The sequence below is a fragment of the Klebsiella sp. 2019SCSN059 genome, from assembly GCF_021739525.1.
GTDB lineage: Bacteria > Pseudomonadota > Gammaproteobacteria > Enterobacterales > Enterobacteriaceae > Klebsiella > Klebsiella quasipneumoniae.
On the sequence record NZ_JAKKOM010000024.1, the window covers coordinates 1 to 86,558 of the forward strand.

The 86,558-nt window shown below is 57.4% G+C and carries 79 protein-coding genes, 5 tRNA genes and 1 pseudogene; 61 read left to right on the forward strand and 24 right to left on the reverse strand.

Annotated features, from left to right (window positions below; genetic code table 11):
• Positions 1-128 precede the first annotated feature (128 nt).
• Positions 129-204: transfer RNA gene (locus L2I46_RS20605), tRNA-Trp, on the forward strand.
• A gap of 109 nt (positions 205-313) precedes the next feature.
• Here L2I46_RS20605 and hdfR read toward each other — a convergent pair.
• Entirely contained in the window at positions 314-1,135 is an 822-nt protein-coding gene (gene hdfR, locus L2I46_RS20610) for an HTH-type transcriptional regulator HdfR (protein ID WP_023291542.1), read from the reverse strand.
• A 118-nt stretch (positions 1,136-1,253) separates the two neighbouring features.
• Here hdfR and L2I46_RS20615 point away from each other — a divergent pair, with 118 nt between their 5' ends.
• Positions 1,254-1,592, forward strand: a complete 339-nt coding sequence (locus L2I46_RS20615; protein WP_004886877.1) for a DUF413 domain-containing protein — start codon at positions 1,254-1,256, stop codon at positions 1,590-1,592.
• A 25-nt stretch (positions 1,593-1,617) separates the two neighbouring features.
• On the opposite strand, the gene L2I46_RS20620 is transcribed toward L2I46_RS20615, so the two are convergent.
• Positions 1,618-3,138 carry a YifB family Mg chelatase-like AAA ATPase gene (locus L2I46_RS20620; RefSeq protein ID WP_236948193.1) on the reverse strand — a complete coding sequence of 507 codons (1,521 nt, stop codon included), beginning with the start codon at positions 3,136-3,138 and terminating at the stop codon, positions 1,618-1,620.
• Between the two features lie 354 nt (positions 3,139-3,492).
• On the opposite strand from L2I46_RS20620, the gene ilvL reads away from it, so the two are divergent.
• The 7 genes from ilvL (at position 3,493) to ilvA (ending at position 10,036) form a co-directional block, all read left to right on the forward strand.
• Positions 3,493-3,591, forward strand: a complete 99-nt coding sequence (ilvL, locus tag L2I46_RS20625) for an ilv operon leader peptide (RefSeq protein WP_001311244.1) — start codon at positions 3,493-3,495, stop codon at positions 3,589-3,591.
• Between the two features lie 87 nt (positions 3,592-3,678).
• The gene (gene ilvX / locus L2I46_RS29810; RefSeq protein WP_175426296.1) at positions 3,679-3,729 is read left to right on the forward strand and encodes a peptide IlvX; all 51 of its coding nucleotides are present in this window, start codon (positions 3,679-3,681) and stop codon (positions 3,727-3,729) included.
• A 2-nt stretch (positions 3,730-3,731) separates the two neighbouring features.
• On the forward strand, positions 3,732-5,378 hold the full coding sequence (ilvG, locus tag L2I46_RS20630) for an acetolactate synthase 2 catalytic subunit (RefSeq protein ID WP_023291544.1): 1,647 nt from the start codon (positions 3,732-3,734) through the stop codon (positions 5,376-5,378).
• Positions 5,375-5,632: an acetolactate synthase 2 small subunit gene (ilvM, locus tag L2I46_RS20635; protein ID WP_004886870.1), complete on the forward strand. Its 258-nt coding sequence runs from the start codon at positions 5,375-5,377 to the stop codon at positions 5,630-5,632. The genes ilvG and ilvM overlap by 4 nt, the downstream gene beginning before the upstream one ends.
• Before the next feature lie 16 nt (positions 5,633-5,648).
• The gene (ilvE, locus tag L2I46_RS20640; RefSeq protein ID WP_002883171.1) at positions 5,649-6,578 is read left to right on the forward strand and encodes a branched-chain-amino-acid transaminase; all 930 of its coding nucleotides are present in this window, start codon (positions 5,649-5,651) and stop codon (positions 6,576-6,578) included.
• 60 nt (positions 6,579-6,638) lie between these two features.
• Positions 6,639-8,489, forward strand: coding sequence for a dihydroxy-acid dehydratase (gene ilvD / locus L2I46_RS20645; RefSeq protein ID WP_023291545.1), 1,851 nt, complete (start codon positions 6,639-6,641; stop codon positions 8,487-8,489).
• Between the two features lie 2 nt (positions 8,490-8,491).
• A complete protein-coding gene (ilvA, locus tag L2I46_RS20650; protein ID WP_065805928.1) occupies positions 8,492-10,036 on the forward strand; it encodes a threonine ammonia-lyase, biosynthetic in 1,545 nt (514 codons plus the stop codon).
• On the opposite strand, the gene ilvY is transcribed toward ilvA, so the two are convergent.
• On the reverse strand, positions 10,033-10,923 hold the full coding sequence (gene ilvY, locus L2I46_RS20655; protein WP_012543253.1) for an HTH-type transcriptional activator IlvY: 891 nt from the start codon (positions 10,921-10,923) through the stop codon (positions 10,033-10,035). The genes ilvA and ilvY overlap by 4 nt on opposite strands.
• Before the next feature lie 152 nt (positions 10,924-11,075).
• Here ilvY and ilvC point away from each other — a divergent pair, with 152 nt between their 5' ends.
• The gene (gene ilvC, locus L2I46_RS20660; RefSeq protein ID WP_023291546.1) at positions 11,076-12,551 is read left to right on the forward strand and encodes a ketol-acid reductoisomerase; all 1,476 of its coding nucleotides are present in this window, start codon (positions 11,076-11,078) and stop codon (positions 12,549-12,551) included.
• Positions 12,552-12,754: 203 nt separating this feature from the next.
• On the opposite strand, the gene ppiC (L2I46_RS20665) is transcribed toward ilvC, so the two are convergent.
• Both ppiC (L2I46_RS20665) and ppiC (L2I46_RS20670) read right to left on the reverse strand, forming a co-directional pair.
• A complete protein-coding gene (ppiC, locus tag L2I46_RS20665) occupies positions 12,755-13,036 on the reverse strand; it encodes a peptidylprolyl isomerase PpiC (RefSeq protein ID WP_004886861.1) in 282 nt (93 codons plus the stop codon).
• 50 nt (positions 13,037-13,086) lie between these two features.
• Complete coding sequence (gene ppiC / locus L2I46_RS20670; RefSeq protein ID WP_032454495.1) at positions 13,087-13,368, reverse strand: peptidylprolyl isomerase PpiC; 282 nt, start codon at positions 13,366-13,368, stop codon at positions 13,087-13,089.
• 112 nt (positions 13,369-13,480) lie between these two features.
• Here ppiC (L2I46_RS20670) and rep point away from each other — a divergent pair, with 112 nt between their 5' ends.
• Entirely contained in the window at positions 13,481-15,502 is a 2,022-nt protein-coding gene (gene rep / locus L2I46_RS20675; RefSeq protein ID WP_236948194.1) for a DNA helicase Rep, read from the forward strand.
• Positions 15,503-15,506: 4 nt separating this feature from the next.
• Here rep and L2I46_RS20680 read toward each other — a convergent pair whose 3' ends face one another.
• The 5 genes from L2I46_RS20680 to rhlB all read right to left on the reverse strand — a co-directional run bounded on the left by L2I46_RS20680 (position 15,507) and on the right by rhlB (position 21,258).
• Positions 15,507-16,229 carry a DUF554 domain-containing protein gene (locus L2I46_RS20680; protein WP_032454497.1) on the reverse strand — a complete coding sequence of 241 codons (723 nt, stop codon included), beginning with the start codon at positions 16,227-16,229 and terminating at the stop codon, positions 15,507-15,509.
• Between the two features lie 62 nt (positions 16,230-16,291).
• Positions 16,292-17,290: an amidohydrolase family protein gene (locus L2I46_RS20685; protein ID WP_032454498.1), complete on the reverse strand. Its 999-nt coding sequence runs from the start codon at positions 17,288-17,290 to the stop codon at positions 16,292-16,294.
• A gap of 130 nt (positions 17,291-17,420) precedes the next feature.
• Positions 17,421-18,347, reverse strand: a complete 927-nt coding sequence (locus L2I46_RS20690; protein ID WP_032454499.1) for a LysR family transcriptional regulator — start codon at positions 18,345-18,347, stop codon at positions 17,421-17,423.
• A 19-nt stretch (positions 18,348-18,366) separates the two neighbouring features.
• Positions 18,367-19,875, reverse strand: coding sequence for a guanosine-5'-triphosphate,3'-diphosphate diphosphatase (gene gppA / locus L2I46_RS20695; protein ID WP_074423193.1), 1,509 nt, complete (start codon positions 19,873-19,875; stop codon positions 18,367-18,369).
• Positions 19,876-19,992: 117 nt separating this feature from the next.
• On the reverse strand, positions 19,993-21,258 hold the full coding sequence (rhlB, locus tag L2I46_RS20700) for an ATP-dependent RNA helicase RhlB (protein WP_023291550.1): 1,266 nt from the start codon (positions 21,256-21,258) through the stop codon (positions 19,993-19,995).
• Positions 21,259-21,600: 342 nt separating this feature from the next.
• On the opposite strand from rhlB, the gene trxA reads away from it, so the two are divergent.
• From trxA to L2I46_RS20795, 19 genes are all read left to right on the forward strand, one after another.
• Positions 21,601-21,930, forward strand: coding sequence for a thioredoxin TrxA (trxA, locus tag L2I46_RS20705; RefSeq protein WP_002883224.1), 330 nt, complete (start codon positions 21,601-21,603; stop codon positions 21,928-21,930).
• 331 nt (positions 21,931-22,261) lie between these two features.
• Entirely contained in the window at positions 22,262-23,521 is a 1,260-nt protein-coding gene (gene rho / locus L2I46_RS20710) for a transcription termination factor Rho (RefSeq protein WP_002883293.1), read from the forward strand.
• 240 nt (positions 23,522-23,761) lie between these two features.
• Positions 23,762-24,865 (forward strand): UDP-N-acetylglucosamine--undecaprenyl-phosphate N-acetylglucosaminephosphotransferase, encoded by a 1,104-nt coding sequence (gene wecA, locus L2I46_RS20715; protein WP_004886849.1) that lies wholly within the window; start codon positions 23,762-23,764, stop codon positions 24,863-24,865.
• A 13-nt stretch (positions 24,866-24,878) separates the two neighbouring features.
• A complete protein-coding gene (gene wzzE / locus L2I46_RS20720) occupies positions 24,879-25,925 on the forward strand; it encodes an ECA polysaccharide chain length modulation protein (RefSeq protein ID WP_032429045.1) in 1,047 nt (348 codons plus the stop codon).
• Between the two features lie 56 nt (positions 25,926-25,981).
• Positions 25,982-27,112, forward strand: a complete 1,131-nt coding sequence (gene wecB, locus L2I46_RS20725) for a non-hydrolyzing UDP-N-acetylglucosamine 2-epimerase (RefSeq protein WP_071997580.1) — start codon at positions 25,982-25,984, stop codon at positions 27,110-27,112.
• On the forward strand, positions 27,109-28,371 hold the full coding sequence (wecC, locus tag L2I46_RS20730; RefSeq protein WP_050534268.1) for a UDP-N-acetyl-D-mannosamine dehydrogenase: 1,263 nt from the start codon (positions 27,109-27,111) through the stop codon (positions 28,369-28,371). The genes wecB and wecC overlap by 4 nt, the downstream gene beginning before the upstream one ends.
• A complete protein-coding gene (rffG, locus tag L2I46_RS20735; RefSeq protein WP_044521750.1) occupies positions 28,368-29,435 on the forward strand; it encodes a dTDP-glucose 4,6-dehydratase in 1,068 nt (355 codons plus the stop codon). Before wecC ends, rffG begins: the two co-directional genes overlap by 4 nt.
• An 18-nt stretch (positions 29,436-29,453) precedes the next feature.
• Positions 29,454-30,335, forward strand: coding sequence for a glucose-1-phosphate thymidylyltransferase RfbA (rfbA, locus tag L2I46_RS20740; protein ID WP_023291555.1), 882 nt, complete (start codon positions 29,454-29,456; stop codon positions 30,333-30,335).
• Positions 30,313-30,987, forward strand: coding sequence for a dTDP-4-amino-4,6-dideoxy-D-galactose acyltransferase (rffC, locus tag L2I46_RS20745; RefSeq protein ID WP_023291556.1), 675 nt, complete (start codon positions 30,313-30,315; stop codon positions 30,985-30,987). Before rfbA ends, rffC begins: the two co-directional genes overlap by 23 nt.
• A gap of 4 nt (positions 30,988-30,991) precedes the next feature.
• Positions 30,992-32,122 (forward strand): dTDP-4-amino-4,6-dideoxygalactose transaminase, encoded by a 1,131-nt coding sequence (rffA, locus tag L2I46_RS20750; RefSeq protein ID WP_032454506.1) that lies wholly within the window; start codon positions 30,992-30,994, stop codon positions 32,120-32,122.
• Position 32,123: 1 nt separating this feature from the next.
• Positions 32,124-33,374, forward strand: a complete 1,251-nt coding sequence (gene wzxE, locus L2I46_RS20755) for a lipid III flippase WzxE (protein WP_032454508.1) — start codon at positions 32,124-32,126, stop codon at positions 33,372-33,374.
• A complete protein-coding gene (locus L2I46_RS20760; RefSeq protein WP_032454509.1) occupies positions 33,371-34,447 on the forward strand; it encodes a TDP-N-acetylfucosamine:lipid II N-acetylfucosaminyltransferase in 1,077 nt (358 codons plus the stop codon). Before wzxE ends, L2I46_RS20760 begins: the two co-directional genes overlap by 4 nt.
• Entirely contained in the window at positions 34,444-35,790 is a 1,347-nt protein-coding gene (gene wzyE / locus L2I46_RS20765; RefSeq protein ID WP_110212293.1) for an ECA oligosaccharide polymerase, read from the forward strand. The genes L2I46_RS20760 and wzyE overlap by 4 nt, the downstream gene beginning before the upstream one ends.
• A gap of 11 nt (positions 35,791-35,801) precedes the next feature.
• On the forward strand, positions 35,802-36,542 hold the full coding sequence (gene wecG / locus L2I46_RS20770; protein ID WP_023291561.1) for a lipopolysaccharide N-acetylmannosaminouronosyltransferase: 741 nt from the start codon (positions 35,802-35,804) through the stop codon (positions 36,540-36,542).
• 206 nt (positions 36,543-36,748) lie between these two features.
• Entirely contained in the window at positions 36,749-38,134 is a 1,386-nt protein-coding gene (gene thrP / locus L2I46_RS20775) for a bifunctional threonine/serine APC transporter ThrP (RefSeq protein WP_032454511.1), read from the forward strand.
• Between the two features lie 102 nt (positions 38,135-38,236).
• Positions 38,237-38,313, forward strand: a tRNA-Arg gene (locus L2I46_RS20780).
• A 55-nt stretch (positions 38,314-38,368) separates the two neighbouring features.
• Positions 38,369-38,444: transfer RNA gene (locus L2I46_RS20785), tRNA-His, on the forward strand.
• Positions 38,445-38,467: 23 nt separating this feature from the next.
• Positions 38,468-38,554 (forward strand) — tRNA-Leu (locus tag L2I46_RS20790).
• A gap of 42 nt (positions 38,555-38,596) precedes the next feature.
• A tRNA-Pro gene (locus tag L2I46_RS20795) sits at positions 38,597-38,673 on the forward strand.
• 462 nt (positions 38,674-39,135) lie between these two features.
• Here L2I46_RS20795 and hemY read toward each other — a convergent pair.
• From hemY to hemC, 4 genes are read right to left on the reverse strand one after another with little or no spacing between them, the layout of a single operon-like run.
• On the reverse strand, positions 39,136-40,332 hold the full coding sequence (hemY, locus tag L2I46_RS20800; RefSeq protein ID WP_023291562.1) for a protoheme IX biogenesis protein HemY: 1,197 nt from the start codon (positions 40,330-40,332) through the stop codon (positions 39,136-39,138).
• Positions 40,333-40,335: 3 nt separating this feature from the next.
• Entirely contained in the window at positions 40,336-41,517 is a 1,182-nt protein-coding gene (hemX, locus tag L2I46_RS20805) for a uroporphyrinogen-III C-methyltransferase (RefSeq protein WP_023291563.1), read from the reverse strand.
• Between the two features lie 21 nt (positions 41,518-41,538).
• Positions 41,539-42,279 (reverse strand): uroporphyrinogen-III synthase, encoded by a 741-nt coding sequence (hemD, locus tag L2I46_RS20810; RefSeq protein ID WP_023291564.1) that lies wholly within the window; start codon positions 42,277-42,279, stop codon positions 41,539-41,541.
• Entirely contained in the window at positions 42,276-43,217 is a 942-nt protein-coding gene (hemC, locus tag L2I46_RS20815; protein WP_032454513.1) for a hydroxymethylbilane synthase, read from the reverse strand. Before hemC ends, hemD begins: the two co-directional genes overlap by 4 nt.
• 358 nt (positions 43,218-43,575) lie before the next feature.
• Here hemC and cyaA point away from each other — a divergent pair, with 358 nt between their 5' ends.
• Positions 43,576-46,128 (forward strand): class I adenylate cyclase, encoded by a 2,553-nt coding sequence (gene cyaA / locus L2I46_RS20820; RefSeq protein ID WP_002883383.1) that lies wholly within the window; start codon positions 43,576-43,578, stop codon positions 46,126-46,128.
• A 133-nt stretch (positions 46,129-46,261) separates the two neighbouring features.
• Here the strand turns inward: cyaA and cyaY are convergent, their stop codons facing one another.
• Positions 46,262-46,582, reverse strand: coding sequence for an iron donor protein CyaY (gene cyaY, locus L2I46_RS20825; RefSeq protein WP_023291566.1), 321 nt, complete (start codon positions 46,580-46,582; stop codon positions 46,262-46,264).
• 138 nt (positions 46,583-46,720) lie between these two features.
• Between cyaY and lptM the strand changes: the two genes are divergently transcribed.
• The 8 genes from lptM to corA all read left to right on the forward strand — a co-directional run bounded on the left by lptM (position 46,721) and on the right by corA (position 53,635).
• Complete coding sequence (lptM, locus tag L2I46_RS20830; protein ID WP_004886794.1) at positions 46,721-46,924, forward strand: LPS translocon maturation chaperone LptM; 204 nt, start codon at positions 46,721-46,723, stop codon at positions 46,922-46,924.
• A gap of 35 nt (positions 46,925-46,959) precedes the next feature.
• Positions 46,960-47,784 carry a diaminopimelate epimerase gene (dapF, locus tag L2I46_RS20835; RefSeq protein WP_002883394.1) on the forward strand — a complete coding sequence of 275 codons (825 nt, stop codon included), beginning with the start codon at positions 46,960-46,962 and terminating at the stop codon, positions 47,782-47,784.
• Positions 47,781-48,488, forward strand: coding sequence for a DUF484 domain-containing protein (locus tag L2I46_RS20840; RefSeq protein ID WP_085551887.1), 708 nt, complete (start codon positions 47,781-47,783; stop codon positions 48,486-48,488). Before dapF ends, L2I46_RS20840 begins: the two co-directional genes overlap by 4 nt.
• Entirely contained in the window at positions 48,485-49,387 is a 903-nt protein-coding gene (gene xerC, locus L2I46_RS20845) for a tyrosine recombinase XerC (protein WP_044521758.1), read from the forward strand. Before L2I46_RS20840 ends, xerC begins: the two co-directional genes overlap by 4 nt.
• Positions 49,387-50,103: a 5-amino-6-(5-phospho-D-ribitylamino)uracil phosphatase YigB gene (gene yigB / locus L2I46_RS20850; protein WP_072421463.1), complete on the forward strand. Its 717-nt coding sequence runs from the start codon at positions 49,387-49,389 to the stop codon at positions 50,101-50,103. Before xerC ends, yigB begins: the two co-directional genes overlap by 1 nt.
• Before the next feature lie 63 nt (positions 50,104-50,166).
• Positions 50,167-52,329: a DNA helicase II gene (gene uvrD / locus L2I46_RS20855; protein WP_004886784.1), complete on the forward strand. Its 2,163-nt coding sequence runs from the start codon at positions 50,167-50,169 to the stop codon at positions 52,327-52,329.
• Between the two features lie 148 nt (positions 52,330-52,477).
• Positions 52,478-52,534 (forward strand): YsgD/CorL family protein, encoded by a 57-nt coding sequence (gene ysgD / locus L2I46_RS29815; protein WP_349815745.1) that lies wholly within the window; start codon positions 52,478-52,480, stop codon positions 52,532-52,534.
• Between the two features lie 150 nt (positions 52,535-52,684).
• Positions 52,685-53,635: a magnesium/cobalt transporter CorA gene (corA, locus tag L2I46_RS20860; RefSeq protein WP_002883400.1), complete on the forward strand. Its 951-nt coding sequence runs from the start codon at positions 52,685-52,687 to the stop codon at positions 53,633-53,635.
• A gap of 84 nt (positions 53,636-53,719) precedes the next feature.
• Here corA and rarD read toward each other — a convergent pair whose 3' ends face one another.
• Together rarD and yigI are read right to left on the reverse strand one after the other, a co-directional pair.
• Positions 53,720-54,616 (reverse strand): EamA family transporter RarD, encoded by an 897-nt coding sequence (gene rarD / locus L2I46_RS20865; RefSeq protein ID WP_023291570.1) that lies wholly within the window; start codon positions 54,614-54,616, stop codon positions 53,720-53,722.
• Between the two features lie 48 nt (positions 54,617-54,664).
• Positions 54,665-55,129 carry an acyl-CoA thioesterase YigI gene (gene yigI / locus L2I46_RS20870; RefSeq protein WP_002883404.1) on the reverse strand — a complete coding sequence of 155 codons (465 nt, stop codon included), beginning with the start codon at positions 55,127-55,129 and terminating at the stop codon, positions 54,665-54,667.
• A gap of 152 nt (positions 55,130-55,281) precedes the next feature.
• On the opposite strand from yigI, the gene pldA reads away from it, so the two are divergent.
• The 3 genes from pldA (at position 55,282) to rhtC (ending at position 58,718) form a co-directional block, all read left to right on the forward strand.
• Positions 55,282-56,142 carry a phospholipase A gene (pldA, locus tag L2I46_RS20875; RefSeq protein WP_004886777.1) on the forward strand — a complete coding sequence of 287 codons (861 nt, stop codon included), beginning with the start codon at positions 55,282-55,284 and terminating at the stop codon, positions 56,140-56,142.
• Positions 56,143-56,209: 67 nt separating this feature from the next.
• Positions 56,210-58,036: an ATP-dependent DNA helicase RecQ gene (gene recQ, locus L2I46_RS20880; RefSeq protein ID WP_032454515.1), complete on the forward strand. Its 1,827-nt coding sequence runs from the start codon at positions 56,210-56,212 to the stop codon at positions 58,034-58,036.
• Between the two features lie 61 nt (positions 58,037-58,097).
• Positions 58,098-58,718 carry a threonine export protein RhtC gene (gene rhtC / locus L2I46_RS20885; protein WP_032454516.1) on the forward strand — a complete coding sequence of 207 codons (621 nt, stop codon included), beginning with the start codon at positions 58,098-58,100 and terminating at the stop codon, positions 58,716-58,718.
• A gap of 44 nt (positions 58,719-58,762) precedes the next feature.
• On the opposite strand, the pseudogene L2I46_RS20890 reads toward rhtC, so the two are convergent.
• Positions 58,763-59,673: pseudogene (locus L2I46_RS20890) on the reverse strand (Rpn family recombination-promoting nuclease/putative transposase).
• Between the two features lie 162 nt (positions 59,674-59,835).
• The gene (rhtB, locus tag L2I46_RS20895; RefSeq protein ID WP_002883411.1) at positions 59,836-60,456 is read right to left on the reverse strand and encodes a homoserine/homoserine lactone efflux protein; all 621 of its coding nucleotides are present in this window, start codon (positions 60,454-60,456) and stop codon (positions 59,836-59,838) included.
• Between the two features lie 109 nt (positions 60,457-60,565).
• Between rhtB and pldB the strand changes: the two genes are divergently transcribed.
• The 3 genes from pldB (at position 60,566) to L2I46_RS20910 (ending at position 63,391) form a co-directional block, all read left to right on the forward strand.
• Positions 60,566-61,558: a lysophospholipase L2 gene (gene pldB, locus L2I46_RS20900; RefSeq protein ID WP_008807942.1), complete on the forward strand. Its 993-nt coding sequence runs from the start codon at positions 60,566-60,568 to the stop codon at positions 61,556-61,558.
• 44 nt (positions 61,559-61,602) lie between these two features.
• Complete coding sequence (gene yigL, locus L2I46_RS20905) at positions 61,603-62,403, forward strand: sugar/pyridoxal phosphate phosphatase YigL (RefSeq protein ID WP_017899394.1); 801 nt, start codon at positions 61,603-61,605, stop codon at positions 62,401-62,403.
• An 88-nt stretch (positions 62,404-62,491) separates the two neighbouring features.
• Positions 62,492-63,391, forward strand: coding sequence for a carboxylate/amino acid/amine transporter (locus tag L2I46_RS20910; RefSeq protein WP_023291574.1), 900 nt, complete (start codon positions 62,492-62,494; stop codon positions 63,389-63,391).
• Here the strand turns inward: L2I46_RS20910 and metR are convergent.
• Complete coding sequence (gene metR / locus L2I46_RS20915) at positions 63,279-64,232, reverse strand: HTH-type transcriptional regulator MetR (RefSeq protein WP_032454519.1); 954 nt, start codon at positions 64,230-64,232, stop codon at positions 63,279-63,281. The two genes, L2I46_RS20910 and metR, sit on opposite strands and share 113 nt — an antisense overlap.
• Positions 64,233-64,463: 231 nt before the next feature.
• Here metR and metE point away from each other — a divergent pair, with 231 nt between their 5' ends.
• On the forward strand, positions 64,464-66,728 hold the full coding sequence (gene metE / locus L2I46_RS20920; protein ID WP_236948195.1) for a 5-methyltetrahydropteroyltriglutamate--homocysteine S-methyltransferase: 2,265 nt from the start codon (positions 64,464-64,466) through the stop codon (positions 66,726-66,728).
• A gap of 59 nt (positions 66,729-66,787) precedes the next feature.
• Here the strand turns inward: metE and L2I46_RS20925 are convergent, their stop codons facing one another.
• The gene (locus L2I46_RS20925) at positions 66,788-67,600 is read right to left on the reverse strand and encodes a dienelactone hydrolase family protein (RefSeq protein WP_023291577.1); all 813 of its coding nucleotides are present in this window, start codon (positions 67,598-67,600) and stop codon (positions 66,788-66,790) included.
• A 272-nt stretch (positions 67,601-67,872) separates the two neighbouring features.
• On the opposite strand from L2I46_RS20925, the gene udp reads away from it, so the two are divergent.
• The 9 genes from udp (at position 67,873) to tatD (ending at position 75,824) form a co-directional block, all read left to right on the forward strand.
• Entirely contained in the window at positions 67,873-68,634 is a 762-nt protein-coding gene (gene udp / locus L2I46_RS20930; protein WP_002883419.1) for a uridine phosphorylase, read from the forward strand.
• Between the two features lie 133 nt (positions 68,635-68,767).
• Positions 68,768-70,216 (forward strand): DNA recombination protein RmuC, encoded by a 1,449-nt coding sequence (rmuC, locus tag L2I46_RS20935; RefSeq protein WP_236948196.1) that lies wholly within the window; start codon positions 68,768-68,770, stop codon positions 70,214-70,216.
• A 70-nt stretch (positions 70,217-70,286) separates the two neighbouring features.
• Positions 70,287-71,042 carry a bifunctional demethylmenaquinone methyltransferase/2-methoxy-6-polyprenyl-1,4-benzoquinol methylase UbiE gene (gene ubiE / locus L2I46_RS20940; protein WP_023291579.1) on the forward strand — a complete coding sequence of 252 codons (756 nt, stop codon included), beginning with the start codon at positions 70,287-70,289 and terminating at the stop codon, positions 71,040-71,042.
• Between the two features lie 13 nt (positions 71,043-71,055).
• Positions 71,056-71,661 (forward strand): ubiquinone biosynthesis protein UbiJ, encoded by a 606-nt coding sequence (gene ubiJ / locus L2I46_RS20945; protein WP_032454522.1) that lies wholly within the window; start codon positions 71,056-71,058, stop codon positions 71,659-71,661.
• Positions 71,658-73,298 carry a ubiquinone biosynthesis regulatory protein kinase UbiB gene (ubiB, locus tag L2I46_RS20950; RefSeq protein WP_032454523.1) on the forward strand — a complete coding sequence of 547 codons (1,641 nt, stop codon included), beginning with the start codon at positions 71,658-71,660 and terminating at the stop codon, positions 73,296-73,298. The genes ubiJ and ubiB overlap by 4 nt, the downstream gene beginning before the upstream one ends.
• Positions 73,299-73,427: 129 nt before the next feature.
• On the forward strand, positions 73,428-73,679 hold the full coding sequence (tatA, locus tag L2I46_RS20955) for a Sec-independent protein translocase subunit TatA (RefSeq protein WP_002883425.1): 252 nt from the start codon (positions 73,428-73,430) through the stop codon (positions 73,677-73,679).
• 3 nt (positions 73,680-73,682) lie between these two features.
• Complete coding sequence (gene tatB / locus L2I46_RS20960) at positions 73,683-74,207, forward strand: Sec-independent protein translocase protein TatB (RefSeq protein WP_048296407.1); 525 nt, start codon at positions 73,683-73,685, stop codon at positions 74,205-74,207.
• A 2-nt stretch (positions 74,208-74,209) separates the two neighbouring features.
• Positions 74,210-74,989: a Sec-independent protein translocase subunit TatC gene (gene tatC / locus L2I46_RS20965; RefSeq protein WP_004886745.1), complete on the forward strand. Its 780-nt coding sequence runs from the start codon at positions 74,210-74,212 to the stop codon at positions 74,987-74,989.
• Between the two features lie 43 nt (positions 74,990-75,032).
• On the forward strand, positions 75,033-75,824 hold the full coding sequence (gene tatD / locus L2I46_RS20970; RefSeq protein WP_032454525.1) for a 3'-5' ssDNA/RNA exonuclease TatD: 792 nt from the start codon (positions 75,033-75,035) through the stop codon (positions 75,822-75,824).
• Here tatD and rfaH read toward each other — a convergent pair.
• Positions 75,821-76,309, reverse strand: coding sequence for a transcription/translation regulatory transformer protein RfaH (gene rfaH / locus L2I46_RS20975; RefSeq protein ID WP_004886742.1), 489 nt, complete (start codon positions 76,307-76,309; stop codon positions 75,821-75,823). The two genes, tatD and rfaH, sit on opposite strands and share 4 nt — an antisense overlap.
• A gap of 178 nt (positions 76,310-76,487) precedes the next feature.
• Between rfaH and ubiD the strand changes: the two genes are divergently transcribed.
• Together ubiD and fre are read left to right on the forward strand one after the other, a co-directional pair.
• Positions 76,488-77,963, forward strand: coding sequence for a 4-hydroxy-3-polyprenylbenzoate decarboxylase (gene ubiD, locus L2I46_RS20980; RefSeq protein ID WP_023291584.1), 1,476 nt, complete (start codon positions 76,488-76,490; stop codon positions 77,961-77,963).
• A gap of 49 nt (positions 77,964-78,012) precedes the next feature.
• Positions 78,013-78,714, forward strand: coding sequence for an NAD(P)H-flavin reductase (gene fre, locus L2I46_RS20985; protein ID WP_004886735.1), 702 nt, complete (start codon positions 78,013-78,015; stop codon positions 78,712-78,714).
• A gap of 193 nt (positions 78,715-78,907) precedes the next feature.
• On the opposite strand, the gene fadA is transcribed toward fre, so the two are convergent.
• Together fadA and fadB are read right to left on the reverse strand one after the other, a co-directional pair.
• A complete protein-coding gene (fadA, locus tag L2I46_RS20990) occupies positions 78,908-80,071 on the reverse strand; it encodes an acetyl-CoA C-acyltransferase FadA (RefSeq protein WP_032454526.1) in 1,164 nt (387 codons plus the stop codon).
• A 9-nt stretch (positions 80,072-80,080) separates the two neighbouring features.
• On the reverse strand, positions 80,081-82,270 hold the full coding sequence (fadB, locus tag L2I46_RS20995; RefSeq protein ID WP_117133162.1) for a fatty acid oxidation complex subunit alpha FadB: 2,190 nt from the start codon (positions 82,268-82,270) through the stop codon (positions 80,081-80,083).
• A 191-nt stretch (positions 82,271-82,461) separates the two neighbouring features.
• Here fadB and pepQ point away from each other — a divergent pair, with 191 nt between their 5' ends.
• The 4 genes from pepQ to hemG are packed head-to-tail and all read left to right on the forward strand — an operon-like array spanning position 82,462 to position 86,452.
• Positions 82,462-83,793: a Xaa-Pro dipeptidase gene (pepQ, locus tag L2I46_RS21000; protein ID WP_032454527.1), complete on the forward strand. Its 1,332-nt coding sequence runs from the start codon at positions 82,462-82,464 to the stop codon at positions 83,791-83,793.
• Positions 83,793-84,407: an IMPACT family protein gene (locus L2I46_RS21005; RefSeq protein ID WP_004886726.1), complete on the forward strand. Its 615-nt coding sequence runs from the start codon at positions 83,793-83,795 to the stop codon at positions 84,405-84,407. Before pepQ ends, L2I46_RS21005 begins: the two co-directional genes overlap by 1 nt.
• Before the next feature lie 39 nt (positions 84,408-84,446).
• Entirely contained in the window at positions 84,447-85,898 is a 1,452-nt protein-coding gene (trkH, locus tag L2I46_RS21010; protein WP_004886724.1) for a Trk system potassium transporter TrkH, read from the forward strand.
• An 11-nt stretch (positions 85,899-85,909) separates the two neighbouring features.
• Positions 85,910-86,452, forward strand: a complete 543-nt coding sequence (gene hemG, locus L2I46_RS21015; RefSeq protein ID WP_023291587.1) for a menaquinone-dependent protoporphyrinogen IX dehydrogenase — start codon at positions 85,910-85,912, stop codon at positions 86,450-86,452.
• Positions 86,453-86,558: the final 106 nt, after the last annotated feature.

Sequence of the window (86,558 nt, forward strand, 5' to 3'; positions counted from 1 at the left end):
AGCGGTAGTTCAGTCGGTTAGAATACCTGCCTGTCACGCAGGGGGTCGCGGGTTCGAGTCCCGTCCGTTCCGCCACTTATTTAACATTAAGCCTGCTCAGATAGCAGGCTTAGTGGTAAGAAAGCTTTAGGGGCGTAGTTCAATTGGTAGAGCACCGGTCTCCAAAACCGGGTGTTGGGAGTTCGAGTCTCTCCGCCCCTGCCATTTATAAGAATCCTTTGCTCAGGCAAAGGATTTTTTTTTATCTCTGCTCTCCATCTGCAATATCCCTGTTCAAAATACCTTGCTTCTCTCCGTCCATGGAGAGTACCGCTTATTCCAGGATAGGACTTTTCAGGATCTCGTGGATCTGCGCCTGCTTATCGCTATTTTGTAACCAGATCGCATAGAGTGGGCGGGAAAGCGTAGCGCTGTCCATGACCGTATGTAACCCATGTTTCTCTTTCGCCCAGCGAACAGGTAGCCAACAGCAGCCGTTCAGGCGTGATAATTGCTGGTAGATCAATTCAGCTGAAGAGGTAGTGAGCAGCGGAACATCATCGCTTCCTATCAGACCCACTTCGTTTTGCTGAAAATCAGGCCCCCATTCAAGGCGCAAGTAATTCAATTCATTTCTGTTTTTTGCAGGCGATGCGCAATACAAGGCAAGGGTAAAATTACCCAACAGCTGGCTGCTTAATTCATCCATCTTCGGCGATTCGGTGGTGATCAGCAGATCCAACTGGCGTTCATGAAGCTGTTTAACCAGCGACTGCCGCTGTGCGATACGCGCTTCAAACTGGAGATTGTAAGGTGCGCTGTAGAGGGTGCCGAGCCAGCCGTTAAGCATGCATTCCCACAGCGAGGCGCTGGCTCCGATGGAGAATTCATTATGTCGCGAAGAGTGTGCGACCTCCTTGCGCGCAGCCTGCCAGGTATTCATTAACGTTTCGGCGTAAGGCAGGAGCTTTTCTCCGGCCGTCGTCAGGCGAATGTTATTACGATGTCGGGTGAACAGGTTCACACCAAGTTGATTTTCCAGCTGACGAATACGAAAGCTGACCGCTGATTGCGTCAGGTAAAGCGCCTCTGCTGCTCGCCCAAAGTGACGAGTTCTGCTCACTTCCAGGAAAGTCTTGAGCAATTCCGTATCCACACCGTTCTCCACAAAATTATTTGTCGTGATGATTTAAATGTTTTGTTTGACGCTCTGTCAAGCGTAACTAATACTCCGCGCCATAAATAGCTCGGCCAAAGAATCAGGAGCGTGTAGGATGGCGGAAAGCTTTACGACGACTAATCGTTTTTTCGACAATAAAAATTATCCACGCGGGTTCTCCCGTCACGGTGATTTCACCATCAAAGAGGCGCAACTGCTGGAACGTCATGGTTATGCCTTTAACGAACTGGAACTGGGTAAACGCGAACCTGTTACCGATGATGAAAAACAGTTTGTCTCGGTGTGCCGTGGTGAGCGTGAGCCGGTAACGGAAGCAGAACGCGTATGGATTAAGTATATGGCGCGCATCAAGCGGCCGAAGCGTTTCCATACCCTTTCCGGCGGCAAACCGCAGATGGAAGGCGCTGACGATTACACCGAAAGCGATGACTAAGAAAAAAGGGCGTAAGCCCTTTTTTTTACGCCATCATTTTCTGCAGATGGTTTAGCATCCGGTCTATCGCCCGATAGCTGAGCGCCTCCTGCAAATGACGGCGTTCAATCTCTTCAGCCTCTGCCAGATCGGCAATGGTTCTCGCCACCTTTAACAGACGCTGCCAGGCTCGAATAGAGAGCCCCAACTGCGTTAGCGTCTGTTCCAGCCAGACAGCGTCCTCCTGCCGTAAGTGGCAGCAGCTCTTCATTTCACGATTCTCAAGATGAGCATTGAGCTTATTTTGCCTGAGCATTTGCCGTTCGCGCGCCGCCAGCACCCGCTGCCGGACCGTTGCGCTAGACTCTTCGCCCTGCGTGCCCTGGCTCAGTATCCCTGGCGGCGGCAGCGGGATCTCTAAGGAGAGATCGAAGCGGTCAAGGAAGGGGCCTGACAGACGTCCCAGATAACGTAATGTCTGCTCAGGCGATGTACGATTATGTTTGCCCTGATAATGCCCTGTCGGGCTTGGGTTCATCGCCGCGATAAGCTGAAAGCGCGCCGGATAGTCAATTTTGGCGCGCGAGCGTGATATGTGGATCTTGCCTGACTCAATGGGTTCGCGCAGCGCATCCAGTACACGCCGCTCAAACTCAGGCAGTTCATCAAGAAACAGCACGCCATTATGGGCCAGGGAAATCTCACCGGGGACCGGTATTGAGCCGCCGCCCACCATCGCTGCCAGCGAGGCGCTATGGTGAGGCGCGCGAAACGGCCTCTGACGCCACCGGGTCTTCGCGGTATGCAGATTGACCAGGCTCTGAATGGCGGTGCTCTCCAGTGCTTCCTGATTGCTTAATGGCGGCAGGAGACCGGGTAGCCGGCTGGCAAGCATGGTTTTCCCGGTGCCGGGCGGGCCTATCAGGAGCAGGTTGTGACCCCCGGCGGCCACAATCTCCAGCGCTCGTTTTCCCTGCTGCTGGCCGATAACATCGCGCAAATCTTCGCCGCGTTCATCAACAATAGGTGCCTCGGCAAGAGGCGGTGAAAGCGATGTCTGCCCCGCGAGAAAAGCGCACACCTCCTGCAGATGGTCGGCGACAAGGCAATCGCTGCCGCCGATCAGGCCGACCTCAGCCGCATTATCAGCGGAGACGACGATACGCCGGCCGGCTTTGATGGCCTCCATTGCGCTGGGGATCGCCCCTGGAACGCCGCGTAACCCACCTGTGAGGGCGAGTTCGCCCACAAACTCATAGTGATTCAGTCGCGTCGTATTGAGCTGCTCTGAGGCGACGAGAAGCGCGAGAGCGATAGGCAGATCGTATCGTCCGCCCTCTTTAGGTAGATCCGCTGGCGCCAGGTTAATGGTTATTTTCTTCGCAGGGAAAGCGTAGCCGCTGTTGATCAGGGCGCTACGGACCCGGTCACGGGCCTCTTTCACGGTAGTCTCCGGCAGTCCGACCATAGTCAGGCCGGGCAGACCGTTGCTGAGATGAACCTCGACAGTAATCAATGGCGCTTCGATACCAAGCGCCGCGCGAGTATAGACGATGGCGAGCGACATAAAACCTCCTGGACCAGGCAGGATTATGGCTGACCTGTGGTAAAACGGGAGCGGTAATAGTGAGAATTTAGAACCATAAATCCATACTTTTCGCGCTATATCGTTACATTTAGCCGAAAATGGAATTTCGCTCGCAAAAGAGAGTGGCGTGGGAAAGGCACGCGCAAAAGCGCGCGCCAGGCGAGAGAAAACTGAATTTTTTTCATTTCTGATTTTTTTCATATAAAACAATTATTTTTGCTGAAACTGTTAGGCTGCTCAGCAACGGAGATATAAAAAAATCTTGTGTTTTATGTGATGTCTGTGGTACCTCTTTAGGTATTCCTTCGAACAAGAAGCCAGAAAGTACAGAAAATGACAGCCCTTCTACGAGTGATTAGCCTGGTCGTGATTAGCGTGGTGGTGATTATTATCCCACCGTGCGGGGCTGCACTTGGACGAGGAAAGGCTTAATAATCAAGCCTTAACGAACTAAGACCCCCGCACCGAAAGGTCCGGGGGTTTTTTTATAACTGAAATAACCTAAGCGAGGAGCAGATGATGACTTTTAGCATAAAATTCTGTTTCTCCCGATTTATGACGGGGAACTAACTATGAATGGCGCGCAGTGGGTGGTACATGCTTTGCGGACACAGGGGGTCGACACCGTTTTTGGCTATCCGGGTGGCGCAATTATGCCGGTTTACGATGCACTGTATGACGGCGGCGTGGAGCACCTGCTGTGCCGGCATGAGCAAGGGGCAGCCATGGCGGCCATTGGTTATGCGCGAGCAACCGGTAAAACCGGAGTGTGTATCGCGACCTCCGGCCCGGGCGCGACCAATCTGATCACCGGCCTGGCGGACGCTTTGCTTGACTCCATCCCCATTGTCGCCATCACCGGCCAGGTGGCCGCGCCCTTCATCGGCACGGATGCGTTTCAGGAAGTAGACGTTCTCGGTTTGTCACTGGCCTGTACTAAGCACAGTTTCCTCGTGCAGTCTCTGGACGAGCTGCCGCGGGTCATTGCTGAAGCTTTCCAGGTGGCAAACTCAGGCCGTCCAGGCCCGGTGCTGGTTGATATCCCTAAGGATATTCAGATGGCGCAGGGCGATCTCGATCCCCATTTCTCTACGGTCGCCGATGAGATGGCATTTCCGCAGGCGGAAGTGGCTCAGGCTCTGCAGATGCTGGCTCAATCGCAGCAACCGATGCTGTATGTTGGCGGCGGGGTCGGCATGGCGCAGGCGGTACCGGCGCTGCGTGAATTCCTCGCCGTAACCCGGATGCCGGCGACCTGCACTCTGAAAGGGCTGGGCGTGGTGGACGCCGATTACCCGTATTATCTCGGCATGCTGGGAATGCACGGCACCAAGGCGGCCAACCTGGCGGTACAGGAGTGCGATCTGCTGATTGCCGTCGGCGCGCGCTTTGACGATCGCGTGACCGGCAAGCTCAACACCTTCGCGCCGCATGCCAAAGTGATCCATATGGACATCGATCCGGCGGAGCTGAACAAGCTGCGCCAGGCGCACATCGGTCTGACCGGCGACCTGAACCGCTTGCTGCCGGCGCTGCAGCAGCCGTTAGCTATCGATGGCTGGCGCGAGCGGAGTGCCGCGCTGCGTGCCGATCACGCCTGGCGTTACGATCATCCCGGTGAGGCAATCTACGCGCCGCTGTTGCTGAAACAGCTTTCCGACCGCAAGCCGGCGGACAGCGTGGTGACAACCGACGTTGGCCAGCATCAGATGTGGTCGGCTCAGCATATGACCTATACCCGCCCGGAAAACTTCATCACCTCCAGCGGTTTAGGCACCATGGGCTTTGGCCTGCCTGCCGCCGTTGGCGCCCAGGTGGCGCGCCCTAACGATACAGTGATCTGTATCTCCGGTGACGGCTCCTTCATGATGAATGTGCAGGAGCTGGGCACCGTTAAACGCAAGCAGTTACCGCTGAAGATCGTATTACTCGACAACCAGCGGTTAGGGATGGTTCGACAATGGCAGCAGCTGTTTTTCCAGGAACGTTATAGCGAAACCACTCTGACTGATAACCCTGATTTCCTCACGCTGGCCAGCGCCTTCGGTATTCCTGGCCAACACATCACCCGTAAAGACCAGGTTGAAGCGGCACTCGACACCATGCTTTCGAGCCAGGGGCCATACCTGCTTCATGTCTCAATCGACGAACTTGAGAATGTCTGGCCGTTGGTGCCGCCCGGCGCCAGTAACTCTGAAATGCTGGAGAAATTATCATGATGCAACATCAGGTCGCTTTACAGGCACGTTTCAACCCGGAAACCTTAGAGCGCGTGCTGCGCGTTGTCCGCCACCGTGGTTTCCAAATCTGCGCAATGAACATGGAAACCGCGGCGGACGCACAGAACATAAATATCGAATTGACCGTTGCCAGCCCGCGGCCCGTCGAATTACTGTTTAGTCAATTAAGCAAACTGGTCGACGTTGCCTGCGTCGAGATCCAGCAACCCACATCACAACAAATCCGCGCCTGAGCGCAAAGGAAGAAAAATGACGACGAAAAAAGCTGATTACATCTGGTTCAATGGCGAGATGGTTCCGTGGGGCGAAGCGAAAGTTCATGTGATGTCCCATGCGCTGCACTATGGCACCTCGGTATTCGAGGGCATCCGTTGCTATGACTCGCACAAAGGCCCGGTGGTGTTCCGTCATCGCGAACATATGCAGCGTCTGCATGATTCAGCCAAAATTTATCGTTTCCCGGTCTCCCAGAGCGTCGACGAACTAATGGAAGCCTGCCGCGAAGTCATTCGCACCAATAATCTGACCAGCGCTTATATCCGCCCGCTGGTGTTTGTTGGCGATGTCGGCATGGGGGTAAACCCGCCTCCGGGTTACAACACTGACGTGATCATCGCGGCGTTCCCGTGGGGAGCCTACCTCGGCGCAGAAGCGCTGGAGCAGGGGATCGATGCAATGGTCTCTTCCTGGAACCGCGCGGCGCCGAACACCATCCCGACAGCGGCGAAAGCCGGCGGCAACTATCTCTCCTCGCTGCTGGTTGGCAGCGAAGCGCGTCGCCATGGCTACCAGGAGGGTATCGCCCTCGATGTTAACGGCTATATCTCGGAAGGCGCAGGCGAAAACCTGTTTGAAGTGAAGGACGGCGTGCTGTTCACCCCGCCGTTTACCTCTTCCGCGCTGCCGGGCATTACCCGCGACGCCATCATCAAGCTGGCGAAAGATCTCGGTATTGAAGTCCGCGAGCAGGTATTGTCCCGTGAATCCCTGTACCTGGCGGATGAAGTCTTCATGTCCGGCACCGCGGCGGAAATCACCCCGGTACGCAGCGTGGATGGCATCCAGGTCGGCGCAGGCCGTCGCGGTCCGGTCACCAAACGCATTCAGGAAGCCTTCTTTGGCCTCTTCACCGGTGAAACAGAAGACAAATGGGGCTGGTTGGATCCGGTAAGTAAGTAATTAAAAATGGGACGGCACGCACCGTCCCATTTAATAAACACAGATGGGAGTAAAAAGAGCATGCCTAAGTACCGTTCCGCCACCACCACACATGGCCGCAATATGGCGGGCGCCCGCGCGTTGTGGCGCGCAACCGGGATGACCGATGCCGATTTCGGCAAACCGATTATCGCCGTCGTTAACTCCTTTACCCAGTTTGTTCCCGGGCACGTGCACCTGCGCGATCTCGGCAAACTGGTTGCCGAGCAGATTGAAGCCGCCGGTGGCGTGGCCAAAGAATTCAACACCATCGCAGTGGATGATGGGATCGCCATGGGCCACGGGGGTATGCTCTATTCACTGCCATCCCGCGAGCTGATTGCCGACTCGGTGGAGTACATGGTTAACGCCCACTGTGCGGATGCGATGGTCTGTATCTCCAACTGCGACAAAATCACCCCGGGGATGTTGATGGCTTCCCTGCGCCTGAACATTCCGGTGATCTTTGTGTCCGGCGGCCCAATGGAAGCCGGGAAAACCAAGCTGTCAGATAAAATCATCAAGCTCGACCTGGTGGATGCGATGATCCAGGGGGCGGATCCGAAAGTGTCCGACGAGCAGAGTAATCAGGTGGAACGCTCCGCCTGTCCGACCTGCGGCTCCTGTTCCGGGATGTTTACCGCCAACTCCATGAACTGCCTGACCGAAGCGCTGGGCCTGTCGCAGCCGGGTAACGGCTCTCTGCTGGCGACCCACGCCGATCGTAAGGAGCTGTTCCTTAACGCCGGGAAACGTATCGTTGAGCTGACCAAACGCTATTACGAGCAGGATGACGCTTCCGCGCTGCCGCGCAATATCGCCAGCAAGGCGGCCTTTGAGAACGCCATGACGCTGGATATCGCCATGGGCGGTTCCACCAACACCGTTCTGCACCTGCTGGCGGCGGCGCAGGAAGCTGAAATCGATTTCACCATGAGCGATATCGATAAGCTCTCCCGCAAAGTGCCGCAGCTGTGTAAGGTGGCGCCGAGCACGCAGAAATACCATATGGAAGATGTGCATCGCGCCGGCGGCGTGCTGGGCATTCTGGGCGAGCTGGACCGCGCCGGGCTGCTGAATCGCGAGGTTAAAAACGTCCTCGGCCTGACGCTGCCGCAGACCCTGGAACAGTACGATGTGATGGTCACCCAGGACGATGCGGTGAAAAAGATGTTCCGCGCCGGCCCGGCGGGCATCCGTACCACCCAGGCGTTCTCGCAAGACTGCCGCTGGGATACGCTGGATGACGATCGCGCCGAAGGCTGTATCCGTTCTCTGGAACACGCTTACAGCAAGGACGGCGGCCTGGCGGTGCTGTACGGCAATTTCGCGGAAAACGGTTGTATCGTGAAAACCGCCGGCGTGGACGACAGTATCCTGAAATTTACCGGTCCGGCGAAAGTATATGAGAGCCAGGACGATGCGGTAGAGGCCATCCTCGGCGGTAAAGTTGTTGAAGGCGACGTCGTGGTGATCCGCTACGAAGGGCCGAAAGGCGGGCCGGGGATGCAGGAGATGCTTTACCCCACCAGCTTCCTGAAGTCGATGGGGCTGGGCAAAGCCTGCGCGCTGATCACCGATGGCCGTTTCTCCGGCGGCACCTCAGGGCTCTCTATCGGTCACGTCTCACCGGAAGCGGCGAGCGGCGGCAACATTGCGCTCATTGAAGATGGCGACATGATCGCGATTGATATTCCGAACCGCAGCATCCAGCTGCAGCTGAGCGATGCGGAAATTGCGGCGCGTCGTGAAGCCCAGGAAGCGCGTGGCGACCAGGCGTGGACGCCGAAGCATCGCCAGCGTCAGGTCTCCTTTGCCCTTCGCGCCTACGCCAGCCTGGCGACCAGCGCTGACAAAGGCGCGGTTCGCGATAAATCGAAACTGGGTGGCTAATCATGGCGGATTCACAACCCCTCTCCGGCGCCCCCGAGGGCGCCGAATACCTGAGAGCAGTGCTGCGCGCGCCGGTTTATGAAGCGGTGCAGAAAACGCCGCTGCAAAAAATGGACAAACTCTCTTCTCGCCTGGATAACGTTATTCTGGTGAAGCGCGAAGATCGCCAACCGGTACACAGCTTTAAGCTGCGCGGCGCCTACGCGATGATGTCCAGCCTGACCGCGGAACAGAAATCCCACGGGGTGATCACCGCCTCGGCGGGCAATCATGCCCAGGGCGTGGCGTTCTCCGCATCGCGGCTGGGCGTTAAGGCGCTGATCGTGATGCCGGTAGCGACCGCCGACATCAAAGTGGATGCCGTTCGCGGCTTTGGCGGCGAAGTACTGCTGCATGGCGCCAATTTTGACGAAGCGAAGACGAGAGCGATTGAGCTGGCGCAGCAGCAGGGCTTTACCTGGGTACCGCCGTTCGATCACCCGATGGTCATCGCCGGTCAGGGAACCCTGGCGCTGGAGCTGCTGCAGCAGGATGCCCACATCGACCGCGTGTTCGTCCCGGTGGGCGGCGGCGGCCTGGCGGCAGGCGTGGCGGTGTTGATCAAGCAACTGATGCCGCAGATTAAAGTGATAGCGGTGGAAGCGGAAGATTCGGCCTGCCTGAAGGCGGCGCTGGATGCCGGTCATCCGGTGGATCTGCCGCGCGTCGGCTTGTTTGCCGAAGGCGTGGCGGTCAAACGCATCGGCGATGAAACCTTCCGTCTGTGCCAGGAGTATCTGGACGACATCATCACCGTAGACAGCGACGCTATTTGCGCGGCGATGAAGGATTTGTTCGAAGATGTGCGGGCGGTGGCAGAGCCTTCCGGCGCCCTGGCGCTGGCGGGGATGAAGAAATATGTCGCCCAGCACAATATTCGCGGCGAGCGACTGGCTCACATTCTGTCCGGGGCCAACGTCAACTTCCACGGTCTGCGCTACGTGTCTGAACGCTGCGAGCTCGGGGAACAGCGCGAAGCGCTGCTGGCGGTGACGATCCCGGAAGAGAAAGGCAGCTTTCTGAAGTTTTGCCAGCTGCTGGGGGGGCGTTCGGTGACCGAGTTCAACTACCGCTTTGCCGATGCCAAAGACGCCTGCATCTTTGTGGGGGTGCGTCTGAGTCGTGGGCTGGAGGAGCGGAAAGAGATCCTCCAGTTACTGAACGATGGCGGCTACAGCGTCGTTGACCTTTCCGATGACGAAATGGCCAAGCTCCATGTGCGCTATATGGTTGGCGGCCGACCGTCCAAAGCGCTGCAGGAGCGGCTGTTCAGCTTCGAATTTCCAGAGTCCCCGGGGGCGCTGCTGAAGTTCCTGCACACCCTTGGCACCCACTGGAATATTTCGCTGTTCCACTACCGTAGCCACGGCACCGACTATGGTCGGGTTTTGGCGGCCTTCGAGCTGGGGGAGCACGAGCCGGACTTTGAAACTCGTCTCAATGAGCTGGGCTATGAGTGTCACGATGAGACCCATAACCCGGCATTCCGCTTTTTCCTCGCGGGCTAGTGGTTCGGCAGGATTTTCCAGAAAGCATCAATAAGCGGCTCATGCAGCCGCTTTTTTTGTGCGCAAACGCCGAGCTCGAATGGGGTTTGCTCATCGCTGCGCTCCAGAATCATCACCCTGTTGCGTACCGGCTCCGGACTGTTCTCCAGCACCACCTCCGGCAGCAGCGCCACGCCGCATCCCAGGGCGACCATCGACACCATCGCTTCGTGGCCCCCGACGGTGGCGTAGATCGACGGATTGCTGATTTTATGCCGTCGAAACCACAGCTCGATGCGCCGACGTACCGGCCCCTGATCAGCCATGATAAACGGCACTGTCGACCAGTCCGGACGCTCGACGGTCACCTGGTTGCGCACCGGGCAGGGAAGGGCCGGGGCAATTAACACCACGGCGAGGTTCTCCAGCATCGAAAACGCCACCGACCCTGGCAGGGTCTCCGGCTTACCGGCAATCGCCAGGTCGGCTTCGCCGGTGACCACCTTCTCCATGGCGTCGGCGGCGTCGCCGGTCGACAGCTTGATCTCTACCGAGGGATGCGCGGCGCGAAAGCGGTCGAGGATCGGCGGCAGATGGCTATAGGCGGCGGTGACAGAGCAGAAGATGTGCAGCTCGCCGGAGAGCGAAGGGCCCTGCTGATCGATGGCGTGGCGAAGCTGCTGATACTGCAGTAAAGTCTGCTGGGCAAAGGTGCGTAACTCTTCCCCGGCTTCGGTCAGGGTCACCGTGCGATTATCTCGCACGAACAGCGGCTGGCCGAGGTCCTCTTCCAGGCGCTGGATCTGGCGCGAAAGCGTCGACGGGCTGACGTGCATGGCCCGCGCGCTGCGGCCAAAATGGCGGCTTTCCGCCAGATGCAGAAAGGTTTTCAGATCGCGTAAATCCACGGCGCGTACTCCCCGGTTTTGTATTTCATAAAATGCAACGTGACGTTGTGAATATATCAATTTCCGCAATAAAATTCCTGTCATATAGTAAGTTCATTCTCGCAAAAGCGAACCGAACAATAAGCACGACACAACATCACGGAGTTACAGACATGGCTAACTACTTTAATACACTGAACCTGCGCCAGCAGCTGGCACAGCTGGGCAAATGCCGCTTTATGGCGCGCGACGAATTCGCCGATGGCGCAAGCTACCTTCAGGGTAAAAAAGTGGTCATCGTCGGCTGCGGCGCGCAGGGTCTGAACCAGGGTCTGAACATGCGTGACTCCGGCCTGGATATCTCCTATGCGCTGCGCAAAGAAGCGATCGCCGAGAAGCGCGCCTCCTGGCGTAAAGCGACCGAAAACGGTTTTAAAGTCGGCACTTATGAAGAGCTGATCCCACAGGCGGACCTGGTGGTTAACCTGACCCCGGACAAACAGCACTCTGACGTTGTGCGCTCCGTACAGCCGCTGATGAAAGACGGCGCGGCGCTGGGCTACTCCCACGGCTTCAACATCGTGGAAGTGGGCGAGCAGATCCGTAAAGACATCACCGTGGTGATGGTGGCGCCGAAGTGCCCGGGTACCGAAGTGCGTGAAGAGTACAAACGCGGTTTCGGCGTACCGACGCTTATCGCGGTACACCCGGAAAATGACCCGAAAGGCGAAGGCATGGCCATTGCGAAAGCATGGGCAGCGGCGACCGGCGGCCACCGTGCGGGCGTCCTGGAGTCTTCCTTCGTGGCAGAAGTGAAATCTGACCTGATGGGCGAGCAGACCATCCTCTGCGGCATGCTGCAGGCGGGTTCTCTGCTGTGCTTCGACAAGCTGGTGGCGGAAGGTACCGACCCGGCGTATGCAGAAAAACTGATTCAGTTCGGCTGGGAAACCATCACCGAAGCGCTGAAGCAGGGCGGCATCACCCTGATGATGGATCGCCTCTCTAACCCGGCGAAACTGCGCGCTTATGCGCTCTCCGAGCAGCTGAAAGAGATTATGGCGCCGCTGTTCCAGAAACACATGGACGACATCATTTCCGGCGAATTCTCCTCCGGTATGATGGCGGACTGGGCGAACGACGATAAGAAACTGCTGACCTGGCGTGAAGAGACGGGTAAAACCGCGTTCGAAACCGCGCCGCAGTATGAAGGTAAAATCGGCGAGCAGGAGTACTTCGATAAAGGCGTTCTGATGATTGCGATGGTGAAAGCAGGCGTTGAGCTGGCGTTCGAAACCATGGTCGATTCCGGCATCATCGAAGAGTCCGCTTACTACGAATCACTGCACGAGCTGCCGCTGATCGCCAACACCATCGCCCGTAAGCGTCTGTACGAGATGAACGTGGTTATCTCCGATACCGCAGAATATGGTAACTACCTGTTCTCTTACGCTTGCGTACCGCTGCTGAAAGAGTTCATGACCACCCTGCAGACTGGCGACCTGGGTACGGCGATTGCCGAAGGCGCGGTAGACAACGCCCAGCTGCGTGATGTCAACGAAGCCATCCGCAGCCACCAGATCGAGAAAGTGGGTCACAAACTGCGTGGCTATATGACCGATATGAAGCGTATTGCGGTTGCCGGCTAATCCCTCGCCGTCTTTCGACTTGCCGATGCGTTGGCTACGGTACGTACACCCCAGTCACATAGATATCTATGTTCCTGGGGGTGTACTTCCTTGTCGCCTTCCGGCAAGCCAAAATCCATAGAGGAATGAATTTGTTTAGTAGGCCTGATAAGCGAAGCGCCATCAGGCAAAAACCCGGAGATTAAGATCCCCGGGTTTTTTTATTATTTCCGGTACAGGACTTTGATGATGTGGTAGCCGAACTGGGTATGCAGCGGTCCGGTTGGCTCCAGCACCGGGCAGGAGAAGACCACTTTATCGAACGCCGGGACCATCTGGCCCTGGCGGAATTCACCTAAATCACCGCCGCGTTTGCCTGATGGGCAAATAGAGTGTTTCTTTGCCAGCTTACCGAAGTCGGCGCCGTTTTTAATCTGCTCCAGAAGATCCAGAGCCAGTTTCTCTTCTTTAACAAGAATATGCAGTGCTGCTGCTGTTTTTGCCATGATCGTGCCTTGAATAGGTTGAGATAAATCGGGGCGCAATATACCACGCGTCAGCGGCGATAAAGCACCTTAATGATATGGTAGCCAAACTTGGTTTTTACCGGACCGTAGGGCTTGAGAAGCGGGCAGCTAAAGACCGCCTGATCGAATGGGCCGACCATCGCGCCTTGTTGAAACTCGCCCAGGTCGCCGCCGTTGCGCCCCGAGGGACATTGGGAATAGCGCTTCGCCAGATGATCGAAGCTGACGCCCCGCTCCAGTTTGGCGAGGATCTCCTGGGCCAGTTTTTCTTCTTTGACCAGGATATGCAGGGCTGCTGCGGTCTTTTTCATGGTTCTGCTCTATGGGTTAATCGCGATTTCTTCACTTTACCATCAGTCGGTAAATCTCGGCTCCGCTTTCTGCTACAATCCCCACCCCGTTCGAAGATTGAGCAAGACTCCCATGCGTTTAAACCCTGGCCAACAACAAGCCGTCGAATTTGTAACCGGACCGTGCCTGGTGCTGGCGGGCGCCGGCTCCGGTAAGACCCGCGTGATCACCAATAAAATCGCCCACCTGATCCGCGGCTGCGGCTATCAGGCGCGCCAAATCGCGGCCGTGACCTTTACCAACAAAGCCGCGCGCGAGATGAAAGAGCGCGTTGGGCAAACGCTGGGGCGCAAAGAGGCGCGCGGGCTGATGATTTCCACCTTCCACACCCTGGGGCTGGATATCATCAAGCGGGAATACGCCGCGCTGGGCATGAAGTCTAACTTCTCCTTATTCGACGATACCGACCAGGTGGCGTTGCTCAAAGAGCTGACCGAAGGGTTGATCGAAGATGACAAAGTGGTGCTCCAGCAGTTGATCTCGACGATCTCCAACTGGAAAAACGATCTGAAAACCCCGGCCCAGGCCGCCGCGGGTGCGAAAGGCGAACGGGACCGCATCTTCGTCCACTGCTATGGACTGTACGATGCGCATATGAAGGCCTGCAATGTCCTCGATTTTGACGATCTGATCCTGCTGCCGACGCTGCTGCTGCAGCGCAACGAGGAGGTGCGCGAACGCTGGCAGAATAAGATCCGCTACCTGCTGGTGGATGAGTATCAGGATACCAACACCAGCCAGTATGAGCTGGTGAAGCTGCTGGTGGGCCAGCGGGCGCGTTTTACCGTGGTAGGCGACGATGACCAGTCGATCTACTCGTGGCGCGGCGCGCGGCCACAGAACCTGGTGCTGCTCAGCCAGGACTTCCCGGCGCTGCAGGTTATCAAGCTTGAGCAGAACTATCGCTCCTCCGGGCGTATTCTGAAAGCCGCTAACATTCTGATCGCCAACAACCCGCACGTTTTTGAAAAGCGTCTGTTCTCCGAACTGGGATACGGCGCTGAGCTGAAAGTGCTCTCCGCCAATAATGAAGATCATGAAGCGGAGCGCGTGGCCGGGGAACTGATCGCCCACCACTTTATTAATAAAACCAATTACAAAGACTATGCGATCCTTTATCGCGGCAATCACCAGTCGCGGGTCTTTGAAAAGATGCTGATGCAGAACCGCATCCCGTACAAAATCTCCGGCGGCACGTCGTTCTTCTCGCGCCCGGAAATTAAAGATCTGCTGGCCTATCTGCGCGTGCTGACCAACCCGGACGACGACAGCGCCTTCCTGCGTATCGTCAACACGCCGAAGCGCGAGATCGGCCCGGCGACGCTGCAAAAGCTCGGTGAGTGGGCGATGGGCCGCAACAAAGGATTGTTCACCGCCAGCTTTGATATGGGTCTTAGCCAGATGCTGACCGGGCGCGGCTATGAATCACTCACCCGCTTCACCCACTGGCTGCGCGAGATCCAGCAACTGGCCGAACGCGAGCCGGTCAACGCCGTGCGCGACTTGATCCGCGGGATTGACTACGAATCCTGGTTGTATGAAACCTCGCCCAGCCCGAAAGCCGCGGAAATGCGCATGAAAAACGTCAACCAGCTGTTCACCTGGATGACCGAGATGCTGGAAGGCAGCGAAATCGATGAGCCGATGACCCTGACGCAGGTGGTCACCCGCTTTACGCTGCGCGACATGATGGAGCGCGGCGAATCGGATGAAGAGCTGGATCAGGTGCAGCTGATGACCCTCCATGCCTCAAAAGGGCTGGAGTTCCCGTATGTTTACCTGGTGGGCATGGAGGAGGGATTGCTCCCGCACCAGAGCAGCATTGATGAAGATAACGTCGATGAAGAGCGCCGGTTAGCCTACGTGGGCATCACCCGTGCGCAGAAAGAGCTGACCTTTACGCTCTGTAAGGAGCGCCGGCAGTATGGTGAGGTGGTGCGCCCGGAACCGAGCCGTTTCCTGCTCGAGCTACCCCAGGACGATCTGATTTGGGAGCAGGCGCGCAAAAGCATTACGCCTGAAGAGCGGATGCAAAAAGGCCAGGCCAACGTCGCTAATATTCGGGCGATGCTGGCAAAGGCGAAAAAAGCTTAGCGTCTTAGGCGATAAACTGCTGCCAGGCGGCGGAGAAGGGCATCACCAGTATCAGCGAGGGCAGCATATTGGCGGTAGGGAAGGCACGGATCCCGCACAGACGGAAACCGGTCGCCAGCATAATGATGCCGCCGCAGGCGGTGAAGTCGGCGATCATCGACGGATTGATTAACGCCATGATAAAGGTTGCCGCGAAAAACAGGATAACGAAAACAATCAGCTGGGGAATAAAGATCACGGTGATGATATACCCCAGCGTGGAGGCGAAAATCGCGGCAGTAAAAAAGTCGAGGATCGACTTGGTCAGCAGAATGGTCGGGTCGCCGGTCATCCCTTCGGTTAAGGCGCCGAAGATGCCGGTACCGCTGGCACAGAACAGGATCAGCACGGCGATAAACTGATTCATAAAATCTTCCGCACCGACGCTAGCGCTGGACTGCGCCGGAAAGATACGTTCAATGGGGCTGCGCAGCGTTGTTCCGGCTCGTTCAATCCATTTTTCAATATTCAACAGGCCGCCGATAATCGTGCCGACAATAATAGCCAGGGCAATCGGCGGCAGGTTATGCAATTTATTGACAAAGAATATGCCCATACTGATTGAGATCAGTCCGGCGATCAACGGTAAGGTTTTTTTGAAATGGTCCGGAATAAAACGATTCAGTGAAGCACCCGCCAACGCACCGACGAGAAGCGAGCCGCTACAGACAAATATACCTATAGCCATAATTTATTATCCCTAATAAAAATCAGGGCCTGAATATACAGGCCCTGAAATATTTAAATTAATTATTTAATGTTAAATACGCGGCTGGCATTACCCCAGGCGATTTTATCTTTCAGGCCTGCTTCAAGTTCTAAAGGATCAAACCAGTCGCAGGCCTGATGAATATCTTCATACGGATAATCGACAGAGAACATCACGCGTTCGGCGCCCATGACTTCAATAGCATTATTCAGTGAATGGGTATTGAAATGGCCGCTGGTGGTAACGATGAAGTTATTCTGCAGGTAGTGCATTAACGGTTTTTCCGCTTTACCCAGACCGCAGCCGAAACGCTGACGATAGAGACGATGTTGAGTGCGCGGCAGCATATGTACCAGCCCTTCGCCGAGGTGACCCAGTACCAGATTGAGGTTAGGATAACGATCGAACAGACCGCTCATCATCAGACGAATAGCATGCACTGCCGTTTCCTGAGCGAAGCCCCAGGCAGAGCCGATCAGGCTTTCGTAACCGGTATAGATGCCGCGCGCCGGGCCTTCCAGCGGTTCACGAGGATGCAGATAGACAGGCACGTTCAGCTCGTTGACCTTATCCCAGAATACCAGCATGGATTCGTCATCAAGATAGAGGCCATGCTCGCTATCTTTAACGTTGGTGTAGCCGTTGATCAGCGCACCTTTCATGCCTAACTTTTTCACGGCGCGCTCCAGCTCTTCCGCCGCGGCTTCCGGGTTCTGCAATGCCAGGGTCGCGAAGGCGCTGAATTTGTCCGGATTTGGCTTCACATAATTCTCAACGATAAAATCGTTGGTATCGCGGGCAAAAGAGACGGCTTTGGCTTTATCTAAAATAGACTGGGCGCCAGGTGAAGTCAGAGAAAGAATTACATGATCAATATGACGCTGCGCCATTTCTTCCAGCTGAATGCTGCGATCCAGCAGGCGGCGTTCGACATCTTTCATATATTCTGTGCCGTTACGACCTGCTTCACCAGATGAATCCCACAGACGGTTATTTTCAGGAGTGGATACGTGTTCTTCTAAAGCAATTTTTCCGCGCATGATATTTTCCTTGCGATATGAGTCAGTGTGGCTTGATGCGAGGAGAATAAAAGCTTTCACGTATTACCAGCAATATACCAAACGCAATAGGGGTTATTAATAAAACCAATACACGGGCGTATTTTGTTACTTAGATTTTAATAGAAGTACTCTGCTGTGCGGGATCGGCAAGCGTAGCGATCAGCGAGCGTAGCCAGATATGTCCGGGATCGCGGTGCAGCCGCTGATGCCAGACCTGACGGATGGCGATTTTGGCGAGGGGAAAAGGCAGCGGCCAGCTGCGGCAGGGATAGCGCCGGGTGATATGCCGCGCCACCTGTTCCGGGACGACGGCAATCATATCGCTTTCGGCCACCAGCTCACCGGTACCTAAAAAGCTTGGTAACGTCAGCGCAATGCGCCTGGACATGTGGTGCTCATCAAGCAGCTTATCCATATCGCCATGGGCAGTCCCCTCCACGCGGATCGCCAGATGCTTTTCCTGGCGCCAGTCTTCGGCGCGAAGCTGTGCACGAATGCGAGGATGGTTTTCCGCCGCCAGGCAGACATATGATTGATCGAAGAGATGTTGCTGGTAGACGCTTTCCGGAAGCTGCGTCAGATAGCCGATTGCGAGATCGCATTTCCCGGATTCTAGGGCGTTGAGGGTCTGCTCATCCAGATTCTGCACCGTAAAGGTGATCCCGTCCGCCGCCTGCTGCTGGAGCGCAATTTGCAATAAAGGCAGCAGCGTCATTTGGCTGATATCGGTCATACCGATCGTAAAATTACGCTGGCTCTGCTGGGGAAGAAATTCAGGTTTGACCGCTAAATCGTTATCGGCAAGCTGGAGAAGAGTCGAGATGGTGGGGGCGATCGCGTCCGCTCGCGGCGTCGGGATCATCCGCTGCCCGACCCGGACAAACAGCGGGTCAGCAAAATGATCCCGTAGTTTTTTCAGCAAAAGGCTGCCGGTGGGCTGGCTGATATCGAGCGCGTCCGCTGCTGGGGAAACATTGCCCAAACGGTAGAGTGCAGAGAAAAAGCGTAGCGATTTGAAATCCAGTTCTTCCCGCATCCGCCCTCCTGGCTGGATATTATTTCACCGTATCGCCGCTGGCGACCCGAAGTATCCAGTGGACGTAGCTTTGCCACTGACACTCCTGATCGACCATCTCCCGACCCAGCGGATGTTCATCCAGCCAGTTTCCCGGCAATGTCAGCGTTAGTTGTTCGTCTTGAGCGGTCAGCTGAATGGCGGGCAGCAAATCGTCACGCCGCCGGCTGGCAAAGAGGATCGCCAGTCGCAGCAGGCGACAAAGATGTTCGGCAACCCGTGGCGGGACGGCGTTCTGCTGATGAAGCGATGAGAGGTCGATGGCGTTAGTCTGGTTAAGCAGCAGCGTCGCAATCAGCTTCTTCTGCGCTGGGGTAAAGCCGGGCAGGTCGAGATTATTGACCAGATAGGCCGCGTGCTGCGGCGCGCGCTTAAAATCCACGCTCAGGCCAATCTCATGCAACGCACAGGCGCTGAGGAGCAAATCGCGGCTCAGCGGATCCAGTTCCCAGCAGCCGTCCAGCTGGCTGAGCAGGTGGCTGGCAAGACCAGCGACGCGCTGGGCCTGTTCGGTGTCGATCATAAAACGACGCTGAATATTACGCAGAGTGCGGCTGCGGATGTCCTGTTCAACGGAGAGATGCAGCATGCCATACACCAGCCCTTCCCGTAATGCGCCGCCCGCGAGGGTCATACACTGAATATTCAGTTCGCTGAAGATAGCGATAAGGATCGCCAGCCCGCTCGGAAACACCAGCGCTCGCTCAAGGGTTAAGCCTTCGATCTCCAGCTCTTCCAGGCGTCCGCACTGGATGGCGCGCTGTTTAAGCTGCTGGAGTTTGGTCAGGGTGATCCGCTCATCCATCCCCTGCGCCATCATAATTTCCTGCAGAGCCTGAACGGTGCCGGAGGCGCCAACGCACACTTTCCATCCGTGATAGCGCAGCACATCGGCGATGGGCAGTAGCACCTCACGCGCGGCCGCCTCGGCAAGATCGAAATTCTCTTTCGTCAGGCTGCGGTCGGCGAAATAGCGTTCAAGCCAGGTCACACAGCCCATCGACAGGCTAAATAGCGAGGTCGTTTGCGCGCCGGTGCCGGTCACCAGTTCGGTGCTGGCGCCGCCGATATCGACCACCAGACGCTGATCGGCGCCGCCGGTGGTGTGGGCGACACCCTGATAAATCAGGCGCGCTTCTTCTTCACCGCTAATGACCTGTACCGGACTGCCGAGGATCTCCTGCGCTTTCGCCAGAAATTCGCCGGCATTGACGGCAAGACGCAGCGTGGCGGTGGCCACGACGCGGATTTGCGCCGGCGGAATATCCTGCAGGCGTTCGGCAAACAGGCGTAAGCACTGCCAGCCGCGCTCCATCGCTTCTGCGGAGAGCGTGTTGTCGCTATTCAGGCCGGCGGCCAGACGAACTTTGCGCTTAATGCGGCTCAGCGTCTGGATACTGCCAGCCACCTCGCGCACCACCAACATATGGAAACTGTTGGAGCCCAAATCAATGGCGGCATACAGCGAGGTGGAGCTCATGCTCTTCATCGTTCAGAAGGCTCCCTCGTCGACGGGGCGCTTGTGCCCAATCCGTGTAACTGAGCGGGTTGCCGGGGAAACGCGCCCTGGCAGATTCTGAATGATTGAGCGTATAGCATAGAGTTCTTAACCTGAACGACGACGATTGCGCGGTGGACCGCTGCGGCGCGGGCCGTTGCCTGGACGCGCACGGGTCAGTCGCAGCGGCTTAGGCAGGTCGGTCATCAGCGCGTCCGGGTTGTACTTGCTGACCGGAATTGAGTGACCAATATAGGTTTCGATAGCCGGCAGGTTCAGCGCATACTCTTCGCAGGCGAGGCTGATGGAGTGACCGCTGGCGCCAGCGCGACCGGTACGGCCAATGCGGTGAACGTAATCTTCGCAGTCGTCCGGCAGATCGTAGTTAAAGACGTGGGTCACGGCCGGAATGTGCAAGCCACGAGCGGCAACGTCAGTCGCGACCAGAATATCAAGGTCGCCGCGGGTAAATTCTTCGAGAATCCGCAGACGTTTTTTCTGCGCCACGTCGCCGGTCAGCAGACCTACGCGATGGCCGTCGGCGGCGAGATGGCCCCAGATATCTTCACAACGATGCTTGGTATTGGCGAAGACGATGGCGCGATCGGGCCACTCTTCTTCCAGCAGCGTCTGCAGCAGGCGCATTTTTTCTTCGTTGGACGGGTAGAAGAGCTCTTCTTTAATACGGTGGCCCGTTTTCTGTTCCGGCTCGACTTCAACGTACTCGGCGTTGTTCATTTGTTCGAACGCCAGTTCGCGTACGCGATAAGAAAGCGTCGCGGAGAACAGCATGTTCAGACGCTGAGTGGCCGGCGGCATGCGGCGGAACAGCCAGCGGATATCTTTAATAAAGCCGAGATCGTACATGCGATCGGCTTCGTCCAGCACGACGACCTGAATGGCGCCGAGGTTAATGTGGTTTTGCTTCGCGTAATCGATCAGACGACCGGTGGTACCGATCAGAATATCGACGCCGCTTTCCAGCACTTTCAGCTGCTTATCGTAGCCGTCGCCGCCGTAAGCCAGACCCAGCTTCAGACCGGTGGCCTGCGCCAGCGGTTCAGCGTCCGCGTGGATCTGTACCGCCAGTTCACGCGTCGGCGCCATAATCAGCGCGCGCGGCTGGTTAACCTGGCGATCGGCGATAGCCGGGTGAGAGAGAAGATAATGAAACGTCGACGTCAGGAACGCCATCGTTTTACCGGTACCGGTTTGCGCCTGCCCGGCGACATCGCGGCCTTCCAGCGTCAGCGGAAGGGCGAGGGCCTGAATAGGTGTGCAATTATGAAACCCTTTCTTTTCAAGGGCTTCAATGACTGCCGGGTGCAGGGCGAAGTCGGAAAACTTCTGTTCTGTTAAATGTGTTTTGCTCATAGTGTGGTAGAATATCAGCTAACTATTGCATTAAGAAAGCGTATCCGGTGAAATAACGTCAACCTTTCGTTGGCGGTGTACGAAATTATTCAAGGTACGTCTACGGTAACTGAACGAATCCAGGATAGCTTAGACCACTAAGCGAGCCGGGAGCGATAAATCTGCAATATGCAGTGCGCGTTCAGGTGACCCTGGCGTCAAAGGGTGGGTCCATGAGGGATCGCGCCAGTTGGCAGACCAGAGAATTGAGGTATCCTGAAGAATAGCGTGCATAACGTAGCCGCAGCGCGTCGTTGATGGCTACGACACCAACACACCAGGCTTATTCCTGTGGAGTTAAATATGAGCGATAAAATTATTCACCTGACTGACGACAGTTTTGACACGGACGTACTCAAGGCTGACGGGCTGACCCTCGTCGATTTCTGGGCAGAGTGGTGTGGTCCGTGCAAAATGATCGCCCCGATTCTGGATGAGATCGCTGAAGAGTATCAGGGCAAACTGACCGTAGCTAAGCTGAACATCGACCAGAACCCGGGCACCGCGCCGAAGTACGGCATTCGCGGCATCCCAACCCTGCTGCTGTTCAAAAACGGCGAAGTGGCGGCCACCAAAGTCGGCGCACTGTCCAAGGGTCAGCTGAAAGAGTTCCTCGACGCCAACCTGGCGTAAGCGAATTGCTGTTCCGGCGTCCAGATTCCTATTTTTTGCGGAACTCTGGACGCCCGGCTGGAGTCGTGCTAAGTTAATCCACAGACTTCGTTTTAAACATACCTTGTTTGAATCTTGTTTTACCCGAAGCATCCCGCAAAAAATGCGCGTGAAGCTATTAATTCCGGGCTTTTCACTCATTCCGTCTAGTCGTTTCAGTTCTGCGTTCTTTCCTGTGACCAGGCGACGTACAGACACGAGATGAAGGCCGTTAACAGGCATGGAAGTTCCTGCCATACCATTCACAACATTAAGTTCGAGATTTACCCCGAGTTTAAGAACCCACACCACTATGAATCTTACCGAATTAAAGAATACGCCGGTTTCTGAGCTGATTACTCTCGGCGAAAATATGGGGCTGGAAAACCTGGCTCGTATGCGTAAGCAGGATATTATTTTTGCCATCCTCAAGCAGCATTCGAAGAGTGGCGAAGATATCTTTGGCGACGGCGTACTGGAGATACTGCAGGATGGATTTGGATTCCTCCGCTCCGCAGACAGCTCCTACCTCGCCGGCCCTGACGACATCTACGTATCCCCCAGCCAAATCCGCCGTTTCAACCTCCGCACTGGTGACACCATTTCCGGTAAGATTCGTCCTCCGAAAGAGGGTGAGCGTTACTTTGCGCTGCTGAAAGTTAACGAAGTTAACTACGACAAGCCGGAAAACGCCCGTAACAAGATCCTGTTCGAGAACTTAACGCCGCTGCACGCGAATTCTCGTCTGCGTATGGAGCGTGGTAACGGTTCTACCGAAGACTTAACCGCTCGCGTACTGGATCTGGCTTCCCCGATTGGCCGCGGCCAGCGTGGTCTGATCGTCGCGCCGCCGAAAGCCGGTAAAACCATGCTGCTGCAGAACATCGCGCAGAGCATCGCTTACAACCATCCGGACTGCGTGCTGATGGTGCTGCTGATCGACGAACGTCCGGAAGAAGTGACCGAGATGCAGCGTCTGGTGAAAGGTGAAGTGGTTGCTTCCACCTTCGACGAACCGGCATCTCGTCACGTTCAGGTTGCTGAGATGGTTATCGAGAAAGCGAAACGTCTGGTTGAACACAAGAAAGACGTTATCATCCTGCTTGACTCCATTACCCGTCTGGCGCGCGCCTACAACACCGTGGTCCCGGCTTCCGGTAAAGTGCTGACCGGTGGTGTGGACGCCAACGCCCTGCACCGTCCGAAGCGTTTCTTCGGTGCGGCGCGTAACGTCGAAGAGGGCGGCAGCCTGACCATCATCGCCACGGCGCTGATCGACACCGGCTCCAAAATGGATGAAGTTATCTACGAAGAGTTTAAAGGCACCGGTAACATGGAGCTGCACCTCTCTCGTAAGATTGCCGAAAAACGCGTCTTCCCGGCTATCGATTACAACCGTTCCGGTACGCGTAAAGAAGAGCTGCTCACCACTCAGGAAGAGCTGCAGAAAATGTGGATCCTGCGCAAAATTATCCATCCGATGGGTGAGATCGACGCGATGGAGTTCCTCATTAATAAACTGGCAATGACTAAGACGAATGATGACTTCTTCGATATGATGAAGCGCTCGTAAGGTAAAAAAAGCCAAAAACGCCACGCCTTTGCGTGGCGTTTTCATTTTGGGATTTGTATGATCCAGAGACAGAGAAAGCGGGACGAAAGTTGTCGTATAATGGCGCCGGACAGCAGGCGGAGACAGCTTTAACAGACTAAAATCTATACAATAAATTTGTAATGTTCTGCTTTTCCCCTTCTGGAGTTGGGGCATCATCGCTATACTTCCCGGATTAACTATGCTGAGAGCACATGCGTTGTGAATTTACTCACTGCTATTACTGAATTAATCAGTATTTTCTTATTCACGACCCTCTTTATTTTTGTCGCGCGGAAAGTGGCAAAAAAGATTGGGTTAGTGGATAAACCAAACTATCGCAAACGGCATCAGGGGTTGATTCCGTTGGTCGGTGGTATCTCAGTTTATGCAGGCATCTGTTTCACCTTCGCCATCGCCGATTATTATATTCCTCACGCCTCGCTGTATCTGGCCTGTGCGGGGGTATTGGTGCTGGTTGGCGCGCTGGACGATCGCTTCGACATCAGCGTGAAAATTCGCGCGGTCATTCAGGCCGCGATCGCCGTGATTATGATGATGGCAGGGAATCTGCATCTGAGTAGTCTGGGCTTTATTTTTGGCTCGTGGGAGCTGGTGCTGGGGCCTTTCGGCTTCTTCCTCACTCTGTTTGCCGTCTGGGCCGCCATCAACGCGTTTAATATGGTCGATGGGATTGACGGCCTGCTCGGCGGCCTGTCATCCGTCTCCTTTGCGGCGACCGGGATCATCCTCTGGTTTGACGGTCAGTACAGCCTGGCGATGTGGTGTTTTGCGATGATCGCCGCCATTCTGCCCTATATTCTTCTTAATCTTGGCGCCCTCGGCCGCCGCTATAAAGTTTTTATGGGTGACGCCGGCAGCACCATGATTGGCTTCACCATCATCTGGATCCTGCTGGAAACCACACAAGGTAAAACGCATCCCATCAGCCCGGTCACCGCGCTGTGGATTATCGCTATCCCGTTGATGGATATGGTGGCGATTATGTATCGCCGCCTGCGCAAAGGCATGAGTCCTTTCTCACCGGACCGGCAGCATATTCATCATTTGATCATGCGCGCCGGGTTTACTTCCCGCCAGGCGTTCGTCCTGATCACCCTGGCCGCTGCCCTGCTGGCGCTGGTTGGCGTCGCGGCGGAATATACCCGCATTGTGCCGGAATGGGTGATGTTAATTCTCTTTTTGGTGGCCTTCTTCCTTTATGGCTACTGTATTAAGCGCGCCTGGAAAGTGGCGCGTCTGGTTAAGCGCATCAGACGCAGAATTCGGCGACACAGCGGCAATAATCCGAAACTAACCAAGTAAAGCTGGGGATGTGATGACTCAACCATTACCGGGAGCACAATCAGTGAACGTTGAGAACGAGCTGGATATTCGCGGGCTGTTTCGCGCTTTATGGGCAGGAAAAGGCTGGATAGTCGGCGGTGCTGTACTCTTCGCCGCTATCGTGTTGGTGTATACCTTCTTTGCTCGCCAGGAGTGGAGCGCCACGGCGATCACCGATCGGCCTACTGTCAACATGTTGGGGGGGTACTATTCCCAGCAGCAGTTCTTACGCAATCTGGATATCAAAGCCGACCTGGCCTCGGTGGATCAGCCTTCCGCCATGGATGAAGCGTATAAAGAGTTCATCATGCAGTTGGCCTCCTGGGATACCCGGCGTGATTTCTGGCTGCAAACGGACTACTACAAGCAGCGACAGTCGGGTAATGCTCGCGCCGATGCGGCGATGCTGGATGATTTAATTAACAATATCCAGTTTATGCCAGGCGATGCGGCCAAGAGCGTCAACGACAGCGTCAAACTGACCGCCGAGACCGGGCAGGATGCCAATAATTTGCTGCGCCAGTATGTGGCTTTCGCCAGCCAGCGGGCGGCCGGCCATCTTAACGACGAGCTCAAAGGCGCCTGGGCGGCGCGAACGGTGCAAATGAAGGCGCAGGTGAAGCGCCAGGAAGAAGTGGCCGAGGCTATTTTCAACCGCCGGACCCACAGCGTGGAGCAAGCGCTGAAGGTCGCTCAGCAGCATAATATCTCGCGCAGCGAAACGGATGTTCCCGCCGATCAGTTGCCGGATTCAGAGCTATTTTTATTGGGCAGGCCGATGCTGCAGGCCAGACTGGAAAACCTGCAGGCCGTCGGACCGGAATATGACCTCGATTACGACCAGAATCGCGCCATGCTGAGCACGTTGAACGTCGGTCCAACGTTGGATCCGCGTTTTCAGACTTACAGGTATTTGCGAACGCCGGAAGAACCTGTAAAACGCGATAGCCCTCGCCGTGTATTTCTGATGGTGATGTGGGGGATTGTGGGTGCGCTCATCGGCGCAGGCGTGGCGTTATCGCGTCGTCGTGTCCTGTGATTGCGGCCTGTGGTGAAGGGCAAATGACCTTCATCGCCTAATCGAAGAGAATCGATGTGAAAGTACTAACTGTATTTGGCACGAGGCCGGAAGCCATCAAGATGGCTCCTCTGGTCCATGCGCTGGCAAAGGATCCTCATTTTGAGGCGAAAGTATGCGTGACTGCGCAGCATCGGGAGATGCTCGATCAGGTGTTGAAACTATTCTCCATCACCCCGGACTACGATCTTAACATCATGAAGCCGGGGCAGGGGCTCACCGAGATCACCTGCCGTATTCTTGAGGGGCTGAAGCCGGTTCTGGAGTCGTTTAAACCCGACGTGGTGCTGGTGCATGGCGATACCACCACCACGATGGCGGCGAGCCTGGCGGCGTTTTACCAGCGCATACCGGTGGGCCATGTAGAGGCGGGTCTGCGGACCGGCGATTTAAGTTCGCCGTGGCCGGAAGAGGGCAACCGTACGCTGACCGGGCATCTGGCGACGTACCATTTCGCCCCTACGGAAACCTCGCGGCAGAATCTGCTGCGGGAAAACATTGCCGACAGTCGCATCACGGTGACCGGGAATACGGTCATCGATGCCCTATTCTGGGTGCGCGATCGCGTTCTGGGCGATGAAGCGCTACGGGAGACCCTGCTGCAGCGCTATCCTTTCATTAGCCACGGTAAAAAAATGATTCTGGTTACCGGCCATCGGCGGGAAAGCTTTGGGCTCGGCTTTGAGCAGATCTGCCAGGCGCTGGCGGAGATAGCCCATACCCACCCTGAGGTGCAGATTGTCTATCCGGTTCACCTGAATCCTAACGTCAGCGAACCGGTGAACCGTATTCTCGGCCATATCGACAACGTGATGTTGATTGAACCGCAGGACTACCTGCCGTTCGTCTGGTTGATGGATCGGGCCTGGCTCATCCTGACCGATTCCGGTGGTATTCAGGAAGAGGCGCCTTCCCTGGGGAAACCGGTGCTGGTCATGCGCGATATGACCGAACGTCCGGAAGCGGTGGCCGCCGGTACCGTCTGTCTGGTGGGCACCGACAGCCAGCGCATCGTGGCGGAAGTCACGCGACTGCTGGAGGATGATGCCGCATACCAGGCGATGAGCCGCGCGCATAATCCTTATGGCGATGGCGAAGCATGTCGTCGAATTTTGTCTGCACTTAAAAATAATCAGGTAACGCTATGAGTTTTTCTACCATTTCAGTGATTGGCCTTGGCTATATCGGGCTGCCAACCGCTGCCGCGTTCGCCTCCCGGCAGAAGCGGGTGGTCGGCGTTGATGTCAATCAACATGCCGTGGAGACCATTAACCGTGGAGAGATTCATATCGTGGAGCCGGATCTGGCGAGCGTGGTGAAGACCGCGGTCGAGCAGGGATATTTAAGCGCCACCACCACCCCGGTGGCAGCGGATGCCTACCTGATTGCCGTGCCGACGCCGTTTAAAGATCGCCACGAGCCGGATATGGTGTTTGTCGAGTCGGCGGCTAAATCCATTGCGCCGACGTTAAAGAAAGGCTCGCTGGTGATCCTCGAGTCCACCTCGCCGGTCGGGTCGACCGAACAGATGGCTGAGTGGCTGGCGGAGATGCGCCCGGACCTCAGCTTTCCCCAGCAGGTGGGTGAAGCGGCGGACGTGAATATCGCCTACTGCCCGGAGCGGGTATTGCCCGGCCAGGTGATGGTCGAGCTGATTAAAAACGACCGCGTTATCGGCGGCATGTCGCCGGTCTGCTCCGCTCGCGCCAGCGAGCTGTATAAAATCTTCCTCGAAGGCGAATGTGTGGTGACCAACTCGCGTACCGCCGAGATGTGCAAGCTGACGGAAAACAGCTTCCGCGACGTCAACATCGCTTTTGCCAACGAGCTGTCGCTGATTTGCGCCGATCAGGCCATTAACGTCTGGGAACTGATCCGCCTGGCGAACCGCCATCCGCGAGTGAATATCCTGCAGCCGGGACCGGGCGTCGGCGGCCACTGTATCGCCGTCGACCCGTGGTTTATCGTGGCGCAAAACCCGCAGCAGGCGCGTCTGATCCGCACGGCTCGTGAGGTCAACGACCACAAGCCGGAATGGGTTATCGAACAGGTGAAGGCGCAGGTAGCTGACTGCCTGAATGCCACCAACAAACGGGCCAGCGAGCTGACCATTGCCTGTTTTGGCCTCGCCTTTAAGCCGAATATTGACGACCTGCGCGAAAGCCCGGCAATGGAAATTGCCGCGCAGATTGCCCGCTGGCACAGCGGCACGACGCAGGTAGTTGAGCCCAACATTCACGCGCTGCCGAAGAAACTCGACGGTCTGTGTACGCTGGCGACCCTCGATGCGGCGCTGGCCAGCGCCGACGTGCTGGTGATGCTGGTCGATCACAATGAATTTAAAGCCGTTAGCGGCGACAGCGTCACCCAGGCGTATATCATCGACACCAAAGGAGTGTGGCGGTGAGAACCATTCTGGTCACCGGCGGCGCGGGCTTCATTGGTTCGGCGGTAGTGCGGGAGATTATCCAGCACACCGCCGATCGCGTAGTGGTGGTGGATAAACTGACCTACGCCGGCAATTTAATGTCGCTGGCGCCGGTGGCGCAGGATGCGCGTTTCGCCTTTGAACAGGTGGATATCTGCGACCGCGGCGAGCTGGACCGTATTTTCGTGCAGTATCAACCGGATACAGTGATGCACCTGGCGGCGGAAAGCCATGTCGATCGGTCGATTGACGGCCCGGCGGCATTTATTGAAACCAATATCGTGGGCACCTATACGCTGCTGGAGGCGGCCCGTAGCTGGTGGAATACGCTGGCTACGGCGCAAAAATCGGCGTTTCGCTTCCATCACATCTCCACCGATGAAGTGTATGGCGATCTGCACGGCAGCGATGATTTCTTTACCGAGACCACGCCCTATGCGCCAAGCAGCCCCTATTCGGCCTCGAAAGCCAGCAGCGACCACCTGGTGCGTGCCTGGCTGCGGACCTATGGCCTGCCGACGCTTATCACCAACTGCTCGAATAACTACGGCCCATATCACTTCCCCGAGAAGCTGATCCCGCTGACCATCCTCAACGCGCTGGCAGGCAAGCCGCTGCCAGTGTATGGCAATGGACAGCAGATCCGCGACTGGCTGTACGTGGAAGATCACGCCAGAGCGCTGTATCTGGTGGCGACCCGCGGCGAACCGGGCGAGACTTACAATATCGGCGGTCATAACGAGCGTAAAAACATCGAGGTGGTGGAAACCATTTGCGAATTGCTCGAAGCGCTGGCGCCGCATAAGCCGCAGGGCGTGGCGCACTATCGCGACCTGATCGCCTTTGTTGCCGATCGCCCGGGCCACGATCTGCGCTATGCCATTGATGCCTCGAAGATCGCCCGTGAGCTGGGCTGGACGCCGGCTGAGACCTTCACTTCCGGTATGCGTAAGACCGTGGCGTGGTATCTGGCGAACGAGACATGGTGGCGCCAGGTTCAGGACGGAAGCTATCAGGGCGAGCGTCTTGGACTGCAAGGCTAATCATCTCAGGGGGGAATGATGAAAGGTATTATTCTGGCGGGGGGTTCCGGAACGCGACTGCATCCCATCACCCGCGGCGTGTCGAAGCAGCTGTTGCCGATCTACGATAAGCCGATGATCTACTACCCGCTGTCGGTATTAATGCTGGCCGGGATCCGTGAGATCCTGATCATCACCACGCCGGACGATCTGCGCGATTTCCAGCGCCTGCTCGGCGATGGCTCAGAGTTTGGCATTGCGCTGCACTATGCCGTACAGCCGACGCCGGATGGTTTAGCCCAGGCGTTTATCATCGGCGAAGCCTTTCTTAACGGCGAACCGGCGTGCCTGGTGTTAGGCGACAACATCTTCTTCGGCCAGAGCTTCAGCCCCAAGCTGCGCAGCGTGGCTGCCCGCACGGAAGGGGCGACGATTTTTGGCTATCAGGTGATGGATCCTGAGCGCTTTGGCGTGGTGGAGTTTGATGACAACTTTCGCGCGCTGTCGCTGGAAGAGAAGCCGAAGCAGCCGAAGTCGAACTGGGCGGTCACCGGTCTCTATTTCTACGATGGCAAGGTGGCGGAGTACGCCAAACGGGTCAAGCCATCCGAGCGCGGCGAACTGGAAATCACCTCCATCAACCAGATGTACCTTGAAGATGGCGCACTGACCGTCGAACTGCTTGGACGCGGCTTTGCGTGGCTGGATACCGGCACCCACGATAGCCTGATCGAGGCCAGCATGTTCGTGCAGACCGTCGAGAAGCGTCAGGGCTTCAAAATCGCCTGTCTGGAAGAGATCGGCTGGCGCAACGGCTGGCTGGACGACGACGGCGTCAAACACGCGGCGAAGCGGTTGGAAAAAACCGGCTACGGCCAATATCTGCTGGATCTGCTCCGTGCCCGTCCGCGCCAGTATTGATCCCCTGGAGTGGGAGAACCGCTTCTTTGCCGTTAACAGCGCCGTCGTTCACTTTGACGAGCATGCGCCGCGGCTGACGCCTGAGGCGCTGGCGGGGTGGTCGCGAGTGCAGGCGAAGGTAGCCGCCAGCGACACCGTCCGGCTCGACGCGCTGCAGCAGCTGGGTTTTCAGCTGGTGGAAGGCGAGGTCGATCTGGCGCTACCGGTGGGCAACCCTGCGGATGCGGGCGCCGACGTCGCCGTGGAGGCGGATATTGCGCCACTGCGCGAGCAGGCGGCGCAGGCCTTTGCGATGAGCCGCTTTCGCGCGCCCTGGTATGCTGCCGACGCCAGCGGCCGCTTCTATGCCCAGTGGATTGAAAATGCGGTGCGCGGCACCTTCGATCATCAGTGCCTGATTTACCGCCATCCAGAGGGCGATATTCGCGCCTTTGTCTCTCTGCGCCAGCTCAATGCCACCGAGGCGCGTATCGGCCTGCTGGCCGGACGCGGCGCCGGGGCGCAGCTGATGCAGGCGGCGCGGTACTGGGCCGCTTCGCGCGGACTTTCTACACTGCGGGTGGCGACCCAGATGGGCAACACCGCCGCGCTTAAACGTTATATTCTCAGCGGTGCTAATGTGGAAAGCACCGCCTACTGGCTATACAGGTGACCCCATGATCCCATTTAACGCGCCGCCGGTGGTTGGAACCGAGCTTGATTACATGCAGTCTGCGATGAACAGCGGCAAGCTGTGCGGCGACGGCGGCTTTACGCGCCGCTGCCAGCAGTGGATGGAGCAGCGTTTTGGCACGGCAAAAGCCCTGCTAACCCCTTCCTGCACGGCTTCGCTGGAGATGGCCGCGCTGCTGCTGGATATCCAGCCGGGCGACGAAGTGATTATGCCCAGCTATACCTTTGTCTCCACCGCCAATGCCTTTGTGCTGCGCGGGGCGAAAATCGTCTTCGTCGATATCCGTCGCGATACGATGAATATCGATGAAACGTTAATCGAAGCCGCTATCACCGATAAAACCCGGGCGATCGTCCCGGTGCACTATGCCGGCGTAGCCTGCGAGATGGATACCATCATGGCCATCGCCGACAAGTACAACCTGTTCGTGGTGGAAGACGCCGCGCAGGGGGTGATGTCCACCTACAAGGGGCGCGCGCTGGGCACCATCGGCCATATCGGCTGCTTCAGCTTCCATGAAACTAAAAACTACACCGCCGGCGGTGAGGGCGGGGCGACGCTGATCAACGATCGCACGCTGGTGGAACGTGCGGAGATCATTCGCGAAAAAGGCACCAACCGCAGCCAGTTCTTTCGTGGCCTGGTGGATAAATATACCTGGCGGGACATTGGCTCCAGCTATCTGATGTCCGACCTGCAGGCCGCCTATCTGTGGGCGCAGCTGGAAGCGGCGGAGCGCATCAACCAGCAGCGTCTGGCGCTGTGGCAGAATTACTATGACGCGCTGCTGCCGCTGGCCCGCGCGGGACGTATTGAACTGCCGACGGTCCCGGCTGACTGCGGGCAAAACGCGCACATGTTCTACATTAAGCTGCGCGATATCGAGGATCGCAGCAGGCTTATCGCCTGGCTGAAAGAGGCGGAGATCCTCGCGGTATTCCATTACATTCCCCTGCACAGCTGTCCGGCAGGCGAACACTTCGGCGAATTCCGCGGTGAAGACCGCTATACCACCCAGGAGAGCGAGCGCCTGGTGCGCCTGCCGCTGTTTTACAATCTGTCTGTGGTGAACCAGCGGACGGTGATTAACTCGCTGCTGAGCTACTTCTCCTGATATGTCGTTAGCAAAAGCCTCATTGTGGACGGCGGCCTCGACGCTGGTCAAAATCGGCGCCGGGCTGTTGGTCGTCAAGCTGCTGGCCGTCTCGTTTGGGCCCGCGGGCGTTGGTCAGGCCGGTAACTTCCGGCAACTGGTCACCGTGCTCGGCGTGCTGGCCGGGGCCGGGATATTTAACGGCGTCACGAAGCTGGTGGCTCAGCATCACGACGATCCCCCGCGCCTGAAGCAGGTGGTGGGCACCTCGTCGGCGATGGTGCTTGGCTTTTCCACGCTGCTGGCGCTGGTGTTTTTACTGGCGGCGGCGCCGATAAGCCAGGGGCTGTTCGGTCATACTCATTATCAGAATCTGGTACGGCTGGTGGCGCTGGTGCAGATGGGGATCGCCTGGGCGAACTTCCTGCTGGCGCTGATGAAAGGCTTTCGCGATGCGGCGGGAAACGCCTTCTCGCTGATTGCCGGCAGCCTGATTGGCGTGGCGGCCTATTATGCCTGTTACTACTTCGGTGGTTACCAGGGGGCGCTGCTGGGGCTGGCGTTAGTGCCGGCGCTGGTGGTGATCCCGGCGGGCATCATGCTCTGGCGGCGGGGTAATATTCCGCTGAGCGCCCTGCGTCCGCGCTGGGATAACGGTCTGGCGGGACAGCTATCGAAATTTACCCTGATGGCGCTGATAACCTCAGTGACCCTGCCGGTGGCTTATGTGATGATGCGTAATCTGCTGGCGGCGCATTATGGCTGGGAGGCGGTCGGTATCTGGCAGGGGGTGAGCAGTATCTCCGATGCCTATCTGCAGTTTATTACCGCCTCGTTCAGCGTCTATCTCCTGCCGACGCTGTCGCGGCTGAGCGCCAAAACGGATATCACCCGCGAGATAGTCAAGTCGCTGAAATTCGTCCTGCCGGCAGTGGCGGCGGCGAGCCTGACGGTCTGGCTGCTGCGCGATTTTGCCATCTGGCTGCTGTTTTCCGATCGCTTTACCGCGATGCGTGACCTGTTCGCCTGGCAGCTGGTGGGCGACGTTTTAAAAGTAGGCGCCTACGTCTATGGCTATCTGGTGATCGCTAAAGCGTCGCTGCGTTTTTATATTCTGACGGAAATCAGCCAGTTCACGCTGCTGACCGCATTCTCACACTGGCTTATACCGGCGCACGGCGCGGTTGGCGCGGCGCAGGCGTATATGGCCACTTATATTGTTTATTTCGCCCTTTGTAGTGGCGTGTTTTTACTCTGGCGTAAACGGGCATGACAGCACTGATACATGTACTGGGATCGGATATCCCGCATCATAACCAGACCGTACTGCGGTTCTTTAACGACGAACTGGCCGCCGATCCGCAGGCCAGGAGATTTATGGTCGTCGGTGATGAGGCCAGCGTGCGTGATGGGTATCCGGCGCTGGACATCACCTGCTATCCGGGGAAGAAGTCGCTGGCGCAGGCGGTGATTGCGCAAGCCAAAGCCAACCGTCAGCAGCGCTTTTTCTTCCACGGCCAGTTCAATACCGGCCTGTGGCTGGCGCTGTTGAGCGGCGGTATTCGCCCATCGCAGTTTAACTGGCATATCTGGGGGGCGGATCTGTATGAAAACGCGACCAGCCTGAAGTTCCGCCTGTTCTATCCGCTGCGCCGCCTGGCGCAGGGGCGGGTAGGGCGCGTTTTCGCCACCCGCGGCGATCTTAGCTGGTTCGCTAACCGCCATCCGCGCGTTCCGGGCGAACTGCTCTACTTCCCGACCCGTATGGATCCGGCGCTGAATACCCTGGCCGAAAACGCGCCGCGCGGCGACACGCTGACCATTCTGGTGGGCAACTCCGGGGATCGCAGCAATGAACATATTGCCGCGCTGAAGGCTATCCATCAGCAGTTTGGCGATACGGTAAACGTCATCGTGCCGATGGGCTATCCGGCGAATATCGAGGCCTATATCAATGAGGTTCGTGAGGCGGGGGCGGCGCTGTTTAGTCGCGAGCATCTGCAGATCCTCAGCGAGAAGCTTGAGTTTCATGATTATCTGGCGCTGCTGCGCCGCTGCGATCTGGGCTATTTCCTGTTTGCGCGTCAGCAGGGGATCGGCACCCTGTGCCTGTTGATTCAGGCGGGCATTCCCTGCGTGCTCAACCGCGAAAACCCGTTCTGGCAGGATATGACCGAGCAGCATGTGCCGGTGCTGTTCACCAGCGATGCGCTGGACGTCAGCGTGGTGCGCGAAGCGCAGCGCCAGCTGGCGAGCGTGGATAAGTCGGGTATCGCTTTCTTCCGGCCGAACTATCTGACGGGCTGGCAGCGGGCGCTACGGTTAGCGGCGGAGGGGCAGGCATGACGTTAATGCAATTTAGCGGGCTGCTGGTGGTCTGGCTGCTGTCGACGCTGTTTATCGCCACCGCCACCTGGTTTGAGTTCCGTCGGGTACGCTTCAACTTCAACGTCTTTTTCTCGTTGCTGTTTCTGCTGACCTTTTTCTTCGGTTTCCCGCTGACCAGTATTCTGGTGTTCCGCTTTGACGTCAGCGTGGCGCCGCCGGAGATTTTGCTGCAGACGCTGCTGATCGCGGTGTGCTTCTACGCGATCTACTACGTGACCTATAAAACGCGGCTGCGTCCGGCATCGCGTGAGGTTACGCGTCGGCCGCTGTTTACCATGAACCGGGTGGAAACCCATCTGGCGTGGGGCATACTGATGGGGCTGGCGCTGCTGTGCGTCGGCATCTTCTTCGCCCACAATGGTTTCCTGCTGTTTAAGCTCAACTCCTACAGCCAGATTTTCTCTGCTGAAGTCTCCGGCGTGGCGTTGAAGCGCTTCTTCTACTTCTTTATCCCGGCGATGCTGGTGGTCTATTTCCTGCGCCAGGATTATAAGGCGTGGATTTTCTTCCTCGTCAGCACCGTGGCCTTTGGTCTGCTGACCTACGCTATCGTCGGCGGGACTCGCGCCAATATCATCATCGCCTTCGCCATCTTCCTGTTTATCGGCATTACTCGCGGCTGGATCAGCTTGTGGATGCTGGCTGCGGCGGGCGTGCTGGGCATCGTCGGCATGTTCTGGCTGGCGCTGAAGCGCTACGGGATGAACGTCAGCGGCGACGAAGCGTTTTATACCTTCCTCTATCTCACACGCGATACCTTCTCGCCGTGGGAGAACCTGGCGCTGCTGCTGCAAAACTATGACAAGATCGATTTCCAGGGGCTGGCGCCGATGATCCGCGACTTCTACGTCTTTATCCCCAGCTGGATGTGGCACGGTCGTCCGACGATGGTGCTCAATACCGCCAACTACTTCACCTGGGAAGTGTTAAACAACCATTCGGGGCTGGCGATTTCGCCGACGCTGATTGGCTCGCTGGTGGTGATGGGCGGCGTCTGGTTTGTGCCGCTGGGCGCTGTGGCGGTCGGGTTGATTATTAAATGGTTCGACTGGCTGTATGAGCTCGGCAACCGGGAGAGCAATCGCTATAAAGCGGCAATCCTGCATAGTTTCTGTTTCGGCGCTATCTTCAACATGATAGTGCTGGCGCGCGAGGGGCTGGATTCGTTCGGCTCCCGCGTGGTGTTTTTCCTCGTGATCTTTGGTATCTGCTTGCTGGCGGCGAAACTGCTGTACTGGTTCCTGGATAGCGTGGGACTGATTCATAAGCGCGTAAAACCGCTTTCGCAACCGCAAGTCTGAGAAGGATGGACATGACTGGGACCATTTCCGCGCCGTTGTACCTGTTAAGAGGGCTGCAGCTCATAGGCTGGCGCGATATGCAGCACGCTCTGGATTATTTGTATGCCGACGGCGTTCTCCGGGAGGGGACGCTGGTGGCGATTAATGCCGAGAAAATGCTGGCCGTAGAGGATAACCCCGAGGTGCGGGCGCTGATTGAGGCGGCGGAGTTTAAATATGCGGATGGCATCAGCGTGGTACGTTCGCTGCGTAAAAAATATCCGCAGGCCCAGGTGTCCCGCGTGGCGGGAGCCGATCTCTGGGAAGCGTTAATGCAGCGCGCCGGCGCTGAAGGCACTCCGGTGTTTTTGGTCGGCGGTAAACCTGAAGTCCTGGCGCAGACGGCGTCCAGCCTGCGCCAGCGCTGGCAGGTGAATATCGTCGGCAGCCAGGACGGCTATTTTGCGCCTGAGCAACGGCAGGCATTGTTCGAACGCATTCGCGACAGCGGGGCGAAAATCGTCACCGTCGCCATGGGGTCCCCGCGTCAGGAGATCTTTATGCGCGACTGTCGGCGCCTGTACCCGCACGCGCTGTATATGGGCGTCGGCGGCACTTACGATGTTTTCACCGGGCACGTTCATCGGGCGCCGAAGTTCTGGCAGGATCTGGGGCTGGAGTGGTTTTACCGCCTGGTTTCCCAGCCGAGCCGGATTAAAAGGCAGGCCCGGCTGCTACGATATTTACGTTGGCATTACACCAATAAACTCTAATATTCCTCTGCATTCTGGCGAGTTTGTGTCCATTTTCTGTTTAATGTCTTTACTCGCCTGATACTTTATTTGCCATTTCCATAAAATTCATTAACCATTCGCAGGCTTCATACGCGCGGGGGGAGACCTGCGCGTCGGCAAGGCTATGAGTTCAGTTAATAACAATAACCGGGAGTACCCGGAATACGGCAAACACAAGAGGATATATGACTGAGAAAAAAGCGGAGCTCCAGCGTGGACTGGAGGCCCGGCATATTGAACTGATCGCCCTTGGGGGGACGATTGGCGTGGGGTTGTTTATGGGGGCGGCCAGTACCCTGAAGTGGGCTGGGCCTTCCGTGCTGCTGGCGTACATTATCGCTGGCCTGTTCGTCTTTTTCATTATGCGCTCAATGGGCGAAATGCTGTTCCTTGAGCCCGTCACCGGCTCCTTCGCGGTGTATGCGCATCGCTATATGAGCCCCTTCTTCGGCTACCTGACCGCCTGGTCGTACTGGTTTATGTGGATGGCGGTGGGCATCTCTGAGATTACCGCCATCGGCGTCTATGTGCAGTTCTGGTTCCCGGAGATGGCGCAGTGGATCCCGGCGTTAATTGCCGTGGGGCTGGTGGCGCTGGCTAACCTCGCGGCGGTCCGGCTGTACGGTGAAATCGAGTTCTGGTTCGCCATGATTAAAGTGACCACCATTATCGTGATGATCGTCGTGGGCCTGGGCGTCATTTTCTTCGGCTTTGGCAACGGCGGCCACTCCATCGGTTTTGGCAACCTGACCGAACATGGCGGCTTCTTTGCCGGCGGCTGGAAGGGCTTCCTGACGGCGCTGTGTATCGTGGTCGCGTCCTATCAGGGCGTGGAGCTCATCGGCATTACCGCTGGTGAAGCGAAAAATCCGCAGGTCACACTGCGCAGCGCGGTGGGCAAAGTGCTGTGGCGGATCCTGATTTTCTACGTCGGTGCGATTTTCGTTATTGTCACCATCTTCCCATGGGATCAAATCGGCTCCAACGGCAGCCCGTTCGTACTGACGTTTGCCAAAATCGGTATTACCGCCGCGGCGGGGATTATCAACTTTGTGGTGCTGACGGCGGCGCTTTCCGGCTGCAACAGCGGGATGTACAGCTGCGGACGTATGCTGTACGCCCTGGCGAAGAACCGTCAGCTGCCGGCGGCGATCGGTAAGGTATCGCGCAACGGCGTTCCGGCCGTCGGCGTGGCGCTGTCTATTCTGATCCTGCTGGTAGGCTCCTGCCTGAATTACATCATTCCTAATCCGCAACGGGTGTTTGTCTATGTCTATAGCGCCAGCGTCCTGCCGGGGATGGTGCCCTGGTTTGTGATCCTGATTAGTCAGCTGCGTTTCCGTCGCGTACATCGGGCAGCGATAGCCAGCCATCCGTTCCGTTCGCTGCTGTTTCCGTGGGCCAACTATTTCACCATGGCTTTCCTGATCTGTGTGCTGATCGGGATGGGGCTGAATGATGAAACCCGGATGTCGCTCTTTGTCGGCATTATTTTCCTTGCTGCCGTTACCCTGATTTATAAGGTGTTTGGCCTTGGAAGGCAGGGGCAAGTCAATAATACGGCTGAATAAGCGCCAAAACGAACAAAGCATGAGCAAACGATAATTTTCTTTTAAAAGGCACTAGACAGCGGGGGAGGAAGTCCGTATTATCCGACCCCGCAACGGCGCTAAGCGCCCGTAGCTCAGCTGGATAGAGCGCTGCCCTCCGGAGGCAGAGGTCTCAGGTTCGAATCCTGTCGGGCGCACCATTAACCCGGTGCTGGAGCTGCGGTGGTTTTAATACCGCGTAAAAGGTTTGCAGTGGTGGCTATAGCTCAGTTGGTAGAGCCCTGGATTGTGATTCCAGTTGTCGTGGGTTCGAATCCCATTAGCCACCCCATTATTTGATAGAGTTGTGAATTTGCGAAGGTGGCGGAATTGGTAGACGCGCTAGCTTCAGGTGTTAGTGTTCTTACGGACGTGGGGGTTCAAGTCCCCCCCCTCGCACCACGACTTTAACGAATTGAACTAAAAATTCAAAAAGCAGTATTTCGGCGAGTAGCGCAGCTTGGTAGCGCAACTGGTTTGGGACCAGTGGGTCGGAGGTTCGAATCCTCTCTCGCCGACCAATTTTGAACCCCGCTTCGGCGGGGTTTTTTGTTTTCTGTGACTTCCTGCCATGACTTATTCCCCTGATATTGCTGATAAAAAATCTTCTCTTTGCTTAAGAATACGCGTCAGGAAAACTCTCAATTCATCACTGTGGTAGATGCAATTTCCCTGGATCCTGTGCGATAATAATCGGGTAGATGCTCATTCCATCTCTTATGTTCGCCTTTGTGCCTCATAAACTCCGGAATGATGCAGAGCCGTTCTTACGGTGCTTATCGTCCACTGACAGATGTCGCATTTATGCCTCATCAAACACCATGGACATTACGTTGAGTGAAGCACCCAATTTGTTGTCAAACAGACCTGTTTTAACGCCTGCCCTGATTTCAGCGCAGGCGTTTTTTTCTTTCAGGGGGAGCGTCAACGGGAAGGCGGGGGAGAAGGGCTATCGCCCCGCAGGAGGCGACAGCCAGGTGAGGTTATTGCTGAGGGTTATTCTGCAGCGTCAGCAGCAGACCATCGCGGCGCATGGTAGCCGCTTCCTCCGGTTGATGGAGACGATCCAGAGCATCCGCCAGCCAGGCGTAATCAAAGGCATCCGGACGCTGCTTAAGCGCGGCGCGGAAGGCGATGCTGGCCTCCTGCCATTCGCCGTGCCGCATCAGCGACTGGCCCAGGGTGCTCCACAGCAGCGGACGATCGCCAACGGCTTTGATCTGCTGGCGCAGTACTTTCTCCAGCTGTTCCGGGTTATTGGTCTTCAGGCGCGGGATCGGCATCACCAGACGGTCGTCATACTGTTTCTTCAGACCATCAATAATAATTTGCTGCGCGGTATCGTGATCGTCGCTCTCGATGAGGCGCTCGGCCATCGCCACCTGCAGCGGCACCAGCGCCCGCGTTTTACGGCTCTGGTTGCGCCACCATTCGCGCAGCCCCTCGCTGCCGCCGTCGGCCAGCGCTTTGTCCATCAGGCCAACCCATGCCAGCTGTTCCAGCGCGGCGCGGTGCTCTTCATCGCCGACGTTAGCTTTCGCCATCGACGGAATGATATCCAGCAGCGACTGCCAGGCGCCGGTACGGGTATAAGCCTGTTCGGCGAGGCGCAGCACTTCCGGATGACGCGGGGTGATTTCCAGTAGCTTATCGATGCCATGACGCGCGGCGTGATTTTCATTGCGCGCCAGCTGCAGGCGAACGCGGGTGATTTCCACCGGGATCAGGTCATCGCCCGCCAGGTCGGTGGCGCGCTCCAGATGCTGGTTAGCCCGCGCTTCATCGCCGCGCTGCTGGGCCGCTTCCGCCGCCAGCAGATAGTTCACCACCGGCTGTTCGGCGTGATCGGCGTTTTTCGCCATCAGCTTCTCAACCTGCTGGTAATCGCCTTCCGCCAGCTTAAGCAGCGCCTGCTCGGTTTGCTTACGCGCGCGACGGCGTTTACGGCCGACAAACCAGCCGCGCGTATGCGCCCCGGTGCGGAAAATACGGCGCAGCAGCCATTCAATGGCGAACAGCACCACCATGGCGAGGATCAGGATGATCACCAGCCCGGTCACGCTGGTCTCGATATTGTAATTATCGGTCTGGATCAGGACGTAGCCCTGATGCCCGGCGATCATCGGGCCAAGCACGATCCCGGCGATCAACAGTGCGAAGAGTAAAAGAATTTTCAGCATGCGTTACTCTCCTTGCGGCGCAGCGGGGGCGGCCGGTGCAGCAGGTGCAGGCGAGGGCGCGCCGCCTGCGGAAACGGCAGGCTGCGCCATCAGATTACGCACCCGGGTCTGCATCAGTTTTTCCAGCAACGCCTGGCTCTGCAGCGTTTCCGGCACCGTCATGGTAATGCTTTGCTGACTGAGCTTATCCACCTCTTCAAGGAAGGCTTTAGTGGTGGCGTCATCGGTATCGTAATAGGCGCGTACCCAGGTCGAGACGTTATCCAGCGACTGTTTCCAGGTCTCTTCCTGATGGCGCGGCACTGCCTGCGCGGCGACCAGCAAGCGAGAGCGAATATTTTCCCGCAGATAGATATCCTGATTCGGCGCCAGCAGCGGGACCGCCGTTTCATCGCGGCGGCGCACGGTGATAAAACTGTCCATAAAATTCTGCCAGCTTTTCTGCAGATTGACGCGCCATTCGCTGATGGAGCTGGAGAGCTCATCGCTATCAGAATCCATCGGCGAATCGTCATCGTTATTATCCGCCAGCCGCAGGTTATCGATTTGGTTCGCCAGCTGATTAACCTTGAGGATCATGCCGTCGTAGTCGACCTGGTTTACCGCGGAGAGGGTGGCGATATCGTCGGTGATCGCCCGGCGGGCGCCGATCAGGCTTGGGTCATTCATGTCGGCGAGGCTGGCGTCGGCGCTTTTCAGCAGCGCGGCGGCGGTGGTGACATCCTGATCGCTCCACAGCTTACGTCCCGCCAGCTTGACGAGGAAGTCGGCCTGGGCCAGCAGCCAGGTTTTGGCGTCGCTACCGGAAATGACCGCCACTTTTTGCTGGACTTCGTCCAGCTGTTTGGCCAGCGTCTCCTGCTGATGTTTGGCTTCGTTTAGCTGCTCGGCCTGCTGTTTGATAATGCCTTCCAGTTCGCTTTTTTGGCTCTCCTGCGCTTTTTGCAGCGCCGCGACCTGGCTTGATAATTCAGAGGTGGTTTCGTTTTGACGCGAGGCCTGCTGTTTGTTCAGGCCATACAGGCCGATACCGGCGGCTATCGCAATGGCGATAGCGATCGCGCTGAGCGCCAGGCTGGTTTTGTTGCCAGCCTTCTTCTTATCAGTGTTCTCTGGCTGTGGTGTGGTCTCCACGGCCTCCCTGGTCTCTTCAACCACGGCGGATTGATTTTGTTGTTCCGTCATTATGGCTTCCAATGTTGAGAGTTATTGTAATGCGCGTAGCAGCGCATCGTTGTCGGCGCTATCGGCAACCTGAATCTCCTGCCAGCCCAGCTCCCGGGCCTGAAGGGCCAGACGTTCGCTGACAACGACAACGCGGCAGTGCAGGAGCCACCGTTCGCGATACCATTGCGGTATTAACGACCATAGCTGCTGCAGCATCTCGCCGCTGGTGACCACCAGCGTGGTGACCCCGCGAGATTGCCAGCGCATCGCTTCTTCTGCGCCATCGTAATGCTTTGCACTACGTTGATAACATTCACAAAATGTGACCCTGGCGCCGCGCTCGGTCAGCGTCGCGCCTAAGAGTTCCCGCCCACCATTGCCGCGTAAGATCAGCGCATTCTTCCCGGCAATGTTTTGTAATTCAGGTAATTGTAGCAAGACTTCGCTAATTTCCCGATCTAACGGGTAATGGATGTGCTGCCCGCTGACCGTATGCAGGGCCAGCGCCGTCGTGCGGCCAATGGCAAAATAACGCGGGGAAGTGGGCCAGGGCATACCCTGTTGCTGCAGACGGGCATGGGCGAACTCCACCGCATGCTGGGACAGCGCGAACAGCAGATCGTCAGGCCCCAGGCGGGCAAGCGCGTCGCCCAGCGCGGGAAGCTCCCGACCGGGCGTAAATTCTATCAGCGGAAAGCTCCAGGCCACGCGTCCCATGGCCCGCAGACGGCTGACCAGCGCTTCTCCTTGCGGTAGTGGACGAGTGACCAGGATGCTCATCGTGGGGCTTCTCCATCATAAACTGCCGCGAGAATATCGCGGGCACCGTTATCCAGGAGCTCTTCCGCCAGCGAGATGCCAAGCGCTTCGGCCTGCTCTGCTGGCCCGCGCCGTTCGCCGCGTACCATCTGCGAACCATCCGGGGCGCCAACCAGCGCCCGCAGCCACAATTCACCGTCTTTCAGTTCCGCATAGCTACCAATCGGCACCTGACAGCCGCCTTCGAGACGCGTGTTCATCGCCCGCTCGGCGCGAACGCGCACTGCCGTTTCCGTATGGTTGAGAGGCGCTAACAGCCCCTGGGTCCATGCATCGTCGAGACGGCATTCGATGCCCACCGCGCCCTGGCCGACCGCCGGCAGAGATTGCTCAGGCGACAGCGGCTGGCGAATTCGCGCCTCGAGCTGCAGGCGCTTCAGGCCGGCGGCGGCGAGGATGATGGCGTCATACTCGCCGTTATCCAGCTTACTCAGTCGGGTACCGACGTTACCGCGCAGAGAGCGGATCACCAGATCCGGACGGGTGGCGGCCAGCTGGCACTGACGGCGTAAACTTGACGTGCCAACGACGCTGCCGGCCGGGAGTTCATCAATCGAGGCATAGCGATTGGAGACAAACGCGTCGCGCGGATCGTCGCGCTCGCAGATAGTCACCAGCCCCAGCCCCTCCGGGAATTCCACCGGCACATCTTTCATCGAATGAACGGCGATATCGGCGCGCCCTTCGAGCATGGCAAGCTCTAACTCTTTCACAAATAAGCCCTTGCCACCCACCTTTGCCAGGGGAGTATCAAGGATGACATCCCCGCGAGTGACCATCGGCACCAGCTCGACCTTCAGTCCGGGATGCGCTTGTTCCAGGCGCGCTTTAACATATTGCGCCTGCCATAGCGCAAGCGGGCTTTGCCGTGTGGCAATTTTCAAAACTTTGTCTAACATGCTTGTTACCGTCATTGTCGACCACTAACCATCCTAACATTGTTGTCTTACGGATGTTAGTTTTCACGGTTTATGTGGGAGATAGCTCCGGCCCACTCTTTTTTAACCTTTCATGCGCGTGGGCGGTTGCCGGAGGCGTAGTGAGGAATTTACAGGTAATAAACGGTGCTACACTTGTATGTAGCGCATCTTTCTTTACGGTCAATGAGCAAGGTGTTAAATTGATCACGTTTTAAACCATTTGTCTGTCCGCTGCTCTTCACAACCACACCGACGACGAATGGTGACGGTTTTTGTTGAAATACTGAAATCCTCCGTACTATTGTACCTCGGGTTTTTGAACATCAGGCGATATGTCTTGTACCTCTATATTGAGACACTGAAACAGAGACTGGATGCCATCAACCAACTGCGCGTGGATCGCGCGCTTGCTGCCATGGGACCCGCTTTCCAGCAGGTTTACAGTCTACTGCCAACGTTATTACATTATCATCACCCGCTGATGCCGGGTTACCTTGACGGTAACGTTCCCCGTGGCATTTGCCTCTACACGCCTGATGAAACCCAACGCCACTATCTTGAAGAACTGGAACTGCATCGCGGCATGCAGACCCAGGAGCCGCCGAAAGGCGAGCTGCCGATCACCGGCGTCTACTCGATGGGCAGTACCTCCTCCGTCGGCCAGAGCTGTTCTTCCGATCTGGACATCTGGGTATGTCACCAGGCCTGGCTGGATAGCGAAGAGCGCCAGCTGCTGCAGCGAAAATGCAGCCTGCTTGAGAGCTGGGCGGCCTCGCTCGGTGTGGAAGTCAGCTTCTTCCTGATCGACGAAAACCGCTTCCGCCATAACGAAAGCGGCAGCCTCGGCGGCGAAGACTGCGGTTCGACCCAGCATATTTTACTGCTCGATGAGTTCTACCGCACCGCGGTCCGTCTCGCCGGCAAGCGTATTCTGTGGAATATGGTGCCGTGCGATGAAGAAGAGCATTACGACGATTACGTCATGGGGCTGTATGCCCAGGGCGTGCTGACGCCAAACGAGTGGCTCGATCTCGGCGGCCTCAGCTCGCTGTCGGCGGAAGAGTACTTCGGCGCCAGCCTGTGGCAGCTGTATAAGAGTATCGACTCCCCCTATAAAGCGGTGCTGAAAACGCTGCTGCTGGAAGCCTATTCCTGGGAATACCCCAATAACCGCCTGCTGGCGAAAGATATCAAACAGCGCCTGCACGATGGCGAGATCGTCTCCTTCGGCCTCGACCCGTACTGCATGATGCTGGAGCGCGTCACCACCTACCTGCAGGCCATCGAAGATGAAACCCGTCTCGACCTGGTGCGCCGCTGCTTCTATCTGAAAGTGTGTGAAAAACTCAGCCGCGAACGCGCCTGCGTCGGCTGGCGTCGCGAAGTCGTCAGCCAGCTGGTCAACGCGTGGGGCTGGGATGAAAAGCGTCTGATGATGCTCGACAACCGCGCGAACTGGAAAATTGATGAAGTGCGCAAGGCGCACAACGAACTGCTCGATGCGATGATGCAGAGCTATCGTAATCTGATCCGCTTCGCGCGGCGCAATAACCTCAGCGTCTCCGCCAGTCCGCAGGATATTGGCGTGCTGACGCGTAAGCTGTATGCGGCTTTTGAAGCGCTGCCGGGCAAAGTGACGCTGGTGAACCCGCAAATATCGCCGGACCTGTCGGAACCGAATCTGACCTTTATCCACGTGCCGCCGGGTCGCGCCAACCGTACCGGTTGGTATCTGTACAACCGCGCGCCGGATATGGAATCGATCATCAGCCATCAGCCGCTGGAATATAACCGTTATCTTAATAAGCTGGTGGCCTGGGCCTGGTTTAACGGCCTGCTGACCTCACGCACCCGCCTGTTTATTAAGGGCAACGGCATCGTCGATCTGGCGAAGCTGCAGGAGATGGTGGCCGACGTGTCGCACCACTTCCCACTGCGCCTGCCGGCGCCGACGCCAAAAGCGCTATACAGCCCATGCGAAATTCGCCACCTGGCGATTATCGTCAACCTCGAATATGACCCGACGGCGGCCTTCCGCAATCAGGTGGTGCACTTTGATTTCCGTAAGCTTGATGTTTTCAGCTTCGGCGAAGAGCAAAAATGCCTGATCGGCAGCGTCGACCTGCTGTATCGCAACTCGTGGAACGAAGTGCGTACCCTGCATTTCAACGGCGAGCAGGCGATGATCGAAGCGCTGAAAACGATCCTCGGTAAAATGCATCAGGACGCCGCGCCGCCGGACAGCGTGGAGGTGTTCTGCTATAGCCAACATCTGCGCGGCCTGATCCGTACCCGCGTACAGCAGATGATCTCCGAGTGCATCGAACTGCGTCTCTCCAGTACCCGCCAGGATACCGGGCGCTTTAAAGCGCTGCGCGTCTCCGGCCAGACCTGGGGGCTGTTCTTCGAGCGTCTCAATGTTTCGGTGCAGAAGCTGGAAAACGCCATTGAATTCTACGGCGCTATCTCGCACAACAAGCTTCACGGCCTGTCGGTGCAGGTGGAAACCAATCACGTTAAGCTGCCGGCGGTTGTGGACGGCTTCGCCAGCGAAGGGATTATTCAGTTCTTCTTTGAAGATGCGGATAACAACGACAGCGGCTTTAACATCTATATTCTCGATGAGAGCAACCGCGCTGAGGTGTATCACCACTGCGAGGGCAGCAAAGAGGAGCTGGTGCGCGACGTCAGCCGCTTCTATTCGTCATCGCACGATCGTTTTACCTACGGCTCCAGCTTTATCAACTTCAACCTGCCGCAGTTCTATCAGATTGTCGAGGTGGATGGGCGCACCCAGGTGATCCCTTTCCGCACTCAGGCGATTGCCGCCGCGATACCCACCAGCCAGGACGTTACCGCCTCGCCGGTTCTGCAGCAGCGCTACTCGTAGATTTGGCCCGGATAAGTCGTGAGCCGCTATCCGGAGATATTCCCTGCTTGCGCTGCGCTTAGCAGGGCTACGGTTCTAAGACGTCGGGTAGCCCGGATAAGGCGCGATGCGCCGCCATCCGGGAAACACGTCATTAACGGAATCTCACCGTCTCACCGGCCTGCTGACTTGCCGCCTGCTCCAGCAGATCCCAGAAGGTCTCGCCGCTGCGATCGCAGATCCACTCGTCGCCTTTGAGATCGAAATGGTAGCCGCCCTGTTTGGCGGCCAGCCATACCTGGTGCAGCGGCTCCTGACGGTTAATAATGATTTTGCTGCCGTTTTCAAAGCTGATGGTCAGCACGCCGCCGTTGATTTCGCAGTCGATGTCGCTATCGCCGTCCCAGTCGTCCAGGCGTTCTTCGATGGTCATCCACAGGCTGTCGGCAAGGCGATGAAATTCACTGTCATTCATGATTCTGTCCCGCATTTTTGAGATTGGCGGCAGTATAGCGCGAAACAAAAGCGCGCGCAGTCAGATGCTAAAGGCTTGCTTTTACGCCTTCTCCTGCGATGATAGAAAGCAGAAAGAATGAATCACGGGCAACTATCAATGAAAAACGTTTTTCCTACGCTTGCCGTTTTGTTTGCGATCTTCAGCCTGACCGGCTGCGGTCTGAAAGGGCCTCTCTATTTCCCGCCGGCTGACAAAACTGCGCCGCCGCCGACCAAACCGGTTAACCCGGGCATTCAGAGCTCAACGCCGGATCGTAACGATCGTGGCGATACCGGTGGTCCGAGCCAGGTCAATTACTAATGATAACGTTCTGTTCCGCGCAACTGGAGTAGATGATGCAGTTCTCTAAAATGCATGGCCTTGGCAACGATTTTATGGTCGTTGACGCGGTAACGCAGAATGTTTTTTTCTCGCCGGAGCTGATTCGCCGCCTGGCGGATCGCCACCTTGGCGTCGGGTTCGATCAGCTGTTAGTGGTGGAGCCGCCCTACGATCCGGATCTGGATTTCCATTACCGGATCTTTAATGCTGACGGCAGCGAAGTGTCGCAGTGCGGCAACGGCGCGCGCTGTTTCGCACGCTTCGTCCGGCTGAAAGGCCTGACCAATAAACGTGACATCCGCGTGAGTACGGCCAACGGCCGTATGGTATTAAGCGTAACGGAAGACGATCTGGTGCGGGTGAACATGGGCGAGCCCAACTTCGAGCCCTCCCAGGTGCCGTTCCGCGCCAACAAAGCGGAAAAGACCTATATCATGCGTGCCGCCGAGCAGACAGTATTGTGCGGCGTGGTATCCATGGGGAACCCGCACTGCGTTATTCAGGTGGATGATGTGGATACGGCGGCGGTGGAAACCCTCGGCCCGGTAATGGAAAGCCATGAGCGTTTTCCGGAGCGCGCCAATATCGGTTTTATGCAGGTGGTCGGCCGGTCCCATATCCGTCTGCGCGTCTACGAACGCGGCGCCGGGGAAACTCAGGCCTGCGGCAGCGGCGCCTGCGCCGCGGTGGCGGTGGGGATCCAGCAGGGGCTGCTCGCTGAAACGGTACGTGTGGAATTACCCGGCGGTCGTCTTGATATCGCCTGGAAAGGCCCGGGCCAGCCGCTGTTTATGACCGGCCCGGCGGCCCATGTCTATGATGGATTTATTCATTTATGAAACCAATCGGGGAAGAACAACAGGAGGTCGCCAGCGCTTTGAACGATCGCGCCGTGGTGGACTATCTGTTGCAACATCCTGAATTTTTTATTCGTAATGCCGCCCAGGTCGAACACCTCCGCGTCCCGCATCCGGTACGCGGTACGATTTCGCTGGTGGAGTGGCATATGATGCGGGCGCGTAACCATATTCATGTGCTGGAAGAGAATATGTCGCTGCTGATGGAGCAGGCGGTCGCCAATGAAAGCCTGTTCCAGCGCCTGCTGCAGCTGCAAACGCGGCTGGCGGCGGCGGAGAGCCTCGACGATATGCTCAACCGCCTTCACCGCTGGGCGCGCGAGCTGGGGCTGGCGGGCGCCACGGTGCGCCTGTTCCCTGACAGCTGGCGCCTCGGCGCGCCTTCGAAGTTTACCCATCTGGCGTTAAGCCGGCAGGCGTTTGAGCCGATCCGTATTCAACGTCTGGGCCAGGCGCGCCACTACCTTGGGTCGCTCAACGGTCCGGAGCTGCTGGTGGTGCTGCCGGAGGCGAAAGCCATTGGGTCAGTGGCGATGTCGCTGCTGGGCGGCGATAATGCCCCCGGCGTGATGCTCTTTAGCAGCCGCGATGCGCAGCATTATCAGCCAGGACAGGGGACGCAGCTGCTGCAGGAGATTGCCCAGATGCTGCCCGGCCTGCTGGAGCGCTGGATTGAACGCGCATGACCGATTCTCCTCTCTTCTCCGCCGTCTCCCGCTTTCTGCGCCACCTGGGCGTTGAACGCCAGCTCAGCCCGATCACGTTACTGAATTACCAGCGACAGCTGGACGCGCTGATCGCCCTGGCGGATGAGGCGGGTCTGAAAAGCTGGTCGCAGTGCGATGCCGCTCAGGTGCGAAGCTTTGCGGTGCGCAGTCGCCGCGCGGGGTTAGGCCCGGCGAGCCTGGCGCTTCGCCTGTCGGCGCTGCGCAGTTTCTTCGACTGGCTGGTCGGCCAGGGCGAGCTCAGCGCCAACCCGGCGAAAGGGATCGCCGCGCCGAAAATTCCCCGTCACCTGCCGAAAAATATCGATGTCGATGACGTCAATCGGCTGCTGGATATCGATCTCAACGATCCGCTGGCGGTGCGCGACCGGGCGATGCTGGAGGTGATGTACGGCGCGGGGCTGCGTTTGTCCGAGCTGGTCAACCTTGATATCAAACATCTCGATCTCGAAAGCGGCGAGGTCTGGGTGATGGGCAAAGGCAGCAAAGAGCGCCGTTTGCCGATCGGTCGCAACGCCGTGATGTGGATTGAGCACTGGCTGGATTTACGCGGCCTGTTCGGTACCGACGACGACGCGCTGTTTTTGTCGAAACTGGGCAAGCGCATTTCGGCGCGCAACGTACAGAAGCGGTTCGCCGAGTGGGGCATTAAGCAGGGGCTGAACAGCCATGTGCATCCGCACAAGCTTCGCCACTCCTTTGCCACTCATATGCTGGAGTCCAGCGGCGATCTGCGCGGTGTGCAGGAGCTGTTGGGGCATGCTAACCTCTCCACCACCCAAATTTATACCCATCTCGACTTTCAACACCTTGCCTCGGTGTACGATGCCGCGCATCCGCGCGCAAAACGGGGGAAATAATGCGTTTTTACCGACCTCTGGGCCAGATTTCCGCGCTGACGTTTGACCTGGACGATACCCTTTATGATAACCGCCCGGTAATTGACCGGACGATGCACGAGTCGCTGGCTTTTGTGCGCAGCTACCATCCGTCGCTCAGCCAGTTCGACGCCCATGAGCTTAATCAGTTGCGCCAGACGCTGCTGGCATCCGAGCCTGAGATCTATCACGACGTGACCGTCTGGCGCCACCGTGCGCTGGAGTTAGGCATGCGTAACGCCGGCCTCTCCGCCGACGCGGCGAAAGCGGGGGCCGATGCGGCGATGGAACACTTCGCCCGCTGGCGCAGCCGCGTCGATGTCCCGCAGGAGACCCACGATACGCTGGCGAAGCTGGCGGAGAAGTGGCCGCTGGTGGCGATTACCAACGGCAACGCCCGACCAGAGTTGTTCGGCCTGAGCGACTATTTCCGCTTTGTGCTGCGCGCCGGGCCGGATGGCCGCTCCAAGCCGTTTGCCGACATGTACCATCTGGCGGCGGAGCGCCTGAACTTACCGCTCGGGCATATTCTGCACGTCGGCGATGACCTGACCACTGACGTCGCCGGATCGCTGCGCTGTGGCATGCAGGCATGCTGGATCAAACCGCAAGGCGCGGACCTGATGCACACCGCGGACAGCCGCCTGCTGCCGCATATTGAAATTTCACGGTTGGCATCTCTGACCTCGCTGATATAATCACCAGTCACTCTGTATATATTAACAGGGGTTCGTGGAACCCCTTCTCTTCCGGCGGTGCCAATGGACGTTTCTTACCTGCTCGACAGCCTCAATGACAAACAGCGTGAAGCCGTAGCGGCCTCGCGCACCAACATGCTGGTGCTGGCAGGGGCGGGCAGTGGTAAGACGCGCGTTCTGGTGCACCGTATCGCCTGGCTGCTGAGCGTGGAGAACTGCTCGCCGTATTCTATTATGGCGGTGACCTTTACCAACAAAGCGGCGGCAGAGATGCGCCATCGTATCGGCCAGCTGATGGGCACCACCCAGGGCGGCATGTGGGTGGGCACCTTCCACGGCCTGGCCCACCGCCTGCTGCGCGCGCACCATCTGGACGCCAACCTGCCGCAGGATTTCCAAATCCTTGATAGCGAAGACCAGTTGCGCCTGCTGAAGCGTCTGATTAAGGCGATGAACCTCGATGAGAAGCAGTGGCCGCCGCGTCAGGCGATGTGGTACATCAACAGCCAGAAAGATGAAGGGCTGCGTCCGCATCATATTCAGAGCTACGGCAACCCGGTCGAGCAGACCTGGCAGAAGGTCTATCAGGCCTATCAGGAAGCCTGCGATCGCGCCGGGCTGGTGGACTTCGCCGAACTGCTGCTGCGCGCCCACGAGCTGTGGCTGAATAAGCCGCATATTCTCCAGCACTACCGCGAGCGTTTCACCAATATCCTCGTCGACGAATTCCAGGATACCAACAACATTCAATACGCCTGGATCCGCCTGCTGGCGGGCGATACCGGCAAGGTGATGATCGTCGGCGATGACGATCAGTCGATTTACGGCTGGCGCGGCGCGCAGGTCGAGAACATTCAGCGCTTCCTTAACGATTTTCCCGGTGCGGAAACCATCCGCCTTGAGCAGAACTATCGCTCGACCAGCAACATCCTCAGCGCCGCCAACGCCCTGATTGAAAACAACAACGGTCGCCTGGGCAAGAAGCTTTGGACCGACGGCGCCGACGGCGAGCCGATCTCGCTGTACTGCGCTTTCAACGATCTCGACGAAGCACGCTTCGTGGTGAACCGGATAAAAACCTGGCAGGAGAACGGCGGGGCGCTGGAGCAGTGCGCCATCCTCTATCGCAGCAACGCCCAGTCGCGCGTGCTGGAAGAGGCGCTTCTGCAGGCCAGCATGCCGTACCGCATCTATGGCGGCATGCGCTTCTTCGAGCGCCAGGAAATCAAAGATGCGCTCTCGTACCTGCGTCTGATCGCCAACCGTAACGACGATGCGGCGTTTGAGCGCGTAGTCAATACGCCGACCCGCGGCATCGGCGACCGCACGCTGGACGTGGTGCGCCAGACGTCGCGCGATCGTCAGCTGACGCTGTGGCAGGCCAGCCGCGAGCTGCTGAAAGATAAAGCGCTGGCCGGTCGCGCCGCCAGCGCCTTGCAGCGCTTTATGGAGCTGATTGACGCGCTGGCGCAGGAGACCACCGATATGCCGCTGCACGTCCAGACCGATCGGGTGATTAAAGACTCCGGGCTGCGCGCGATGTACGAGCAGGAGAAAGGCGAGAAGGGCCAGACCCGTATTGAAAACTTAGAGGAGCTGGTGACGGCGACGCGCCAGTTCAGCTACAACGAAGAAGATGAAGATCTGATGCCGCTGCAGGCGTTCCTCTCCCACGCCGCGCTGGAAGCGGGCGAAGGGCAGGCGGACACCTGGCAGGACGCGGTTCAGCTGATGACCCTGCACTCGGCGAAAGGGCTGGAGTTCCCGCAGGTGTTCATCGTCGGCGTCGAAGAGGGGATGTTCCCAAGCCAGATGGCCCTTGATGAAGGCGGCCGCCTGGAAGAAGAGCGTCGTCTGGCCTACGTTGGCGTGACGCGCGCCATGCAGAAGCTGACGCTGACCTACGCGGAAACCCGCCGTCTGTACGGCAAAGAGGTTTACCATCGCCCGTCGCGGTTTATTGGAGAACTGCCGCAGGAGTGCGTAGAAGAGGTGCGTCTGCGGGCCACGGTAAGCCGCCCGGTAAACCATCAGCGACTGGGCGCGCCGATTGCCGAGAGCGATACCGGCTACAAATTAGGCCAGCGCGTACGACATCCGAAGTTCGGCGAAGGCACCATCGTCAACCTCGAAGGCAGCGGCGAGCACAGCCGGCTGCAGGTGGCTTTTCAGGGTCAGGGGATCAAATGGCTGGTAGCGGCTTACGCCCGGCTCGAGGAAGTGTAACTTTAAGAAAAATATCATTATTTTGTAATATTCTGCTACCTTTATACGTTAAGGCGCCTGTTTTGCGCTTTCGCGTTCCGTTGCGTGTTGACGCCGATTTTGCGCTGGCGTAACATGCGCGCACGATTACGCTAAGAGGACATTCGCCTTGGACACACCCAGTAGATGCTGGCTCAACTTCCTGTCATTCAGGAACAACTCCTAAGGCTATCCTCTTATGCTGATAGCCTTAGCGGTTGTCAGCGACCTGCCCCATTCCCGTCGCGCTGAGTCAGGCTTAATGGTCTGAAACCCAATTTGTTTCTGTGTGCCCACCGAACTGTCCGATAATTTTTTTGCATTGGGAGTCCCGGTCATGCTGAGCGCATTTCAACTGGAAAACAATCGTTTAACGCGCCTGGAAGCCGATGAGATCAAGCACCTCGCCAGCTCGGTGTGGGTCGATCTGGTCGAGCCTGACGATGATGAGCGAAGCCGCGTGCAGACGGAACTGGGTCAGAACCTGGCGACGCGCCCTGAACTGGAAGATATCGAAGCCTCCGCACGTTTCTTTGAAGATGAAGACGGGTTACATATCCACTCCTTCTTCTTTTTCGAAGATGCCGACGATCACGCGGGTAACTCTACCGTGGCGTTTACTATCCGCGAAGGGCGCCTGTTTACGCTGCGCGAGCGTGAACTGCCGGCTTTTCGCCTCTACCGCATGCGCGTGCGTAACCAGACGCTGGTGGACGGCAACGCTTACGAGCTGTTGTTAGATCTGTTCGAGACCAAAATCGAACAGCTGGCGGATGAGATAGAAAACATCTACAGCGACCTGGAAAAGCTGAGCCGCGTGATTATGGAAGGCCACCAGGGCGATGAGTACGACGAAGCGCTGTCGACGCTGGCGGAACTGGAAGATATCGGCTGGAAGGTCCGCCTCTGTTTGATGGATACCCAGCGCGCGCTGAACTTCCTCGTGCGTAAGGCGCGCCTGCCGGCGGGCCAGCTGGAGCAGGCGCGGGAGATCCTGCGCGATATCGAATCCCTGCTGCCGCACAACGAATCGCTGTTCCAGAAGGTGAACTTCCTGATGCAGGCGGCGATGGGCTTTATCAATATCGAACAGAACCGCATCATTAAGATCTTCTCGGTGGTGTCGGTGGTGTTCCTGCCGCCAACTCTGGTGGCCTCCAGCTACGGAATGAACTTTGAATTTATGCCTGAGCTGCACTGGAGCTTCGGCTACCCGGGGGCGATCGTCTTTATGATGCTGGCCGGCCTGGCGCCGTATCTCTACTTCAAGCGTAAAAACTGGCTGTAGTTGTTGTGCCGGATGCGCTTCGCTTATCCGGCCTGGGTGCTGGACTTTTGTAAGCCGGATAGGGCATAGACGCTATCCGGCAATCTACTGGCTCCGACGCCCCCGTCTTTGCGTATACACCGCATCCATCACGAATATCGCCAGCGCCACCCAGATAAAGCCAAAGGTGACCATTTTATCCTTGCCCGGCACTTCGCCGTAGAACGTCACCGCCAGCAGGAACATCAGCGTTGGGCCGATGTACTGGAAAAAGCCCAGCGTGGAGAGCCGCAGACGCGTTGCCGCCCCGGTGAAGCACAGCAGAGGGATGGTGGTCACCACGCCCGCCGCCATCAGCAGCAGATTGAGCGACCAGGGGTTCTGCCCCATATGGCTGGTGGGGCTGTCGGTGATGCCGAACAGCCAAATCGCCGCCACCGGCAACAGCCACAGCGTTTCCACCAGCATGCCGGTCTGCGCATCGACAGCGATTTTCTTGCGCACCAGACCATAAAAGGCAAAGCTGAAGGCCAGCCCAAGGCCGATAATCGGCAGCGAACCAAAGGTCCAGAGCTGCACCAGTACACCGCAAAAGGCGAGGATCATCGCCAGCCACTGCAGGCGACGGAAACGTTCGCCAAGGAAAATCATCCCTAACAGAATATTCACCAGCGGGTTGATAAAGTAGCCGAGACTGGCTTCCAGCATATGGTGGTTATTCACCGCCCAGATGAACAGCAGCCAGTTGCCGCCGACCAGCACTGCAGAGAGCGCCAGCAGGAAGATCTTGCGCGGCGTCTTCAGCAGCTTTTTCACCTGCGGCCACTGGCGGCTGACGCTGATGAGCGCCACCATGAAGAAGAAAGACCAGATCACGCGATGGGTCAGAATTTCATCGGCGGGAACATAGTAGATAAGTTTGAAGTACGCCGGCGCGATACCCCAGATAAAGTAGGCGGCGAGGGCCAGAATAATCCCCAACCGCGTCTGTTTCGCATCCATCGGTAAAATCCATTGCCAAAGAGAGTGATGTTACTCGATTTTGGCCAATCAACCCACCATATAGGTCGCTGTTGCGCTGGCAATATATACCTGCGCTTCGTTATGCAGTTCCACACGGGCTACCGCCACTTTATTGCCGGCGCGCAGCAGGGTGCTGGTCGCGGTAAAACGTTCGCCGCGGCCCGGACGCAGGTAGTCCACGCGCAGGTCGATGGTTCCCATGCGGGAAAGCCGCTGGCGCAGCTCTTCTTCGTTGATAGTGTCATGGCGGGTAAGGGTGCTGCCAACGCAGACCAGCCCTGCGGCGACGTCCAGCGCGGAGGCGATCACTCCGCCATGCAGAATGCTTTGCGCCCAGTTGCCGACCATCATCGGCTGATTATTAAAGCTGAGCTGGGCAAACGCTTTTTCATAGCGCTCCAGTTCGAGGCCGAGGGCGCGGTTAAACGGCATGTGATAGACGAAAATCTCCCCCACCAGTTTCAGAGCTGCTTCGGCAGTAAGTTCGGACATAACACCGGTTCCATTCGTTAATAAAATGTTGATTTTATGCTTCTAAAATATTGATTTCCACTTTCGGAGTGGATTAGGGGGCAGGGGATTAATAAACAGGTAGAATGTCTTCAGGTTAAACAAAAATAAAAACTATTTATCAGGAGACCAGCATGCGTATCTCTTTGGCCTGCCTGGCGGCGCTGTGCGCGCTACCGGCTGGTGTTATGGCGCAGGATGCGTCGGTACACGACAAACCAGCAGTGCGCGGCAGTATTATCGCCAACCTGCTACAGGATCATGATAATCCTTTTCTGCTCTACCCTTATGAAAGCAACTATCTGCTCTACACGTGGACCAGCGATCTCAATAAAGAGGCGATTCGCAGCTATGACTGGGCCGAAAATGCCCGTAAAGATGAAGTGAAATTTCAGCTGAGCCTCGCCTTCCCGCTGTGGCGCGGCATCCTGGGGGATAATTCGCTGCTCGGCGCGTCCTATACCCAGAAATCCTGGTGGCAGCTCTCCAACAGCAAAGAGTCGGCGCCGTTTCGCGAAACCAACTACGAACCCCAGCTGTTTCTTGGCTTTGCGACCGACTATCAGTTTGCCGGCTGGACGTTGCGCGATATCGAAATGGGATATAACCACGACTCGAATGGCCGTTCCGATCCCACCTCACGCAGCTGGAACCGGCTTTATGCCCGCCTGATGGCGCAAAATGGCAACTGGCTGGTGGAAGTGAAACCCTGGTATGTGGTGGGCAGCACCGATGATAACCCAGACATCACCAAATATATGGGTTATTACCGCCTGAAGGTGGGCTACCAGCTGGGCGAGGCGATACTTAGCGCGCAGGGGCAATACAACTGGAATACTGGCTACGGCGGGGCGGAACTTGGGGTGAGCTATCCCATCACCAAACATGTTCGCGCTTACACCCAGATCTACAGCGGCTACGGCGAATCGCTTATCGACTACAACTTTAATCAAACGCGCGTCGGCGTCGGGCTAATGCTTAACGATCTGTTTTAATCGTTGCACTCTGGCTCGCAGGCGCTGAAAATAGCGCCTGTTTTCTTTTCAGGCAAATGGGGTCAACGTGGCACAGGCGGAAGTATTAAATCAGGAATCGCTGGCTAAGCAGGTTTTACAAGAGACCTTCGGCTACCAGCAGTTCCGTCCTGGCCAGGAGACGATTATCGAGACGGCGCTCGAGGGCCGTGACTGCCTGGTGGTTATGCCGACCGGTGGCGGCAAGTCGCTGTGTTATCAGGTACCGGCGCTGGTCATGGGCGGCCTGACGGTCGTGGTCTCGCCGCTGATCTCGCTGATGAAAGATCAGGTCGATCAGCTGCTGGCCAACGGCGTGGCGGCGGCCTGTTTGAACTCGACGCAAAGCCGCGAACAGCAGCAGGACGTGATGGCCGGCTGCCGCAGCGGGCAGGTTCGTCTGCTGTATATCGCCCCGGAACGGTTGATGCTCGACAACTTCCTTGAGCATCTGGCGAACTGGAATCTGGCGATGCTGGCGGTGGACGAAGCGCACTGCATATCCCAGTGGGGCCATGACTTCCGCCCGGAATATGCCGCGCTGGGCCAGCTGCGTCAGCGGATGCCGCAGATCCCGTTTATGGCGTTGACCGCCACCGCCGATGACACCACCCGCCGCGATATCGTCCGTCTGCTGGGACTTAACGATCCGCTGATTCAGGTCAGCAGCTTCGACCGGCCGAACATCCGCTATATGCTGATGGAGAAATTCAAGCCGCTCGACCAGCTGATGCGCTACGTCCAGGATCAGCGAGGCAAATCGGGCATTATCTACTGCAACAGCCGTTCGAAAGTGGAAGATACCGCCGCGCGTCTGCAGAGCCGCGGCATCAGCGCGGCGGCTTACCATGCCGGCCTGGAAAACGACGTGCGCGCCGACGTGCAGGAGAAATTCCAGCGCGACGATCTGCAGATTGTGGTGGCGACAGTGGCCTTTGGGATGGGCATCAACAAGCCGAACGTCCGCTTTGTGGTGCATTTTGATATCCCGCGCAATATTGAATCCTACTATCAGGAGACCGGCCGCGCCGGGCGTGACGGCCTGCCGGCGGAAGCGATGCTGTTTTACGATCCGGCGGACATGGCGTGGCTGCGCCGCTGTCTGGAAGAGAAGCCCGCCGGACCGCTGCAGGATATCGAACGGCATAAGCTGAACGCGATGGGGGCGTTTGCTGAAGCCCAGACCTGTCGTCGTCTGGTGCTGCTGAACTACTTTGGCGAAGGACGTCAGGAGCCGTGCGGTAACTGCGATATCTGTCTTGATCCGCCGAAGCAGTATGATGGCTTAATGGACGCCCGCAAGGCGCTCTCCACTATTTATCGGGTCAACCAGCGCTTCGGGATGGGTTACGTGGTGGAAGTCCTGCGTGGCGCCAACAATCAGCGCATCCGCGAGATGGGCCACGATAAGCTCCCGGTATACGGCATCGGCCGGGAACAGAGTCACGAGCACTGGGTGAGCGTGATCCGCCAACTGATTCACCTTGGGCTGGTGACGCAGAATATCGCTCAGCACTCCGCGCTGCAGCTGACCGAAGCCGCACGCCCGGTGCTGCGCGGCGACGTTCCGCTGCAGCTTGCCGTACCGCGTATCGTGGCGCTGAAGCCGAAGGCGATGCAGAAATCCTTCGGCGGTAATTACGATCGTAAGTTGTTTGCCAAGCTGCGCAAGTTACGTAAAGCGATTGCCGATGAAGAAAACATTCCCCCGTACGTGGTCTTCAACGACGCGACGCTGATTGAGATGGCGGAGCAGTCGCCGCTAACCGCTGGAGAAATGCTCAGCGTCAACGGCGTAGGGACACGTAAACTCGAGCGTTTCGGCAAGCCGTTTATGGCGCTGATCCGGTCGCATGTCGATGGCGACGATGAGTAGTCAGCTGGCTATAAAAGTGCCAGAATAGTTATCCTCTTCATTATTTTCCTGCGAGTTAACTATGCTGATGCTTTTCCTCACCGTGGCGCTGGTGCATATCATTGCGCTAATGAGCCCGGGGCCGGATTTTTTCTTTGTCTCACAAACGGCCATCAGCCGCTCGCGCAGAGAGGCGATGATGGGCGTACTGGGGATCACCTGCGGCGTAATGATCTGGGCGGGGGTTGCGCTGCTCGGCCTGAACCTGATCCTCGCCAGAATGGCATGGCTGCACAACATCATTATGATCGGCGGTGGCTTGTACCTGTGCTGGATGGGCTATCAGATGTTGCGCGGCGCGTTGAAAAAAGAGGCGGTGTCCCCGGCAGAACCGCAGGTTGAACTGGCCCACAGCGGACGCAGCTTCCTGAAGGGATTGCTGACCAATCTGGCGAACCCGAAAGCGATTATCTACTTCGGCTCGGTGTTCTCGCTGTTCGTCGGTGACAGCGTTGGCGCCGGCGCGCGCTGGGGCATTTTTCTGCTGATTATCATGGAGACGCTAGCCTGGTTTTTGGTGGTTGCCAGCCTGTTCGCCCTGCCGGGGATGCGCCGCGGCTATCAGCGGATGGCGAAGTGGATCGACGGTATCGCCGGCACGCTGTTTGCGGGCTTCGGCATCCATCTGATTATCTCGCGTTAACCTGGCGCGATGCTCCACCCGGCTATATCCGGGTGGAGAAAGTGTCAATAGCGAAGCCGCTGCAGCTCGTCTTCAGACAGACCGGTCATTTCCATAATCGCTTCGTCATCGATCCCGCGTTTGCGCATCGCTTCGGCAACCTGCAGCAAGGCCTGATGTTTGCCTTCCTTTATACCTTCCTTTATGCCTTGCTGTACGCCTTTCCTGATGCCTTTTTCCATACCTTCTGCGAGCCATGTTTCCGCCAGCGTCATCAGTAATCCTCCATGCTGCGGCACGCGCTGTGCCAGCCCGTATAAGAGTGCCCGAGTATCCTCGGCATCCCCTGCCTGAGCCATATAGTTTACCAATACGGTGATTTGTTGTCCGCTCATCTGCTCCAGCATTAAGAGTTGGGTCAACTTATCCAGCAATTGCGCCATATCGCGCTGGCGGATGTGTTTTTGCACCAGCGTCAGGGCCGCCATGCTGCGGTGCTGCATAATGTCGTCGTCGGGGATCACCGTGATATCGACCAGCGGAAACGCCCCGCTATAGAGCTGGCGGGCGGTCTCGGGATCGGCGAAATTATCCAGCCAGCTCATAGACCAGGGATAGGGGCTGCGTCGTCCCTGATAGAAGAGGACCGGAATAACCAGAGGCAGCGTTTTATGGCCGCTCTCCAGATGGCGCTGCATGGCGGCGACGGCATAGCGCATTAAGCGAAAGGCCATCAGTTTATCGGGGGCGCTCTGGTGCTCGATCAGAACATGGACATACCCTTTACCGCGGGTGGTTTCCAGCGAATAGAGAATATCGCTGTAGTAGGGCCTGAGATCGTCTTCAAGAAGGTATCCAGTTTGCAGATCGCTGTTAACGACGGTGGCAGGTGGATCTCGATAAAATCGCGCGCTGTCTCTGCCCGCGACAGAAAAGTTTTAAATACCGCATCATGTGGGGTCGCCGTTTCTGCCATCGCCGTTCATCCGTGAATCACGTCTCTGGCGGCATCCTGGCACGGCGGGCTCAGCGTCGACAGCGGGCAAAAAGATTAATTTCCCGCTTTGCGCGCCGGCTCGCGCAGAGAGATGGCTTCGCCAGCCAGGCGAACCTCTCTTTGCGAGCGAGATTCCATCATTCAGGCGTGACGGGCGGAGGCAAGCAGCGCCCCAACCAGCATAAACAGTGAACCAAAGACTTTGTTCAGCGCCTTCATCTGCTTTGGCCCCTTAATCCATGCTGAAATGCGCTGTGCGAGGGTTGCGTAGCCAATCATCACAATGATATCGACGACGATGGTGGTGACGCCCAGAACGAGATACTGCATCACCTGGGGCTGGTGGGGCAGGATAAACTGTGGAAACAGGGCGGCCAGAAAAACGATGCTTTTAGGATTGGTGAGATTCACGAACACCGCCCGCTGGAACAGTTTGCCGCGGGTCTGCGCCTTCGCCAGCGTATTCAGGTCGATGGCCCCTGCCGCGCGCCATTGCTGGATACCCAGCCAGATCAGGTAGGCTGCGCCGGCCCATTTCAGCACCTCAAAGGCCAGCACCGAGCGAGAGAAGAGAGTGCCGAGGCCGACGCCGACCAGCACGATATGAATGGCCAGCCCGGTCTGCAAACCGGCAATCGACGCCGCCGCGCCGCGGTAACCGTGGTTAATGGAGGTGGTCATGGTATTAATCGCTCCGGAACCCGGGGACAGGCTGAGAATGATTGATGTCAGCAGGTAGGCGAACCACCACTCAATGGTCATGAGAAACTCCCTGATTGTCTGTTTTTATGCCACAATACGCTATTGTGTCAGCATTGTGTGATACACGGCAAAAAAACGATTTTCAGCGGTTAACAGGGGTGTAAACCCGATGTTTGGGCAGAAAAAGGACTGGGAAACACGAGAAAACGCGTTTGCGGCCTTTAGCATGGGGCCGCTGACGGATTTCTGGCGACAGCGCGAAGAGGCTGAATTTAAAGGCGTCGATGATGTACCTGTACGCTTTGTTCGCTTTTGCGCGCAAAATAACGATCGGCTGGTGCTGATTTGCCCCGGGCGCATTGAAAGCTACGTGAAGTATGCTGAAGTGGCCTACGATCTCTTTCACAGCGGCTTTGACGTAATGATCATTGATCATCGCGGCCAGGGACGCTCGGGTCGTCTGCTCTCTGATACCCACCGCGGGCACGTGGTTAACTTCAGCGATTATGTTGATGACTTGGCTGCGCTCTGGCAGCAGCAGGTGGTCCCGGGCCACTGGCGAAAACGGTTTATCCTCGCTCACTCTATGGGCGGGGCGATTGCCACGCTTTTTCTGCAACGCTACCAGGCGCATTGCGATGCCATTGCGCTCTGCGCGCCGATGTTCGGGATTATCATTCGGCTGCCGGACTGGATGGTGCGGCATATTCTCGACTGGGCTGAGGGCCATCAGCGCATTCGCGAAGAGTATGCCATCGGCACCGGACGCTGGCGGGCGCTGCCTTTTGCCGTTAACGTGCTGACGCACAGTCGACAACGCTATCGTCGTAACCTGCGCTTCTATGCCGACGAGCCGCGACTGCAGGTCGGCGGCCCGACCTGGCACTGGGTGCGCGAAGGCATGCTGGCCGGTGACGAAGTGCTGGCGAATGTGGAGAAAGATACGGCCCCGACGCTGCTGCTGCAGGCGGAAGAGGAGCGGGTGGTCGATAATCTGATGCACGACCGCTATTGTGAATTACGGGCCGCCGCCGGCCATCCCTGTGAGGGCGGAAAGCCGCTCGTCATTGAAGGGGCATACCATGAGATCCTTTTTGAAAAGGACGCTATGCGCTCAGTCGCGCTCAATGCCATCGTCGAGTTTTTCAATCGACATACTTAATCCGACGATAACGCTCGTCGCCCTGCTTAGAGGTTAACTTTTTTATGTACCAGGTTGTTGCGTCTGATTTAGACGGCACGCTGCTTTCCCCCGATCATTTCCTGACCCCGTATGCCAAAGAGACGCTGAAGCTGCTTACCGCCCGTGGGATCAATTTCGTCTTCGCCACCGGCCGACACTACATCGACGTCGGGCAGATCCGCGATAATCTCGGCATCCGGTCGTACATGATCACCTCTAACGGCGCCCGCGTTCACGATAGCGATGGCCAGCAAATTTTCGCCCATAACCTCGACCGCGATATTGCCGCCGACCTGTTTGAAATCGTGCGCAACGACCCGAAAATTGTCACTAACGTCTATCGGGAAGATGAGTGGTATATGAACCGCCATCGCCCGGAAGAGATGCGCTTTTTCAAAGAGGCGGTGTTTAACTACAAGCTGTATGAGCCGGGCGAACTGGATCCGCAGGGGATCAGCAAGGTGTTCTTTACCTGTGAGGATCACGAACATTTACTGCCGCTTGAGCAGGCGATGAACGCCCGCTGGGGCGATCGCGTGAACGTCAGCTTCTCCACCTTAACCTGCCTGGAGGTGATGGCGGGCGGGGTATCGAAGGGGCATGCGCTGGAGGCGGTGGCGAAAATGCTCGGCTACAGTCTGTCCGATTGCATCGCTTTCGGCGACGGCATGAACGACGCCGAGATGCTGTCGATGGCCGGTAAAGGCTGCATTATGGCCAACGCCCACCAGCGGCTGAAGGATCTGCATCCGGAGCTGGAAGTGATCGGCAGCAACGCCGACGATGCGGTCCCGCACTATCTGCGTAAGCTGTACCTCGACTGACAAAGATTGACGACTGGCGAATAACTGTCCAGTCGTCAACCTGACTCTTCGCTACAATGCCTGTTCTTTATCCAACGAGACGACCATTGTGGCGCTGTTAATTATCACCACTATCCTGTGGGCCTTTTCTTTCAGCCTGATTGGCGAGTACCTGGCCGGTAGCGTCGACAGCTATTTTTCGGTGCTGATGCGCGTGGGCCTGGCGGCGCTGGTGTTCCTGCCTTTCCTGCGGACGCGCGGCCAGTCTCCGCGCACGATCGTGCTCTATATGCTGGTGGGCGCGATGCAGCTTGGCATCATGTACCTGCTGGCCTTTCGCGCCTATCTCTATCTGACGGTCTCGGAATTCCTGCTGTTTACCGTGTTTACCCCGTTATACATCACGCTGATCTACGATTTGCTCAGCGGACGTAAACTACGCTGGGGCTATCTGCTGAGCGCCGCGCTGGCGGTGCTGGGGGCGGCGATTATCCGTTACGACAAAGTCAGCGATCATTTCTGGACCGGGCTGTTACTGGTGCAGTTGTCAAACCTCTGCTTCGCCATCGGGATGGTGGGTTACAAGCGCCTGATGGAGGTGCGACCGATGCCGCAGCACAATGCCTTTGCCTGGTTCTATGTCGGGGCCTTTATCGTGGCGGTGGCGGCATGGTTTATGCTGGGCAACCCACAGAAGCTGCCGACCACCAGGCTGCAGTGGAGCGTGCTGGTGTGGCTTGGCGTCGTGGCTTCCGGGCTGGGCTACTTTATGTGGAACTATGGCGCCACTCAGGTGGATGCCGGCACGCTGGGGATCATGAATAACGTCCATGTCCCCGCCGGGCTGTTGGTTAACCTTGCCATCTGGCAGGAGCAGCCGCACTGGCCGAGCTTTATTAGCGGAGCGTTGGTGATCCTGGCCTCGCTGTGGGTCCATCGACGCTGGGTCGCTCCGCACTCCGGACAAACGGCAGATGATCGCACGCGTGGTTCCGCGCAGAGCGAATAAACGCTTCGGTGACCGGTTGACGCTGTTCGCCATCGCGAACGGCCGCGTACAGCCGGCTCCATAATCCCTCGCCCAGGGTTTTGGTCACCACCAGACCCTGGCGTTCAAAACTTTCCACCACCCAGTGCGGCAGCGCGGCGATACCCATCCGGGCAGCCACCATCTGGATCAGCAACAGCGTGTTATCGACGCTTTTCAGCTGGGGACTAATGCCGGCCGGCTGCAGGAAATGACGCCAGATGTCGAGGCGTCCGCGCTGCACGGGATAAATCAGCAGCGTTTCTGTGGCCAGATCCTCCGGCGTAATCAGCGTCTTCATGGCTAACGGGTGCTCAGGCGCCAGCACCAGGCGCACCTCATAATCAAACATTGGCGAGTAGTGCAGACCGCTGCGCGGCAGGATATCAGATGTCATGACCAGATCCAGTTCGCCCTGCTGCAGCGCGGGCTGCGGGTCGAAGGTGACGCCGGAATGGAAGTCGACTTCCACGTGCGGCCAGCGGGCGCGGAAATTCTCCAGCGCCGGCGTGAGCCACTGAATACAGCTGTGGCATTCGATAGCCAGCCGCAGCCGGGTCTGTTGTGGTTCGTTACAGTCCTGCAGGGCGCGAGCGATCTGCGGCAGCACCTGGTTGGCCAGCTGTAAGAGGATCTCCCCTTGAGGAGTAAAACGCAGCGGCTGGCTCTTACGCACAAAGAGACGAAAGCCGAGGCGCTGTTCCAGATCGCTGAACTGGTGAGACAAGGCGGACTGGGTCTGATGCAGGGCAGCCGCTGCGCCCGCCAGTGAACCGCTGTTCCGCAACGCTTGCAGCGTTTTCAGATGTTTAATTTCGATCATGAAAGTCCTTCACTTCGCCATGAGCAATTTGCGCTTGAGGAATATACAGTAACTGCCAATTATGGATGTGTAAACATCTGGATGGCTAAATACTTTATCTTTCGAATTTATGGTGCGTTGGCTGCACTTCCTCACCCCAGTCACTGACTTCAGTAAGCTCCTGGGGATGAGCAAGTTTGCCGCCTTCCCTAAATCCGAAATCTTTCGGATTGCAATTATGAGGCTCAAAAAATGACAATTATTAACCACACCCTCGGTTTCCCTCGCGTTGGCCTGCGCCGCGAGCTGAAAAAAGCGCAAGAGAGCTACTGGGCGGGCAATGCCACTCGCGAGGAGCTGCTGGCGGTAGGCCGGGAACTGCGCGCCCGTCACTGGGAGCAGCAGAAGCAGGCCGGTATTGACCTGCTGCCGGTGGGCGATTTCGCCTGGTACGACCATGTTCTGACCACCAGCCTGCTGCTTGGCAACGTGCCGGCTCGTCATCAGAACAAAGACGGCTCTGTCGATATCGATACCCTGTTCCGCATTGGCCGCGGCCGCGCTCCCACCGGCGAGCCAGCGGCCGCTGCGGAAATGACCAAGTGGTTCAACACCAACTATCACTACATGGTGCCAGAGTTCGTGAAGGGCCAGCAGTTCAAACTGACCTGGACCCAACTGCTGGATGAAGTGGACGAAGCGCTGGCGCTGGGCCACAAGATCAAGCCCGTGCTGCTGGGGCCGGTGACCTATCTGTGGCTGGGCAAAGTGAAAGGCGAACCGTTTGACCGTCTGAGCCTGCTGAATGACATCCTGCCGGTTTATCAGCAGGTGCTGGCCGAACTGGCGAAGCGCGGCATTGAGTGGGTGCAGATTGATGAACCGGCGCTGGTGCTGGAGCTGCCGCCAGCGTGGCTGGCGGCCTTTAAACCGGCTTATGACGCCCTGCAGGGCCAGGTCAAACTGCTGCTGACCACCTATTTTGAAGGCGTTAGCGACAATCTCGCGACCATTGCTGCGCTGCCGGTCCAGGGGCTGCACGTCGATCTGGTCCACGGTAAAGATGATGTCGCCGAACTGCATAATTGTCTGCCTGCCGACTGGCTGCTGTCCGCCGGCCTGATCAACGGGCGTAACGTCTGGCGCGCCGATCTCGCCGAAAAATATGCGCAAATTAAAAACCTCGTCGGTAAGCGCGAGCTGTGGGTCGCGACATCCTGCTCTCTGTTGCACAGCCCGATCGACCTGAGCGTGGAGACGCGCCTTGATGCGGAAGTGAAGAGCTGGTTTGCCTTCGCGCTGCAAAAATGCGGTGAGCTGGCGCTGCTGCGCGATGCGCTGAACAGCGGCGATACTGCGGCGATTACCGAGTGGAGCGCGCCAGTCCATGCCCGTCGCCATTCGACGCGCGTACATAACCCGGCGGTGGAAAAACGGCTGGCGGCGATCACCGCTCAGGACAGCCAGCGCGCCAGCCCCTATGAGGTTCGCGCTCAGGCGCAGCGTCAACGCTTTAACCTGCCGGCGTGGCCGACCACCACTATCGGGTCATTCCCGCAGACGACCGAGATCCGCGGCCTGCGCCTGGACTTCAAAAAGGGCAATCTGGACGCCAGTCATTATCGTACCGGCATTGCGGAACATATTAAGCAGGCGATCGTCGAGCAGGAGCGGTTAGGATTAGACGTACTGGTGCACGGGGAAGCCGAGCGGAACGATATGGTGGAATACTTCGGTGAGCATCTGGACGGTTTCATCTTCACGCAAAACGGCTGGGTGCAGAGCTATGGCTCCCGCTGCGTGAAGCCGCCGGTGGTGATCGGCGACGTCAGCCGTCCACAGGCGATCACCGTCGAATGGGCGAAGTACGCGCAGTCGCTGACCGACAAGCCGGTGAAAGGGATGCTCACTGGACCGGTGACGATTCTGTGCTGGTCCTTCCCGCGGGAAGACGTCAGCCGTGAAACCATCGCGAAACAGATTGCGCTGGCCCTGCGTGATGAAGTGGCGGATCTGCAAGCGGCCGGTATCGGCATCATCCAGATTGATGAGCCTGCTTTGCGCGAAGGGTTACCGCTGAAGCGCAGCGATTGGGATGCCTATCTGCAGTGGGGTGTGGAAGCCTTCCGCCTTAACGCCGCGGTGGCCAAAGACGACACTCAGATCCATACCCACATGTGCTATTGTGAGTTCAACGACATCATGGACTCCATCGCCGCGCTGGACGCCGACGTGATCACCATTGAAACCTCGCGTTCAGACATGGAACTGCTGGAGTCGTTCGAAGTGTTCGAGTATCCCAATGAAATCGGGCCGGGGGTATATGATATTCACTCGCCAAACGTACCGAGCGTGGAGTGGATCGAAGCGCTGCTGGAAAAAGCCGCGCAGCGTATCCCGGCGGAGCGGCTGTGGGTTAACCCGGACTGCGGCCTGAAAACCCGGGGCTGGCCGGAGACTCGCGCCGCGCTGGCGAATATGGTGCAAGCGGCGCGTAACCTGCGTCAATCTGCCTGATCGTCACCCGAAAAATCAAAAAGGAGGCATTTGCCTCCTTTTTTTCCTGCTTCGGACGATTACCCTTTTTTACCGCCATATTGAGCAAACCAGTCGAGCATCCGCTGCCAGCCGTCTTTGGCTGACTCTTCGTGATAGCTGGCGCGATAGTCGGCGTTAAAGGCGTGATCGGCTTCAGGATAGACCACGATTTCCGCCGTGGCGTTGGCCGCCCGCAGCGCCTGGCGCATGGTTTCGACGGTGTCCTGTGGAATGCTGGCGTCTTTAGCGCCGTACAGGCCGAGTACCGGGGCGTTGAGATCGACGGCGATATCCACCGGGTGTTTTGGCGAATTCAGCGATTTTTCTCCTACCAGTTTGCCGTACCAGGCTACCGCCGCCTTCAACTGCGGGTTATGGGCAGCATATAGCCAGGTGATACGTCCGCCCCAGCAGAAGCCGGTGATCAGCAGACGATGGGCATCGCCGCCATGGCGCGCCGCCCAGCTGGCGACGTGGTCGAGATCCGCCAGCACCTGCGCGTCCGGCACCTTCGTAACCAGCTCTTTAAACAGGGTCGGGATATCGTGATACTCATTCGGATCGCCCTGACGGAAGTACAATTCAGGCGCGATAGCCAGATAGCCTTCCTGCGCCAGGCGACGACAAAGATCGCGAATATGCTCATGCACGCCGAAGATTTCCTGCACCACGATGACGATCGGCAATGGGCCATCGGCGTTTTTCGGGCGGGCATGGTAAGCCGGCATGTTTTCCCCCTGAGAGGGAATAGAGGTCTCTCCGGCGACAATATGCTCTTCCGGCGTATGAACGGCGGTTGCGGCATGCGGCGAGGCTGCAGGTGCGAATCCAGGTTGCTTGGTGGTGGTCATGGTATTCTCCGTACCCTTATTTATTAGCGCATCAGTAACTATAGACCCTTTACCTTTAGTTCGGGCGGTAATAAAGCACAGTGCCTGAAAGCGGCTATCTTTTGTTCAGTGACGATGAATATAACTTGTTAATGTGATGTTTATCACTATTTACTGAAAAACAACTGCAATCATTATTGTTCTTGGTGACTAACATCACAAAATGTTGCCAGGGGCTTCTGTACAGTACCGTTTTGCTTCTGCTGATAATTCGACCCACAGAGGAGTTTTTTATGTCCAAGTCTGATGTTTTTCATCTCGGCCTCACCAAGAACGATTTACAAGGGGCTACGCTGGCTATCGTCCCTGGCGATCCGGAGCGTGTGGAAAAGATCGCCGCGCTGATGGATAAGCCGGTTAAGCTGGCATCTCACCGCGAATTTACCTCCTGGCGCGCGGAACTGGACGGCAAACCGGTGATCGTCTGCTCCACCGGCATCGGCGGCCCGTCTACGTCTATCGCTGTGGAAGAGCTGGCGCAGCTTGGCGTGCGTACCTTCCTGCGCATTGGCACCACCGGCGCCATTCAGCCGCACATCAACGTTGGCGATGTGCTGGTGACTACCGCTTCCGTTCGTCTGGACGGCGCCAGCCTGCACTTCGCGCCGATGGAATTCCCGGCCGTCGCAGATTTCGCCTGCACCACCGCGCTGGTGGAAGCAGCGAAATCCATTGGCGCCACCACCCATATCGGCGTGACTGCTTCCTCGGATACCTTCTACCCGGGACAGGAGCGTTACGACACCTTCTCCGGCCGCGTAGTGAGCCGCTTCAAAGGCTCCATGGAAGAGTGGCAGGCGATGGGCGTGATGAACTATGAAATGGAATCCGCTACGCTGCTGACCATGTGCGCCAGCCAGGGTCTGCGCGCCGGGATGGTGGCCGGGGTTATCGTTAACCGTACCCAGCAAGAGATCCCTAACGCCGAAACCATGAAGCAAACCGAAAGCCATGCGGTGAAAATCGTCGTGGAAGCGGCGCGCCGTCTGCTGTAATTCAACGCTTTCCCTGTCAGGCCGGATCCTCCGGCCTTTTTTTTGCGTCGCCTCTCGCAGGAAATTCCTTTTAAACTGGACGTTTGTACAGCACAATTCTATTTTGTGTCATCAGGTTATCGCAGGGGGCGTCGTGGATCTCTCCATTATTATCAGCGCGGTTATCGCACTGGCTGCTGGATTAATCGTCGGCTGGCTGGCGACCAAAGCGCGCGCCGATCAAATTCGGGCCGATCTTATCGAGGAGCGGCGAGAGCTGGATATTGAGCTGAGCGCCGCCCGTCAGCAGCTGGTACAGGAAGCCCACTGGCGTGAAGAGTGCGAGCTGCTGAACAACGAGCTGCGCAGCCTGCGGGATATCAATACCTCGCTGGAGGCCGATCTGCGGGAGGTTACCACCCGGCTCGAATCCACCCAGCTGCATGCGGAAGATAAGATCCGCCAGATGGTGAACAGCGAGCAGCGCCTGAGCGAGCAGTTTGAAAACCTCGCCAACCGCATTTTCGAACACAGCAACCGACGCGTCGATGAGCAAAATCGCCAGAGCCTGCATGGCCTGCTGACCCCGCTGCGCGAACAGCTGGACGGGTTCCGCCGCCAGGTGCAGGAGAGCTTCGGCCAGGAGGCGCGGGAAAGGCACACCCTGGCGCATGAGATCCGCAACCTGCAGCAGCTGAACGCGCAGATGGCGCAGGAGGCGCTGAACCTGACCAAAGCGCTGAAGGGCGATAACAAAACTCAGGGCAACTGGGGGGAAGTGGTTCTCACCCGCGTGCTGGAAGCCTCCGGCCTGCGGGAAGGCTATGAGTACCAGACCCAGGTCAGCATCGAGACCGACAACCGCTCGCGGATGCAACCGGACGTCATCGTGCGCCTGCCGCAGGGTAAAGACGTGGTTATCGACGCCAAAATGACCCTTGTCGCCTATGAGCGCTATTTCAACGCCGAGGACGACTACACCCGCGAAGTCGCGCTGCAGGAGCACCTTGCCTCGGTGCGTAATCATATTCGCCTGCTGGGACGCAAGGATTATCAGCAACTGCCGGGCCTGCGCTCCCTCGACTATGTGCTGATGTTTATTCCCGTCGAGCCGGCATTTCTGCTGGCCATTGATCGTCAACCCGAGCTCATCAGCGAGGCGCTGCAAAATAATATTATGCTGGTCAGCCCGACGACGCTGCTGGTGGCCCTGCGCACCATCGCCAATCTGTGGCGTTATGAGCACCAGAGCCGCAACGCGCAGAAGATCGCCGAGCGGGCGGGGCGCCTTTACGACAAAATGCGCCTGTTTGTGGACGATATGTCCGCTATCGGCCAGAGTCTGGATAAAGCGCAAGAGAACTATCGCCAGGCGATGAAAAAGCTCGCTTCCGGGCGCGGTAATCTGCTGGCTCAGGTGGAGGCTTTTCGCGGGTTGGGCGTGGAGGTCAAGCGCGGGATTAATCCTGATTTAGTCGAACAAGCCACTGCTCAGGACGATCAATATCGTCTCGAAGAGGAGGATAACCTGCCGGAAAATGACGCATTTTCGCCCGACTCTGCCGAGGCGGTGCGCAGCCGGGAGGCGGCTCCGCCACGCTGAAACGTATGGGAAATGCGCTGAGTCTGATACACTCAGTGAACATTTTCTTGAAAAGCAAGCAGGCATAAAGATGGTTGAGGATTCACAAGAAACGACGCACTTTGGCTTTCAGACGGTCGCTAAAGAGCAGAAAGCAGACATGGTGGCGCATGTATTCCATTCTGTCGCCGCAAAGTATGATGTGATGAATGACTTAATGTCGTTTGGTATCCATCGTTTGTGGAAGCGTTTCACCATCGACTGCAGCGGTGTACGTCGCGGGCAGACTGTGCTAGATCTGGCGGGGGGTACCGGTGATTTGACGGCTAAGTTTTCCCGTCTGGTAGGGGAAACCGGCCGCGTTATGCTTGCTGATATCAATGATTCAATGCTCAAAATGGGCCGCGAAAAGCTGCGCAATATCGGCATCGTGGGTAACGTTGAGTATGTTCAGGCCAACGCGGAAGCCCTGCCGTTTGCTGATAATACCTTTGACTGCATCACCATCTCTTTCGGTCTGCGTAACGTGACCGACAAAGAAAAAGCGCTGCGTTCGATGTACCGCGTGCTGAAGCCGGGCGGACGTCTGCTGGTGCTGGAGTTTTCTAAACCCATTATTGAACCGCTGAGCAAAGCCTACGACGCTTACTCCTTCCATATCCTGCCGAAGGTGGGCGAGCTGGTGGCAAAAGACGGCGACAGCTATCGCTACCTGGCGGAGTCGATCCGTATGCATCCGGACCAGGAATCCCTGAAAGGGATGATGCAGGATGCAGGCTTCGAAAGCGTGGACTACTACAACCTGACGGCAGGTATCGTTGCTTTGCATCGCGGTTACAAGTTCTGACAGGAGGGACGCTATGCCTTTCACACCCCTGGTGACCGCTGGCATTGAAACGGCGCTGAATACTTTCCTCTGGCGCGACAAAGCGCTAAAACCCGCCCGCCAGCGCCTGCTGGGCAAGGTATTGCGGGTACAGCTGCAGGACTTCTCCACGCCCGTGGTGCTGGTGTTCAGCGAACGCCAGGTTGATGTCCTGAGCGCCTGGGAGGGAGAGGCCGACTGCACCGTGATTACCCGGCTCAGCGTACTGCCAAAACTGCGCAACCGTCAGCAGCTCACGGCGCTTATCCGCAGCGGCGAGCTGGAAGTGCAGGGCGATCTGCAGGTGGTGCAGAACATGGTCACCCTGTGCGATCTGGCGGAGTTCGATCCCGCTGAACTGCTGGCGCCTTACACCGGCGACATCGTGGCCGAAGGCGTCGGTAAAGTTCTCCGCGGCGGCGCTCAGTTTTTACTGAAAGGGGCGCAGCGCCAGCAGCGCTATGTCGCGGAAGCGATCACTGAAGAGTGGCGCCTGGCGCCGGGGCCGCTGGAGCTGGCCTGGTTTGCTGAAGAGACGACGGCTATTGAACGCGCGCTGGCCGCACTGGAAAAACGGCTGGAAACGCTGGAGGGCAAATGACGCCAGGAGAACTACGGCGCCTGTATTTCATCGTCCACACCTTTTTGAGCTACGGGCTCGATGAGCTCATCCCCAAAATGCGGATCACGCTGCCGCTGCGTATCTGGCGGCGGATGCTGTTCTGGATGCCAAACCGCCATCAGGATCAACCCCTTGGCGCCCGTCTGCGGCTGGCGCTTCAGGAGCTGGGGCCGGTGTGGATTAAATTCGGCCAGATGCTGTCCACACGGCGGGATCTCTTTCCGCCGCATATTGCCGATCAGCTGGCGCTGTTGCAGGACCGCGTGGCGCCCTTTGACGGGAAGCTCGCGCAGCAGCAGATAGAGAAAGCGATGGGTGGCCTGCCGGTGGAGGCCTGGTTTGATGATTTCTCCGTTGAGCCGTTAGCCTCGGCGTCTATCGCCCAGGTGCATACCGCGCGTCTGAAAGAGAACGGCAAAGAGGTGGTGATCAAGGTTATCCGTCCGGATATTTTGCCGATCATTAAAGCGGACATGAAGCTCATCTACCGCCTGGCGCGCTGGGTGCCGCGTCTGCTGCCTGACGGCCGCCGTCTGCGCCCGCAGGAGGTGGTTCGTGAGTATGAAAAAACGCTGCTGGACGAGCTGAACCTGCTGCGGGAATCCGCTAACGCCATTCAGCTGCGGCGTAATTTCGAAGACAGCCCGATGCTGTATGTGCCGGAAGTGTACCCCGACTACTGCAGCGAAAGCATGATGGTGATGGAGCGCATCTACGGCATTCCGGTGTCCGACGTCGAGGCGCTGGAGGCTCAGGGAACCAACCTGCAGCTGCTGGCGGAGCGGGGCGTGCAGGTCTTCTTCACCCAGGTGTTCCGCGACAGTTTTTTCCATGCTGATATGCACCCTGGCAACATATTCGTCAGCTACGAGCACCCGGAAGATCCGCAGTATATCGGTATCGATTGCGGCATTGTCGGCTCGCTGAACAAAGAAGATAAGCGCTATCTGGCGGAAAACTTTATCGCCTTTTTCAACCGCGATTATCGTAAGGTTGCCGAGCTGCACGTCGACTCCGGTTGGGTTCCGCCGGACACTAATGTCGAAGAGTTTGAGTTCGCGATCCGCACGGTCTGCGAGCCCATCTTTGAGAAGCCGCTGGCGGAGATCTCCTTCGGCCACGTGCTGCTTAATCTGTTCAACACCGCGCGGCGCTTCAATATGGAAGTCCAGCCGCAGCTTGTTTTGCTACAGAAGACATTACTTTACGTAGAAGGGGTAGGCCGGCAGCTCTATCCTCAGTTAGACTTGTGGAAAACGGCGAAGCCTTTCCTTGAGTCGTGGATCAAAGATCAGGTCGGTATTCCGGCGCTGGTGCGCGCGTTTAAAGACAAAGCGCCGTTCTGGATCGAAAGAATGCCTGAAATACCTGAGCTGGTGTATCAGAGCCTGCAGCAGAGCAAACAGCTGCAGACCAGCGTCGATACTATCGTGCGGGATATGCATGTGCGTCATGTGCGCCAGGGCCAATCCCGTTATCTGTTTGGTATAGGCGCGGTTTTATTGCTCAGTGGTACGCTGCTCTTTATCCATCGCCCTGAGTGGGGAATGATGCCCGGCTGGCTGATGGCCGGCGGTGTCGTGACCTGGCTGATTGGCTGGCGAAAAACTCGCTGATCGGTTCGCCACTTCATGACGCAGGCTTATTTGCGCAAAATCATGCCGGTGGCCTGACGGCGAGGCGGCTGGCAGGATAGCGTGTATAATGCGTCCACATAATTCATCATCTGTCATAGGGGAACGTGTATGGGTGGTATCAGTATTTGGCAGTTATTAATTGTTGTCGTCATCGTAGTTCTGCTATTCGGGACGAAGAAGCTGAGCTCACTGGGGTCAGACTTAGGGGCATCCATCAAAGGCTTTAAAAAAGCCATGAGTGATGATGACAAACCCGAAAAGTCGGCGCCAGACGCAGATTTCACGGCGAAAACTATCGCCGACAAACAGGATGATGCAAAAAAAGACGAGACAAAACGCCACGACAAAGAGCAGGTGTAACTCGTGTTCGATATTGGTTTTAGTGAACTACTGCTGGTGTTTGTAATTGGCCTCATTGTTCTGGGGCCACAGCGGCTTCCCGTCGCGGTTAAAACGGTGGTTGGCTGGATCCGTACGCTACGGTCGCTGGCGACCACGGTGCAGAATGAGCTGGCTCAGGAGCTAAAACTGCAGGAGTTCCAGGAGAGCCTCAAGAAGGTGGAAAAGGCCAGCCTGAATAACCTGACGCCGGAGCTGAAAGCCTCTATGGACGAGCTGCGCGAGGCCGCGGAGTCGATGAAGCGCTCCTATAGCGCCCACGATCCGGAAAAGGCCAGCGACGAAGCGAATACCATCCATAATCCGGTGGTGAAAGGCAGCGAAGCGCAGCGGCAGGACGTCACGCCGGCGACGGCCGAACATCAGGCCAGCGCTCCGGCTCATGCGCCAGAGCCTGTGGCCGACGAGCAACCCGCTTCACCGGCAGAGAAAACATCCGCTACGGCGGCTGCCCCCCATTCTTCCCCCGCATCGAGTGATAAACCGTAAACATGGGCGTAGACGATACACAACCGCTAATTTCGCATCTGATTGAGCTGCGCAAGCGTCTGCTCAACAGCATCATTGCTATCCTGGTGATCTTCCTGGCGCTGGTCTATTTCGCCAATGATATTTATCAGCTGGTCTCGGCCCCGCTTATCAGCAAGATGCCGGTAGGCGCGACGATGATCGCCACCGATGTCGCTTCACCTTTCTTTACGCCGATAAAGCTGACCTTTATGGTGTCGGTGATCCTGTCGGTGCCGATTATTCTGTATCAGGTATGGGCCTTCGTCGCGCCGGCGCTGTATAAGCACGAGCGCCGGCTGGTGGTGCCCTTGCTGGTCTCCAGCACGCTGCTGTTCTATATCGGCATGGCTTTCGCGTATTTTGTCGTGTTTCCGCTGGCGTTCGGCTTTCTGACCCATGCTGCCCCGGAGGGGGTGCTGGTCTCGACCGATATCCGCAGCTATCTCGACTTCGTGATGGCGCTGTTTATGGCGTTCGGGGTCTCTTTTGAGGTGCCGGTCGCCATTGTGCTGCTCTGCTGGATGGGCGTCACTACGCCGGAAGAGCTGCGCAAAAAACGGCCGTATGTGCTGGTGGGCGCCTTCGTGGTGGGCATGCTGCTGACGCCGCCGGACGTGTTCTCGCAGACGCTGCTGGCCATTCCGATGTACTGTCTGTTTGAAGTCGGGGTGTTCTTTGCCCGCTTCTACACCGGGAAGCGTCTGACGCGCGATGACGATGCCGCGGCCGAAGCTGAAGCCGCTGAGCACAGAGAAGAGTAATACCGCCAACCGCCCGTCAGGGCGGTTGTCATATGGAGCGATCATGTTTGATATCGGCGTTAATCTGACCAGTTCGCAGTTTGCCCGCGACCATGATGAGGTGGTGGCGCGCGCCCGGTCGGCGGGTGTCCACGGCATGCTGCTGACCGGCACAAATTTGCCGGAGAGCCAGCAGGCGCAGAGAATGGCGAGCCATTACGCCGGCTGCTGGTCCACGGCGGGGGTTCATCCCCATGACGGCAGCAGCTGGACGCCAGCGGTCGCCGAGGCGATTTATGTCCTTGCCCGCGAGCCGCAGGTGGTGGCGATAGGGGAATGTGGTCTGGATTTTAATCGTAATTTCTCCACGCCGCAGGAGCAGGAGGCGGCATTCAGCGCCCAACTGGCGCTGGCCGCCGAGCTGTCGATGCCGGTGTTTTTACACTGCCGCGACGCCCACGACCGGTTTCTGACGCTACTTAAACCCTGGCTTGGGAAGATCCCGGGCGCGGTGCTGCACTGCTTTACCGGCAGCCGCAGCGAGGTGCAGGAATGTCTGGATCTGGGGCTGTTTATCGGCATTACCGGTTGGGTATGCGATGAGCGGCGCGGGCTCGAGCTGCGAGAGCTACTGCCGGCGATCCCGGCGGAACGTCTGCTGCTGGAGACCGATGCGCCCTATCTGCTGCCGCGCGACCTCAAGCCGAAACCCGCCTCGCGTCGTAACGAGCCCGCGTATTTGCCGCATATCCTGGCCAGCGTCGCGGCCTGGCGCGGCGAGGAGGCGCAGTGGCTTGAGGCGCAAACGGACGCAAACGTCAGGGCGCTGTTTGGCGTCGACGTTATCGGCGCTTAGATTTTCTGGAAATCGGTGTTTTTTACGCTCTGCAGGACTTGCTTATTCAGCAGGTTTAACAGCAACATAGAGCGTGCTTCACCGTCCGGCTCGGTAAAGATAGCCTGTAAGCCTTCGAACGCGCCGTCGGTGATCAGTACGCTATCGCCTTCATGCGGCGTTTCCGGGTCGGTGATGCCTTCCGGTTTATAGATAGAGAGCTGATGGATGACCGCCGAGGGGACGATAGCGGGTAGGGCGCCAAAGCGCACGAAGTTGTTAACCCCGCGTGTGGCGCTGATGGTGGTGGTATGAATCACCTCTGGATCGAACTCAATAAACAGGTAGTTCGGAAACAGCGGTTCGCTGACCATGGTGCGTTTACCGCGAATGATTTTTTCCAGCGCAATCGTCGGCATCAGGCAGTTAACTGACTGACGTTCCAGATGTTCCTGGGCTCGTTGTAGCTGCCCACGTTTGCAATACAGTAAGTACCAGGCTTGCATAATGACTCATTCCACTTCTAATAACGGCAAGCATAACAAATGGCTGGTGTAATCGCGAAAGCCATTATAATTGAAATCCAAATTTCAGCGTTCTTTCACGCTAATTTAACAAAATTACAGCATCTCGCCGTTGAACACCGTATAATTAGCCGCCTGTAGAGAGGTCAATAACACTTTCATGAAATATCACGATCTTCGCGACTTTCTGACACTCCTGGAACAACAGGGCGAACTAAAACGTATCACTCTGCCGGTCGATCCCCACCTGGAAATCACCGAAATTGCCGACCGCACCCTGCGCGCTGGCGGTCCGGCGTTGCTGTTTGAGAATCCGAAAGGCTATACCATGCCGGTGCTGTGCAACCTGTTCGGCACGCCGCGGCGCGTGGCGCTGGGGATGGGTCAGGAGGACGTCAGTTCGCTGCGCGAGGTGGGTAAGCTGTTAGCCTTTCTGAAAGAGCCTGAGCCGCCCAAAGGTTTCCGCGATCTGTTTGATAAGCTGCCGCAGTTTAAGCAAGTGCTGAATATGCCGACCAAACGTCTGCGCGGCGCCCCCTGCCAGCAAAAAATCATCCAGGGCGATGACGTCGACCTGAGGAAAATCCCGATTATGACCTGCTGGCCGGACGATGCCGCGCCGCTGATCACCTGGGGGCTGACGGTGACCCGCGGGCCGCACAAAGAGCGGCAGAACCTGGGGATTTATCGCCAGCAGCTGATTGGCAAAAACAAACTGATTATGCGCTGGCTGTCTCATCGCGGCGGCGCACTGGATTTCCAGGAGTGGAGCGCGGCGCGTCCGGGCGAACGCTTCCCGGTTTCTGTGGCGCTCGGCGCCGACCCAGCGACCATTCTTGGCGCGGTGACCCCGGTGCCGGATACGTTGTCGGAATATGCCTTTGCCGGGCTGCTGCGCGGCACCAAAACCGAAGTGGTGAAATGCGTCTCGAACGATCTTGAAGTGCCTGCCAGCGCAGAGATTGTGCTGGAAGGTTATATCGAGGCCGGGGAGATGGCGCCGGAAGGTCCGTATGGCGACCATACCGGCTACTACAATGAAGTAGACCAGTTCCCGGTGTTTACGGTCACCCATATTACCCAACGTGAAGACGCGATTTATCATTCGACCTATACCGGCCGTCCGCCGGATGAGCCTGCGGTGCTGGGCGTGGCGCTGAATGAAGTCTTCGTCCCGATCCTGCAAAAACAGTTTCCGGAAATCGTCGATTTCTATCTGCCGCCGGAAGGGTGCTCCTACCGCCTGGCGGTGGTGACGATGAAAAAACAGTATGCAGGCCATGCCAAGCGCGTGATGATGGGCGTCTGGTCGTTCCTGCGCCAGTTTATGTATACCAAATTCGTGATTGTCTGCGATGACGATGTCAACGCTCGCGACTGGAACGATGTGATTTGGGCGATCACTACCCGTATGGACCCGGCTCGTGATACGGTACTGGTAGAGAATACGCCAATTGATTATCTGGATTTTGCCTCGCCGGTTTCCGGCCTGGGTTCAAAAATGGGGCTGGATGCCACCAATAAATGGCCTGGCGAAACCCAGCGTGAATGGGGCCGCCCAATCAAAAAAGATCCTGCCGTCACGGCGCGCATTGACGCCATCTGGGATGATCTGGCCATCTTTAAACAACAGTAAGCGGGGCTAACGCCGCTGTTTTGCTCTATAGACCCGACAGAGGGGACGCATGACAACCTTAAGCTGTAAAGTGACCTCGGTGGAGGCGATTACCGATACCGTGTATCGTGTTCGATTAGTACCGGAAGCGGCATTCTCTTTCCGCGCTGGCCAGTATCTGATGGTGGTAATGGATGAGCGCGACAAACGCCCATTCTCCATGGCCTCCACGCCGGCGGAACAGGAATTTATCGAACTGCATATCGGCGCCTCGGAGCTCAATCTGTACGCGATGGCGGTCATGGATCGCATCCTGAAAGAGCGCGAAATTGAGGTTGATATCCCGCATGGCGAAGCCTGGCTGCGTGAAGATGAAGACCGCCCGCTGATTTTGATTGCCGGCGGCACCGGCTTCTCTTATGTGCGTTCTATTCTGCTGACCGCGCTGTCACGCAATCCTCAGCGCGATATCGCGATTTACTGGGGCGGCCGCGAGACCAAACATCTGTACGATCTGGCTGAGCTGGAAGCCTTGAGCGTCAAACATCCGAATCTGCGCATTGAGCCGGTGGTTGAGCAGCCGGAAGAGGGCTGGCGTGGGCGTTCCGGCACCGTGCTGACCGCGGTGCTGCAGGATTACGGTACCCTGGCCGATCACGATATCTATATTGCCGGGCGTTTTGAGATGGCCAAGATTGCTCGCGACCTGTTCTGCAATGAACGCGGCGCGCGCGAAGATCGCCTGTTTGGCGACGCGTTTGCTTTTATCTGATATCTGCAAATAAAAAACCCGCCCCTGACAGGCGGGAAGAACGGCAACTAAACTGTCTCTCTTCGCCAATGACGTCATAATTTCGTCGGCTGCGCTCGCTCACCCGAATCACTTACTTCAGTAAGCTCATCGGGATTCGCTCGCTTGCCGCCTTGTTCTGACGCCATTGGCTGTGAGATACCCTTTTGTAAATTTACACCCGCTCAAACACGGTGGCGATCCCTTGTCCCAGGCCAATGCACATGGTGGCGAGGCCGAACTGGGCATCTTTACGCTCCATCTGATTGATCAACGTGGTGCTAATACGCGCCCCGGAACAACCCAGCGGATGACCGAGCGCGATCGCCCCGCCGTTAAGGTTGATCTTCTCATCGATCTGCTCCATCAGGCCCAGATCTTTAATGCACGGCAGGATCTGCGCGGCAAAGGCCTCATTCATTTCAAAGACGTCGATATCGCTGGTGGATAAGCCCGCTTTTTTCAGCGCCAGCTTCGAGGCGGGAACCGGGCCATAGCCCATAATGGACGGGTCGCAGCCGACCACCGCCATCGAACGGACGCGGGCGCGTGGCTTCAGCCCCAGTTCGCGGGCGCGACTTTCGCTCATCAGCAGCATCGCCGCCGCGCCATCGGAAAGGGCGGAAGAGGTACCTGCCGTTACCGTACCGGTCACCGGGTCAAACGCCGGCCTCAGGGTAGACAGCGTCTCGACGGTGGTTTCCGGGCGGATCACTTCGTCATAGTTAAAGGACTTCAGTACGCCATCGGCATCGTGGCCGCCGGTGGGGATAATCTCGGCTTTGAATGCGCCGGACTGGGTCGCAGCCCAGGCGCGGGCGTGGGAGCGCGCGGCGAACTGATCCTGCATTTCCCGGCTAATGCCGTGCAGACGCGCCAGCATTTCAGCGGTCAGCCCCATCATCCCTGCCGCCTTCGCCACGTTGCGACTCAGGCCCGGGTGGAAATCGACGCCGTGGCTCATCGGCACATGGCCCATGTGCTCCACGCCGCCAATCAGGCAAACGCCGGCATCGCCGGTCATGATCATGCGTGCGGCATCGTGCAGCGCCTGCATGGAAGAACCGCACAGACGGTTAACCGTGTTTGCCGGTACCGAATGCGGGATCTCCGCCAGCAGCGCCGCGTTACGGGCGATGTTAAAACCCTGCTCGAGGGTTTGCTGTACGCAGCCCCAGTAGATATCGTCTATCGCGCTTGCCTCAAGCGACGGGTTGCGCGACAGCAGGCTACGCATCAGGTGCGCGGAGAGGTCTTCCGCGCGCACGTGGCGAAATGCGCCGCCCTTTGAACGGCCCATCGGGGTGCGAATAGCATCGACAATGACAACCTGTTCCATTGTGACTCCTTAAGCCGTTTTCAGAGCGCCAACCGGACGGGCTGGCTCTACCTGGGGATAATACGCTTCGTTATGGCGCGCTTTGTCACGCAGACCGGCAGGGACTTCATACAGCGGCCCAAGGTGCTGGTACTGCTGCGCCATATCGAGATACTTCGCGCTACCGATGGTATCCAGCCAGCGGAAGGCGCCGCCGTGGAACGGAGGGAAGCCGAGGCCGTATACCAGCGCCATATCCGCTTCCGCCGGGCTGGCGATAATGCCTTCTTCCAGGCAGCGGACGACTTCGTTAACCATCGGGATCATCATGCGGGCGATAATCTCTTCATCGCTGAAATCGTGCTTCGGCTGGCTGACGTCGGCCAGCAGGCTGTCGACGGCGGCATCTTCTTCTTTCTTCGGCTTACCTTTGCTGTCGTCTTTATAGCGCCAGAAGCCGAGGCCGTTCTTCTGGCCGAAACGGTTGGCGTCAAACAGGGCGTCGATGGCGTCGCGATAATCTTTCTGCATCCGCTGCGGGAATCCCGCCGCCATGACCGCCTGAGCATGGTGCGCGGTGTCGATGCCGACCACGTCCAGCAGATAGGCCGGGCCCATCGGCCAGCCAAACTGTTTCTCCATCACTTTGTCGACTTTGCGGAAATCCGCCCCGTCGCGCAGCAACTGGCTGAAGCCGGCGAAGTAGGGGAACAGCACGCGGTTGACGAAGAAACCGGGACAATCATTGACCACGATTGGCGTCTTGCCCATTTTGCTGGCCCAGGCGACGACTTTGGCAATGGTATTATCCGAGGTTTTTTCGCCGCGGATCACTTCTACCAGCGGCATGCGATGCACCGGATTAAAGAAGTGCATGCCGCAGAAGTTTTCCGGGCGCTGCAGAACGCTGGCCAGCTCGCTGATGGGGATCGTTGAGGTGTTGGACGCCAGCACGGTATCCGGGCGGATTTTATCTTCCGTTTCCGCCAGCACCGCTTTCTTCACTTTCGGGTTTTCCACCACCGCTTCAACGACCACGTCCACACGATCAAAACCGCTATACTCCAGCGTCGGCTGAATGGTGCTTATTACTCCGGCCAGCTTCAGACCGTCGATTTTGCCGCGTTCCAGCTGTTTATTCAGTAGCTTCGCCGCTTCGGTCATGCCGAGCGTCAGCGATTTATCGTTGATGTCCTTCATGATGACCGGCACGCCTTTCCACGCCGACTGATAAGCGATGCCGCCGCCCATAATGCCCGCGCCCAGGACGGCGGCCTGCTTCGGCGTTTCGACATCTTTGGTCAGTTTTTTCGCTTTCGCTTTGACGTACTGGTCGTTGAGGAAGATACCGACCAGCGCGCGGGCCTCATTGGTATGAGCCAGCGGGACAAAGCTTTTATTTTCCAGCACCAGGGCCTCTTCACGACCAAGACGCGCGGCGGCTTCAATGGTTTTCACCGCGGTGATCGGCGCCGGATAATGCTTCCCGGCGGTTTGCGCGACCATGCCTTTGGCGATGGTGAAACTCATCGTCGCTTCAATTTTGCTGAGCTTCAGCGGCTCCAGCTTCGGTTGCCGTTTCGCTTTCCAGTCCAGGTCGCCCTGAATCGCCTGGCGCAGGATCGCCAGCGCGCCGTCGCGCAGTTTGTCGGCAGCAACTACGCCATCCACCAGGCCGATTTTCAGCGCTTGATCGGCACCGACATCTTTCCCGGCAGCAATGATCTCCAGCGCGCTGTCGGCGCCGAGCAGGCGCGGCAAACGGACTGAGCCGCCGAAGCCTGGCATAATGCCGAGTTTGGTTTCCGGCAGACCAATGCGCAGATCCGGCGTCGCCAGGCGGTAATCGGTCGCCAGGACGCATTCACAACCGCCGCCCAGCGCGTAACCGTTGACGGCGGAGACAGTGGGGACCGGAAGATCTTCCAGACGGTTGAAGACGCTGTTAGCAAAATGCAGCCATTGGCTTAACTGCTCCTCAGGGACCAGGAACAGTGAGAGGAATTCCGTAATATCCGCGCCGACGATAAACGCCGCTTTTTCAGAGCGCAGCATCAGGCCTTTGAGATCGTTTTGTTTTTCCAGTACGTCCAGCGCATGACCGAGGCTGGCTACGGTTGCGGTATCAAGCTTGTTGACCGAACCTGGGGCATCGAACACCAGTTCGGCGATGCCATCTTCCAGCCAGTCGAGGTACAGGGTGTCGCCTTTGTAGAGCATGTCAGTCTCCTGAATCCAGCAATATGATCTGGTCATACCAGATGAAACGGAGTGTGGAATTTATGTTAAAGAATTGCAAATTACTCTTTAAATAATTGCTGGTCGGATCACATCCGGTGGAAATCACCCGCACGCAGGTCGATGTGCTAAGATGCGGAGTATCACGATCCCATAAAAGCAAAGGACAAAAGATGGAATCCCTGGCCGCGCTCTATAAAAATCATATTGTTACCCTACAAGAACGTACCCGCGACGTCCTGTCCCGTTTTCAGATGGATGCTCTGCTGATTCACTCCGGCGAGCTGGTTAACGTCTTCCTTGATGACCATCCGTACCCGTTCAAGGTCAATCCGCAGTTCAAAGCCTGGGTGCCGGTGACTCAGGTGCCTAACTGCTGGTTGCTGGTGGACGGTGTGAATAAACCGAAGCTGTGGTTCTATCTGCCGGTTGATTACTGGCATAACGTTGAGCCGCTGCCAACCTCGTTCTGGACCGAAGAGGTCGATGTAGTCGCGCTGCCGAAGGCCGATGGCATCGGCAGCCAACTGCCTGCCGCTCGCGGAAATATTGGTTATATCGGGCCGGTGCCGGAGCGCGCGCTGGGTCTGGGAATCGCCGCGGATAAGATCAACCCGAAAGGGGTTATCGATTATCTGCATTACTACCGGGCTTACAAAACCGATTACGAGCTGGCCTGTATGCGTGAAGCGCAGAAGTCGGCGGTGAATGGTCATCGTGCGGCCTATGAAGCTTTTCAGTCCGGGATGAGCGAATTCGATATCAATCAGGCCTATCTTACCGCAACCGGTCACCGCGATACCGACGTGCCTTACAGCAACATCGTGGCGCTGAACGAGCATGCTTCTGTCCTGCACTACACCAAACTGGACCACCGCGCTCCGGCGGAAATGCGCAGCTTCCTGCTCGACGCCGGTGCGGAATATAACGGCTATGCTGCGGATCTGACGCGGACCTGGGCGGCACACGGCGATAACGATTTCGCCCATCTGATTAAAGACGTTAACGACGAGCAGCTGGCGCTGATTAGCACCATGAAAGCCGGGACTCGCTATGTCGATTACCATATCCAGTTCCACCAGCGTATTGCGAAGCTGCTGCGTAAACACCAGTTAGTCACTGACATGAGCGAAGAGGCGATGGTGGAAAACGATCTGACCGGGCCATTTATGCCGCACGGGATTGGTCATCCGCTGGGTCTGCAGGTGCATGATGTTGCTGGCTTTATGCAAGACGACTCCGGTACGCATCTGGCGGCGCCAGCGAAATACCCGTATCTGCGCTGCACCCGTATTATCGAGCCGCGTATGGTGTTGACCATTGAACCCGGCATCTACTTTATCGAGTCGTTACTGGCGCCGTGGCGTGAAGGCCCGTTCAGCAAACACTTCAACTGGCAAAAAATTGACGCCATGAAGCCATTCGGCGGGATCCGTATCGAAGATAACGTGGTGGTTCACGAAAACAGTATCGAAAACATGACGCGCGATCTGAAGCTGGCCTAATGGAGAGCTGGTTAATCCCGGCGGCGCCCGTTTCCGTCGTTGAGGAGATCAAAAAGAGCCGTTTTATCACGCTGTTGGCGCATACCGATGGCGTGGCGGCGGCGAAAGCCTTTGTCGAGTCCGTCAGAGCGGATCACCCCGATGCCCGTCACCACTGCGTGGCGTGGGTCGCCGGACCGCCTGATGATTCGCAACAGCTTGGGTTTTCTGATGATGGCGAACCGGCGGGAACGGCGGGTAAACCGATGCTGGCGCAGCTGATGGGAAGCGGCGTCGGCGAGATAACCGCTGTCGTCGTGCGTTACTACGGTGGTATCCTGCTGGGCACCGGCGGCCTGGTGAAAGCCTATGGCGGCGGTGTTCATCAGGCGCTGGCGCAGTTGACGACACTGCGCAAGACGCCGTTAACGGCATATACTTTGCAATGTGAATATGGGCAACTGGCTGGCGTCGAAGCGCTGCTCGCCCAATTTTCCGGCAACGTCGTTGAAAGCGAATATCTGGCGTCGGTTCGGCTGCGCGTGGCGCTTCCCCAGGCTGAAGTGGCGGCTTTTTCAGCAAAACTGGCTGATTTTAGTCGCGGTTCATTGCAATTGCTGAAGATTAACGAATAATCCCCTCTGTTTTTTTGCCTATCAAAGGAAGCGCCAGAGATGCATTTTCGCGCCATAACCCGAATCGTTGGACTGCTGGTCATCTTGTTTTCGGGGACGATGATCGTCCCGGGATTAGTGGCCCTGATATATCGCGATGGCGCGGGACGGGCCTTCACTCAAACTTTTTTTGTCGCTCTGGCGATCGGCTCCATGCTGTGGTGGCCGAACCGTAAGCAAAAGGGTGAACTGAAATCCCGTGAAGGATTTCTGATCGTGGTGCTGTTCTGGACCGTGCTGGGTAGCGTAGGGGCCTTGCCCTTCATTTTCGCCGAACAGCCGAACCTGACGGTGACGGATGCCTTCTTCGAGTCATTTTCCGGCCTGACGACGACCGGGGCGACCACCCTGGTGGGGCTGGACTCGCTCCCGCACGCTATCCTCTTTTACCGGCAGATGCTGCAGTGGTTCGGCGGTATGGGGATCATTGTGCTGGCGGTGGCGATTCTGCCTATCCTCGGCGTCGGGGGGATGCAGCTCTACCGTGCGGAAATGCCCGGCCCGCTGAAGGATAACAAGATGCGCCCGCGCATCGCCGAGACGGCAAAGACATTGTGGCTCATCTATGTGTTACTGACGGTCGCCTGCGCATTGGCGCTCTGGTTTGCCGGTATGCCGGCCTTCGATGCGATAGGGCACAGCTTCGCCACCATCGCCATCGGCGGTTTCTCGACTCACGATGCCAGCGTCGGCTATTTCAACAGCCCGATGATCAACTCCATCATTGCCATCTTCCTGCTGATCTCCGGCTGCAACTACGGTCTGCATTTTTCGTTGTTGAGCGGACGCAGCCTGAAGGTGTACTGGCGCGACCCTGAGTTTCGAATGTTCATTGGCGTCCAGTTGACGCTGGTCATCGTCTGTACGCTGGTGCTATGGCTTCATAACGTGTACGGCTCGGTGCTGACGACGCTGAATCAGGCGTTTTTCCAGGTGGTGTCGATGGCGACCACCGCGGGATTCACCACCGATAGCATTGCGCGCTGGCCGCTGTTCCTGCCGGTGCTTCTGCTGTGCTCTGCATTTATCGGCGGCTGCGCAGGCTCCACGGGCGGTGGCTTAAAGGTTATCCGTATCCTGTTGCTGTTCAAGCAGGGCAACCGTGAGCTTAAGCGTCTGGTTCACCCGAATGCGGTGTATAGCATTAAATTAGGTAACCGCGCGCTGCCGGAACGTATTCTGGAAGCGGTATGGGGATTCTTCTCCGCCTATGCGCTGGTTTTTATCATTAGTATGCTGGCTATTATCGCCACCGGGGTGGATGACTTCTCCGCTTTCGCCTCCGTGGTGGCGACATTGAACAACCTCGGGCCTGGGCTCGGCGTCGTCGCGGACAACTTTGCCACCATGAACCCGGTCGCGAAATGGATCCTGATTGCTAATATGCTGTTTGGTCGTCTGGAAGTGTTCACCTTACTGGTGCTCTTTACTCCCACTTTCTGGCGCGAATAACAGGAGTGCTCGTGAAAACTTTAATTCTCTTTTCCACCCGCGACGGGCAGACACGTGAAATCGCTTCGTTTCTCGCCTCTGAGCTTAAAGAGCTGGGTATCGATGCGGACACCCTGAATCTGAACCGTACCGATGACGTGGAATGGCATCATTATGATCGCGTGGTGATTGGCGCGTCGATTCGCTACGGACACTTTCATCCGGCGGTGGACCGCTTTGTGAAAAAGCACCTTGCAGCATTGCAGGCGCTGCCGGGGGCATTCTTTTCGGTGAACCTGGTTGCGCGCAAACCCGAGAAGCGCACGCCGCAGACCAACAGCTATACGCGCAAGTTTCTGCTCAACTCGCCGTGGCAGCCGCAGAGCTGCGCGGTGTTTGCCGGGGCGCTACGTTACCCGCGTTACCGCTGGTACGATCGGTTTATGATCCGCCTGATTATGAAAATGACCGGGGGCGAAACGGATACCCGTAAAGAAGTGGTCTATACCGACTGGCAACAGGTCTCCCGATTTGCCCGAGAAATCGCGCAAATGATCCGCAAACAGGGCGTTTAAACAGCGTCTTGATGGAAAAGCGAGCGAACGAAAAGTTTTTTTGCATTTCCCCTTGTCACCTCAGAATTACTCCCTATAATGCGCCTCCACTGACACGGAACAACGG

Coding starts and splice junctions, on each gene's coding strand:
- ubiB (WP_032454523.1), top strand. CDS start 71,658: ATGACGCCAGGAGAACTACGGCGCCTGTATTTCATCGTCCACACCTTT.
- ubiJ (WP_032454522.1), top strand. CDS start 71,056: ATGCCTTTCACACCCCTGGTGACCGCTGGCATTGAAACGGCGCTGAAT.
- ilvC (WP_023291546.1), top strand. CDS start 11,076: ATGGCTAACTACTTTAATACACTGAACCTGCGCCAGCAGCTGGCACAG.
- ilvA (WP_065805928.1), top strand. CDS start 8,492: ATGGCGGATTCACAACCCCTCTCCGGCGCCCCCGAGGGCGCCGAATAC.
- corA (WP_002883400.1), top strand. CDS start 52,685: ATGCTGAGCGCATTTCAACTGGAAAACAATCGTTTAACGCGCCTGGAA.
- ilvE (WP_002883171.1), top strand. CDS start 5,649: ATGACGACGAAAAAAGCTGATTACATCTGGTTCAATGGCGAGATGGTT.
- ilvM (WP_004886870.1), top strand. CDS start 5,375: ATGATGCAACATCAGGTCGCTTTACAGGCACGTTTCAACCCGGAAACC.
- wecG (WP_023291561.1), top strand. CDS start 35,802: ATGACTGGGACCATTTCCGCGCCGTTGTACCTGTTAAGAGGGCTGCAG.
- L2I46_RS20685 (WP_032454498.1), bottom strand. CDS start 17,290: ATGCGCGGAAAAATTGCTTTAGAAGAACACGTATCCACTCCTGAAAAT.
- rho (WP_002883293.1), top strand. CDS start 22,262: ATGAATCTTACCGAATTAAAGAATACGCCGGTTTCTGAGCTGATTACT.
- ilvG (WP_023291544.1), top strand. CDS start 3,732: ATGAATGGCGCGCAGTGGGTGGTACATGCTTTGCGGACACAGGGGGTC.
- tatC (WP_004886745.1), top strand. CDS start 74,210: ATGGGCGTAGACGATACACAACCGCTAATTTCGCATCTGATTGAGCTG.
- rhtB (WP_002883411.1), bottom strand. CDS start 60,456: ATGACCATTGAGTGGTGGTTCGCCTACCTGCTGACATCAATCATTCTC.
- fre (WP_004886735.1), top strand. CDS start 78,013: ATGACAACCTTAAGCTGTAAAGTGACCTCGGTGGAGGCGATTACCGAT.
- hemC (WP_032454513.1), bottom strand. CDS start 43,217: ATGTTAGACAAAGTTTTGAAAATTGCCACACGGCAAAGCCCGCTTGCG.
- ilvD (WP_023291545.1), top strand. CDS start 6,639: ATGCCTAAGTACCGTTCCGCCACCACCACACATGGCCGCAATATGGCG.
- L2I46_RS20690 (WP_032454499.1), bottom strand. CDS start 18,347: ATGCGGGAAGAACTGGATTTCAAATCGCTACGCTTTTTCTCTGCACTC.
- tatA (WP_002883425.1), top strand. CDS start 73,428: ATGGGTGGTATCAGTATTTGGCAGTTATTAATTGTTGTCGTCATCGTA.
- trxA (WP_002883224.1), top strand. CDS start 21,601: ATGAGCGATAAAATTATTCACCTGACTGACGACAGTTTTGACACGGAC.
- hemX (WP_023291563.1), bottom strand. CDS start 41,517: ATGACGGAACAACAAAATCAATCCGCCGTGGTTGAAGAGACCAGGGAG.
- udp (WP_002883419.1), top strand. CDS start 67,873: ATGTCCAAGTCTGATGTTTTTCATCTCGGCCTCACCAAGAACGATTTA.
- cyaY (WP_023291566.1), bottom strand. CDS start 46,582: ATGAATGACAGTGAATTTCATCGCCTTGCCGACAGCCTGTGGATGACC.
- hemY (WP_023291562.1), bottom strand. CDS start 40,332: ATGCTGAAAATTCTTTTACTCTTCGCACTGTTGATCGCCGGGATCGTG.
- ppiC (WP_004886861.1), bottom strand. CDS start 13,036: ATGGCAAAAACAGCAGCAGCACTGCATATTCTTGTTAAAGAAGAGAAA.
- wzzE (WP_032429045.1), top strand. CDS start 24,879: ATGACTCAACCATTACCGGGAGCACAATCAGTGAACGTTGAGAACGAG.
- uvrD (WP_004886784.1), top strand. CDS start 50,167: ATGGACGTTTCTTACCTGCTCGACAGCCTCAATGACAAACAGCGTGAA.
- pldB (WP_008807942.1), top strand. CDS start 60,566: ATGTTTGGGCAGAAAAAGGACTGGGAAACACGAGAAAACGCGTTTGCG.
- thrP (WP_032454511.1), top strand. CDS start 36,749: ATGACTGAGAAAAAAGCGGAGCTCCAGCGTGGACTGGAGGCCCGGCAT.
- rhlB (WP_023291550.1), bottom strand. CDS start 21,258: ATGAGCAAAACACATTTAACAGAACAGAAGTTTTCCGACTTCGCCCTG.
- wecC (WP_050534268.1), top strand. CDS start 27,109: ATGAGTTTTTCTACCATTTCAGTGATTGGCCTTGGCTATATCGGGCTG.
- wzxE (WP_032454508.1), top strand. CDS start 32,124: ATGTCGTTAGCAAAAGCCTCATTGTGGACGGCGGCCTCGACGCTGGTC.
- yigI (WP_002883404.1), bottom strand. CDS start 55,129: ATGTCCGAACTTACTGCCGAAGCAGCTCTGAAACTGGTGGGGGAGATT.
- ilvL (WP_001311244.1), top strand. CDS start 3,493: ATGACAGCCCTTCTACGAGTGATTAGCCTGGTCGTGATTAGCGTGGTG.
- L2I46_RS20615 (WP_004886877.1), top strand. CDS start 1,254: ATGGCGGAAAGCTTTACGACGACTAATCGTTTTTTCGACAATAAAAAT.
- fadB (WP_117133162.1), bottom strand. CDS start 82,270: ATGCTCTACAAAGGCGACACCCTGTACCTCGACTGGCTGGAAGATGGC.
- L2I46_RS20760 (WP_032454509.1), top strand. CDS start 33,371: ATGACAGCACTGATACATGTACTGGGATCGGATATCCCGCATCATAAC.
- L2I46_RS20620 (WP_236948193.1), bottom strand. CDS start 3,138: ATGTCGCTCGCCATCGTCTATACTCGCGCGGCGCTTGGTATCGAAGCG.
- L2I46_RS20680 (WP_032454497.1), bottom strand. CDS start 16,229: ATGGCTATAGGTATATTTGTCTGTAGCGGCTCGCTTCTCGTCGGTGCG.
- ubiD (WP_023291584.1), top strand. CDS start 76,488: ATGAAATATCACGATCTTCGCGACTTTCTGACACTCCTGGAACAACAG.
- rffA (WP_032454506.1), top strand. CDS start 30,992: ATGATCCCATTTAACGCGCCGCCGGTGGTTGGAACCGAGCTTGATTAC.
- metE (WP_236948195.1), top strand. CDS start 64,464: ATGACAATTATTAACCACACCCTCGGTTTCCCTCGCGTTGGCCTGCGC.
- yigB (WP_072421463.1), top strand. CDS start 49,387: ATGCGTTTTTACCGACCTCTGGGCCAGATTTCCGCGCTGACGTTTGAC.
- ubiE (WP_023291579.1), top strand. CDS start 70,287: ATGGTTGAGGATTCACAAGAAACGACGCACTTTGGCTTTCAGACGGTC.
- rfaH (WP_004886742.1), bottom strand. CDS start 76,309: ATGCAAGCCTGGTACTTACTGTATTGCAAACGTGGGCAGCTACAACGA.
- dapF (WP_002883394.1), top strand. CDS start 46,960: ATGCAGTTCTCTAAAATGCATGGCCTTGGCAACGATTTTATGGTCGTT.
- rhtC (WP_032454516.1), top strand. CDS start 58,098: ATGCTGATGCTTTTCCTCACCGTGGCGCTGGTGCATATCATTGCGCTA.
- L2I46_RS20840 (WP_085551887.1), top strand. CDS start 47,781: ATGAAACCAATCGGGGAAGAACAACAGGAGGTCGCCAGCGCTTTGAAC.
- xerC (WP_044521758.1), top strand. CDS start 48,485: ATGACCGATTCTCCTCTCTTCTCCGCCGTCTCCCGCTTTCTGCGCCAC.
- L2I46_RS21005 (WP_004886726.1), top strand. CDS start 83,793: ATGGAGAGCTGGTTAATCCCGGCGGCGCCCGTTTCCGTCGTTGAGGAG.
- pldA (WP_004886777.1), top strand. CDS start 55,282: ATGCGTATCTCTTTGGCCTGCCTGGCGGCGCTGTGCGCGCTACCGGCT.
- fadA (WP_032454526.1), bottom strand. CDS start 80,071: ATGGAACAGGTTGTCATTGTCGATGCTATTCGCACCCCGATGGGCCGT.
- ppiC (WP_032454495.1), bottom strand. CDS start 13,368: ATGAAAAAGACCGCAGCAGCCCTGCATATCCTGGTCAAAGAAGAAAAA.
- yigL (WP_017899394.1), top strand. CDS start 61,603: ATGTACCAGGTTGTTGCGTCTGATTTAGACGGCACGCTGCTTTCCCCC.
- gppA (WP_074423193.1), bottom strand. CDS start 19,875: ATGAAGAGCATGAGCTCCACCTCGCTGTATGCCGCCATTGATTTGGGC.
- lptM (WP_004886794.1), top strand. CDS start 46,721: ATGAAAAACGTTTTTCCTACGCTTGCCGTTTTGTTTGCGATCTTCAGC.
- rarD (WP_023291570.1), bottom strand. CDS start 54,616: ATGGATGCGAAACAGACGCGGTTGGGGATTATTCTGGCCCTCGCCGCC.
- pepQ (WP_032454527.1), top strand. CDS start 82,462: ATGGAATCCCTGGCCGCGCTCTATAAAAATCATATTGTTACCCTACAA.
- wzyE (WP_110212293.1), top strand. CDS start 34,444: ATGACGTTAATGCAATTTAGCGGGCTGCTGGTGGTCTGGCTGCTGTCG.
- L2I46_RS20925 (WP_023291577.1), bottom strand. CDS start 67,600: ATGACCACCACCAAGCAACCTGGATTCGCACCTGCAGCCTCGCCGCAT.
- hemD (WP_023291564.1), bottom strand. CDS start 42,279: ATGAGCATCCTGGTCACTCGTCCACTACCGCAAGGAGAAGCGCTGGTC.
- trkH (WP_004886724.1), top strand. CDS start 84,447: ATGCATTTTCGCGCCATAACCCGAATCGTTGGACTGCTGGTCATCTTG.
- rfbA (WP_023291555.1), top strand. CDS start 29,454: ATGAAAGGTATTATTCTGGCGGGGGGTTCCGGAACGCGACTGCATCCC.
- rep (WP_236948194.1), top strand. CDS start 13,481: ATGCGTTTAAACCCTGGCCAACAACAAGCCGTCGAATTTGTAACCGGA.
- tatD (WP_032454525.1), top strand. CDS start 75,033: ATGTTTGATATCGGCGTTAATCTGACCAGTTCGCAGTTTGCCCGCGAC.
- metR (WP_032454519.1), bottom strand. CDS start 64,232: ATGATCGAAATTAAACATCTGAAAACGCTGCAAGCGTTGCGGAACAGC.